The 113,882-nt window shown below is 56.3% G+C and carries 108 protein-coding genes and 2 pseudogenes (2 of these 110 only partly in view); 40 read left to right on the forward strand and 70 right to left on the reverse strand.

All coding sequences use genetic code 11. The features are described 5' to 3' along the window. Positions 1–1,047, reverse strand: partial view of a cyclopropane fatty acyl phospholipid synthase gene (gene cfa, locus F0319_RS09275; protein WP_149366743.1) — the 5' portion only. 102 nt of this gene lie to the left of the window's left edge; the window shows 1,047 of its 1,149 coding nt (coding positions 1–1,047); it begins with the start codon at positions 1,045–1,047; the stop codon falls past the left edge of the window. A 298-nt stretch (positions 1,048–1,345) separates the two neighbouring features. Further along, positions 1,346–2,545 (reverse strand): purine nucleoside transporter PunC, encoded by a 1,200-nt coding sequence (gene punC / locus F0319_RS09280; RefSeq protein WP_149366744.1) that lies wholly within the window; start codon positions 2,543–2,545, stop codon positions 1,346–1,348. Between the two features lie 114 nt (positions 2,546–2,659). On the opposite strand from punC, the gene punR reads away from it, so the two are divergent. After that, complete coding sequence (gene punR, locus F0319_RS09285; RefSeq protein ID WP_045910323.1) at positions 2,660–3,571, forward strand: DNA-binding transcriptional activator PunR; 912 nt, start codon at positions 2,660–2,662, stop codon at positions 3,569–3,571. 17 nt (positions 3,572–3,588) lie between these two features. Here punR and purR read toward each other — a convergent pair whose 3' ends face one another. Then, a complete protein-coding gene (purR, locus tag F0319_RS09290; protein WP_008500597.1) occupies positions 3,589–4,614 on the reverse strand; it encodes an HTH-type transcriptional repressor PurR in 1,026 nt (341 codons plus the stop codon). A gap of 297 nt (positions 4,615–4,911) precedes the next feature. Between purR and cydH the strand changes: the two genes are divergently transcribed. Together cydH and F0319_RS09300 are read left to right on the forward strand one after the other, a co-directional pair. Continuing rightward, the gene (cydH, locus tag F0319_RS09295; RefSeq protein WP_008500596.1) at positions 4,912–5,001 is read left to right on the forward strand and encodes a cytochrome bd-I oxidase subunit CydH; all 90 of its coding nucleotides are present in this window, start codon (positions 4,912–4,914) and stop codon (positions 4,999–5,001) included. A 163-nt stretch (positions 5,002–5,164) separates the two neighbouring features. Beyond that, positions 5,165–6,331, forward strand: a complete 1,167-nt coding sequence (locus F0319_RS09300) for an MFS transporter (protein ID WP_149366745.1) — start codon at positions 5,165–5,167, stop codon at positions 6,329–6,331. Positions 6,332–6,369: 38 nt separating this feature from the next. Here F0319_RS09300 and sodB read toward each other — a convergent pair whose 3' ends face one another. Both sodB and F0319_RS09310 read right to left on the reverse strand, forming a co-directional pair. Next, the gene (sodB, locus tag F0319_RS09305; RefSeq protein ID WP_149366746.1) at positions 6,370–6,951 is read right to left on the reverse strand and encodes a superoxide dismutase [Fe]; all 582 of its coding nucleotides are present in this window, start codon (positions 6,949–6,951) and stop codon (positions 6,370–6,372) included. A 122-nt stretch (positions 6,952–7,073) separates the two neighbouring features. Beyond that, positions 7,074–7,847 (reverse strand): C40 family peptidase, encoded by a 774-nt coding sequence (locus tag F0319_RS09310; RefSeq protein WP_149366747.1) that lies wholly within the window; start codon positions 7,845–7,847, stop codon positions 7,074–7,076. 338 nt (positions 7,848–8,185) lie between these two features. On the opposite strand from F0319_RS09310, the gene grxD reads away from it, so the two are divergent. Further along, positions 8,186–8,533 (forward strand): monothiol glutaredoxin 4, encoded by a 348-nt coding sequence (gene grxD / locus F0319_RS09315; RefSeq protein WP_003832760.1) that lies wholly within the window; start codon positions 8,186–8,188, stop codon positions 8,531–8,533. A gap of 44 nt (positions 8,534–8,577) precedes the next feature. Here the strand turns inward: grxD and rnt are convergent, their stop codons facing one another. The 5 genes from rnt to eptA form a co-directional block, all read right to left on the reverse strand. Continuing rightward, positions 8,578–9,228 carry a ribonuclease T gene (gene rnt, locus F0319_RS09320; protein WP_061098432.1) on the reverse strand — a complete coding sequence of 217 codons (651 nt, stop codon included), beginning with the start codon at positions 9,226–9,228 and terminating at the stop codon, positions 8,578–8,580. Positions 9,229–9,323: 95 nt separating this feature from the next. Beyond that, positions 9,324–9,731: a lactoylglutathione lyase gene (gene gloA / locus F0319_RS09325; protein WP_008500591.1), complete on the reverse strand. Its 408-nt coding sequence runs from the start codon at positions 9,729–9,731 to the stop codon at positions 9,324–9,326. Between the two features lie 100 nt (positions 9,732–9,831). Next, the gene (nemA, locus tag F0319_RS09330) at positions 9,832–10,929 is read right to left on the reverse strand and encodes an alkene reductase (protein WP_115874861.1); all 1,098 of its coding nucleotides are present in this window, start codon (positions 10,927–10,929) and stop codon (positions 9,832–9,834) included. A gap of 54 nt (positions 10,930–10,983) precedes the next feature. Beyond that, complete coding sequence (locus F0319_RS09335; RefSeq protein WP_149366748.1) at positions 10,984–11,583, reverse strand: TetR/AcrR family transcriptional regulator; 600 nt, start codon at positions 11,581–11,583, stop codon at positions 10,984–10,986. A gap of 41 nt (positions 11,584–11,624) precedes the next feature. Continuing rightward, complete coding sequence (gene eptA, locus F0319_RS09340) at positions 11,625–13,250, reverse strand: phosphoethanolamine transferase EptA (RefSeq protein ID WP_149366749.1); 1,626 nt, start codon at positions 13,248–13,250, stop codon at positions 11,625–11,627. Positions 13,251–13,399: 149 nt separating this feature from the next. Here eptA and F0319_RS09345 point away from each other — a divergent pair, with 149 nt between their 5' ends. The 3 genes from F0319_RS09345 (at position 13,400) to sodC (ending at position 15,183) form a co-directional block, all read left to right on the forward strand. Further along, entirely contained in the window at positions 13,400–13,639 is a 240-nt protein-coding gene (locus tag F0319_RS09345; protein WP_008500587.1) for a DUF1289 domain-containing protein, read from the forward strand. A gap of 48 nt (positions 13,640–13,687) precedes the next feature. After that, positions 13,688–14,584, forward strand: a complete 897-nt coding sequence (locus tag F0319_RS09350; RefSeq protein WP_149366750.1) for an aldo/keto reductase — start codon at positions 13,688–13,690, stop codon at positions 14,582–14,584. 80 nt (positions 14,585–14,664) lie between these two features. Continuing rightward, on the forward strand, positions 14,665–15,183 hold the full coding sequence (gene sodC / locus F0319_RS09355) for a superoxide dismutase [Cu-Zn] SodC (RefSeq protein ID WP_111965657.1): 519 nt from the start codon (positions 14,665–14,667) through the stop codon (positions 15,181–15,183). On the opposite strand, the gene F0319_RS09360 is transcribed toward sodC, so the two are convergent. Genes F0319_RS09360 through F0319_RS09370 form a run of 3 tightly spaced genes read right to left on the reverse strand, consistent with a single transcriptional unit; the run spans position 15,162 to position 18,294 of the window. Further along, complete coding sequence (locus F0319_RS09360; RefSeq protein ID WP_149366751.1) at positions 15,162–17,195, reverse strand: FUSC family protein; 2,034 nt, start codon at positions 17,193–17,195, stop codon at positions 15,162–15,164. The two genes, sodC and F0319_RS09360, sit on opposite strands and share 22 nt — an antisense overlap. Then, positions 17,195–18,055: an efflux RND transporter periplasmic adaptor subunit gene (locus F0319_RS09365; RefSeq protein ID WP_149366752.1), complete on the reverse strand. Its 861-nt coding sequence runs from the start codon at positions 18,053–18,055 to the stop codon at positions 17,195–17,197. Before F0319_RS09365 ends, F0319_RS09360 begins: the two co-directional genes overlap by 1 nt. Positions 18,056–18,057: 2 nt before the next feature. Further along, positions 18,058–18,294, reverse strand: a complete 237-nt coding sequence (locus F0319_RS09370) for a DUF1656 domain-containing protein (protein ID WP_111965660.1) — start codon at positions 18,292–18,294, stop codon at positions 18,058–18,060. Between the two features lie 186 nt (positions 18,295–18,480). Between F0319_RS09370 and slyA the strand changes: the two genes are divergently transcribed. Further along, a complete protein-coding gene (gene slyA / locus F0319_RS09375) occupies positions 18,481–18,921 on the forward strand; it encodes a transcriptional regulator SlyA (RefSeq protein ID WP_111965661.1) in 441 nt (146 codons plus the stop codon). Between the two features lie 35 nt (positions 18,922–18,956). Here slyA and F0319_RS09380 read toward each other — a convergent pair whose 3' ends face one another. Further along, positions 18,957–20,318: a sensor domain-containing diguanylate cyclase gene (locus F0319_RS09380; protein WP_149366753.1), complete on the reverse strand. Its 1,362-nt coding sequence runs from the start codon at positions 20,316–20,318 to the stop codon at positions 18,957–18,959. A gap of 198 nt (positions 20,319–20,516) precedes the next feature. Then, positions 20,517–20,984 carry an outer membrane lipoprotein SlyB gene (gene slyB / locus F0319_RS09385; protein WP_047348789.1) on the reverse strand — a complete coding sequence of 156 codons (468 nt, stop codon included), beginning with the start codon at positions 20,982–20,984 and terminating at the stop codon, positions 20,517–20,519. Between the two features lie 254 nt (positions 20,985–21,238). Between slyB and anmK the strand changes: the two genes are divergently transcribed. The 5 genes from anmK to pdxY all read left to right on the forward strand — a co-directional run bounded on the left by anmK (position 21,239) and on the right by pdxY (position 25,822). Next, complete coding sequence (gene anmK, locus F0319_RS09390) at positions 21,239–22,363, forward strand: anhydro-N-acetylmuramic acid kinase (RefSeq protein WP_111965663.1); 1,125 nt, start codon at positions 21,239–21,241, stop codon at positions 22,361–22,363. Between the two features lie 87 nt (positions 22,364–22,450). Further along, positions 22,451–22,780 (forward strand): C-type lysozyme inhibitor, encoded by a 330-nt coding sequence (mliC, locus tag F0319_RS09395; RefSeq protein WP_085930290.1) that lies wholly within the window; start codon positions 22,451–22,453, stop codon positions 22,778–22,780. Between the two features lie 57 nt (positions 22,781–22,837). Then, positions 22,838–23,494 carry a pyridoxamine 5'-phosphate oxidase gene (gene pdxH / locus F0319_RS09400; RefSeq protein WP_111965664.1) on the forward strand — a complete coding sequence of 219 codons (657 nt, stop codon included), beginning with the start codon at positions 22,838–22,840 and terminating at the stop codon, positions 23,492–23,494. Positions 23,495–23,620: 126 nt separating this feature from the next. Further along, complete coding sequence (tyrS, locus tag F0319_RS09405) at positions 23,621–24,895, forward strand: tyrosine--tRNA ligase (RefSeq protein WP_080327312.1); 1,275 nt, start codon at positions 23,621–23,623, stop codon at positions 24,893–24,895. Positions 24,896–24,961: 66 nt separating this feature from the next. Next, positions 24,962–25,822 (forward strand): pyridoxal kinase PdxY, encoded by an 861-nt coding sequence (gene pdxY / locus F0319_RS09410; RefSeq protein ID WP_149366754.1) that lies wholly within the window; start codon positions 24,962–24,964, stop codon positions 25,820–25,822. 87 nt (positions 25,823–25,909) lie between these two features. On the opposite strand, the gene gstA is transcribed toward pdxY, so the two are convergent. From gstA to blr, 12 genes are all read right to left on the reverse strand, one after another. Continuing rightward, the gene (gene gstA / locus F0319_RS09415) at positions 25,910–26,515 is read right to left on the reverse strand and encodes a glutathione transferase GstA (protein ID WP_149366755.1); all 606 of its coding nucleotides are present in this window, start codon (positions 26,513–26,515) and stop codon (positions 25,910–25,912) included. A 105-nt stretch (positions 26,516–26,620) separates the two neighbouring features. Beyond that, on the reverse strand, positions 26,621–28,129 hold the full coding sequence (gene dtpA / locus F0319_RS09420) for a dipeptide/tripeptide permease DtpA (RefSeq protein WP_063409046.1): 1,509 nt from the start codon (positions 28,127–28,129) through the stop codon (positions 26,621–26,623). A gap of 591 nt (positions 28,130–28,720) precedes the next feature. Further along, on the reverse strand, positions 28,721–29,356 hold the full coding sequence (nth, locus tag F0319_RS09425; protein WP_008500570.1) for an endonuclease III: 636 nt from the start codon (positions 29,354–29,356) through the stop codon (positions 28,721–28,723). Next, positions 29,353–30,039, reverse strand: coding sequence for an electron transport complex subunit E (locus tag F0319_RS09430; RefSeq protein WP_008500569.1), 687 nt, complete (start codon positions 30,037–30,039; stop codon positions 29,353–29,355). Before F0319_RS09430 ends, nth begins: the two co-directional genes overlap by 4 nt. Before the next feature lie 2 nt (positions 30,040–30,041). Continuing rightward, a complete protein-coding gene (gene rsxG / locus F0319_RS09435; RefSeq protein ID WP_111965668.1) occupies positions 30,042–30,662 on the reverse strand; it encodes an electron transport complex subunit RsxG in 621 nt (206 codons plus the stop codon). A 10-nt stretch (positions 30,663–30,672) separates the two neighbouring features. Then, positions 30,673–31,725, reverse strand: a complete 1,053-nt coding sequence (rsxD, locus tag F0319_RS09440) for an electron transport complex subunit RsxD (protein WP_111965669.1) — start codon at positions 31,723–31,725, stop codon at positions 30,673–30,675. Next, the gene (gene rsxC, locus F0319_RS09445) at positions 31,726–33,747 is read right to left on the reverse strand and encodes an electron transport complex subunit RsxC (RefSeq protein ID WP_149366756.1); all 2,022 of its coding nucleotides are present in this window, start codon (positions 33,745–33,747) and stop codon (positions 31,726–31,728) included. Further along, complete coding sequence (gene rsxB / locus F0319_RS09450; RefSeq protein ID WP_149366757.1) at positions 33,740–34,318, reverse strand: electron transport complex subunit RsxB; 579 nt, start codon at positions 34,316–34,318, stop codon at positions 33,740–33,742. Before rsxB ends, rsxC begins: the two co-directional genes overlap by 8 nt. After that, positions 34,318–34,899, reverse strand: coding sequence for an electron transport complex subunit RsxA (gene rsxA / locus F0319_RS09455; RefSeq protein ID WP_063438368.1), 582 nt, complete (start codon positions 34,897–34,899; stop codon positions 34,318–34,320). The genes rsxB and rsxA overlap by 1 nt, the downstream gene beginning before the upstream one ends. A 76-nt stretch (positions 34,900–34,975) precedes the next feature. Next, a complete protein-coding gene (locus tag F0319_RS09460; protein WP_115874872.1) occupies positions 34,976–35,416 on the reverse strand; it encodes a DUF2569 domain-containing protein in 441 nt (146 codons plus the stop codon). 86 nt (positions 35,417–35,502) lie between these two features. Beyond that, positions 35,503–35,718 carry a transcription modulator YdgT gene (ydgT, locus tag F0319_RS09465; protein WP_013096896.1) on the reverse strand — a complete coding sequence of 72 codons (216 nt, stop codon included), beginning with the start codon at positions 35,716–35,718 and terminating at the stop codon, positions 35,503–35,505. Between the two features lie 231 nt (positions 35,719–35,949). Beyond that, on the reverse strand, positions 35,950–36,075 hold the full coding sequence (gene blr / locus F0319_RS09470) for a division septum protein Blr (protein WP_168112406.1): 126 nt from the start codon (positions 36,073–36,075) through the stop codon (positions 35,950–35,952). A 243-nt stretch (positions 36,076–36,318) separates the two neighbouring features. On the opposite strand from blr, the gene F0319_RS09475 reads away from it, so the two are divergent. Further along, positions 36,319–37,359, forward strand: a complete 1,041-nt coding sequence (locus F0319_RS09475; protein ID WP_149366758.1) for an oxidoreductase — start codon at positions 36,319–36,321, stop codon at positions 37,357–37,359. Between the two features lie 53 nt (positions 37,360–37,412). On the opposite strand, the gene add is transcribed toward F0319_RS09475, so the two are convergent. The 3 genes from add to malX all read right to left on the reverse strand — a co-directional run bounded on the left by add (position 37,413) and on the right by malX (position 41,324). After that, positions 37,413–38,414, reverse strand: coding sequence for an adenosine deaminase (gene add / locus F0319_RS09480; RefSeq protein WP_115874874.1), 1,002 nt, complete (start codon positions 38,412–38,414; stop codon positions 37,413–37,415). A 96-nt stretch (positions 38,415–38,510) separates the two neighbouring features. Continuing rightward, positions 38,511–39,683 (reverse strand): MalY/PatB family protein, encoded by a 1,173-nt coding sequence (locus F0319_RS09485; RefSeq protein WP_149366759.1) that lies wholly within the window; start codon positions 39,681–39,683, stop codon positions 38,511–38,513. A 48-nt stretch (positions 39,684–39,731) separates the two neighbouring features. Beyond that, positions 39,732–41,324: a maltose/glucose-specific PTS transporter subunit IIBC gene (malX, locus tag F0319_RS09490; protein WP_133294255.1), complete on the reverse strand. Its 1,593-nt coding sequence runs from the start codon at positions 41,322–41,324 to the stop codon at positions 39,732–39,734. A 178-nt stretch (positions 41,325–41,502) separates the two neighbouring features. On the opposite strand from malX, the gene F0319_RS09495 reads away from it, so the two are divergent. Then, positions 41,503–42,531 (forward strand): Mal regulon transcriptional regulator MalI, encoded by a 1,029-nt coding sequence (locus tag F0319_RS09495; RefSeq protein ID WP_111965676.1) that lies wholly within the window; start codon positions 41,503–41,505, stop codon positions 42,529–42,531. A 2-nt stretch (positions 42,532–42,533) separates the two neighbouring features. Here the strand turns inward: F0319_RS09495 and F0319_RS09500 are convergent, their stop codons facing one another. Continuing rightward, the gene (locus F0319_RS09500) at positions 42,534–43,430 is read right to left on the reverse strand and encodes a LysR family transcriptional regulator (RefSeq protein WP_149366760.1); all 897 of its coding nucleotides are present in this window, start codon (positions 43,428–43,430) and stop codon (positions 42,534–42,536) included. A gap of 108 nt (positions 43,431–43,538) precedes the next feature. On the opposite strand from F0319_RS09500, the gene F0319_RS09505 reads away from it, so the two are divergent. Both F0319_RS09505 and F0319_RS09510 read left to right on the forward strand, forming a co-directional pair. Continuing rightward, entirely contained in the window at positions 43,539–44,519 is a 981-nt protein-coding gene (locus tag F0319_RS09505) for an MBL fold metallo-hydrolase (protein ID WP_149366761.1), read from the forward strand. 15 nt (positions 44,520–44,534) lie between these two features. Next, a complete protein-coding gene (locus F0319_RS09510) occupies positions 44,535–45,389 on the forward strand; it encodes an alpha/beta fold hydrolase (RefSeq protein WP_149366762.1) in 855 nt (284 codons plus the stop codon). 38 nt (positions 45,390–45,427) lie between these two features. Here the strand turns inward: F0319_RS09510 and F0319_RS09515 are convergent, their stop codons facing one another. Further along, on the reverse strand, positions 45,428–46,960 hold the full coding sequence (locus F0319_RS09515) for a YdgA family protein (protein WP_149366763.1): 1,533 nt from the start codon (positions 46,958–46,960) through the stop codon (positions 45,428–45,430). A gap of 99 nt (positions 46,961–47,059) precedes the next feature. After that, on the reverse strand, positions 47,060–48,235 hold the full coding sequence (gene manA, locus F0319_RS09520) for a mannose-6-phosphate isomerase (protein WP_149366764.1): 1,176 nt from the start codon (positions 48,233–48,235) through the stop codon (positions 47,060–47,062). Positions 48,236–48,434: 199 nt separating this feature from the next. Here manA and fumA point away from each other — a divergent pair, with 199 nt between their 5' ends. Both fumA and fumC read left to right on the forward strand, forming a co-directional pair. Beyond that, on the forward strand, positions 48,435–50,081 hold the full coding sequence (fumA, locus tag F0319_RS09525) for a class I fumarate hydratase FumA (protein ID WP_024909338.1): 1,647 nt from the start codon (positions 48,435–48,437) through the stop codon (positions 50,079–50,081). Positions 50,082–50,218: 137 nt separating this feature from the next. Continuing rightward, positions 50,219–51,613: a class II fumarate hydratase gene (gene fumC / locus F0319_RS09530; protein WP_149366765.1), complete on the forward strand. Its 1,395-nt coding sequence runs from the start codon at positions 50,219–50,221 to the stop codon at positions 51,611–51,613. Here fumC and tus read toward each other — a convergent pair whose 3' ends face one another. From tus to ydgH, 7 genes are all read right to left on the reverse strand, one after another. Then, positions 51,614–52,543, reverse strand: coding sequence for a DNA replication terminus site-binding protein (gene tus, locus F0319_RS09535; protein WP_149366766.1), 930 nt, complete (start codon positions 52,541–52,543; stop codon positions 51,614–51,616). Positions 52,544–52,616: 73 nt separating this feature from the next. After that, a complete protein-coding gene (gene rstB / locus F0319_RS09540) occupies positions 52,617–53,915 on the reverse strand; it encodes a two-component system sensor histidine kinase RstB (protein WP_111965685.1) in 1,299 nt (432 codons plus the stop codon). A gap of 75 nt (positions 53,916–53,990) precedes the next feature. After that, a complete protein-coding gene (locus F0319_RS09545; RefSeq protein WP_111965686.1) occupies positions 53,991–54,251 on the reverse strand; it encodes a hypothetical protein in 261 nt (86 codons plus the stop codon). Between the two features lie 237 nt (positions 54,252–54,488). Beyond that, positions 54,489–55,205 (reverse strand): two-component system response regulator RstA, encoded by a 717-nt coding sequence (gene rstA / locus F0319_RS09550; protein ID WP_111965768.1) that lies wholly within the window; start codon positions 55,203–55,205, stop codon positions 54,489–54,491. 110 nt (positions 55,206–55,315) lie between these two features. Beyond that, positions 55,316–56,038: a dihydromonapterin reductase gene (gene folM, locus F0319_RS09555; RefSeq protein ID WP_111965687.1), complete on the reverse strand. Its 723-nt coding sequence runs from the start codon at positions 56,036–56,038 to the stop codon at positions 55,316–55,318. A gap of 39 nt (positions 56,039–56,077) precedes the next feature. After that, complete coding sequence (locus F0319_RS09560) at positions 56,078–57,460, reverse strand: amino acid permease (protein WP_115874886.1); 1,383 nt, start codon at positions 57,458–57,460, stop codon at positions 56,078–56,080. 186 nt (positions 57,461–57,646) lie between these two features. Continuing rightward, positions 57,647–58,591 carry a DUF1471 family protein YdgH gene (gene ydgH / locus F0319_RS09565; protein WP_111965689.1) on the reverse strand — a complete coding sequence of 315 codons (945 nt, stop codon included), beginning with the start codon at positions 58,589–58,591 and terminating at the stop codon, positions 57,647–57,649. 535 nt (positions 58,592–59,126) lie between these two features. On the opposite strand from ydgH, the gene pntA reads away from it, so the two are divergent. Continuing rightward, entirely contained in the window at positions 59,127–60,656 is a 1,530-nt protein-coding gene (gene pntA / locus F0319_RS09570) for a Re/Si-specific NAD(P)(+) transhydrogenase subunit alpha (protein WP_115874887.1), read from the forward strand. 10 nt (positions 60,657–60,666) lie between these two features. Continuing rightward, complete coding sequence (pntB, locus tag F0319_RS09575; protein WP_032668239.1) at positions 60,667–62,055, forward strand: Re/Si-specific NAD(P)(+) transhydrogenase subunit beta; 1,389 nt, start codon at positions 60,667–60,669, stop codon at positions 62,053–62,055. 64 nt (positions 62,056–62,119) lie between these two features. On the opposite strand, the gene uspE is transcribed toward pntB, so the two are convergent. Beyond that, the gene (gene uspE / locus F0319_RS09580) at positions 62,120–63,070 is read right to left on the reverse strand and encodes a universal stress protein UspE (protein ID WP_032640084.1); all 951 of its coding nucleotides are present in this window, start codon (positions 63,068–63,070) and stop codon (positions 62,120–62,122) included. 819 nt (positions 63,071–63,889) lie between these two features. Here uspE and F0319_RS09585 point away from each other — a divergent pair. Beyond that, positions 63,890–64,228, forward strand: coding sequence for a hypothetical protein (locus F0319_RS09585; protein ID WP_111965692.1), 339 nt, complete (start codon positions 63,890–63,892; stop codon positions 64,226–64,228). Positions 64,229–64,659: 431 nt separating this feature from the next. Here the strand turns inward: F0319_RS09585 and F0319_RS09590 are convergent, their stop codons facing one another. From F0319_RS09590 to F0319_RS09625, 8 genes and pseudogenes are all read right to left on the reverse strand, one after another. Further along, complete coding sequence (locus tag F0319_RS09590) at positions 64,660–64,965, reverse strand: transposase (RefSeq protein WP_149366767.1); 306 nt, start codon at positions 64,963–64,965, stop codon at positions 64,660–64,662. A 275-nt stretch (positions 64,966–65,240) separates the two neighbouring features. Then, positions 65,241–65,913: pseudogene (locus tag F0319_RS09595) on the reverse strand (SOS response-associated peptidase). Between the two features lie 321 nt (positions 65,914–66,234). Beyond that, on the reverse strand, positions 66,235–66,417 hold the full coding sequence (locus F0319_RS09600) for a hypothetical protein (RefSeq protein ID WP_014883604.1): 183 nt from the start codon (positions 66,415–66,417) through the stop codon (positions 66,235–66,237). Between the two features lie 146 nt (positions 66,418–66,563). Beyond that, the gene (fnr, locus tag F0319_RS09605; protein ID WP_006174991.1) at positions 66,564–67,316 is read right to left on the reverse strand and encodes a fumarate/nitrate reduction transcriptional regulator Fnr; all 753 of its coding nucleotides are present in this window, start codon (positions 67,314–67,316) and stop codon (positions 66,564–66,566) included. A 183-nt stretch (positions 67,317–67,499) separates the two neighbouring features. Beyond that, positions 67,500–68,015 (reverse strand): methylated-DNA--[protein]-cysteine S-methyltransferase, encoded by a 516-nt coding sequence (gene ogt, locus F0319_RS09610; RefSeq protein WP_115874888.1) that lies wholly within the window; start codon positions 68,013–68,015, stop codon positions 67,500–67,502. Positions 68,016–68,025: 10 nt separating this feature from the next. Continuing rightward, complete coding sequence (gene abgT / locus F0319_RS09615; protein ID WP_111965695.1) at positions 68,026–69,552, reverse strand: p-aminobenzoyl-glutamate transporter; 1,527 nt, start codon at positions 69,550–69,552, stop codon at positions 68,026–68,028. A 41-nt stretch (positions 69,553–69,593) separates the two neighbouring features. Continuing rightward, positions 69,594–71,039, reverse strand: coding sequence for a M20 family metallopeptidase (locus F0319_RS09620; protein WP_149366768.1), 1,446 nt, complete (start codon positions 71,037–71,039; stop codon positions 69,594–69,596). Beyond that, the gene (locus F0319_RS09625; protein ID WP_149366769.1) at positions 71,039–72,349 is read right to left on the reverse strand and encodes a M20 family metallo-hydrolase; all 1,311 of its coding nucleotides are present in this window, start codon (positions 72,347–72,349) and stop codon (positions 71,039–71,041) included. Before F0319_RS09625 ends, F0319_RS09620 begins: the two co-directional genes overlap by 1 nt. Before the next feature lie 175 nt (positions 72,350–72,524). Here F0319_RS09625 and F0319_RS09630 point away from each other — a divergent pair, with 175 nt between their 5' ends. Together F0319_RS09630 and smrA are read left to right on the forward strand one after the other, a co-directional pair. Beyond that, the gene (locus tag F0319_RS09630; RefSeq protein WP_149366770.1) at positions 72,525–73,436 is read left to right on the forward strand and encodes a LysR family transcriptional regulator; all 912 of its coding nucleotides are present in this window, start codon (positions 72,525–72,527) and stop codon (positions 73,434–73,436) included. 356 nt (positions 73,437–73,792) lie between these two features. Beyond that, on the forward strand, positions 73,793–74,356 hold the full coding sequence (gene smrA, locus F0319_RS09635) for a DNA endonuclease SmrA (protein WP_111965699.1): 564 nt from the start codon (positions 73,793–73,795) through the stop codon (positions 74,354–74,356). A 27-nt stretch (positions 74,357–74,383) separates the two neighbouring features. On the opposite strand, the gene tcp is transcribed toward smrA, so the two are convergent. Further along, positions 74,384–76,045: a methyl-accepting chemotaxis citrate transducer gene (tcp, locus tag F0319_RS09640; RefSeq protein ID WP_149366771.1), complete on the reverse strand. Its 1,662-nt coding sequence runs from the start codon at positions 76,043–76,045 to the stop codon at positions 74,384–74,386. Between the two features lie 144 nt (positions 76,046–76,189). Here tcp and F0319_RS09645 point away from each other — a divergent pair, with 144 nt between their 5' ends. The 3 genes from F0319_RS09645 to umuC all read left to right on the forward strand — a co-directional run bounded on the left by F0319_RS09645 (position 76,190) and on the right by umuC (position 78,896). Continuing rightward, positions 76,190–77,056, forward strand: coding sequence for an aldo/keto reductase family oxidoreductase (locus tag F0319_RS09645; protein WP_149366772.1), 867 nt, complete (start codon positions 76,190–76,192; stop codon positions 77,054–77,056). A 159-nt stretch (positions 77,057–77,215) separates the two neighbouring features. Next, the gene (gene umuD / locus F0319_RS09650) at positions 77,216–77,650 is read left to right on the forward strand and encodes a translesion error-prone DNA polymerase V autoproteolytic subunit (RefSeq protein WP_115874894.1); all 435 of its coding nucleotides are present in this window, start codon (positions 77,216–77,218) and stop codon (positions 77,648–77,650) included. Next, on the forward strand, positions 77,634–78,896 hold the full coding sequence (gene umuC / locus F0319_RS09655; protein WP_149366773.1) for a translesion error-prone DNA polymerase V subunit UmuC: 1,263 nt from the start codon (positions 77,634–77,636) through the stop codon (positions 78,894–78,896). The genes umuD and umuC overlap by 17 nt, the downstream gene beginning before the upstream one ends. A 12-nt stretch (positions 78,897–78,908) precedes the next feature. Here the strand turns inward: umuC and F0319_RS09660 are convergent, their stop codons facing one another. Further along, positions 78,909–79,178: a hypothetical protein gene (locus tag F0319_RS09660; protein WP_149366774.1), complete on the reverse strand. Its 270-nt coding sequence runs from the start codon at positions 79,176–79,178 to the stop codon at positions 78,909–78,911. 82 nt (positions 79,179–79,260) lie between these two features. Beyond that, positions 79,261–80,148 carry a LysR family transcriptional regulator gene (locus tag F0319_RS09665; RefSeq protein ID WP_133294275.1) on the reverse strand — a complete coding sequence of 296 codons (888 nt, stop codon included), beginning with the start codon at positions 80,146–80,148 and terminating at the stop codon, positions 79,261–79,263. A gap of 97 nt (positions 80,149–80,245) precedes the next feature. On the opposite strand from F0319_RS09665, the gene F0319_RS09670 reads away from it, so the two are divergent. Continuing rightward, positions 80,246–81,301: an SDR family oxidoreductase gene (locus F0319_RS09670; RefSeq protein ID WP_149366775.1), complete on the forward strand. Its 1,056-nt coding sequence runs from the start codon at positions 80,246–80,248 to the stop codon at positions 81,299–81,301. A gap of 40 nt (positions 81,302–81,341) precedes the next feature. Here F0319_RS09670 and F0319_RS09675 read toward each other — a convergent pair whose 3' ends face one another. Next, positions 81,342–82,322 carry an NAD(P)H-dependent flavin oxidoreductase gene (locus F0319_RS09675; protein ID WP_149366776.1) on the reverse strand — a complete coding sequence of 327 codons (981 nt, stop codon included), beginning with the start codon at positions 82,320–82,322 and terminating at the stop codon, positions 81,342–81,344. A 135-nt stretch (positions 82,323–82,457) separates the two neighbouring features. On the opposite strand from F0319_RS09675, the pseudogene F0319_RS09680 reads away from it, so the two are divergent. Beyond that, positions 82,458–83,341: pseudogene (locus tag F0319_RS09680) on the forward strand (LysR family transcriptional regulator). Here the strand turns inward: F0319_RS09680 and F0319_RS09685 are convergent. Beyond that, positions 83,313–84,767, reverse strand: coding sequence for an aminotransferase-like domain-containing protein (locus tag F0319_RS09685; RefSeq protein WP_149366777.1), 1,455 nt, complete (start codon positions 84,765–84,767; stop codon positions 83,313–83,315). The pseudogene F0319_RS09680 and the gene F0319_RS09685 overlap by 29 nt on opposite strands. A gap of 96 nt (positions 84,768–84,863) precedes the next feature. Here F0319_RS09685 and F0319_RS09690 point away from each other — a divergent pair, with 96 nt between their 5' ends. Continuing rightward, positions 84,864–85,631, forward strand: coding sequence for an arylamine N-acetyltransferase family protein (locus F0319_RS09690; RefSeq protein WP_149366778.1), 768 nt, complete (start codon positions 84,864–84,866; stop codon positions 85,629–85,631). A 22-nt stretch (positions 85,632–85,653) separates the two neighbouring features. Here the strand turns inward: F0319_RS09690 and F0319_RS09695 are convergent, their stop codons facing one another. From F0319_RS09695 to F0319_RS09710, 4 genes are all read right to left on the reverse strand, one after another. Then, positions 85,654–88,731: an efflux RND transporter permease subunit gene (locus F0319_RS09695; protein ID WP_149366779.1), complete on the reverse strand. Its 3,078-nt coding sequence runs from the start codon at positions 88,729–88,731 to the stop codon at positions 85,654–85,656. Beyond that, entirely contained in the window at positions 88,728–89,876 is a 1,149-nt protein-coding gene (locus F0319_RS09700; RefSeq protein WP_149366780.1) for an efflux RND transporter periplasmic adaptor subunit, read from the reverse strand. Before F0319_RS09700 ends, F0319_RS09695 begins: the two co-directional genes overlap by 4 nt. A gap of 78 nt (positions 89,877–89,954) precedes the next feature. Further along, positions 89,955–91,151 carry a sensor histidine kinase gene (locus F0319_RS09705; RefSeq protein WP_149366781.1) on the reverse strand — a complete coding sequence of 399 codons (1,197 nt, stop codon included), beginning with the start codon at positions 91,149–91,151 and terminating at the stop codon, positions 89,955–89,957. Continuing rightward, positions 91,148–91,843, reverse strand: a complete 696-nt coding sequence (locus tag F0319_RS09710; protein ID WP_149366782.1) for a response regulator — start codon at positions 91,841–91,843, stop codon at positions 91,148–91,150. Before F0319_RS09710 ends, F0319_RS09705 begins: the two co-directional genes overlap by 4 nt. A gap of 123 nt (positions 91,844–91,966) precedes the next feature. On the opposite strand from F0319_RS09710, the gene F0319_RS09715 reads away from it, so the two are divergent. Continuing rightward, positions 91,967–92,752 (forward strand): MipA/OmpV family protein, encoded by a 786-nt coding sequence (locus tag F0319_RS09715; protein ID WP_149366783.1) that lies wholly within the window; start codon positions 91,967–91,969, stop codon positions 92,750–92,752. A gap of 35 nt (positions 92,753–92,787) precedes the next feature. Here the strand turns inward: F0319_RS09715 and yajD are convergent, their stop codons facing one another. Then, entirely contained in the window at positions 92,788–93,135 is a 348-nt protein-coding gene (yajD, locus tag F0319_RS09720) for an HNH nuclease YajD (RefSeq protein WP_023617218.1), read from the reverse strand. A gap of 178 nt (positions 93,136–93,313) precedes the next feature. Between yajD and F0319_RS09725 the strand changes: the two genes are divergently transcribed. Both F0319_RS09725 and F0319_RS09730 read left to right on the forward strand, forming a co-directional pair. Continuing rightward, positions 93,314–94,339 (forward strand): LLM class flavin-dependent oxidoreductase, encoded by a 1,026-nt coding sequence (locus tag F0319_RS09725; RefSeq protein ID WP_032651088.1) that lies wholly within the window; start codon positions 93,314–93,316, stop codon positions 94,337–94,339. Between the two features lie 25 nt (positions 94,340–94,364). Further along, on the forward strand, positions 94,365–95,312 hold the full coding sequence (locus F0319_RS09730) for a zinc-dependent alcohol dehydrogenase family protein (RefSeq protein ID WP_149366784.1): 948 nt from the start codon (positions 94,365–94,367) through the stop codon (positions 95,310–95,312). A gap of 3 nt (positions 95,313–95,315) precedes the next feature. Here the strand turns inward: F0319_RS09730 and F0319_RS09735 are convergent, their stop codons facing one another. Then, entirely contained in the window at positions 95,316–96,350 is a 1,035-nt protein-coding gene (locus tag F0319_RS09735) for an AI-2E family transporter (protein ID WP_111965717.1), read from the reverse strand. Positions 96,351–96,483: 133 nt separating this feature from the next. Here F0319_RS09735 and F0319_RS22530 point away from each other — a divergent pair, with 133 nt between their 5' ends. The 4 genes from F0319_RS22530 (at position 96,484) to F0319_RS09750 (ending at position 99,696) form a co-directional block, all read left to right on the forward strand. Continuing rightward, positions 96,484–96,654: a protein YdgV gene (locus F0319_RS22530; protein ID WP_085930315.1), complete on the forward strand. Its 171-nt coding sequence runs from the start codon at positions 96,484–96,486 to the stop codon at positions 96,652–96,654. Positions 96,655–96,771: 117 nt separating this feature from the next. After that, positions 96,772–97,134 carry a multidrug/spermidine efflux SMR transporter subunit MdtJ gene (gene mdtJ, locus F0319_RS09740; RefSeq protein ID WP_029739354.1) on the forward strand — a complete coding sequence of 121 codons (363 nt, stop codon included), beginning with the start codon at positions 96,772–96,774 and terminating at the stop codon, positions 97,132–97,134. Further along, a complete protein-coding gene (gene mdtI, locus F0319_RS09745; RefSeq protein WP_045910373.1) occupies positions 97,121–97,450 on the forward strand; it encodes a multidrug/spermidine efflux SMR transporter subunit MdtI in 330 nt (109 codons plus the stop codon). The genes mdtJ and mdtI overlap by 14 nt, the downstream gene beginning before the upstream one ends. Positions 97,451–97,533: 83 nt before the next feature. Continuing rightward, positions 97,534–99,696 (forward strand): bifunctional diguanylate cyclase/phosphodiesterase, encoded by a 2,163-nt coding sequence (locus F0319_RS09750; RefSeq protein WP_149366785.1) that lies wholly within the window; start codon positions 97,534–97,536, stop codon positions 99,694–99,696. A 1-nt stretch (position 99,697) separates the two neighbouring features. Here F0319_RS09750 and F0319_RS09755 read toward each other — a convergent pair whose 3' ends face one another. The 9 genes from F0319_RS09755 to puuD all read right to left on the reverse strand — a co-directional run bounded on the left by F0319_RS09755 (position 99,698) and on the right by puuD (position 108,995). Beyond that, positions 99,698–100,519: a trypsin-like serine peptidase gene (locus F0319_RS09755; protein WP_127730589.1), complete on the reverse strand. Its 822-nt coding sequence runs from the start codon at positions 100,517–100,519 to the stop codon at positions 99,698–99,700. 103 nt (positions 100,520–100,622) lie between these two features. Further along, on the reverse strand, positions 100,623–100,706 hold the full coding sequence (ydgU, locus tag F0319_RS22615; protein WP_021241182.1) for a small membrane protein YdgU: 84 nt from the start codon (positions 100,704–100,706) through the stop codon (positions 100,623–100,625). Between the two features lie 92 nt (positions 100,707–100,798). After that, entirely contained in the window at positions 100,799–101,173 is a 375-nt protein-coding gene (asr, locus tag F0319_RS09760; RefSeq protein WP_032668244.1) for an acid resistance repetitive basic protein Asr, read from the reverse strand. Between the two features lie 610 nt (positions 101,174–101,783). Next, positions 101,784–103,271: a carboxypeptidase M32 gene (locus F0319_RS09765; protein ID WP_149366786.1), complete on the reverse strand. Its 1,488-nt coding sequence runs from the start codon at positions 103,269–103,271 to the stop codon at positions 101,784–101,786. A 151-nt stretch (positions 103,272–103,422) separates the two neighbouring features. After that, positions 103,423–104,694 carry a 4-aminobutyrate transaminase gene (gene puuE, locus F0319_RS09770; RefSeq protein ID WP_149366787.1) on the reverse strand — a complete coding sequence of 424 codons (1,272 nt, stop codon included), beginning with the start codon at positions 104,692–104,694 and terminating at the stop codon, positions 103,423–103,425. A gap of 25 nt (positions 104,695–104,719) precedes the next feature. Next, positions 104,720–106,000, reverse strand: a complete 1,281-nt coding sequence (locus F0319_RS09775; RefSeq protein WP_111965722.1) for an NAD(P)/FAD-dependent oxidoreductase — start codon at positions 105,998–106,000, stop codon at positions 104,720–104,722. Beyond that, positions 105,997–107,490, reverse strand: coding sequence for an aldehyde dehydrogenase PuuC (gene puuC / locus F0319_RS09780; protein ID WP_149366788.1), 1,494 nt, complete (start codon positions 107,488–107,490; stop codon positions 105,997–105,999). The genes F0319_RS09775 and puuC overlap by 4 nt, the downstream gene beginning before the upstream one ends. A gap of 157 nt (positions 107,491–107,647) precedes the next feature. Then, a complete protein-coding gene (gene puuR, locus F0319_RS09785) occupies positions 107,648–108,205 on the reverse strand; it encodes an HTH-type transcriptional regulator PuuR (protein ID WP_111965724.1) in 558 nt (185 codons plus the stop codon). Between the two features lie 25 nt (positions 108,206–108,230). Continuing rightward, positions 108,231–108,995, reverse strand: a complete 765-nt coding sequence (gene puuD / locus F0319_RS09790) for a gamma-glutamyl-gamma-aminobutyrate hydrolase (protein WP_045910614.1) — start codon at positions 108,993–108,995, stop codon at positions 108,231–108,233. Positions 108,996–109,209: 214 nt separating this feature from the next. Here puuD and F0319_RS09795 point away from each other — a divergent pair, with 214 nt between their 5' ends. Both F0319_RS09795 and F0319_RS09805 read left to right on the forward strand, forming a co-directional pair. Next, entirely contained in the window at positions 109,210–110,628 is a 1,419-nt protein-coding gene (locus F0319_RS09795; protein ID WP_032640513.1) for a glutamine synthetase family protein, read from the forward strand. A 356-nt stretch (positions 110,629–110,984) separates the two neighbouring features. After that, on the forward strand, positions 110,985–112,376 hold the full coding sequence (locus F0319_RS09805; protein ID WP_045284883.1) for an APC family permease: 1,392 nt from the start codon (positions 110,985–110,987) through the stop codon (positions 112,374–112,376). A gap of 75 nt (positions 112,377–112,451) precedes the next feature. Here F0319_RS09805 and F0319_RS09810 read toward each other — a convergent pair whose 3' ends face one another. Further along, the gene (locus tag F0319_RS09810; protein WP_111965727.1) at positions 112,452–113,705 is read right to left on the reverse strand and encodes an MFS transporter; all 1,254 of its coding nucleotides are present in this window, start codon (positions 113,703–113,705) and stop codon (positions 112,452–112,454) included. Positions 113,706–113,826: 121 nt separating this feature from the next. Between F0319_RS09810 and F0319_RS09815 the strand changes: the two genes are divergently transcribed. Next, on the forward strand, positions 113,827–113,882 hold the start of the coding sequence (locus F0319_RS09815; RefSeq protein ID WP_126303215.1) for a LysR family transcriptional regulator. It continues 877 nt past the right edge of the window; the window shows 56 of its 933 coding nt (coding positions 1–56); the start codon lies at positions 113,827–113,829; its stop codon lies off the right edge, out of view.

A 113,882-nucleotide genomic window follows, 5' to 3' on the forward strand; every position in this document is an offset into this window, starting at 1 on the left:
ATAGCTAAACATTCGTTTGAATCGTTCAGAATAGTTGTCCGCAATCTCTGGCCAGGCTTTCTGGAAACGTTCATGCCATGCCATTAAGGTGGTGTCGTAGTCCGCGCCAAAGTTATGCCAGTCTTCCATCACGAAATGGGGTTCACTGGCGTTGGCAATCTGGCGAACGGACGGTAAACAGCCATTCGGAAAGATGTATTTGTTGATCCACGGGTCAACGTTGTTGTCGGTCCGCTTAGAGCCGATGGTGTGCAGCAGGAAGATGCCGTCCGGTTTCAGATTCCGGTCCACCACCTCAAAATAGGTATCGTAGTTTTTTGGCCCCACGTGCTCGAACATGCCGACGGAAACAATCCGGTCAAACTGTTCATTCAGGTCACGGTAGTCCTGCAGCCTGATATCCACATCGAGATCCTGGCAGCGCTCCCGCGCCATTTTTTGCTGTTCCGCTGAGATCGTCACGCCGACCACGCTGACGGCATAATGCTTAGCCATAAAATATGCCAGCCCACCCCAGCCGCAGCCGATATCCAACACGCGCATGCCGGGCTGTAGCTGCAGCTTCTCGCTAATCAGACGCAGCTTCGCCTGCTGAGCCTCTTCAAGCGTCGAGGCCTCTTTCCAGTAGGCGCAGGAGTATTGCATGAAAGGGTCCAGCATACGGCTGAACAAATCGTTGCCAAGATCGTAATGTTCTTTGCCAACGATCCACGCGCGTTTTTTACTCTGGAGATTGAAAAGTCGGGCAGAGGCGACGCGCAGGGTGTCTTTCAGGTTGCGAGGGAGTTGATTTTCAAGACCGGCACGCAACACGCTGGCGAAAAAGGTATCCAGACGTTCACACTCCCACCAGCCGTCCATGTAGCTTTCTCCCAGGCCTAACGACCCTTCCCGCAACACGCGTTTAAAAAAGTCGGGATGTTTAACCTGAGGATCGGATGGCGATGATCCATTGATAGTGATGCCTGCTCGACCTAACAGTTCACTGACGATCCGGGACCAGTTATCGTCCGGAACGCTGACTTCTTCTATACACGATGAACTCATAGCTTCTCCATCACCCTACTGTGATCAGAACCTTAAAACAGCGTAGACGCTTTTTTTGGTTTGTGAGAAATCTCACGGTAAATACCGCGAGGCTAGTATCCGACGTAGAACAGAGGAAGGGAGATAACCCTTGCCGAAATGCCTTCCATGGTAAAACGGGAGCACTCCGGCTCCCGTTAACACTTAATATTTATCGTATTTAATCGAACCAAATTTAGTATAGGCTTCAAAATTTGGTGATTCAATAGAAAATTGTTAGCAACCTAATCACTGAAATATAACATGATTTCTGGCGCAATCAGGCATGCGAGGTTTCCACCTGAGCACCGTTATCCTGCTCACGCTGCGCGGAGGCCTGCATGCGATAGCCCAATGCCGCCAGCGCTACGGTGAACAGCATCACGCTGGTGGTGGTCAAAAGCGGCGTAGCAATCAGCGCCGAGACCACCAGGCTTGCCAGGAAGCACAAACCCAGCTGCAGGGTGTTCTGCAGCGCGGCGGCGCGGCCTGTTGCCTGCGGGAACGGTTGCAGGGCCTGTGCCACAACGATAGGGTAAATCGCCCCGTTCGCAATGGCCATCACGCAGAACGGGATCAAAATTTCAGCCAGGCCCGCGCCCGGAATAAAGCCAACGGCCCAGGTCCCGATGACGCTTAGCGCATACAGCACCAGCAGCCACGGCAGCATCTGCTGGCCTTCCCATTTTTGCAGCGCCGCGCGACAGCCGTACCCGCCCACAAGGAACGCTATTGTCTGCGGAACATAGCTCAGGCCGATGGCTGCCGGACTGTAGCCCATATCGTGCAGAATGAACGGCGAGCCGGTGAGCCATGCGAAGAAGCTTGCCGAGCAGGCGGCATAGATCAGGACATTCCCGCGATACGCTTTGGCGCTCAACAGTGAGGTGAAGGTAATCGGCTTCGCGTCGGCATGCGCCTCTTTTTTATGCGCAGGCTTGAGGGCGAACGCCGGCAGCATCAACACCAGCGTGATGGCAAACAGCGTGGCGAAGATGGCCTGCCAGTCAAAGTGCGCGAGGATCCAGCTGCCCAGCAGCGGAGCCAGGGCAGGGGAGAGGCCCACCAGCGGCATAATGGTGGCGAAAATACGGTTTGTGCGGTTAGCCGGGTAGTAGTCGGTCACCAGCGCCTGCCAGGTCACGGCCGCGGCACAGACGCCCACGGCCTGAACGAAGCGCAGCACCAGCAGCCAGGTGGCGTCGCGTACCCATAACATCCCCAGGCAGCCCACGGCAAAAATGGCCAGACCCAGCAGCAGTACCGGTTTACGACCAAAGCGATCCGAGAGCGGTCCCCAGAGCAGCTGTGCAAAAGCAAAACCGGCGAGGAACAAACTCAGGCTGGCGCTGATGGCGGCAGCGGGGGTTTGCAAATCTTCCTGCATCGCGGCAAAAGCCGGCAGGTACATATCGGTGGCCAAAAAGCCCAGCACGCTTAAGCCGCCGAGCCAGACTAAAAAACCGTTCCTGGGTTGCATTATTTTATTCTCCTGAGGAGGCAGGTGTACATTGGCGCTGAGTGTAGGGAGTGCAAAGCCGCTTGTGAAACGCTAATATTTGGCGGGTGCATTCAAAATTTTTGCAGGCAGAAAATGTGGTCAGATTATTCTCTTGAAGTGGTCGATGCTGTCGCGCGTAACGGCAGCTTTAGCGGTGCGGCGCAGGAGCTGCACCGCGTCCCTTCGGCCATCAGCTACACGGTGCGTCAACTGGAGGAGTGGCTGGCGGTTCCGCTGTTTGAGCGGCGGCATCGTGATGTGGAATTGACGCCCGCCGGGGCGTGGTTTTTGAAGGAAGGGCGTTCTGTTATCAAAAAAATGCAGATCACCCGCGAACAGTGCCAGCAGATCGCCAACGGCTGGCGGGGACATCTTTCTATCGCGGTGGATAACATCGTGAAGCCGGAACGCACCCGACAGATGATTGTCGATTTCTATCGTCACTTCTCTGACGTTGAGCTGCGGGTCTCGCAGGAGGTGTTCAACGGCGTTTGGGATGCGCTGGCGGACGGCAGGGCGGAGATGGCGATTGGCGCCACGCAGGCGATCCCGGTCGGGGGACGTTACGCCTTTCGCGATATGGGGATGCTGAGCTGGAAATGCGTGGTGGCACGCGATCATCCCCTGGCGGCGATGGACGGGCCGCTTAGCGACGATACGCTGCGCAACTGGCCCTCGCTGGTGCTGGAGGATACGTCCCGTTCATTGCCCAAGCGTATCACCTGGCTTCTGGACAACCAGCGGCGGGTGGTGGCTCCGGACTGGGAATCGTCGGCGACGTGCCTCAGTGCCGGACTGTGCGTCGCGATGGTGCCCGTTCATTTTGCGCGTCCGCGCATTGATACCGGCGAATGGGTTGAACTGACGCTGGAAAATCCGTTCCCGGACGCGGCCTGCTGCCTGACCTGGCAACAAAATGATGTCTCGCCCGCCATGGCCTGGCTGCTGGATTATCTGGGGGACAGCGAAACGCTAAACCGGGAATGGTTACGGGAGCCAGCGTAGCTGGCCCCGTAAAGGGATTAACGACGGTAGTCGCGGAACGGACCGTCCGCTACGGAACGGCGTTCAATCAGGCGCGGGTGAACTTCAATGGACTGGGACTCTTCGCGCTTGTTGACGATCCTGTCGAGCAGCATATTGAAGGCCGTTTCGCCCAGCGAATCTTTCGGCTGGTGAATGGTGGTCAGCGCTGGGGTGAAGAAGCGCGCGTTACGCACGTTGTCATACCCGATCACGGAAATATCCTGCGGTACGCGCAAACCCAGTTCATCGGCGGCGCAGAGCGCGCCCATGGCCATGATGTCACCCCCGCAGAAAACGGCGGTCGGACGGTGCGGCTGGGAAACGATCTGCTGCATCGCGCGGTAGCCTGATTCCGGCTCAAAGTCGCCCTGCACGATCCAGTTTTCCGGCACGGTGATCAGCGCTTCTTCCATCGCTTTCATAAAACCGGCAAGACGGCCCGCCCCGGTGTTGCGCTCCAGCGGACCCGGGATCACGCCAATCTCGCGGTGGCCGCGTTCGATCAGGTAACGGCCGGCCATGTAACCGCCTTCAAAGGCATTGTCGATAACGGAGTCGGTGAAATCCGCACGCGCTTCGCCCCAGTCCATAACGACCATGGGGATGTGGCGATACTCTTCGAGCATCGACAGCACGGATTCCGGATACTCGGAACACATTACCAGCAGGCCGTCAACGCGCTTCTGCGCCATCATCGACAGGTAGGCGCGCTGTTTTTCAATGCTGTTCCACGCGTTGCCCAGAATCAGGGTATAGCCTTTCTGGAAGCAGTTTTTTTCAACCGCTTCAATGATCTCGGCAAAATAGGCCGCTTCACTGCTGGTCGCCAGCAATCCAATGGACTTGGTGTGATTAACCTTGAGGCTACGCGCGACCGCACTTGGCGAATAGTGCAGCTCCTTGATCGCTGCCCAGACGGCGTTGCGCGTCTCTTCCGCCACAAAGCGGGTTTTGTTAATTACATGTGATACGGTTGTAGTGGAAACGTTTGCGCGTTTTGCTACGTCTTTAATTGTTGCCATTAAATGTCACTCCAGACCATATCCTAAGCTCCTGAAAAACTTGAAGGTAAACGTTTGCCTTCTCTCACCCTTATCACGCAATCTTGAATTGCGGCACGCCGGGAAAACGACACGGGACGTCAGGAGGGGGTCAATGGCCGGTACGCTAATAAATTTAGCGTGGAATTTTGTCCTATCTTGATGAAAAGGGGAAGAGGTAAAGTGGTTATCAGTATAAATCCAGGAAGATTTTTGACGTAATCTGTGCAAAAATGAGCAAGCTCACTTTTCGTGTGGGGATTAAAAGGAGAAAAATTGATGAGTTCCGATCTTAAGTTTTCGCTGTTCACCACCGTTGTTGTGCTGGCTCTGATTGTTGCGGCCGGTCTGACGGCTGCGCTGCACTGATTTACGCGGAGGGAGAGCCTTCTCCCTCCCGACTCCCCGGATTGTTACTTCTCTGGCAAAAATCTTTTGCCATTTTGTTAACTTCTCATTTTTTGTGATTGATGTCATGCTTTCCGCTTCTTTGTTCTGTGTCACCACATGACACGGCATCCGGAGTTGACGCATGAAAATTAATTTTCCCCTGCTGGCCCTGGCGATTGGCGCTTTTGGGATTGGCACCACTGAATTCTCCCCGATGGGGTTACTGCCCGTCATCGCCCGCGGCGTGGACGTCTCGATCCCTGCGGCAGGCATGTTGATCAGCGCCTACGCTATCGGCGTGATGGTGGGAGCGCCGCTGATGACGCTTCTGCTTTCTCATCGCGCGCGCCGCAATGCGCTGATTTTCCTGATGGCGATTTTCACCCTCGGCAACGTGCTTTCGGCCATTTCGCCGGACTACACCACGCTGATGCTGTCGCGAATTCTGACCAGCCTTAACCACGGCGCGTTCTTTGGGCTGGGATCGGTCGTTGCTGCCAGCGTGGTGCCAAAACACAAGCAGGCGAGCGCCGTGGCCACCATGTTTATGGGTCTGACCATCGCTAACATCGGCGGTGTTCCTGCGGCAACCTGGCTGGGAGAAGCGATCGGCTGGCGTATGTCTTTCCTGGCGACGGCCGGGCTGGGCGTGGTCGCGATGGTGGCATTGTTCTTCTCCCTGCCGAAAGGCAGCGCCGGAGAACGTCCGGAAGTGCGTAAGGAGCTGTCGGTGCTGGTGCGCCCGCAGGTGCTTTCCGCGCTGCTTACCACCGTTCTCGGGGCAGGGGCGATGTTTACCCTCTATACCTATATTTCACCTGTACTGCACGATATCACCCACGCAACGCCTCTCTTTGTGACCGCGATGCTGGTGCTGATTGGCGTGGGCTTCTCGATCGGTAACTATCTCGGTGGGAAATTTGCCGACCGTTCCGTGAGCGGGACGCTGAAGGGCTTCTTAACCCTGCTGATTGTCATCATGATCGCCATTCCGTGGCTGGCGCGTAACGAGTTTGGCGCCGCGATGGCGATGGTCGTCTGGGGTGCAGCAACGTTCGCCGTGGTGCCACCGCTGCAGATGCGCGTGATGCGTGTTGCGCATGAAGCGCCGGGCCTCTCATCCTCGGTCAATATCGGTGCCTTTAACCTGGGCAATGCGCTCGGTGCGGCGGCCGGTGGGGCCGTTATTTCAGGTGGTCTGGGATACAGCTTTGTGCCGGTGATGGGGGCAATCATTGCCGCGCTCGGCCTGCTGTTGGTGATGATGTCGGGGCGTAAACAGCCAGAAGCAGCCTGCGCTGCGGAATAAACCAAAAACGCAGAAGGGCGAACCCTTCTGCGTGTCTTTTACGCGGCGAAGTTCTTCGCCACAAAGTCCCAGTTAACCAGTGCCCAGAAGTGTTCCAGGTAGTTCGGGCGCGCGTTACGGTAATCGATGTAGTAAGCGTGTTCCCATACGTCCACGGTCATCAGCGGCTTCGCGCTGGAGGTCAGCGGGGTGCCCGCGTTAGAGGTGGATACGATAGCCAGTTTGCCATCCGCCTCTTTAACCAGCCACGTCCAGCCTGAACCGAAGTTCTTGATGGCGGCATCGGTGAATTTCGCCTTGAAGTCCGCGAAGCTGCCAAATGCGGCGTTGATGGCGTTAGCCAGTTCACCGACAGGTTCACCGCCGGCATTCGGCGCCAGGCAGTGCCAGTAGAAGGTGTGGTTCCACACCTGAGCTGCGTTGTTGAATACACCACCCTCAGAGCTGCGGACGATCTCTTCCAGCGTTTTGCCTTCAAAATCGGTGCCCTTGATCAGGTTGTTCAGGTTGGTGACGTAAGTCTGGTGATGTTTGCCGTAGTGATATTCCAGGGTTTCCGCAGAAATGTGCGGGGCCAGGGCGTCTTTTGCATACGGTAGTGCAGGTAATTCGAACGACATTGCTTCTCTCCTTATTGTATTTTGCGTTGCCAATAACCACACAGACAACAAGGACAGGATAGCAAATTGAAAGGGTATGCAAAAGAGGAACTTACCCTGCCACGGGTGTGGCAGGGCAGGGGTTAGCGAATGGTTTTCGGCGTCATCACGCGACGCGCGCCGACGTAGTGGCGTACCCAGTAGTCTTCACTGAGAGAGGTGATCTGAATATCCTGACCGCTACGTGGAGACTGGATGAATTTCCCGTTGCCGACATAGACGCCGACGTGGTCAGCCGTGCCGCGACCCTGGGTGCGGAAGAACACCAGATCGCCATTTTCCAACTCACCGCGGTCAACCGGTGAGGCATCGCGGAGGTGGTACATCTCATTGGCGGTACGAGGAATGCGGAACTTGACCAGATCTTTATAGGCGTAATAGACGAGGCCGCTGCAGTCAAAACCGGTACGCGGCGAAGTCCCACCCCAGTGATAAGGTTTACCAATCTGCCCCATCAGTTTATTCATTGCGGTTTTTTGCGCTTTCTGTACGCGCACTTTATGCAATTCCGCAATTTTCGTGACCTTCGTGCATTTCGCCTTATGGCCTTTACGCGTGATGCATTTTTCAGTAACGAGGTTAGCGGCGGTTTGCGAAGCTTTACTTTTGGCAGAGTGGGCAGTGCGGGAAGGTTTTGTTTTTGTTTTGCTGGAAGCGGTCTGTTTCGTCTGAGCCGGTGTTTTTTTCTTGTCGTTCTTAGCGGTGGTTTTTTTCTTACGTTCTGTGGCTTTCACCAGATGGTTTTTTTGTACAGCAGAATGCCGCGCCTGCTGAGAGGCGTTTGCCACTGGCGTGAAAGTGAGTGAAGTAAACAGTAAAGCACAGAGCGTGATCGAGATTTTATTTATCCGCGCCACTGGGCAGTCCCCTGATAAATGCAGGTCATCAATAATACCCGCGTGTGATTTACAAAGCCCGTTGATTCTAATCTATAAAAAGCCAGAAAGTTAATAGCATTTTTCAATCTACAATCGTGTTTCGTTAGCAAGTGCAAAAAAATTCATCGTTCTGTCGCACATTTGCCCGCTCCCTAAGCAAAACCATGAATGCCGCAGGGGTAAACACCATTTGCAATGCAACTTTGCGTGACTCGGGGTAAAATGTATAAACGTGACAAAAATGTTATTTTCCGATGCCAGTCTGAACCGCTACAATGTCAGACGAATGCCGTAACAGAAGTTAAAGGAAGCAAGACATGAGCACCACTATTGAAAAAATCCAGCGCCAGATCGCTGAAAACCCGATTCTGCTGTATATGAAAGGTTCTCCGAAGCTGCCAAGCTGCGGCTTCTCCGCACAAGCGGTTCAGGCGCTGTCAGCCTGTGGTGAGCGTTTTGCTTACGTTGATATCCTGCAGAATCCGGACATCCGCGCTGAGCTGCCTAAGTACGCTAACTGGCCGACTTTCCCACAGTTGTGGGTTGACGGCGAACTGGTTGGCGGCTGCGATATCCTGATTGAAATGTATCAGCGCGGCGAACTGCAGCAGCTGATCAAAGAGACGGCGGCGAAGTACAAAACGGAAGAGCCGGACGCAGAGTAATTTTCTGCGCAAATAAAAAAGCGACCAGATAAGGTCGCTTTTTTTTATTCTTCGCTGTCACCCATCGGCAGCGGCCAGCCGCCAAGACGCTTCCAGCGGTTGACGATCTCACAGAACAGCTCTGCGGTGCGCTCCGTATCGTATAGAGCGGAGTGCGCCTGCGTTCCGTCGAACGGAATGCCAGCCGTAATGCAGGCTTTAGATAACACCGTTTGTCCCAGCGCCAGGCCGCTCAATGCGGCGGTGTCGAAGGTGACAAAAGGGTGGAAGGGGTTGCGTTTGAGCGACGCGCGCTCCGCGGCAGCCATGGTAAAGCTGTGATCGAAGGTGGCGTTATGGGCCACCATAATGGCGCGGCTGCAGTTGCTCTCTTTCATGCCTTTACGCACCATTTTAAAAATGGCGTGCAGCGCATCATATTCACTGACTGCTCCACGCAGCGGATTATGCGGGTCGATACCGTTAAACGCCAGCGCTTCCGGCTGTAAGTTTGCCCCTTCGAAAGGTTCAACGTGGAAATGCAGCGTGGTGTCCGGTGTAAGCCAGCCCTGTTCATCCATCTTCAGCGTGATGGCGGCAATTTCGAGCAGCGCATCGGTTTTAGCGTTAAACCCGGCTGTTTCTACATCAATGACAACGGGATAAAAACCACGAAAACGGTCGCACAGACCGCTAAATTGAGCGTTATCGGACATCAGGGTCTCTTACATGGGGAAAAAGCAGAGCGCATTATGGCAAATTTTGCGGGGTGATGCAGTAAAACTACGGGCGCACGTTGCGCCCTGAGGGATCAGTTGCCCAGACCGCGACCGGCGTCTTTGGCTTCAATCAGCTCGATTTTGTAACCGTCCGGATCTTCCACAAACGCAATCACGGTGGTGCCGCCTTTTACCGGGCCCGCTTCACGCGTGACGTTACCGCCATTTTTGCGAATGCGTTCGCACGCATCGGCCGCGTTATCCACTTCCAGCGCGATATGGCCGTAGGCCGTGCCCAGCTCATAGCTGTCAACGCCCCAGTTGTAGGTCAGCTCGATCACTGCTTCATCCGTTTCCGGGCCGTAACCCACGAACGCCAGCGAGTATTTGTATTCCGGGTTTTCGCTGGTGCGCAGCAGCTTCATGCCCAGGACGTTAGTGTAGAAATCGATAGAACGTTGCAGGTCGCCAACGCGCAGCATGGTGTGAAGTAGGCGCATAATTTCCTCATTAACCAATGGAATAAAAAAGCTTTTTGATCAGAAACGATGTTTTAGTATAGCGGCGAACTGTCGCCGCTATCAATGAACAATGGCGAGATTACAGTGAAGGGTAGTCGGTGTAGCCTTCCGCGCCGCCGCCGTAGAAGCTTTCCGGACGCTGCGGGTTGAGCGCTGCTTTTTTCTGCAGACGAGCAACCAGATCCGGGTTGGCGATGTAGTCACGGCCAAACGCGACGGCATCAATCAGCCCTTTATTAATCAGATCTTCGGCTTTCTCCGGCGTATACGCCCCTGCACCGATGATCACCCCGTGGAAACGTTCGCGCACTTTCTGACGGAAAGCCTCAGTGTATGGCTTGCCGCCGGCCCAGTCCGGCTCGGACATGTGCAGATAAGCGATGCCACGTTTAGCCAGTTCTTCGATCAGGTACAGTGCATCGGCTTCTTCGTTCGGACCGTTGTCGACGTTCTGGAAAGAACCGATTGGGGAAACGCGGATCCCGATACGATCCGGGCTCCACTCCTGACATACGGCATCAACCACTTCCAGTACCAGGCGAGCGCGATTTTCGACGCTGCCGCCGTACTGGTCGGTGCGATGGTTAGACGACGGTGACAGGAACTGGTGCAGCAGGTAGCCGTGCGCGGAGTGCAGCTCAATCAGGTCAAAACCGGCTTCACGAGCGTTGGCCACTGCCTGGCGGAAGTCGTTAACGATACCCGGGATTTCATCCAGCTCCAGGGCACGTGGCATAGAGGTATCCACGCGGATCGCATTACCGTTTTCATCACGCAGGGAAGTACGGGTATTTGCACTCAGGGCCGAAGCGGAGACCGGAGCCTGACCGCCAGGCTGAATGCTGCTGTGAGAGATACGACCGGTATGCCACAGCTGGACCGCAATGCGACCCTCTTCAGCGTGAACGCCTGCGGTAATTTTCTGCCATGCGGCGATCTGTTCCGGGCTGTGAAGGCCCGGCGCGCCCGCATAACCCTTCGCTTGAGCAGAAATCTGTGTGGCTTCCGTAATGATCAGGCCAGAGCTTGCGCGCTGACGATAGTATTCGCCCATCAGGGGGGTGGGGATGTCACCCGGCTCAATGCTGCGCAGACGGGTCAGCGGAGCCATAAACACGCGGTTTGGCGCCGTGACGGCACCCACTTTCAATGGGGTAAACAGTTTTTCAGCTGACATAAAGACTCCTGAGTAGACCAGTCGACTAGTAACAAAGTAAATAAAAAGCGCCCGTTATACGCCTGGCGCAGTAATACTGTTTCTCACATGTGCCAGCGCGCTTTCCAGCGGCAGGGCACTGCGCGAAATTTTTGCCTGCAGGTTGGCTCCTAACCAGAGGGAGTAGAGCACCTGAGACTGCATTAAGGGGTCGCCGGAAAAGGCCAGCGTTTTTTCTTCGCGGCCTTTTTCCAGCGCCTGGGCCAGCAGGGCGATTACGCCGCGGGCACCCTTATCCATCGCCGAGCGCATATCTTCGGAAAGATCGCACACTTCGGCAGACAGTTTGACCGTCAGGCATCCGCTGATAATGCCCTGCTGACAGAACTGGTTCAGCGTTTCCTGATAGTAATTCAGAACACGATCCCGATAGTTTCCCTCACCCGACGCAAAGTGGGTCGCCAGACGCTGGTGGTAGCCAGCATAATGACGCTCCAGCATCGCCACGCCAAAGGCCTCTTTGGACCGGAAGTAGTGATAAAACGACCCCTTCGGTACCTCAGCGGTTTTTAATAACTCGCTCAGCCCCATACCGGTAAACCCGCGATGCATGCAAAGCTGCTCGCCGGTTGCCAGTAGATGTTCGCGGGTATCGTGTTCAGTATTTCTGCTCATGGCCGCACTCTAATAGACCGTTCGGTCTAATGCAAGCGAGTTTACTGCCGACATGCACTCAGTATATCCAGCTGCGGTTGATAAACCGTTGATTTCACGTCCATCATACCCAATACGGTTGAGAATAAATTGTCCTGGGAAACCGCATTTTTTGCTGCCTGGTCACGCAAACACTGTCCGTTGATGCCAAAGTTTTTTGCATAATCCGGTGACAGCCAGAACATAAACGGAATATGCGTTTGCTGCTCCGGCGCCAGCATGTACGGCGTACCATGCAGATAAATGCCGCTTTCACCCAGTGATTCACCGTGATCCGAAAGGTAAATCAGCGCGGTGTTCATGCTTGCCTGTCGCGCTTTCAGCGCATCAATGGTTTTGCTGACCATGCTGTCGGTATAGAGGATAGTGTTGTCATAGGTGTTTACCAGCGCCTGATGGTCGCAATCCTGAATTTCATTGGTGTCGCAGGTTGGGGTGAATTTCCGGAAATTGTCCGGGTAACGGCGATAGTACGCCGGTCCATGACTCCCCATCAGGTGGATAACCAGCACCGTATCTTGCTTCACGCCATCCAGCACGTTGTCCAGACGGTAGAAGTTCACGTCGTCAATACAGGATTTATCTTTGCAGAACTGATCCAGATTCCACTGCGTCATATCGGTATGGGGGATGCGATCGCAGGCACCTTTACACCCGCCGTCGTTGTCGCGCCACAGCAGATTGATTCCCGCATGCTTCAGCACATCGAGCAGACCTTCCTGATGGTGCGCAAGGTCGGCATCGTACTTGCTGCGCGTCATGCCGGAGAACATGCACGGAACGGAAACCGCGGTTTCAGTGCCGCATGAGGAGGCCTGCGGGAAGTTAATCACATCCTGCTTTTTTAGCTCCGGGTTGGTTTCACGATCGTAACCGTTCAGGGAGTAGTTTGCCGCGCGAGACGCTTCGCCGACGACAAGCACCAGAACGGTTTTCTTTTGTTGACCGGAAATCAGTGGCCCTTTATGGGCATCTTCGCCAATCCGCACAAGCGTCTGATCGCCGGCAAACCAGCGCATCTTGCTGTACTTCACCACGGCGCTGACATAGTTCGCCGGAGTGACCATTTTGACGATGCTTTTGTTATTGCGGAAAAGCGACGCGTAATCTTTATAAAACAGCGCGGCCACCAGGATAATCACCAGCAGAGCGCCGAGCATCGCGGCAACCCGCGTCAGCAGGGCATACCACCATTTCCCGGTACGAATGCGGGTAAGAGCCAGCACCACCGAGGGAATGAGGCCTGCGATAACAATCCACAGAATCATCTGCGGGGTCACCAGGGCGGTCGCTTCCTGAGAGTTGGTTTCGAAGACGTTCACAATCATATTCTGATCGATCACCGCACCGTAGGTGTACATAAAATACGTCGCAGCGGCGCAACCGATGGTTAAAACAATCAGCAGCGGTTTACGGATATACGGGATATTAAGCAGGCTAAAAACAATCACCCAGCCGCAAAACAGCACCAGCGGTACGGAGGCGGCAAAGAGGAAGTCGTGCAGATGGACTGGGCCGATAATGGCCCAGCTGCGCTGGATAAACAGCCCGTTGATTAGCGTAAAGAAGAGAGCACAACCCAGAGTAAATTTAATGTCGTTACAGTGTAACTTTTTGATTGACCACATCGATCGGTAAACCTGTTATTGTCATGATGGGCCGAGTATAGAGAGGGAAGATTAGTGAAACCTTAATGCCACAAATCTGTGATATAGGCCTTGCACGTGGCGCGTTTAGCGTCTTCACTGTAGGTGAGAGTGGCTATCTGGAGGTGAGAGTGGCAGAGCAGCTGGAGTTTTTCCCCATCCAGAGCCCGTGCCGGGGTATTTGTCAGGTTGATGAACGCGGATATTGCCGTGGATGCATGCGTACCCGTGACGAGCGTTTCAACTGGCAAAACTTTAGCGACACGCAAAAGCAGGAGGTACTACGCCTCTGTCGACAGCGCCTTCTGCGCAAAATACGCGCAAACAAAGCGGGTGAGACCGAAGAACCCCAGCAACCTTCACTTTTTTAACACGGTAATTGCGTATACTCATGACATTACGTCCTTGAGGAAAATGTTATGGTTCAGCGAATTACCCTTGCCCCCCAGGGGCCAGAATTCTCCCGTTTTGTCATGGGCTACTGGCGCCTGATGGACTGGAATATGTCTCCGATCCAGCTGGCGAGCTTTATTGAAGAGCACCTCGATTTAGGCATCACCACGGTCGATCATGCTGATATTTACGGTGGCTACCAGTGCGAGGCCGCGTTCGGCGAGGCGCTTAAGCTGGTTCCGGCACTGCGCGATCGCATGGAAATTGTCACGAAGTGTGGGATTGCCACCACGGCAAAGCCGGAACACGCCCTCGGTCATTACATCACCGACAGCGCGCATATCATCAAGAGCGCCGAGCAGTCGCTGGTTAATCTGGCGACCGATCGTATCGACCTGCTGTTAATCCACCGCCCCGACCCGCTGATGGATGCTGACGAGGTGGCCGAAGCTTTCCTGGACCTGCATCAGAATGGGAAAGTGCGTCATTTCGGCGTTTCTAACTTTACCCCGGCGCAGTTTGCGCTTCTTCAGTCTCGTCTGCCGTTTACCCTGGCCACAAACCAGGTTGAGATCTCCCCGGTTCACCAGCCGCTGCTGCTGGATGGTACCCTCGATCAGCTACAACAGCTGCGCATTCGCCCGATGGCCTGGTCCTGCCTGGGGGGCGGACGCCTGTTTAATGATGATGAATTCCAGCCGCTGCGCAACGAGCTTGAGACGATCGCCCGCGAACTGAACGCGGAAAGCATCGAACAGGTGGTTTACGCGTGGATCCTGCGCCTGCCGTCAAAACCGCTGCCCATTATCGGTTCCGGCAAAATAGAACGCGTGCGTTCTGCACTGGCCGCTGAAGAGCTGCAGATGACCCGCCAGCAGTGGTTCCGCATCCGCAAAGCCGCTCTGGGTTACGACGTGCCATAAACCGCCAGAAGGTGACTTTCCGGTGAAATCTTTGCCCCTGGTATACACTTAAGGGGCAAAAAATAACCCGCGGAGGTCATATGAAGCGTTTTGCTCTGGCACTGATCACGCTGGTTGTTTGCGCAGGGGCGCAGGCAGCCAGCGACGAAGTGGAAATGAATCTCGTCACCCCACAAGGTGTGGGTCAGTCCATCGGAACGGTGAAAATCACGGAAACCGATAAAGGACTGGAGTTTGCTCCCAGCCTCAAAGCACTCCCGCCCGGTGAGCATGGTTTCCATGTTCATGCCAAAGGCAGCTGTCAGCCCGCTTTAAAAGAAGGTAAACCGTCGGCGGCGGAAGCGGCAGGGGGGCACCTCGATCCCCAGCATTCCGGTAAGCATGAAGGCCCGGATGGAATGGGGCATTTAGGCGATCTGCCCGTGCTTGTGGTCAATAACGACGGTAAAGCTACCGAACCCGTCGTCGCGCCGCGTCTGAAAAAGCTGGATGAGGTGAAAGGCAAAGCGCTGATGATCCATGTCGGTGGCGACAATATGTCCGATCAGCCTAAACCGCTTGGCGGCGGAGGGGCACGCTATGCGTGCGGCGTGATCTGATCCCCAATCGTTCCCGGTGGCGGTGCCTGTTCCAGCTGCGATAGCGAGCAGTGCAGGCGCCAGATTATCGAGGCTAAATCCCGGGCTGCGGGCAGATGATGCTGTGCAAGCGTATCGCAGATCCGCTGCAGTTCATTCAGCATGGTTTCCAGCGGTCGCTGCTGGACACCGCTCTCGTTCATCACATCGCGCAGCAGGGATATGCAAACATCACGAACCTGCGAAAGCGGGTCGGAACGCGTTTCCCACCCGCGAAGCTGCCAGACCACGTGCGAGCAGTTCAACAGCACTACGCCCCAGCGCAGCAGCCAGCGCCGGGAAAGTGCGTCCTGGCTGCTGTTCAACTGGCTGACGTGATGATAAACCAGCGATTCATATTCGTTTTCACTCATGTGTGGTTTACGGCTGAGCTGGTCGACAAACCCTCTGCGTAACTCCCGGATATGCCTGCGGCTCTTGCGTGCATCGGAGCCGGGACGTAACACCGCGAAAGCCAGCCACGCCAGCCCCACGCCAAGGATCTTCGCCAGGTTGTCATTGAGAAAGTCTGCGTAATCATAAACCGGCGGATTCGTTACGGAGATAAACGAGCCCATAAAGACAATCAGCTGTCCCCAGAGGCCCGCCAGCTTTGGCATCTGCAGCTTCAGAAGCTGCATGGTGGTCAACAGGGGAAACAGGAACAGCAGGAACTGCCAAAGATCGCTTATCTGCACCATCAGGCCAAATTTCACCACGAAGCTGAAGAGCGATAGCAGCACCAGCGTGCGCAACAGGAGAGTAAGTGAGTTGAACGGCGAGGCCGCGACGGAGTAAAGCACGCAGCTGATGGCGGCAAGCGTCAGGGCCGCCGTACCGGACTCCCACTGCGTGGTAATGCTCCATGCTCCCACCAGCATCAGCGCGCAGAAGGTGCGAAAACCGCTCCACAACGCTTCAAGATAGTCGGTATGGCGTGCAAGTGCCGGGCTTCCGGGGACGTTGAACTCCGTCAATGGGGTCGCATTCTCGACGGCCATAATCCAGCGGCTGCTGCGCAGGTACAGACGGCAGAAGTAATTCAGGCGCTGCCAGAAGGCGCGATGGCGGTAGTCGTACTCATCAACAGGGGCGAGCGGGGCGATGATCTTCGCAACGGTGTAGATGTCCGCATCCGGGCGCGAAAGTGCCGCGAGCAGCGTTTCGATGACGGCACGGGTATTTTCAGGCGGCGTCGGCCAGTTGAGCAGCATCCTGCGCAGGCTTGAGATGGCGCTGGTCATACGCAACTGCTGATGCAGCAAATAGTTAAGCAGGGTGTTCTGGCGGCGAAAGCGGTAGTGACTCCAGAACGCCTGAATACGCAACAGATTCATCGTCAGAATCTGTCCGATAACCTTTTCATGCGCGAGGCGGATATCGTCGCTGTTATCCGGTTGCCACAGCAGGCTCGCGTGTTCCAGTAGCCGGGTGTGCATGGTTTTTAGCGCAGTGATAAGCGTTGTGCCGTCGGATGTGCTGGGGAGGATCATCATCATGAAGCCGCCGCTAAGGATCCCGACAATCACTTCACAGACGCGCGCCTGGGCGATATTCCACAGTTCGGTGGTGTCGAGCACGTTAACTACCGGAAAGGCGATAATGGCGGCGGTATAGCCCGCCAGCTGAAAAGCGTAGGCGACGTTATTGGTAAAATGGGCGCAGGCCCAGGTACAGCCCCCCAGCCATGCCGCCATACTGAGCAGGAACAGCCACGGATCGTTCAGCGTATGCCCGGCGATAATTAACGCTGCGGTGGCGCCCAGCAGGCTGCCTGCGATACGGCCAAGGCTTTTACTGATCACCCCGCCTACCGTTGGGAAACTAACCACCGCCGCAGACGTCATCGCCCAGTAGGGCTCATCCAGGTTCAGGTAATAGGCAACGGTCAGCGCCAGACACATGGCAATGCCGTTACGTAGGGCGTAGCGCCACTGTGGACGCGTCGCTTTCATCCACGGCGTGTTTTGCCAGGCGATCCCCTGCAGCTTCATTAACGGGTTCCGATGGAGACTGTGCAGGTGGTGCCGGACACCAGCGTAATGTCCTGCGGTAAATGGTCAAACTCCACGCGAACCGGAACGCGCTGAGCCAGACGTACCCAGGGCACGTTCGGCTTAATGTCCGGCACAAGACCTGAATCCGTTTCAACGCTTTGATCGTAAATGGCACGGCCAACGCTGGATACGTGACCCTGTAACCTCTGAGAGCCGCTATAAAGCGTTATCGCGGCTGGCGAGCCCTCGCGAATATGCCGAAGCTTGGTCTCTTCGAAATAGCCCACGACGTAGAAGGAGTGACTGTCGACGAGGGCGAATATCGGTTGTCCCGTGGTGGCATAATTCCCCACGCGGGCGGAGAGGTTGGTCACCCATCCATCGACAGGTGCTGTAATCACGGTTTGGGTCAGCTGCCACTGCGCCTGCTTCAGCGTCGCCTCCGCCACGTTGACGTTAGCCTGCATTGCCTTCACGTTGATATTGGCGGTATCTAAGTCTTCCGCTGAGATGTAGTTTTGCGACAGATGACGGCGGCGATTGGCCTCGTTGTTGGCTTTTGCCAGATCCGACTGGGCTTTTGCCAGCTGGGCCTGGGCGTTCAGAATCGCAATGTGGTACGGGGTATCGTCGATACGGAATAAAACGTCCCCCTTTTTGACAAACTGGTTATCCTTAACTAAAAGCGTTGTGATACTTCCCGACACCTGCGGAGTAATGCTGACCTGTTCAGCGCGAACTTTGCCGTCACGCGTCCAGGGCGACTGCATATAAAAATTCCACATCCACCACCCCGCAACCAGCGCGAGGGCAAGGACAAACAGGGTGGAAAAGTACTTTAGCGTTTTCAGAGACATATTCACCACACAGTCAAAACGGCAAGGCCCAGGCATACGGAAAGGGCAAACAGGGAAAGATCCATCAGCATGGGATGCCAGATTTCACCGGAGTACATCCAGTCGCGAAGCAGACGATGCGCGATGAGCCAGAGCAGAAAACCCACCAGAACGGCCTTAAACAGCGGAGGAAAATAGACTGACGCACCGAAGATCAGGTCCTGAAGGGGCAACCCCTCTGAGCGATGAAAAAACGTCACGGGCAGAAATCCTTTGCAGTGAACAGAATGCCGCGTTGGCTTGTCTTAGTATGATGAAGCATCACAATTCAGTGTAAGTCATACTTTTAAGTTCGATGAATGCAGTATTGCATTTGTTTTGGCAATACAAATGCTGCACACTATTCTAAAATCAGTATAATAACTTAGCAAGCTAATTATAAGGAGATGAAATTGGAATCGCCATTAGGTTCTGATCTGGCAAGGTTGGTACGCGTCTGGCGTGCTCTGATTGACCATCGCCTGAAACCTCTGGAACTCACACAGACGCATTGGGTCACGCTGCACAACATCCATCAGCTGCCGCCCGATCAGTCGCAAATTCAGCTGGCAAAAGCGATAGGGATTGAGCAACCGTCGCTGGTGCGTACGCTTGACCAGCTGGAAGAGAAGGGGTTGATCTCGCGGCAAACCTGCGCCAGCGATCGTCGCGCCAAGCGGATTAAACTCACCGAGAAAGCGGCGCCAATCATCACGGAAATGGAAGCCGTGATCACCAGGACGCGCGGTGAAATCCTGTCAGGCGTTTCACCCGCGGAGCTGGAAATGCTCATCAGCCTTATTGCTCGCCTTGAGCAAAACATCCATGAGCTGCATTCTCGCGACTAATAAACACCAAGGCCTTGCAGCAGCAAGGCCTTTTTTTACTTAAAGACGACCACACGATTACGTCCCGTCTCCTTCGCTTCATACATCGCTTTGTCGGCGTTTTCCACGCACGTTTCTGCGGCTATCGCGGGTGACGTCGCCGTATACACCCCCATGCTGATAGTGACTGGCTCCGGTAGTTGACCGCCGCTGCTAGTGTTATCGAAGCTGCTCAGATTTAATCGTATGCGCTCCGCCACCTGGTGCGCTGCTTCTGATGAGGTGTTGGCCAGCATCAGAACAAACTCCTCACCACCGATACGGGCCGCGATGTCCTGCGGGCGTACGGAATCCATCAGCAGGTTAGCGACAAACTGCAGGACTTTGTCGCCCTGAAGATGCCCATAGGTGTCGTTGATGCGCTTGAAGCGATCGAGATCGCTTACGATGACGGAAACAGGCCGGCTGGGTTTGGCGATATCCAGCGCCTGCTTCAATGTTTCATAAAAATAGCTGCGGTTATAAAGGCGCGTGAGCGGGTCGCGAATTGAGTTCTGGTAGGACTGCTGATACTTGACGTGCGAGTCGCGATACAGCCTGAAAACATCGTAGAGCAGAACAAAAATGATCAGCAGCGTGGCGACAGTTTCAAATAAGCGGGCGCGATACCAGGAGACATCTTCGACATTTCCACCCGCTAACAGCATTGTAAGCGTGACGATATAGCAGACGCACAGAAAATTACCACCCACCCAGAATAAATTGCGTATGCACGTAATAAACATCAGCGTTCCTAATGTCACCACCCAGAGTGCAATTAATGCAATATTAATGAAGTGGCTCCAGAGAACCATAAATTCACGGGTTTCATTATCCACCAGATCAATGGATAAAAAGGAAGAGTGACTGGAATACATCCAGGCCAACCCTACTGCAAAGACGGTAAAGAGAAACTCGCCGCCCACAATAAGGATATGCGCCAGTCGTGAAAGGGGACAATTGCGCGTGGTATAGAGTATTGCCGAAACGATTATTAGCACCGCCATTAAAAGATGGCGGAACATATAGAAGATCATCGCATCGTTATAGTTCACAGCGTTGAACTGATAGAGGTCCAGCCAGGCGGGAAAGCAGGACAACGTCCCGACCATCAGCGATGCCGACCCGGCAAAGGCAAAAGCGATCGCTACCAGATACAACCGTTTTCGGTCGCACCAGTATTTCATTGCCATAAAGAAGGCAATAAACAGGTTAAACACCAGCAAAAAAATGGTGAGCGTAGGGAACAAATGAGACGAGAAGCTAGGTACCCATTCGGCAATTTTTGAAAACAGGGCGTGTAATATGCCAATGACAACAATACAACCCAGACAGAACGAGGTATAACGACCCTTTACAGAACGATGATTCGAAAACATATACGTTTTTAATGGCTTTATAATGAATTAGGGTGAGGTAATTGCGAGAGTTTATTCAATTAGCCTGAGAAATACTTTGCGCAAAAACAATATATGATGCGGTTAAAAATTGGCGGGATGAATCTATTTTGTAAATATATTTGTGGGGGTGATATATATTGTAAATGGATGTGGTCCGATGACCACATCCATTTTTAATTAACGTGGAGAAACGGTCACCTGGCTTCCGTTGCTTGCCAGAACGACGCGCTGGCCTGCAGAGAAGCGAGTGTTGCCTTGTTTCTGGACAACCATGATAGTGCTGCCATCGTCTTTACGAATTTCCAGCTCTACGCCCTGAGTTTTGTTCATCGCACCCTGTACGCCCTGGCCAGCTACACCACCTGCAACGGCGCCTGCGGCCGTCGCCAGCGAGCGGCCAGTGCCACCGCCGACGGTATTACCCAGGAAACCACCCAGGACGGCACCACCGATTGCGCCCATCACGTTGTTTTCATCACCACCCTGGATCTGTACAGGGCGTGCGTTAACAACGGTACCGTAAGTTACGTTCTGAACCTGTTTCGCTTCAGAAGCGCTGTAAACGTCGCCAGAGAGTGAACTGTCATTCACACAGCCAGCCAGAGTTAAACCAATCAGCGAAACGCCCAGTACACGTAAAATCATTTGAATCTCCTGTTCACCAAAAACGCCCGGTTGGGGCATCCGTTATGGCTAAATTATATGGCATAAGGGGCCATAGTTCATATCTTTGCACTAACAATAAGAAAATTGTACTTGAATTTGACTTAACGAGAGATAAACAGGAGCCGCCCGCGTTAGGCGTCTGACATTGTTAAAAAATATTATCACCCGATGGCAATGCTGCGCCGTTTATGGTTGAGTGGGTATCCTTAGCCCACGCAACGTAAGGAAAGCGCATGAAATCGGGTCGCTACATTGGTGTGATGTCAGGCACCAGTCTGGATGGGGTAGATGTCGTTCTGGCCGCCATTGACGAAAACATGGTGGCACAGCAGGCGAGCCTGACCTGGCCAATCCCCATTTCACTGAAAGAGGATATTCTGAGCATTTGTCAGGGGCAGCAGTTGACCCTCTCCCAGCTTGGACAGCTTGATGTCCGCCTGGGGGCGTTGTTTGCGGATGCGGTGTTGGCTTTAATGCAGAAAGAACATCTTCGCCCGCAGGATGTGGTGGCCATCGGGTGTCATGGACAAACGGTCTGGCATGAACCCGGAGGAGATGCCCCGCATACGCTGCAAATCGGTGATAACAACCAGATTGTGGCGAAGACGGGCGTGACGGTGGTTGGCGATTTCCGTCGTCGCGATATCGCCCTTGGCGGACAGGGCGCGCCGCTGGTACCTGCGTTCCATCAGGCGCTACTGGCGCACCCTTCCGAACGTCGTATGGTGCTCAACATTGGTGGGATCGCCAATCTGTCGATGCTGATCCCGGGGCAGCCGGTGCGCGGCTACGATACCGGCCCGGGCAATATGCTGATGGACGCCTGGATCTGGCGTCAGTGCGGTCAACCGTATGATAAAAACGCAGAGTGGGCGAGCGAGGGTAAGGTGATTATCCCGCTGCTGCAGTCCATGCTGAGCGACCCTTATTTTGCCTTACCGGCACCGAAAAGTACGGGGCGTGAATACTTCAACTTTGGCTGGCTTGAGCGCCAGCTGGCGTCATTCCCGGCGCTTGCACCGCAGGATGTCCAGGCGACGCTTGCCGAGCTCACGGCCGTGTCGATTTCCGAACAGGTGCTCCTCAGCGGCGGATGCGAACGCCTGCTGGTGTGCGGCGGGGGAAGCCGTAACCCGCTGGTGATGGCGCGTCTTGCGGGGCTACTGCCGGGTACCGAAGTGTCTACGACCGATGAGGCTGGCATCAGCGGGGATGACATGGAGGCGCTGGCTTTCGCCTGGCTTGCCTGGCGCACCATTGCCGGGCTGCCGGGCAATTTGCCGTCGGTAACCGGCGCTCGCGAGGCGAGCGTTCTTGGGGCGATTTTCCCGGCAAATCCGCGTCATAATCAGAGTTAACTGAAATTCAGCGCGGTGCGTCGCCGTTAGAATGGAACGAAACAGGAGGGTGGCCATGCCCTCCAGGACCAGGAAAGTCTTCGGAATATGCCCATGAAAAAACTTCTTCTTATTGCCGCCCCTTTGCTCCTGTCAGGATGCAGCGTCTACAACCAGCTCGTTGAGCGCATGCAGACCGATACGCTAGAGTATCGCTGCGACGAAAAACCGCTGACCGTGAAGCTGAACAATCCGCGCCAGGAAGCCAGTTTTGTTTACGACAATAAATTGCTGACGCTGAAGCAGGGCATTTCGGCCTCGGGCGCCCGCTACACCGACGGTATCTATGTCTTCTGGTCGAAAGGCGACAGCGCCACGGTCTACAAACGCGACCGTATTGTGCTGAACAATTGCCAGCTCGAAAATCCGAAGCGTTGAGATTTTTACAGGGGCGGCGCACAATAGCGCCACCCACTCTCAATGTCAGCTAACGCCATGTCAGATAACGACGAACTGCAGCAAATTGCGCATCTGCGCCGTGAATACACCAAAGGCGGCCTGCGTCGCCAGGATCTTCCCGCTGAACCCCTCGTGCTTTTTGAACGCTGGCTGAAACAGGCCTGCGAAGCGAAACTCGCCGACCCCACGGCCATGGTTGTCGCGACGGTGGATGAAAACGGTCAACCCTATCAGCGCATCGTATTGCTCAAGCATTATGACGAGAAAGGACTGGTGTTCTACACCAACCTTGGCAGCCGCAAAGCGCACCATCTGGAAAACAATCCGCGTATTAGCCTGCTGTTCCCGTGGCACATGCTGGAACGTCAGGTCATGGTGACCGGCAAAGCGGAACGTCTTTCGACGCTGGAAGTGGTGAAGTATTTCCACAGCCGCCCGCGTGACAGCCAGATTGGCGCCTGGGTATCAAAACAGTCGAGCCGCATTTCTGCCCGCGGCGTGCTGGAAAGTAAATTCCTGGAGCTGAAGCAGAAGTTCCAGCAGGGTGAAATCCCGCTGCCGAGCTTCTGGGGTGGTTTCCGCATCCCGATAGATCAGATTGAGTTCTGGCAGGGGGGCGAACATCGCCTGCACGACCGCTTTTTATACCAGCGCGAGAATGGCGGCTGGAAAATCGACAGACTGGCACCGTAATCCCCGAAATTTGTTGATTTAAGCGCTAGCGCACGCCGCGCTTGCGCTTTATTCTATGGGTCCTTTCGCATCAGGCGAAAAGTCGTGTACCGGCAAAGGTGCAGTCGTTTATACATGGAGAATTTGATGGCAAGCAGTAACTTGATTAAACAATTGCAAGAGCGGGGCCTCGTGGCCCAGGTGACGGACGAGGAAGCGTTAGCAGAGCGACTGGCGCAAGGCCCGATCGCGCTCTATTGCGGCTTCGATCCCACCGCTGACAGCTTGCATTTGGGGCATCTTGTTCCATTGTTATGCCTGAAACGCTTCCAGATGGCGGGCCATAAGCCTGTTGCCCTGGTGGGCGGCGCTACCGGTCTGATTGGTGACCCAAGCTTTAAAGCCGCTGAGCGTAAACTGAACACCGAAGATACCGTGCAAGAGTGGGTGGATAAGATCCGCAAACAGGTTGCGCCGTTCCTCGACTTCAACTGTGGCGATAACGCCGCGATTGCCGCGAACAACTACGACTGGTTTGGCAGCATGAACGTGCTGACCTTCCTGCGTGACATCGGCAAGCACTTCTCTGTTAACCAGATGATTAACAAAGAGGCCGTGAAGCAGCGTCTTAACCGTGACGACCAGGGTATCTCCTTTACCGAGTTCTCCTACAACCTGCTGCAGGGGTATGACTTTGCCTGCCTGAACAAACTGCACGGCGTTTCCCTGCAGATTGGTGGTTCTGACCAGTGGGGCAACATCACCTCCGGTATCGATCTGACCCGTCGCCTTCACCAGAACCAGGTGTTTGGTCTGACCGTTCCGCTGATTACCAAAGCAGACGGCACCAAATTTGGTAAGACTGAGGGCGGCGCGGTATGGCTTGATCCGAAGAAAACCAGTCCGTACAAATTCTACCAGTTCTGGATCAACACGGCGGATGCCGATGTTTATCGCTTCCTGAAGTTCTTCACCTTCATGGATATCGCAGAGATCAACGCGCTGGAAGAAGAAGACAAGAACAGCGGTAAAGCGCCACGCGCGCAGTACGTGCTGGCGGATGAAGTGACCAAACTGGTTCACGGTGAAGAAGGTCTGGCCGCGGCAAAACGCATTACCGCTAGCCTGTTTAACGGCACCCTGAGCGATCTGAGTGAAGCGGACTTCGAACAGCTGGCGCAGGACGGCGTGCCAATGGTTGAAATGGAGAAAGGGGCTGACCTGATGCAGGCGCTGGTGGACTCTGAATTGCAGCCTTCCCGCGGTCAGGCGCGTAAAACCATCGCGTCTAACGCGATCACCATTAACGGTGAGAAACAGGCCGACCCGGAATACACCTTCGTTGACGGCGATCGTCTGTATGGCCGCTACACGCTGCTGCGTCGTGGCAAGAAAAACTACTGCCTTGTCTGCTGGAAGTAATTAACAGTCTCCAGGGGCGTGGGAAACCACGCCCCTTTTGTTTTTTCAGGGTTTGGTAAGAAAATAATGAAGAACATCCTCGCCATTCAGTCCCACGTCGTTTTTGGACATGCTGGCAATAGCGCAGCGGAATTCCCTATGCGTCGCCTCGGCGCCAACGTCTGGCCCCTCAATACCGTCCAGTTTTCCAATCACACGCAGTACGGCAAATGGACCGGCTGCGTGATGCCGCCTTCGCACCTTACCGAGGTTGTGCAGGGCATTGCCGATATCGACCAGCTCAAGCGCTGTGATGCCGTACTGAGCGGTTATCTTGGCTCAGCGGAGCAGGGGGAGCATATCCTCGGCATCGTACGCCAGGTGAAAGCCGCAAATCCGTCGGCAAAATACTTCTGCGACCCGGTTATGGGGCATCCGGAAAAAGGCTGCATCGTGGCGCCAGGCGTTGCGGAGTTCCACGTCCGCCACGCTCTGCCCGCTAGCGATATCATTGCGCCAAACCTGGTGGAACTGGAGATCCTCTGCGAGCATCCGGTTAACAGCGTAGAAGAGGCAGTAACTGCATCTCGCGAGCTGATCGCGCAGGGGCCTGAGGTTGTGCTGGTAAAACATCTCGCACGCGCAGGGCTAAGTCAGGATCGCTTTGAGATGCTGCTGGTGACGAAAGATGATGCCTGGCACATCAGCCGTCCGCTGGTGGATTTTGGCCTGCGCCAGCCGGTGGGCGTAGGGGATGTGACCAGCGGCCTGCTGCTGGTGAAATTGCTTCAGGGTGCAACGCTGCGCGATGCGCTGGAGCATGTGACTGCGGCAGTGTACGAAATTATGATGGCGACGAAAGAGATGCAGGAATATGAACTGCAGGTGGTCGCGGCACAGGATCGTATCGCGAAGCCGGAGCACTATTTCAGCGCCACAAGGCTTTAAAAGATGCCGGGTGGCGCTGCGCGTGGGGGACTGTGGATTTTGTAGGCCGGGTAAGCGCAGCGCCACCCGGCAACACAGGCCGCTCGGTTAGTTCAACCCTTCCGCTTTCAGCGCCGCAGCCACCGCAGGACGCTCTGACACGCGTTTCATATACGATGCAAGGTGGTCTAACCCTTCCAGATTCAGCTTAACCGCACGAGCCCAGCGCAGCACGGTGAACAGATACGCATCGGCAATCGTGAAGCGCGACCCGCCAATCCACTGTTCGTCTTTCAGCGATTCGTTAACGTACTGCAGCTTTTTCTCCAGCAGGGCGCGCAGGGTAGGCTTAAACTCTTCCGGCGTATCCGGGCGGAACAGGGGGGTAAAGCCTTTGTGCAGCTCGGTGGCAATGTAGTTCAGCCACTCCAGCGTTTTATAGCGAGAAATGGTACTGACCGGTGCCAGCAGCTGGCGATCGGGCACGCTATCGGCCAGGAACTGCATAATCGCCACGCCTTCGGTCAGCAGAGTACCGTCATCCAGCAGGAGCGCCGGAACTTGTCCTTTCGGGTTAATGGCAAGAAAGTCATCGCCATTTTCCAGGCGCTTTTTCAACAGATCAACGCCATCCAGCGTGAAATCTTTGCCGCTCTCGCGCAGGGTGATATGGGAAGCAAGAGAGCACGCGCCCGGTTTGTAGAACAGTTTCATCGGTAACTCCTTTTTGCTGAGGTTTCAGCTATGTTAGTGCGCGAACGGGCAAAAAAAAAGCCGCTAATGCATTAGCGGCTTCTGTTCAGTCGTTTCTCAATAATCTTACGCAGTAGCGGTTTTGGTCGCTTCAGCCGTCTTGTCGTCGTCCTGAGTCATACGATTCAGTTTCGGCGCGGTCAGCAGCATCAGCGCCGCAATCACCGCTGTCGCAATACCAATCTGCATGAATACGGTACCGTAGACGTTCAGGGAGACCAGTGGGTCAGTGACGTTTTCAGGCACAGCCATCAGGTTCGCAATTTTACCCGCAATGATTGCCGCACCGGCAGTGGTCAAGAACCAGCTACCCATAATGAAGCCCATCAGACGCTGCGGCACCAGCTGTGCAACCATCGCCAGGCCCAGACCGGAGATCATCAGTTCGCCGATAGACTGCAGCGCGTAGCTCAGGATCAGCCAGTTAACGGAGACGATGCCTGCGTCAGTGGCAAACTTGGTACCCAGCGGCAGCACCAGGAACGCGCCTGAGCACAGTACCATACCGATTGCGAACTTGTGCGGCATTGGCAGACGGTCACCCATCTTGTTATAGATAGCCGCCAGAATCGGGCTACCAATCATGATCCAGAACGGGTTCAGCGCCTGATACTGCTCCGGCTCGAACGCGATGCCCAGAATAGAGTGCTCAACGTTACGAATGGCGAAGAAGTTCAGTGAGGTTGGCATCTGGCTGTACAGCACGAAGAAGATAATCGCTTCCAGCATCAGAATGAACGCCACAATCATCTTACGACGGGCAGCACCCTGCATGGCGAACGCTTCTTTCGCAAAGATAACCACGATACCCAGCGCAACCACGCCCAGAACGGCGCGAGCAATACCCTGGTTGTGCAGCAGCCAGGTGGCGATTGCCGCGAGGACAACAACACCCACGATGGTGGCCAGCAGTTTGCCCATGTGTACAGGCTCGAAGTCAGGTTTTGAACCGTAGTCTTTGACCCAGCTGCGGCAGAACAGGAAGTTCACAACGGTGATCAGCATACCCACGAAGCTCAGCGCAAACGCCACGCTCCAGCCGAATTTCGCGGCGAGCCATGGGGTTGCCAGCATCGAGAAGAATGAACCGATGTTGATGGACATGTAGTACATGGTAAATGCACCGTCCAGACGCGGGTCATCTTTGCTGTAGCAGGTAGAGAGCAGGGAAGACGGGTTTGCTTTGAACAGACCGTTACCCACGGCGATCGTTGCCATGCCCATATACACGACAGCGGCATCGTGCCCTGACCATGCAACCAGACCATAGCCAATTGCCAGTACAATAGCGCCCAGCATAATGACGCGCTTAGTACCCAGAACTTTATCACCCAGCCAGCCGCCGATAGCAACCAGACCATAGACAAGGGCACTGAAGGAGGAGAACAGCGTGATGGAATCAGCTTCAGACATACCCAGCTGTTTGACCAGGTAAACCGCCATGATCCCTTGCAGGCCGTAATAACCAAAACGCTCCCATAACTCGATAGAGAAGATGAGATAGAACGCTTTAGGCTGTTTAAAAGCGTTAAGACTCACGCTTTCATCTGTTGGTTTATTGTTTGCAGTAGACACATATACCTCTTTTTTTACATCCCATATTAACGGGGGTGTTCATAGCGTGATGGCCGTAGTCCATACGCCTTATAGTTATATTGGGAGGAGAAACGGCGGGTAATGTTCACTATCCTGCCCCATCTGGCAATACGTTTGTAATAATCTGTTACATATATCTGAAGTGGTATAATCGTCGGTTCATGCAAATGTTATTCAGCGTTAAATTTTATACGATGTATAAAGGTAGTTTTTTCGACTGGTAGAGCCCCGTCAGGACCGGTATTTGGCGATATGTTCTGCTATTTGCTGCTTCTGGCAGTGGTATAGCCCAAATTCTGAAAAATAGCTGGTCTTATCGTCGGTAAAGAAAGAGGGGCGTCTTGTCACATAAAGGGTTTAGGGTGATTTTGACAACAAAAATACAACATGAAGTTATCAGGGTGATCGCGATCACAGATGTATAGAAATTTTTGGCTATGAAAAAACTATTAACCTGTTTGAGCGTTAAACAACCGAAGAAGTGACAGGTGAGGGTAAACGAAAGGCGGACAAATAGCGGGCAAAAGAAGGGCTTCTGGTAGCCCTTCTTTTGGTAAGGGATTGTGACATTCAGGGATACACTTTTTCTTTGTATTCGCAGAGATCTTCAATAATACAGGAGCCGCAGCGAGGCTTACGGGCAATACACGTGTAACGACCGTGCAGAATCAGCCAGTGATGGCAATCAACCTTAAACTCAGCCGGAACCACTTTAAGCAGCTTCTCTTCGACCTGCTCGACATTTTTCCCCGGCGCGAAGTTGGTTCGGTTAGAGACGCGAAATATATGCGTATCTACGGCAATAGTGGGCCAGCCAAACGCGGTGTTGAGCACCACGTTGGCAGTCTTACGCCCCACGCCCGGTAAGGCTTCCAGCGCGGCGCGATCTTCCGGCACTTCGCCTCCATGCTGTTCCAGCAGGATCCGGCAGGTCTTAATGACGTTCTCGGCTTTGCTGTTAAACAGGCCGATGGTTTTGATATACGACTTCACGCCTTCCACGCCCAGCTCCAGCATGGCCTTCGGCGTATTGGCGACTGGATAGAGTAGGGCGGTGGCTTTATTGACGCTCACGTCGGTAGCCTGTGCGGAGAGCAACACGGCGATCAGCAGCTCAAACGGGGAGGTAAAATTCAGCTCCGTCGTCGGGTGCGGGTTCTCGTCCCGCAGACGGGTCAGGATCGCAATGCGCTTTTCTTTATTCATGAAGCCTTCTCGGGTGTCCCTTCCAGAACGCTGCGCTCAGCCGCGCGGCGCTTGCGTTTCTCATCAATCAGGTATTTTATCGCCAGCATCATGCCAAGGCCAATAAACGCGCCAGGCGGCAGCATCGCCAGCAGGAACGGCGTATCGGTGTGAAACACTTCAATGCGCAGGGCTTTGGCCCAGCCGCCCAGCAGGGCATCTGCGCCGTCGAACAGCGTACCGTTGCCGAGGATTTCACGCAGGGAGCCCAGCACGAACATGGCGCAGGTGGCGCCCATGCCTATGGAAAAACCGTCCAGCGCCGACATGGCGGGGCTATTTTTCACCGCGAACGCTTCCGCACGCCCAACGACGATACAGTTGGTGACGATAAGAGGAATAAAGATCCCGAGCGACTGGTACAGGCCGAACGCGTAGGCGTTAATCAGCATCTGAACAATACTGACCACCGACGCAATGATCATGACGTAAATCGGAATACGAATTTCCGACGGCGTCCAGCGTCGCAGGGCAGAGATGGAGAGGTTGGTCAGGGTCAATACCAGGGTGGTTGCCAGACCCAGACCGAGCGCGTTGGTGGCGGTGGACGTTACCGCCAGCAGTGGGCACATCCCCAGAAGCTGCACCAGCGCGGAGTTGTTCTTCCACAATCCCTGGACAATAACCTCTTTAACCTGGCTCATGATTACTCCTCACAGACCGGAAGATTGTTGATCTGCGCGGGCAGCGTTTCAGCGTACAGCCCGGCTCGTTTTACGGCATTTACCACCGCGCGTGGGGTGATGGTCGCACCGGTGAACTGGTCGAACTCGCCGCCATCTTTTTTCACCGCAAACGCGGTGTCACCTTCACCATGGATCACTTTACCGGCAAAGTGCAAAATCCAGTCGCTAAGACGGGTTTCAATTTTATCGCCAAGACCCGGCGTTTCATGGTGTTCCGTTACGCGGGTGCCCAGTATGGTGCCGGAGAAATCGCTGCCCACGAGCAGCTGAATGGCGCCGGAATAGCCGTCAGGCGCGGTCGCTTCCATCACCGCGCCGACCGGTTTATCCCCTTTGCGGGCGATAAAGAGGCGGTGCGGGCCTTTCCCAAGCTGCGGCGCGTCTACCACAAAGCAGCTTTTTTGCAGGTCATTATCGTAGAAATCGGACGGGATCACCTGATCGAACAGCGCCTTTTGCTGCTTCGAGGCCTGTTCTTCGATGGTCGTTTTGGTCAGCGCATTAACCAGTGCCGTTAGCCCCGTCAGGACCGCGGCGAAGACAGCCAGCGTGACGCCGTGTTTTTGCATCGTTTTTAACATGGCGAAACCCCTAGCGATGGCCATACACGCGAGGGCGCGTGTAGTAGTCGATGAGCGGAACGGTAATGTTGGCAAGCAGGACGGCAAAGGCCACACCGTCCGGATACCCGCCAAAGCTGCGGATGAGCCAGACCAGCAGGCCCGCCAGCGCGCCGAAGATCAGGCGGCCGCGGTTAGTCGTTGACGCCGTCACCGGATCCGTCAGGATAAAGAAGGCTCCTAACATAGTGGCACCGGAGAGCAAATGCATCTGCGGGCTGGCCAGTGATTCAGGAGAAAAGACCCATCCCAGCGTGGCGCACACCGCCAGCGTCACGAGGAAGCTGACCGGAATATGCCAGCGGATGGCTTTCTGCTGCAGCAGGAACAGGCCGCCCAGCAGATACGCCAGGTTGACCCACTGCCAGCCCGCGCCCGCCAGCATGCCGCTGTAGATCGCGGACTTCATGATCTGCTCAACGCTGTGCCCGGCATGCAGGGATGTTTTAAAGGTATCGAGAGGCGTCGCCTGGCTGATACCGTCCACGCCCATGCGCAGGGCGTTCATATCCGCACCGAGTGCCGTATGGCCGGTAAAGATGACGTGCAGGGCATCCATAAAGCCCGGAACCGTGGCCGCAATCTCGTGCGGTGGCAGCCAGCTGGTCATCTGCACAGGGAAGGAGATCAGCAGCACCACGTAGCCAATCATCGCCGGGTTAAACGGGTTATGGCCCAGTCCACCATACAGCTGTTTGGCAATGATCACGGCAAACACGGTGCCGAGCACTACCATCCACCACGGGGCAAACGGCGGAATACTGATGGCGAGAAGCAGGCCGGTCAGCAGCGCGGAGTTATCGGCAAGAATGCGGGAGACAGCCGCCTTACGCAGCTTAAGCACAAGGGCTTCCGCCGCTAAGGCGCTGGCACAGCCCAGGATTATCTGGAACAGGGTTCCCCAGCCGAAAAACCAGCACTGAGCGGCAATGCCCGGCAGCGCCGCCAGGCAGACCAGCATCATAATGCGCGACGTCTGGCGCTGATTGTGGGTATAAGGGGAGCTTGCGATTCTGAAAACCATTTAATCCTCATTAACTGCTTGCTGTGCGGCTTTCTTCGCCTGAACGCGCGCGATGGCGGCGGCCACGGCGGCTTTGCGCGGGTCATCGTTGGCGGCCTGCGGCTGCTCTTCCTGCTGCTCCGCCTTACGGGCTTTAGCCCGGGCAATCGCCGCTTCGACGGCGGCTTTACGCGGGTCGACCGGTGCTTCTGTTTCTGCAGCTGGCGTCTGCTGCGCCGCCTTGCGCGCTTTGGCCCGGGCAATCGCCGCTTCGACGGCCGCTTTGCGAGGGTCGACCGCTTCCTGCTCAACCACCACGTTCTGCTCGCCGGCTTTGCGCGCTTTGGCGCGGGCTATTGCCGCTTCAACTGCGGCTTTGCGCGGGTCAACCTCGGCATCCGTCTGGACCGTTTGCGCTTTTTCAGCCTGACGGGCGCGAGCCTGGGCTTTGCGAGCTTCACGCGCCGCGATGGCTTCACTGTTGTCAGGCTTCTCGCCGGCCGGGATCACCACAGGCTGCGCCGCTGTCGCTTTTTTCTCACGAACGCGCGCCAGTGCGGCGTTAATCGCATCCTGATCTTTCTCGCCGGGCTGAACCGCGGCCTGCTTATGGCGCTCCTGACGGGCGATTTTTTCGCGCTCCAGTCGCGCCTGGCGCGCTTCGAAACGTGCCTTAGCTTCCGCGGCGCGTTTTTCTTCCATGGAGATAGCATAAATCTCAGCCTTCTCCTGGCGGAAATACTGCACCAGCGGGATGTTGCTTGGGCAGACCCAGGCGCAGGCGCCGCATTCGATGCAGTCGGCCAGGTTATGGGCTTTTGCCTTGTCGTGCAGTTGCCCTTTGCTGTACCAGTACAGCTGCTGCGGCAGCAGATCCGCCGGGCAGGCATCGGCGCAGGCGCTGCAGCGGATGCAGCCTTTCTCTTCCTGCTCTTCGCCCATCTCGGTCGGGGAAGGGGCGAGCAGACAGTTGGTAATTTTCACTACAGGCACATCGAGCCACGGCAGGGTAAAGCCCATCAGCGGGCCTCCCATGATCACCATCTGGTCGCTGCCCGGGCAAAACTCAGCCTGCTCCAGCAGGTGACGCACCGGCGTACCCAGACGTGCCCAGACGTTGCCCGGACGAGAGACCGATTCCCCGGTCAGCGTTACCACGCGCTCGGTCAGCGGCTCGCCGTCGATCACCGCGCGCTTCACGGCGTACGCGGTGCCGACGTTCTGCATCAGCACGCCGATATCCGAAGAGCGTCCGCCGTGCGGCACCTGCTTACCGGTAAGGATTTGCGTCAGCTGTTTAGCACCGCCAGAGGGGTACTTGGTCGGGATGACGCGCAGGCTGATATCGTGGCTACCGGCCAGCACGGCGCGCAGCATCGAGATAGCCTGAGGTTTATTGTCTTCGATACCGATCAGCACTTCCCGCGGCTGCAGAATGTGCGCCAGGATGCGGATGCCTTCCACCACTTGGGCGGCGCAGTCCTGCATCAGACGATCGTCAGCGGTAATGTACGGTTCGCATTCGGCGGCGTTGATAATCAGCGTCTGAATATTATCGCCACCGCCGCGCAGCTTGACGCCTGTCGGGAAGCCTGCGCCGCCGAGGCCGGCAACGCCGAACTGATGAATACGTTCGATAAGTGATTCGCGGCTCTGGCTGCGGTAGTCGCTCCAGCCATCACGGTCGATCCAGCGGTCTTCACCGTCGGCTTCAATAATCACGCTCAGCTCTGAAAGCGCTGACGGATGCGCTACCGTATGAGGGGCAATCGCCACCACTTTACCGGAGGTGGGAGCGTGGACCGGCAGCATACGTCCGCGACCAAAGGTCAGCGGCTGACCGCGAAGGACCGTATCGCCTTCTTTGACGCACAGCTCACCCTCAGCGCCGATGTGCTGCTTGAGCGGCATAACGAAACGGGTGGCCAGCGGAATTTGACGCAGCGGCGTGCCGCTAGACTGGGTTTTCATCTCCGGTGGGTGAATACCCCCGTCAAAATCCCAAATCTTCTCTTTTCTGAAAGCAGAAAATAACTTAAGCATGTTGTTCCACAGGAATATTGCGAACCGGAATGGTTTGAAGATCCCACTTCCAGCTTTCGGTAGTCGTTTCAACCGGGCGCAGCTCGATACATTGCGTCGGGCAAGGTGCTACGCAGAGGTTACAGCCGGTGCACAGGTCCGCCACCACGGTGTGCATGGCGCGCGTTGCGCCAACAATGGCGTCGACCGGGCAGGCCTGAATACATTTGGTGCAGCCGATGCAGTTCGCTTCGTCGATCACGGCCAGCGCGCGGACCGGCTCCAGTACCTCCGCATCGCCGTCAACGGGCTGCGGATCAACGTTAAGCAGGGCCGCAATTTTCAACATCACCGCTTCGCCGCCGGGCGCACAGCGGTTAATTTTTTCACCCTGAATGCCTACCGCTTCCGCGTAGGGACGGCAGCCCGGGTAGCCGCACTGCCCGCACTGGCTTTGCGGCAGGAGCTCATCAATTTTCTCAACAACAGGATCGTCCTCTACCGCGAAGCGGCGGGAGGCGTAACCCAGGATAAGGCCAAACACCAACCCCAGAACGCTAATAGAGGCGATGGCAATCCAGATAGCACTCATTACAACTTCACCAGACCACTAAAGCCCATAAAGGCCAGAGACATTAAACCTGCGGTCACCAGCGCAATCGCGTTACCGCGGAAAGGGGCGGGGATATCCGCTGCCGCCAGACGCTCGCGAATCGACGCGAAGAGAACCATAACAAATGAGAAACCGACTGCAGCGGAAAAACCGTACAGCGCCGACTGCATAAAGTTATGGCCAAGGTTGATATTCAGCAGCGCCACGCCGAGAACGGCGCAGTTGGTAGTGATCAGCGGCAGGAAGATACCCAGCAGGCGATAGAGCGCCGGGCTGGTTTTGCGCACCACCATTTCGGTAAATTGCACTACCACCGCGATAACCAAAATAAAGGCCAGCGTACGGAGATAGGTTAACCCCAGCGGAATGAGGATCCAGGTATCAATCCACCACGCGCAGATGGACGCCAGCGTCATGACGAAGGTCGTCGCCAGCCCCATGCCCATTGCCGTTTCCAGCTTTTTGGAAACGCCCATAAACGGACACAGGCCAAGGAACTTCACCAGAACGAAGTTGTTAACCAGCACGGTGCCGACAAAGAGCAGTAAGTAATCGGTCATTATTTAGCCTGAAATAAAAAAGCCGCCTATTATCGGACAAACACACGCAGGCGACAACAGGTTATCTGTAGGGTTATTACGGGTTCACGAAGGTGTTTTTCACCCGTGTCGAACGCTTGAAGTAGGGTACCAGCAGCGCCGCGGCCAGCAACGGGAAAAGCAGCTGACGAACGGCCAGCGCGTCTGAAACGGGCGAAAAAGCAAATGCCTTCACCGCCAGCAGGACCGAAACCAGCAGCCAGATAATGTAGTGCTTAGGCACATTCTTACGGCGCTTAAAGAAGGCGATGGTCAGCCACAGCGTGTAGTACCACATCCCGATCGCGAAAACGAATGACACAAACCACAAAGCAATATTCAGCACGTTTTGCGACATCAGGGTCTGGATGGCGTGAGGGGTAATCAGTGCGGTGGTATAAAGCAGCAGCGCAAGTGATGCGCTTAATAAGGCAACCAGCAGCCATGCCAGTGGGGCGATTAACCAGCCTCCAATGCGTTCTCCAGGCGTTGCGGTCATGAACTCTCCCATAATCTGCGCGAAATGTTTTACAGCCAGTTGGCAGGGCGGAGAGTATATAACATTTCGCGCGGATGGCTACTTTCTTATAAAACGTAGCGCCATACTGACTTAGGCACTTCACCCACGTTGAACAAACGACCGCCGGAAACCAGCTCCGCACGGCGATGGTCAGCGGCACGATACATATTAATGATGTCCTGATTATCAGACAGGGTGTAGTTCAGATGGTCAAACAGTTTTTCCAGGCTCTCAAGCGAATTGATCTTGCGAAATTTTAATAAATAGTCCTGAACTGTCATATTAATAAGTTTCCATATAAAAGTGAGTAATACCAGTTAAGGTAATTCGTTCGAATAATAAACGGATTAATAAAGACGTAAACAGCCCACTCAGGTAACGCGACGAAATTAGGAGTTTTCTTTGCTGAAATTCAGGCATCAGACGATGCCTGGAAGAGAAGGTTAACCGTGTTCACCAGGGCTGGCAATAAGTAACTGACATATTATGTCACTCTTTATTGCGGTAACCGGTTACTTGGGTTGGGCGACTGTGACAGGCTCCGGCGGCTGGTAGTTATCGATATGGCTGGCAACGCCCAGCAAAATGACCGAAACCCCAAGGACAATCCATCCCGCTAATTCAATGATTCGATTAATAATTGACGTCATGATTCGTAGTTGTACTTTATCCTTAAATACAGGGTGCAAATGTTACAGCGACGTTTCCCCGGCCGCAAGCGCTTTGGGAACGGTTCCCTTAAACAAAATCAGTAGGTTAATACTATGTAACAAAAACAACCCGTACGACCTGCTATTTTAAGTCATATGGCACATTATTAATCTGTGGTAATGCCAGGCTAGCCAGTGTGAAATAAGAACGTCATAAAAGAGGATGGCACTATGAGTGATAATATCCGCGTTGGGCTTATCGGCTACGGGTATGCAAGCAAAACGTTTCATGCGCCTCTGATAGCCGGGACGCCGGGGATGGCGCTGGCAGCGGTATCCAGCAGCGATGCCGCTAAAGTCCATACAGACTGGCCTTCCGTGCCGGTTGTCTCTGAGCCAAAACACCTTTTCAACGATCCGAATATTGATTTAATCGTTATCCCCACGCCGAACGACACCCACTTTCCACTGGCAAAGGCCGCGCTGGAAGCCGGCAAGCACGTGGTTGTCGATAAGCCCTTTACCGTTACGTTGTCTCAGGCGCGCGAGTTGGATGCGCTGGCAAAGAGTCTGGGCAGGTTGCTGTCGGTGTTCCATAACCGCCGCTGGGACAGCGACTTTTTAACGGTAAAAAGGCTTCTCAGTGAGGGCTCATTAGGGGAGATCCTCTTTTTTGAATCGCACTTTGACCGCTTCCGTCCGCAGGTACGAAACCGCTGGCGCGAGCAGGCCGGTCCGGGCAGCGGCATCTGGTACGATTTAGCCCCGCATCTGCTGGATCAGGCCGTCAATCTTTTTGGTCTGCCGGTGAGCATGACGGTCGATCTGGCCCAGCTCAGGCCCGGAGCACAGACGACCGATTACTTCCACGCGGTGCTGAGTTACCCGCAGCGGCGGATTGTGCTCCACGGTACGATGGTCGCGGCCGCGGAATCGGCCCGCTATATTATGCACGGCACGCGCGGGAGCTACGTGAAGTTTGGTCTCGATCCGCAGGAAGACCGGCTGAAAAGCGGTGAACGTTTACCGCAGGAAGACTGGGGCTATGATATGCGCGACGGCGTAGTGACGCGGGTGGAAGGCGAGGAGCTGGTCGAGGAGACCTTTCTGACGATACCGGGTAACTATCCGGCCTATTATGCGGGCATCCGCGATGCGCTGAACGGCACGGGAGAGAATCCGGTTCCGGCCAGCCAGGCGATACAGATTATGGAGCTGATTGAGCTGGGTATTGAATCTGCCAAACATCGCGCGACGCTCTGTCTGGCATAATTTTTAAATATTTTAGTAGGCCGGGTAAGCGTTAGCGCCACCCGGCAGCGGAGTTAACCGCGAGCCACTTTATCTTTCAGCGCCTGCTTCTCTGCAGGCGTCAGGAAGGCACTCTCCAGCCCGTTGATCTGCGCCTGACGGATCTGCTCGCGGCTCAGACCCGCCTGCGGTGCGGCGATGTTGTACTCATGGATGATATCCACGCCCTGTACCGCCGGATCGTCAGTGTTCAGAGAGGCCAGCACGCCGTGCTCAAGGAACGTTTTCAGCGGGTGCTGCGACAGCGATGCGACGGTGCTGGTCTGAATGTTAGACGTCAGGCACGACTCAATCCCGATACGCTGCTCCGCCAGGAAATCCATCAGCGCGCGATCTTCTACCGCCTTCACGCCGTGACCGATACGCTCGGCGCCCAGCTCGCGGATGGCCTGCCAGATGCTTTCGGGGCCAGCCGCTTCGCCCGCATGCACGGTAATGTGCCAGCCGGCATCGCGCGCGCGGTTGAAGTGGGAGAGGAACAGGCTGCCCGGGAAGCCCAGCTCGTCACCGGCGAGATCGACGGCGGTGATGGCATCGCGATGGGCCAGCAGCGCCTCCAGCTCCTGCAGGCAGGCGGCTTCACCGAAGGTACGGCTCATGATGCCGATCAGGCGAGCCTGAACGTCGAAGGTTTTACACCCTTCGCGCACGCCTTCAATGACGGCTTCCACCACGCCTGCAACGGGCAGGCTGTGGGTCATCGCCATGTAGCCCGGCGAGAAGCGCAGCTCGACGTAGTGCAGGCCGTTGCGGGCGGCATCTTCGATGTTCTCAAACGCCACGCGGCGGCAGGCATCCAGCGACGCCAGCATCTTTACGCCCCAGTCGAGTTTGCTCAGGAAGCTGACCAGGTCCGGTTCATTAGAGGTCACCTGTACGTGAGGGATCAGGGACTCAAGGGTCTGAGCAGGAAGCGTTAAATTGAACTGGCGGCCAAGATCGAGGATGGTTTGGGCACGAATGTTACCGTCAAGGTGACGATGAATATCAGTTAAAGGCAGGCGTGTATCAATCATGGTCGCACTCTTTTCTGGTTAAAGTGCGCCATATTATAAAAACAAAACGGGGTAAAAAGCTATTTGCGCAAGGGAATATTCCGTTGCGCAAATTGATTACAGGAGCGTATTAATCCCGGCAATCAGGCGTTGAACCCCTTGCTCAAGCTTGCTTCGCGGGCTGCCCGCATTCAGGCGTACGAAGCCATTTCCCTCTTTTCCATAGGTATATCCCGGCATGATGGCGACTTTTTGCTGCTCGATCAGCACTTTTTGCAGCGCCCGATCGTCAATGTTCAGCGGGCGCAGATCGATCCAGGCCAGATAGGTCGCTTCCGGCGGCTGCCAGTTCAGTTTCGGAAAAGCGTGGTTTACTTCCTGCGCGATATACGACAAATTTGCTTCGAGATAACCCCGCAGGGCATCCAGCCACGGCTCCCCCTGCTGATAGGCGGCGATATGCGCCGTCAGCGCCAGCACGGAAGGGGAAGAGAGTCCGTCCCGTCCTTTTAGTGCGCTGAGATAACCGTTACGGCTCTCTTCATCGCCAACCATGCCGTAAGCGCCCGTCAGCGCTGGAATATTAAAGCTTTTCGAGCCGGAGGTGAGAAGCGCCCATTTCCCGCGCGCCACCGCGATCCACGGCGTGTGACGATGCTCTCCCCACACCATATCCATATGAATTTCATCGCTGATCACCGCCACGTCATAGCGTGCGCACAGTTCCGCCATGTGCGTCAGCTCATCCCGCGTCCAGACCTTGCCGGTCGGATTCTGCGGGCTGCACAGCAGCAAAATTTTGTTTTCCGGTTTCGCAAGCGCCGCTTCGAGGGCCGCCATATTGCCCTGCCAGCCTGCTGCCTGCTTTTCCATCTCAACCGCCACAACACGACGCGCGTTACCCTCTATGGCCTTATAAAACGCATCGTATGCCGGGGTGTGTACCACCACGCCGTCGCCGGGGTTTGACCAGAGACGTATCAGTTCAGAGACCATGTAGATGACGGAGGGGCCATAAACCACGGTTTCGGTATCAATCCGGCTGTTAAAACGCTGCTGAAACCAGTGCGCGACGGCGGCGAGAAACTCGTCGTTTTTCCAGCGGCTGTAACCGAACACGCCGTGTTGAATGCGCTGATGCAGCGCGTCGGTAATGCAGGGGGCGGTGGCGAAATCCATATCCGAGATGGTGAAGGGCAGCAGATCGTCCGCGCCAAAACGGTCGGCGACGTAGTCCCACTGCGTACACCAGGTGCCGTGTCGATCCACGACGGTTGAGAAATCAAACATGCTTTAATCCTTAACGTAAAACCCCCTCATGGAGAGGGGGCTGAGGCATCAGGCTTCTACTGTTCGCATCAGGGTAGCCAGCTCATCTTTCACTGACTGTACCTGCGGGCCGATAACCACCTGCAAATTGTGCTGATTTAACTGTACCACGCCGATGGCCCGGTTGGCTTTCAGGGCGTTGGTGTCCACTTTTGACATATCCGCCACCGACAAACGCAGGCGGGTAATGCAGTTATCCAGCGAGGTAATGTTATCCGCACCGCCCAGCGCTGCCAGAATTGCTGGGGTGTTATAGCCGGATTTGCCCACGGTACCGGCTACCGCCTGCTCGACGCTGGTGGCCGTATCGGTATCGCGGCCTGGCGTTTTCAGGTTAAAGCGGGTGATGGCGAAGCGGAAGATGCCGTAGTACACCACGAACCAGATCGCCGCCACGACCGGGACCAGATACCACTTGGTGGAGAGGCCGTGCAGGATCCCGAAGACTACGAAGTCAATCACGTTGCCGTCGGTGTTGCCGATGGTAACGCCCAGCACCGCCATCACGGTAAAGCCCAGACCGGTCAGCACCGCGTGGATGAGGTACAGCACCGGTGCGACGAACAGGAACAGGAATTCGATTGGCTCGGTGGTACCGCCCACGACGCAGGCGATCACGCCGGAAATCAGCAGGCCTTTAATTTTATGACGGTTTTCCGGGCGCGCGCAGTGGTACATCGCCAGCGCGGCACCCGGCAGGCCGCCGAGGAAGGCAGGCATTTTACCCTGAGACAGGAAGCGGGTTGCGCTTTCGGAGAAGCCGTGGGTGGTCGGGCAGCTCAGCTGCGCCTGGAAGATGGTCAGCGCGCCGCTCACATCGTGACCGCACACCTCCATGGTGCCGCCCGCTTCGGTGAAGCGAATCAGAGCCACCAGGATATGCTGCAGGCCAAACGGCAGGAGCAGACGCTCGCCGGTGCCGAAGATCATCGGACCAAAATCTCCCGCGCCGTTGATGATGCGGCCAATACCGTTAATGCCCATCGCAAAGACCGGCCAGATCAGCGGAATGATCAAACCAAACAGACCCATGACCACCAGGGTCACAATCGGCACAAAGCGGGTACCGCCGAAGAAGGCCAGGGCATCCGGCAGACGAATATTGTGGAAGCGCTCGTGCAGCATCCAGATAATCACGCCCGCGATCACTGCACCGAGGATCCCGGTATCAATAGACTGGATACCGATGACGCTCTGAATGTTGTTAGCTTTCAGCACGGCAGCGTCGGTGGTCGGCAGAATGCCTTTCGCGGTCAGCCAGAAGTTAACCGCCAGGTTCATCACCGCGTAACCCACAAAACCGGCAAACGCCGCGACGCCTTTGTTCTCGCGGGCCAGGCCCAGCGGGATAGCGATACAGAACATGACGGGCAGGAAGCTAAACGCAAAGGAGCCGACTTTACTCATCCAGATAAAGATCGCCTGCAGCACGGGAGTACCGAGGAACGGGATCAGCGTGATGACATCTTTACTGCTGAGCGAGCTGCCGATCCCGAGCATGATCCCGCAGAACGAGAGAAGTGCCACGGGCAGCATAAAGGTTTTACCCAGTTGCTGGAAAAATTCCCACAGCGATATTTTTTGTGCTGCTTTCGCCGTCATAAAACGACTCCTTTATTGTTAAAATCAGTTTGTCTGCCTCAATTCTGCGAGAAGATAAAACGTTTTATCAAAGTTTAGTGCGCGCTAAATCACATTCTCAGGCTTTGACTGGTAGTATAAAGATAACGTATTGATAAAACGTTTTACCGATCTCATTTTCAGGGAGTCACGCCAACACATGGCCGTAGTGAAAAAAGTCACCATCAACGATGTCGCGCTGGCGGCGGGGGTTTCCGTCAGCACCGTTTCTCTGGTACTGAGCGGAAAAGGGCGCATCTCTCCCGCGACCGGTCAGCGGGTGAACGAGGCGGTTGAACAGTTGGGCTTTGTGCGTAACCGCCAGGCGTCGGCGCTGCGCGGGGGGCAAAGCGGGGTGATTGGCCTGATCGTTCGTGACCTGACGTCACCTTTCTATGCGGAGTTGACGGCCGGGTTAACCGAAGCGCTTGAAGCGCAGGGGCGGATGGTCTTTCTGCTTCACGGCGGCCGCGAAGCCGATCAGCTGCTTTCCCGGCTCGATATGCTGTTGAACCAGGGGGTGGACGGGGTGATCGTCGCAGGGGCGTCGGGCGTGGGCAGCGAGCTGTGCGAGCGTGCCGCCGAAAAGGGCGTGCCGCTGGTGTTTGCCTCGCGCGCCAGCTACCTCGACGAAGCCGATACGCTGCGTCCGGATAACATGCAGGCCGCGCAAATGCTGACCGAGCATCTTATTCGTCGCGGTCATCAGCGCATTGCCTGGCTGGGCGGGAAAAGCTCGTCCCTGACCCGCGCCGAGCGGGTCGGCGGCTACTGTGCGACGCTGATTAAATACGGCCTGCCGTTCCACAGCGAGTGGGTCGTGGAGTGTGAGTCCAGCCAGAAGATGGCGGCGGAAGCGATAGGCGCGCTGCTGCGAAGCAGCCCGACGATCAGCGCCGTGATTTGCTACAACGATGTGATCGCCATGGGCGCCTGGTTTGGCCTGATCCGCGCCGGGCGTCAGAGCGGCGAGGGCGGGGTGGAAACCTTCTTCGGCCACCAGGTGGCGCTGGGGGCGTTCGCCGACGTCGGTGAAAACGCGCTGGACGATCTGCCGATCGTCTGGGCCACTACCCCCGCGCGGGAGATGGGTTACACCCTGGCGGACAGAATCATGCAGCGTATCGAAAATACGGATGTGCAGGCCGGGCACCAGATTGTGGCGGCGCGCCTGGTGCCGGTAAAATAGTATCAGGTGAGTTGCGTTAGCGGATTGAGCAACAGTTCGGCTTCCAGTGCCTCCACAAATTTTCGTACTTTTGCCGGGATCAGCCTGGAGGTCGGATAAACCGCCCAAACGGCCAGCGATTCCGGCCGGGCATCTTCCAGGACGATCCGCTCGAGTTTCCCCTCTCTGAAGGCCGGTTCTACGTACCAGCGAGATAAATTGGCGATGCCCAACCCTCCAAGGCAGGCTTCGAAAATTGCCTCAACAGAGTTCGCGGAGAATCGACCCGACACCTTTTGCCTGTAGCGCTGTTCGCCCTGTTCGAATGACCAGTGGACGGTATCTGACGTGGTCAGACAGCTATGTGCCGCCAGATCGTTAAACGATTTTGGATAGCCATTCGCGGCAAGATACGCCGCGCTGGCGCAGAGATCCCGTGGGTTGTGACACAGGCGATGGGCAACTAATCGGTTGTCGCGCAGCGGCGCAATGCGTAACGCCACGTCTATGCCTTTTCCGACAATATCCACCTGTTCGTCGGTGGCGAGTAAATCAACCTGCAGAGCGGGATGTTGCTGCATAAACCGTGTCAGCATGGGAGCAACGATCTTACGGCCAAACCCCGCTGAGGCGGTAATGCGCAGGCGTCCGGTAAGATGCGTCCCCTCGGGAAACAGATCGGCCAGCGCATTATTTTTATCTTCCAGCAGCGCCTGCGCATGGGGTAAAAAAACGTCCCCATCGCTGGTGGGTGAGAGGGAACGCGTGGTGCGGTGCACCAGCCTGACCCCCAGTTCCGCCTCAAGATTATTAAGAGACCGTGACGCCGCCATAGGGCTCACAGAGAGCCGACGCGCGGCGCCCGCCAGGCTACCCGCCTTGACGGCTTCGACAAACACTTCAACGTCTTCCAGCTTCATTGTATCGCTTTTCGTTATGCTGACCTATCAAAGTACATGTCTACATTATTAATCGTTACGCTGCCATAGTCTCTTCACAACCTGAAAAAATATCAGTCTGGAGTGAAGATGAAAAAGTTGAAAACGGTTCTGGCGTTCAGCGGCCTGCTCTTTGCAAGCACATCATGGGCAGATGCCCCCGCGCAGGTGAAACAGCAGGTCCCGGGGTATTATCGTCTGGCTGTCGGGGAATATGAGGTGACGGCGCTTTTCGACGGCTATAACGATCTTTCGCCTGCCTTGCTACACGGGCTCTCAGGCGACAAGGTTCGCGAACTGCTGGCTCAACACAAAATTGATGCCGAACGCATGCCTACTGCCTTCAACGCCTTCCTGGTGAATACCGGTAAACACCTGGTGATGATTGACAGCGGGGGCGGCCACTGCATGTCGGAAACGGCTGGCCAGCTGGTCAGCAATATGAACGCATCAGGGTATCGTCCTGAGCAGGTCGATACCATTTTCCTGACCCACCTGCATCTTGACCACGTGTGCGGCCTGAGCGATGCAGACGGTAAGGCGCTGTTCCCCAATGCCACCGTCTACGTACCGCAGGGGGAGGCCGACTACTGGCTTGACCCTGCAAAAGAAGCGAGCGCTCCGGCTAACGCGAAGGAGTATTTCGCTATCGCCAGGAATGCTCTGTCTGCGTATAAAGCCACCGGGCATCTTAAAACCTTCGTCCCGCCAGCTTCGCCGATCCCGGAAGTCCAGACGACCTATGCCACTGGTCATACGCCTGGCAGTACCGTTTATCGCTTTGCGTCGCAGGGTACGGCTATCAACTTCATTGGGGATTTGATTCATGCGCCTGCCGTCCAGTTCCCGCACCCTGAAGTGTCTATTCGCTTCGATGTCGATCCGAAAAAAGCCATCTCGTCCCGGACGCAGGAATTTAACGCGCTGGCGAAAGACGGTGAGTGGATGGCCGCAGCGCATCTGCCATTCCCCGGTATCGGGCATATTACCGCCGGGCAGCAGGGTTTTAGCTGGAACCCGGTAAATTACGGTCCTTATCAACGTGCGGCCAACGTGCCTCTGCTGAAATAATATGAGGTTATGAACATGAAAAGTTACACCGTAACGGCAAACGGTATCCGTCAGTATGTGGTCGAAGATGGTGAAGGCGCACCGGTTATTCTCCTGCATGGTTTCCCTGAAACAAACTATGCCTGGCGCTACCAGATACCTGTATTGTCCCGGCACTACCGCGTGATTGCGCCAGATTTACGCGGGTATGGCGAAACGGATAAACCTGCATCTGGCTATGATAAACGCAACATGGCGCGGGACATCCGGGAACTGATGCGTGCGCTTGGCTTACAGAAAGTGGTACTGGTGGGGCACGATCGCGGCGCACGCGTGGCGACGCGGTTTGCAAAAGATTACCCTGAGCTGGTGGATCGTATGGTGGTGATGGATAACGTGCCAACGCGCATTGTGGCGCGCGATCTTAATGCGTCGATTGCGCGTGCCTACTGGTTCTTTCTGTTTCATCTTGTGCCAGACCTGCCGGAAGCGCTGATTGCGGGTCGGGAGAATATCTGGCTGCGCCATTTTTTCTCGGACTGGACCTACGATCCGTCTACCATCAGCGGCGAGGCGTTTGATACCTATGTTCGGGCGTATCAGGCACCGGGGGCCGTGCGAGGCGCTATGGCTGACTATCGCGCCAACGCAGAGGATATTGCGCAGGATATGGCAGACGCTGAGGTGAAAATCACCTGCCCGGTAATGTCGCTGTGGGGTAATGATTTTCATGCGGTCGGCAAGCTTTTCGATATGGAAAGCGTCTGGGCCGAAATGGCGGAGAACCTGCGGGCGCATGGTATCGATGAGTGCGGCCACCTTCCGCAGGAGGAGCAGCCAGAGAAAGTGAACGCGCTTCTGCTGGATTTCCTGGCGGGATGGAAAAGCTAGCGGGCAATAAAAACCCCTCATGCGAGGGGTTTTGCTGTTTACTGCTGCGGTGCCGCCGGTTCGGCTGGCGCTGCCGGTTCAGCCGGTTCCGGCATTCCCAGAGCAGGCATACCAAACATGCCGACGAAGTCTTCCAGCGGCATTTTGTCGCCGTTGAGCGTGACCTGGCCGTTGGCGTACTGCAGGCTGGTGGAAATCGTGTTGTTATCCACCTTCGTGATGCGGAACATCTGGCCCATTGCCGCCAGGCCTTTCACCTGCTGGTTCGCCAGCTTGCCGGCGTCTTCATCGCCGTAGCCTTCCAGCTTCGCAATCTGGGTCATGAACTCGGTTGCCATATCCATTGGAATGGTCAGCTTGCTGTCGAGCGACTTCACGCTGCGATCCACTTCCTGCGCCAGCGTCTGCGGTTCACCCGTGGCGGTGGCCGGATCTTTCAGGAACAGCGACAGGTTGAAGCTGGTTTCGCCTTTGCTGTTTTTCCAGCTCAGCGGCGCAACGGTGACCACCGGCTCGCCTTTCAGCAGGATCGGCAGGTTGTTGAACAGCACCGCCATCGCCTGCTGCTGGTAGACTTCCGGGTTCTGCTGCAGCGCGGCATCGGTCAGCAGCGCCTGGCTCTCTTTGCTGTATTTCTGGCTAAACTCGTGCCACGCCTGGCCGTCGATATTGCCGATCTTCAGCGACAGTTTGCCGGTGCCCAGATCCTGATTCTGCACTTTCAGGCTCTTCAGCGTGTAATCCAGCTGGGTATTGATGCTCTTACCGTCTTTAGAAACGTCGGATTTTCCGTTGACGTCCATGCCTTCCAGCACGGCCATCTCTTTTCCTTCAACAGCAATGGCGACTTTGTCGAGAGACAGTTTCTGATCGCCGATACGCTCCTGGAAATCGGTCATGCGGCTGTTGCCGTCTGCTTTCAGGTTATTGAAGGTGAGCTGAACTTTTTGGTTATATTCGTTCACTGCGTTGACCAGGCCGCTTTCCGCTTCACCCGTCAGGGAGAACACGTTTCCATCGCGGTCAGCATCGAGTTTGAAGTGACCGCCGCTGAAGGCGACTTTCTCATTCTCTTTCTCGTAGTTCAGCGCTTTCAGAGCAATATCGGAACTCGTGTCACCGGAATAGCTAATGCGGGTATTAATGTCGAAAGGCGATTCATTCTTCGCCAGGTCAAAAAGCGGTTTGGTGACGTCGTTATTCACCAGCACGGTATGAACGGACGCCATCGACGGGATCAGGTTAAAGGATTTCAGCTGCGCCAGCGGCAGGGGACCGTGGCTCACCACCTCGTCCAGCACCACGCTCTGGCCCGGTTTCAGCCAGCCGTTTGCAGCACCGGCAACCGGCTTCACTACCAGCTGCATGCGGCTGGTAAACACGCCGCGATGATAGTTCTGGTAGCTCAGCTCAAGGCCCGCCTCCGGCGCGCTGCGCTTAATCTCTCCGTTAGCCTGCGCCACCATCTCAGCCAGACGGCCTTCCAGCTGTTTCCCGGTAAACCAGGAGGCACCCGTCCAGACCACGCCTAACGCTACAATCACTCCAACCGCTACGACCGATTTTTTCATTGCGACTATCCCTAAAATGAAACCAGGCGGTAAAAACCGCCTGGAGATATTAAGCCTGCAACTAGCTTAGCAAGAGTTGTTAAAAAATTCAGTAAGTGGTTAAAGCTTATTGAAAACACGCGCCAGGCGACCGGTGCCGCTTACGCTGACCGGAGACTCATTGGCTGCAACGAATGCTGACTCACCGGGCTTAAGCACCAGACGCTGTTCGCCTTTGTGCAGCGTCGCTTCGCCTTCCACGCAGAACAGGATCGCCGCGCTCTCCTGCGCGATGGTGGTTTCGGCCTGGCTCAGGTCGTGCAGGGAAAAGGCAAAATCTTCAACCGGAATCGGGAAGTCCAGCTCTGCACCGTTTTTCACCGGCTGGGTCAGCAGCTCCGCGGCAGGTTTCGCCACGAACTTCACGTTGGCTACCAGCTCAGGGATGTCGATGTATTTCGGCGTCAGGCCCGCGCGCAGCACGTTATCGGAGTTGGCCATCACCTCCAGCGCCACGCCCTGCAGGTAGGCGTGCGGGGTTTCCGCGAAGAGGAACATTGCTTCACCCGGATTCAGCTTCACCACGTTCAGCAGCAGAGGGGAGAACAGGCCGCTGTCGTCCGGATAGAATTCGGAAATCAGACGGATGGTCTCCCACGGTTCACCTTGCTGGCTGTCCAGAGCGGCTTTCAGCACCGCCAGGGCGTGGCTTTTCTCTTCATCCTGCATATTCAGCAGGCTGGCAAACAGCTGGCTCAGCGCATCGGCGTTCGGGTTTTCAAGGAAATGCGCGATGGCTTTATGGGCACCCGCGACCGGCTGCAGCAGGGAGATAATTTCTGAAAACTCGCGGAACGCGTTCATCGCAAGGAAAGGCGTTAGCGCGAACACCAGTTCCGGCTTGTGGTTAGGATCTTTGTAGTTACGCTCGGCAGCATCTAACGGAATACCTGCCGCGTTCTCTTTCGCAAACCCGATTTCTGAGGCTTTCTTGTTCGGATGAACCTGGATGGAGAGCGGCTGGTCAGCGCACAAAACTTTAAACAGGAACGGCAGTTCGCCAAAGCGCTGAGCGACTTTGTCACCCAGCAGCGCGGCTTTATCGGCATTAATCACATCGCGCAGGCTGCGTACCTGGCCGCTGGCGTCTTCAATTTTTGAGCTGCTCTTCGGGTGCGCACCCATCCACAGTTCCGCCATCGGCAGGTTGTTTGGGTTCGCGATACCGTAGAGATCCGTTAACGCAGTTTTACTTCCCCAGGCGTAGTTTTGCACTGAGTTAATGAGTTTTTGCATTATCAAGCCCTGATTCAAAGGTGGAATTAACTCCGGGTATTAAAGCAATAAACCTCATGGAAGTAACCTGTGGATGTAAAAAGTCGTACTAGTCTCAGTTTTTGTTAAAAAATTGTGTAGGATAAGCTGACTCGCTTTTAAGCCGGGCAGCGGAACATCTGCCCTGAATAAACAGACCGAAGCAGTAAGTGAGAGACCAATGTCGAATAAACCCTTCCATTATCAGGATCCTTTCCCCCTCAGTAAGGATCAGACCGAGTATTACCTGTTAACCCGCGATCACGTCTCCGTCTCTGAATTTGAAGGACAAGAGATCCTCAAGGTGGATCCGCAGGCGCTGACGCTGCTGGCGCAGCACGCTTTTCACGACGCCTCGTTTATGCTCCGTCCTGCGCATCAGCAGCAGGTGGCCGATATTCTGAGCGACCCGGAAGCCAGCGAAAACGATAAGTACGTTGCCCTGCAGTTCCTGCGTAACTCCGATATCGCGGCGAAAGGCATTCTGCCAACCTGTCAGGATACCGGCACGGCGATCATCGTCGGTAAAAAAGGGCAGCGCGTCTGGACCGGCGGCGGTGACGAAGCGGCGCTGGCACACGGCGTTTATAACACCTACACCGAAGACAACCTGCGCTATTCGCAAAACGCGGCGCTGGACATGTATAAAGAGGTCAACACCGGCACCAACCTGCCTGCACAGATTGACCTCTACAGCGTCGACGGGGACGAGTACAAATTCCTCTGTATCGCCAAAGGCGGTGGTTCGGCCAACAAAACCTATCTCTATCAGGAAACCAAAGCGCTGCTCACCCCGGGTAAGCTGAAGAACTACCTGGTTGAGAAGATGCGCACCCTCGGCACCGCGGCGTGCCCGCCGTACCATATCGCGTTTGTGATTGGCGGCACGTCGGCTGAAAGCACGCTGAAGACCGTGAAGCTGGCCTCAACCAAATACTACGACGGCCTGCCAACCGAAGGTAACGAGCACGGTCAGGCGTTCCGCGACGTTCAGCTTGAGCAGGAGCTTCTGGAAGAAGCGCGTAACCTGGGTCTTGGCGCGCAGTTTGGCGGCAAATACTTTGCCCACGACGTGCGCGTGATCCGTCTGCCACGTCACGGTGCTTCCTGTCCGGTCGGGATGGGCGTCTCCTGCTCTGCTGATCGCAACATCAAGGCGAAGATCAACCGCGAAGGCGTATGGATCGAAAAACTGGAAAACAATCCGGGCAAATACATTCCGGAAGAGCTGCGCAAAGCGGGCGAGGGGGAAGCGGTCCGCGTTGACCTGAACCGTCCGATGAAAGAGATTCTGGCGCAACTTTCGCAGTATCCGGTCTCGACCCGTCTCTCCCTGAACGGCACGATCATCGTGGGCCGCGACATCGCGCACGCGAAGCTGAAAGAGCGCCTGGACAACGGCGAAGGGCTGCCGCAGTACATTAAAGATCACCCGATCTACTACGCCGGCCCGGCGAAAACGCCTGAAGGCTACGCCTCTGGCTCGTTAGGCCCAACCACGGCGGGCCGTATGGACTCGTACGTTGACCAGCTGCAGGCCAACGGCGGCAGCATGATCATGCTCGCGAAAGGCAACCGCAGCCAGCAGGTGACGGACGCCTGCCACAAGCACGGCGGCTTCTACCTCGGCAGCATCGGCGGCCCGGCTGCGGTTCTGGCGCAGGGCAGCATCAAGAGCCTGGAGTGCGTGGAATACCCGGAACTGGGTATGGAAGCGATCTGGAAAATTGAGGTGGAAGATTTCCCGGCGTTCATCCTCGTGGATGACAAAGGCAACGATTTCTTCAAGCAGATCCAGTCGTCCCAGTGTTCGGCGTGTGTGAAGTAAATTGAAAAAACCGGGTGGCGTAGTCGCCACCCGACACCAAAAAGAGCGCACAAAGCGCCATAACGTTTCTCAGAAGTCATCAATACTTATCCCTTAAGCATGTGAGCTATCCCTCTTTTGTTATCAAGGAGAAAGTAATGACCACGGTACGCCATGAGAAAGACTCGATGGGCGCCATCGACGTCCCGGCCGACAAGCTATGGGGCGCGCAAACCCAGCGTTCGCTGGAGCATTTCCGTATCTCGACTGAAAAAATGCCCGTCTCGCTGATTCAGGCGCTGGCGCTCACCAAACGCGCGGCCGCGAAAGTGAACCAGGATTTAGGCCTGCTGACGGCAGACAAAGCGACCGCCATCATCAACGCCGCCGACGAAGTGCTGGCGGGCAAGCATCCCGATGAATTTCCCCTCGCTATCTGGCAGACCGGTTCCGGCACCCAGAGCAACATGAACATGAACGAAGTGCTGGCGAACCGGGCAAGCGAACTGCTGGGCGGCGTGCGCGGGATGGAGCGTAAGGTTCACCCGAACGATGACGTCAACAAGAGCCAGAGTTCTAACGACGTCTTCCCGACGGCCATGCACGTGGCGGCGGTGATTGCTATCCGCGAGCAGCTTATCCCGCAGCTCAACGTCCTGAAGTCTACGCTCAACGAGAAGGCGCAGGCCTTCCGCGACATCGTCAAAATTGGCCGTACGCACCTGCAGGACGCCACGCCGCTGACGCTCGGCCAGGAGATTTCCGGCTGGGTGGCGATGCTGGAACACAATCTGAAGCATATTCAGAACAGCCTGCCGCATCTGGCGGAGCTGGCGCTCGGCGGGACGGCGGTTGGGACCGGGTTGAACACCCATCCGGAGTATGCGGTGCGCGTGGCGGAGGAGCTGGCAAACATAACCGGGCAGCCGTTCGTCACGGCGCCCAACAAGTTCGAGGCGCTGGCGACCTGCGATGCGCTGGTCCACATCCACGGCGCGCTGAAAGGGCTGGCGGCATCGCTGATGAAAATCGCCAACGACGTGCGCTGGCTGGCCTCGGGCCCGCGCTGCGGCATCGGTGAAATCAGCATTCCGGAAAACGAGCCGGGCAGCTCCATCATGCCGGGTAAAGTCAACCCGACCCAGTGCGAAGCCATGACCATGCTCTGCTGCCAGGTGTTGGGCAACGATGTGGCCGTTAACCTGGGCGGTGCATCCGGCAACTTCGAGCTGAACGTCTATCGCCCGATGGTGATCCACAACGTTCTGCAATCGATTCGTCTGCTGGCGGACGGCATGGAGAGCTTTAATGAACACTGCGCGGTGGGGATCGAGCCAAACCGCGAGCGCATCAGCCAGCTGTTGAACGAATCGCTGATGCTGGTGACCGCGCTCAATACCCATATTGGCTACGACAAAGCCGCCGAGATCGCCAAAAAAGCGCATAAGGAGGGGCTGACGCTGAAAGCCTCCGCCCTGGCGCTGGGCTATCTGACGGAGGCGGAGTTCGATGCTTGGGTACGTCCCGAGGCGATGGTTGGCAGCCTGAAATAATTACCTCGCTACGTACAGGTGCAGCCGCGGAATAATCAGCTGAAGCGGCTGCGCCTGAGGTCGGTAACGGTGCTGGACATTTTCAGCATCGTAATTCAGCAATTCACCAATATCCGGCACTATGGCCCCCCGATCGTCATCATAGAGCGCAATCAGCGGCGTTGGGCAGGCATACTGCACCTGTTTTTGCTGGCCGGAATACCAGACGCGGGCGATAGGCTGAACCTTCACCGGGCGCTTAATTTTGAGGCGCGTATCCGCCGGCAGCGAGGCGATGCTGTGGTACTCCTGTTCGAGGCGCTCAATCCACTGCTCACGCGACCACGGCGCGACGGTGCGCGGCGTCTTCAGGCTTTTTTCCAGCTGCGCCAGAATTTCATCCCGGGTGAAGTTTTTAATGATGTGCTTATTCGCCCAGCCGAAGCGCAGCGTGGCGGGATGACGCAGTACCGTCAGCGTGCGATAGGCATTCAGGGTAATTAACCCCGGAAGCTGACGGTGCACCCACTCAAACCGGGCGGCGGGGGCCAGGCCCGACTCTTCGGTAACGATTTTCTCAAATGCCGCTTTCAGGCTGTTGATATGGGTAATCTGGCTTTCCAGCGCTTCGCGCGCTGCGGCATCGGTTTGCAGGCAGATCACGCCGGGCAGCCGCACCGCCGCCTTGCTGCTGCGCTGTTCAGACTGCTGCTGGATAAAAAGATGGCGATAGTGCTTCATCGCCAGCTCCAGTGCGGCATTGCCGATGTGCTGCTTCACGTCGATGGTATCCAGCGGATCGTGCTCGGCCCCTTTGACCACCTCGGGCAGGGTGAAGACGCGCGCGGCCAGCAGGCGGCAGGTCTGCAAACGTTCTGTCAGGGTTAGCAGCTCGTGTTCTATTTCCCGAAACGTGCTGTTCAGCCGTTCGATGAGATCGTAGGTCGCCATATACACTCTCATTAGTTACAACATACTTATCATATAGCACAGCACGCCGGGTCAGGCCAGCGTGCGCTTGAAGTCAGGCAGGGACGGGAAGGGCGATGTTATGGTACACCGGCCAGTTAAAGCAGAAGCGCGCGCCGCCGAGCTCGCTCTCCTCGCAATGCACCGTACCGCCCATGGCCTGGGCGATAGAGTAGACAATTGCCAGCCCCAGGCCACATCCTCCGGTGGCGCGATCGCGGCTGGGATCGAGGCGGACAAACGGTTCAAACACGGTTTCGCGTGCTTCCGGGGCAATCCCCGGTCCGTCATCCTCTACAGTCAGGCTGGCCTGGTTTCCCTGCAAATCCAGCCCAATTTGCAGCGTACTTTCGCTGTAGCGCATGGCGTTATTCATCAGGTTGTCCAGAACGCGCTCCATCAGGCGCATATCAAGCGCGCCGTAATCACCCGGCGTGACGCGCGTCAACAGCGTGCGCTGCGGGTTTACGCTCTGAACATCGTCAATATGGGTTTGCAGCCACGCGGGCAGATCCGGCGTGCTGAGGTTCAGTTCGTTTTGCGGGCGATCGAGGCGCGCGTAGGTCAGCAGCTCTTCAATCAGCGCTTCGAGTTGGCCAATATCGCGGTTCAGGGCCTGAGACTCCGCTTCCGTCAGATTCTCGCTCATCTCCAGACGATAGCGCAGGCGAACCAGCGGCGTGCGCAGTTCATGTGCAATCCCGTCGATCAGCTGCTTCTTACTGGCTATCAGGGCATTAATGTTATCGGCCATCTGGTTAAAGGCCACGCCAAGGCGTTCAAAGCTGGAACCGCTGTCGAAGTGAATGCGTTCGGTGAAATGCCCTTCGCCAAAACGCTGCGCGGCGGATTCCAGTTTCAGCATGTCCTGCCAGTGGGGGCGCATCCAGATAAAGACCGGAAACGCGAGCGAAATGGCGATAAAGGCCATCAGCGCCATGTCCAGCAGACGCATCTGGTGCAGATAATAGAGATAGGGCACCGGCCCGACGGCAAGCACGTAATGGCTGCGAGGAATACGCTGGATAAAGGTGTATTTCTCATCCAGCGCGACGATGTCCCCGTCGCGCAGACGTTGCATGGCAGGCGGGTCCAGATCGAAATCTTTCAACGGCTCGATGCGTAAATCGAATGACAGATTCAGATCCAGCTCTTTCAGGGTTTTCGCCCAGTCGTGTGGCGGGATCTCTCTTAGCTCGCTGCGCATCAGATAGAGCGAGCTTTTCATCAGATCGTCCAGCGACTGCCTGCCCGCACGTTCGGCGGTAAATTTATAAACCAGCCCGACCAGCATGGTCATCACCAGGAAGCAGACAAACAGTAAAAGATAAAACTGCACAAACAGCTTTTTCATTGGATCTCACCGCAAAAACACTATGTGCAGAATATACATGAAAACCCTTCGAGTTTTTCACGTCTGTCGAGCGTGTTATATGGCTTTCGCGCTGTTTTTTACCTTGGCGATGAGTTTTTCGGTCATCGCCAGTCCTTCAGCAATATGCGTATCAATCACATCCGTCCCGTATTCGCTGATGAGGTCCAGCAGTATTTCGTAAGACTGGATGAGTTCCAGCAGGTCAAAGAGCGCTTTTTGATCGGTTCTTGAGGGGGTGACGTGGTTAAGGGTTGCCTGATTAACAATCCACTCAAGATTGGTTTTTATCGCTTCTACCTGACCGTAGCTATACATATGTCATGGGCTTAAATCCTCATTTCAAGATTTATTGGAGAGATGTCGTGAAAGCTTCACGGCGAAAATGAGTAAAACGATCGCAAGAGCGGGGCGAGCTGAAGAAAGGAGAGTCGAGAAGGTAATTATGGAATAGTTCGCGTGCTTAGCAAGTAAATTGTTGCGCAAACGTAAAAATAAACGTACGAAAGAGAAGGCATCATCGCGCAATGCCTTCATTTCTGTCAGGTTATCTTCTCAGGTTTCCCATGCATGTGGGGCAAACAGATAACCCTTATTACGCACGGTTTTAATGCGGTAGGGCTCGGTGGCGTTATCCTGCAGTTTTTTGCGCAGACGCGAAATCGCCACGTCAACGCTGCGGTCCATTCCGTCATAGCTCACGCCACGCAGGTTTTTCAGCAGCGCGTCACGGTCCATAATCTGTCCGGCATGCGTTGCCAGCTCCCACAGCAGGTCAAAATCTGCGGTAGAAAGGGCGATAAGTTCGCCAGAGAGCAGCACCTGACGATTAATCGGATCAATAGACAGCGTCCCGAAGCGCATCGCTTTGTGCGGCGTCAGAGACGGCGCCGGTGCTTCGCGTTCGATGCTGGCGTGCTGGCGTAAATGGAGGCGCAGGCGAGCGAGCAGGACGGCAGGCGGTGTGGTTTTCAGAATGTAGTCATTGGCACCCATCTCCAGCGACAAAATGTGGTTCATATCGCTGTCCAGCGAGGTGAGCAGGACAATAGGGCCCTCCCAACGGGAGCGCAGGTCACGGCAGAGCGTCATGCCGTCTTTGCCTGGCAACATGATATCCAGCAGCACCAGATCCGGGTTTTCACGGACGACCACCTCTTCGGCACGATCGCCGCGAGGTTCAACAATGACGTCCATATCATGTTTACCCAGATAGGCGGCGATCAGCTGCCCGACTTCGGGTTCGTCTTCAACATAAACAATCTTATTCATACAGCGTCTGTTTTCGTGAAAAAAGCCAACATACACCGCGAAACCTTAACCTTCCATTAATCTTTCAAAATTAACGCCGGTTCCGTAATTCTGGCTGTTATTCGCTTTCACTAGCGCAGCGGTCGGCCACCGTCCACGGCAAAGGTTCTGCCGGTGACGTAGCAGCTGGTGAGCAGGTAATCCACGAGGTCGATGACCTCTTTCTCGCCGGGGGCGATTTTCATGAGCGACTTATTCAGCGCCTGCTGGCGATACTCTGCATCATCGTTTTCGTTAAACAAAATCATCGCCGGGGCGATGGCGTTCACCTTCACCTCCGGGGCGAGCTTGCGGGCAAACGAGCGGGTCATGTTATCCAGCGCGGCTTTACTGGCCGCGTAGGCGATGTGCTTGTCGCTGCCGCGCTCCACTACATAATCGGTGAAGTGAATGATGTCGCCCGCAGCGTGCCCGTGGCCGCGCAGCAGGTCCTGCAGAGCGTGGTTAAGCAGATAAGGGGCATTGACGTGGATCTGCAGCATGGAGGAGAGCGTTTCGCTAAGTGACGTACCGGGTTTTTCGGCACGCCATGCGCTGGCGTTATGGATCACGGCGCGCAGCCCCGTCGTGGTGGCTTTTACCGTTTCCGCGAAAGCCAGAATGCCTTCATCGGTTGAAAAATCAGCCTGAATGCAGACCGCCCCCGCTTTGCGTAACCCTTCAATCGACGGGTATTCCGTACGGTAGCTGACAATGACCGGATGGCGAAGGTTGAGAAAGTGATGGGCGAGGGCGAGGCCGATACGGCGGCCTCCACCGGTAATCAGTATTGGGCGAAGCGGTGCATTTCCCATCGTATTCTCCTTTACAGTTCAACAATGGGAAAGGCGATGCTATCCCATTAACATCCAGGTTGCCGGTAGGGCAGCAACCAGTAACAGTCCAATCAATGCCATCTCACGGCGTTTCAGCGCATTCTCCAGCTGATGCGTGCGGCGGGCATAGATAAACACCAGCAGACCCGGTGCGTACAGCACTACCGACAGTAGCAGATGCATAGGACCGGAAGCATACAACAACCACAGGCCGTAAATACAGGCTCCGACACCCACAACATAATGCGCCGGGCGTGTGGCAATTTTTAACAGATACGCACCCACTAAGAAATAGGGTACCAGAATCATCTCCGAGGCGATGGTCAGCAGGGTGTTATAGTCTGAACCTGTGAGCCAGATCAGCACCAGACAGACCTGAACGCTGATGTTGGTCAGCCAGAGCGATGCCGACGGCGCACTGTTTTGGTTTTGACGGGCGAACAGGCGTGGAAACGCTTTGTGCGTCGCGGCCAGGAAAGGCACTTCTGCCGCCATGATGGTCCAGCTCAGATACGCGCCGCAGACGGATATGATAAGGCCAGCCGCAATCACCACGTCGCCCCAGGGGCCGAGCATTTTCACCATCAGCCCTGCCATTGACGGGTTACGCATTTCAGCCAGTTCAGGACGCGCCACCACGCCCAGCGACAGCAGCGTTACCAGCAGATAGACCCCGAGCGCAGCGAGTACGGCCAGCAGCGTGGCGCGGCCCACATCGCGTTTATTTCGGGCTCGGGCAGAAACCACGACCGCGCCTTCTACACCGATGAACACCCACAGGGTAATTAGCATCGTGTTTTTCACCTGCTCCCAGACGGGGACGCCCAGCGCAACGCCGCTGAAATCAAGCTTAAACACGTCCATACGGAACGCAATGAAGGCCAGAACGATAAACAGGCCGAGCGGAACCAGCTTCGCGAGCGTCGCCACCAGATTGATGCTGGCGGCCGTTTGTACGCCACGTAACACCAGCCAGTGGACGAACCACAATAACACCGAGGCGCCCACAATAGACTGCCAGGTATTTCCGTCGCCAAAGAGGCGCAGCTCAGGCGTATCGGTAAAGAAACTGAGCGCCGAGAAGACGATTACCAGATAGGAGACGTTGGCGATAACGGCACACAGCCAGTATCCCCACGCGGAACAGAAGCCAATCAGCTCGCCGAAACCTTCACGCGCATAGGTGAAAATGCCGCCGTCCAGATCCGGGCGAATGCGGGTGAGCAGCAGCATAGCGAAGGCCAGCAGCAATATTCCGACACCCGTAATGCCCCAGCCAATGATGAGCGCAGAAGGGCTCGCGACTGCCGCCATATTTTGCGGCAAACTGAATACGCCCGCACCCAGCATTGAGCTTAAAACGAGTGCAGTCAGAGCACTCAGGCCAAGTTTCTTTTCCATTGGCTTCCTGTTATGAAAGGTCAAAATCCAGAATAATTATTTCGCTCAGGCGCATAAAAATGGTGGATCACACTAAGGCGCGGGATTTTACGGAGTGTAACGAAAGCATGCAATGACGTGAGGCAGAAATTCAAAAAAAGTAACAAAAAAAGGCGGCATTGCGCCGCCTTTCGTAAACGACTTTTGTTACTTGTACAGATCGGCGCTGATGGTCACGTTGTTACCACGTTCCTGCCACTGGCGGGTGATGTGGTAGTACTTCGCCCCTTTCTTCGCCGCACGCTTCGCGACCTGGTAAGAGACTTCCGTCATGTTGCCGTAGTTGCCGGTAAATTTGATGCTGTCGAACGGCACCATCTGCGCAGCAGTGGCGTTGTTCAGCTCTTCAATTTTGGTACCGTCCGGCAGCGTAACGGAGTAACGGCCACCTTTCGTGGACTGCGTTTCAAAGAAACGACCCACTTCAGCGCTTGGAGCCGCCGTCGTTGCGACGCCAGGAATTTCAACTTTCTTCGCGGCTTCGCCGCCTTTCGCTATCGCCGCGCGACCCGCTTCTGAATTCGCCGGGATGGCATCCGGGCTTTGCAGAACACGTTTTTTCGCATCTTTTTTATAGATGAACGCGGTAATGCGCTGGTTGCCACCCTGGTTAGCATCGACCTGACGCACGATGTAGAAAGAATAAGCTCCTTTCTCTTTCGCGGCTTTGGTGATGGCATCGTTCACTTCAGGCTGGCTGCGGTAAAAGCCCTGAACGGTGACGGTGTCGTAGGGTTCCAGCTCAATCGCCTGATCTTTCGGCAGTTCAACAACACCGTTGATCACGCGGTTTTTCGGTGCGTCAGCTTTTGGCGCATTGTCTTTGAATAGCGCGATGGTCACGCGCAGGTTACCGCTGTTGCCGTAATCTGACTGGTCAACGACATAAAACGAGGCCGCCCCGTTTTTATCAGCAGCTTTTGATGCAGCGGCGACGGCGTCGCCAATAGAATTATAACGACCCACAATGACCGTATGGTCAAAAGGTTTTAACGCTGCCGCTTGCTCCGGCGTTAACTCTGTTGCGGCATTCGCAGACAGGGCGGTCGCGGAAAGAAGTGCGGACGCCAGGAGTGTGTTCTTAAGCTTCATAAAAATGATCCTTCGCCTTGCGCAAACCATGTACTGGTATTGTTGTTAATTTGAGACGGTCCCGATTATTGCATTTAAAACCCGTCGCTGTCTGCGCCATTTTTCACTGCCTGTGCTCACTGAATCACCTTATTCGATAACATTTAGTGATATGTTGAAAAAACACGCGTTTGACAAGTAAAACTGATAAAGCATATGACTTTTACAAGTTAATTTAATGTTAATAAGTTGTTCTCTTACGGCGCTATATCATGTTTTTACCGCTTCGCTTGCGCGATTTATCGGTTCCGGCGATGAATTTAAGGTAAATATCACTGTCAGTGACGCCGATCGCTTATTTTTCACAGATAAAGTAAGAAATAGTGTTTTCTGGCGGTAGATCACGGGCGCTATTTTCAGTAGGTTATAGACAGTTTGTTACTGTTTTATTTTCCGGGGTTAATCATATCTCGTCGCTGGTGCGATGGTGAAAATTGATACAAATCGCGGGCATTTATCGATAAACCATCATCAAGAACCGATGGAAGGGAAAACTATGCGTATTGGGGTACCAAAAGAACGGTTAGCCAATGAAACCCGCGTAGCGGCAACACCGAAAACGGTGGAGCAACTGCTTAAGCTGGGTTTTACGGTCGCGGTTGAAAGCGGCGCGGGCAAACTGGCGAGTTTCGATGACGAGGCCTTTATCCAGGCTGGCGCGGAAGTGGTCGACGGTGCTGACGTCTGGCAGTCTCAGGTGATTCTGAAGGTCAATGCACCGGAAGAGGGTGAGATTGCGCTGTTGAATCCGGGGACAACCCTGGTGAGCTTCATCTGGCCTGCACAAAACCCGGAGCTGATGGAGAAGCTGGCAGCCCGTGGCGTGACCGTAATGGCGATGGACTCCGTGCCGCGCATTTCGCGCGCGCAGTCGCTGGATGCCTTAAGCTCCATGGCAAACATCGCTGGCTACCGCGCCATTGTTGAAGCAGCCCACGAGTTTGGTCGCTTCTTTACCGGTCAAATCACCGCCGCGGGTAAAGTCCCTCCGGCGAAAGTCATGGTGATTGGCGCGGGCGTGGCGGGCCTTGCTGCAATCGGTGCGGCAAATAGCCTGGGCGCTATCGTACGTGCCTTTGACACCCGTCCTGAAGTAAAGGAACAGGTTCAGAGTATGGGCGCCGAATTCCTTGAGCTGGACTTCAAGGAAGAAGCCGGCAGCGGCGATGGTTACGCGAAGGTGATGTCCGAAGCCTTTATCAAAGCCGAAATGGAACTCTTCGCCGCTCAGGCGAAAGATGTCGACATTATTGTCACCACCGCGCTTATCCCGGGTAAACCTGCGCCGAAGCTGATTACCCGTGAGATGGTTGATTCCATGAAGCCGGGCAGCGTGATTGTCGACCTGGCCGCCCAAAACGGCGGTAACTGTGAATATACCGTACCGAATCAGGTGACCACGACCGCTAACGGCGTGAAGGTGATCGGCTATACCGATCTGCCGGGCCGTCTGCCAACGCAGTCTTCTCAGCTGTACGGCACTAACCTCGTCAACCTGCTTAAGCTGCTCTGCAAAGAGAAAGACGGCAACGTCACCGTTGATTTCGACGATGTGGTGGTGCGCGGTGTGACCGTGGTCCGTGAAGGTGAAATTACCTGGCCTGCGCCGCCTATTCAGGTTTCTGCTCAGCCTCAGGCGGCACCGAAAGCGGCGCCTGAGCCAAAAGAACCTGCTAAACCGGCTTCACCGTGGCGTAAATACGCGATCATGGCGCTGGTAATTATTTTGTTCGGCTGGCTGGCTGACGTCGCGCCAAAAGAGTTCCTCGGCCATTTTACCGTCTTCGCGCTCTCCTGCGTCGTAGGTTACTACGTGGTGTGGAACGTCTCCCATGCGCTTCATACGCCGCTGATGTCGGTAACCAACGCCATCTCCGGGATCATCGTGGTGGGGGCGTTACTTCAGATTGGTCACGGCGGCTGGATCAGCTTCCTGAGTTTTATCGCGGTGCTGATCGCCAGTATCAATATTTTCGGTGGTTTCACCGTGACTCAGCGCATGCTGAAAATGTTTCGTAAAGGCTAAGGGGTAGCATATGTCTGGAGGATTAGTGACAGCCGCATACATTGTTGCTGCAATCCTGTTTATTTTCAGTCTGGCGGGGCTTTCCAAACACGAAACGTCTCAGCAGGGGAATAACTTTGGTATCGCCGGAATGGCGATTGCGCTGATTGCCACCATCTTCGGACCGGATACCGGCAACGTAGCGTGGATCCTGGTGGCGATGATCATCGGTGGCGCGATTGGTATTCGTCTGGCAAAACGCGTTGAAATGACCGAGATGCCGGAGCTGGTTGCCATTCTGCACAGCTTTGTGGGTCTGGCCGCGGTGCTGGTGGGCTTCAACAGCTACCTGTATCACGAACCGGGTCTGGAACCGATTCTGGTCAACATCCACCTTACTGAAGTGTTCCTGGGCATCTTCATCGGTGCGGTGACCTTCACGGGCTCCATTGTCGCGTTTGGTAAACTGCGCGGAAAGATCTCCTCTAAACCGCTGATGCTGCCAAACCGTCATAAGCTGAACCTGGCGGCGCTGGTGGTGTCATTTGTTCTGCTGGTGGTCTTCGTGCGTACCGAAAGCGTCGGTCTGCAGGTGCTGGCGTTGCTGGTAATGACCATCATCGCGCTGGCATTCGGCTGGCACCTGGTGGCGTCCATCGGTGGTGCGGATATGCCGGTTGTTGTCTCAATGCTGAACTCCTACTCCGGTTGGGCTGCAGCGGCGGCAGGCTTTATGCTGAGCAACGACCTGCTGATCGTCACCGGTGCGCTGGTGGGTTCTTCCGGCGCGATCCTGTCTTATATCATGTGTAAGGCGATGAACCGTTCGTTCATTAGCGTAATCGCCGGTGGTTTCGGGACAGATGGCTCTTCTTCCAGTGCTGATGAAGAAGTGGGTGAGCACCGTGAAATTTCTGCGGAAGATACCGCAGACATGCTGAAAAACTCGCATTCTGTGATCATCACCCCCGGCTACGGCATGGCGGTGGCGCAGGCGCAGTATCCGGTTGCGGAAATCACCGAGAAGCTGCGCGCGCGGGGCATCAAGGTTCGCTTTGGTATTCACCCGGTGGCAGGGCGTCTGCCGGGCCACATGAACGTGCTGCTGGCGGAAGCGAAAGTACCTTACGACATCGTGCTGGAAATGGATGAGATCAACGATGATTTCGCCGACACCGACACCGTGCTGGTCATTGGTGCCAACGATACCGTTAACCCTGCTGCACAGGACGATCCGGGTAGCCCAATCGCCGGTATGCCGGTTCTGGAAGTGTGGAAGGCGCAGAACGTAATCGTCTTCAAACGTTCTATGAATACCGGTTATGCCGGGGTGCAGAACCCGCTGTTCTTCAAAGAGAATACCCACATGCTGTTTGGCGATGCTAAAGCCAGCGTGGATGCGATTCTGAAAGCGCTGTAAGTTGCGCTGAAACGAAAAAACCGCCGAATTTGGCGGTTTTTTTATTGTCGGGCGGCGTCAGGTGTTAATCGTCTTCCGGATCGTCCAGCTCAACCGGCGTCTGGTACTCATCCGGCTTAATGACCAGCAGGTCGCAGCGCAGATGGTCGATCACCTGTTCGGCGGTATTGCCGAGGAAGGCGGCAGAAATACCGGTCCGGCCGATAGTACCCAGCACCACAATCCCAGCCTGCAGGTGTTCCGCCAGGTCCGGGATCACCTCTTCAGGCAACCCTTTTTCCACGTGGGTCATTTTCTCATCAATGCTGAATTTCTGGCGCAGCGCTTTCATGGCCAGCAGATGCTGACCGCGGATCGCGTCGTTGTACACGCTCGGGTCAAACTCAGGTAGCTCAATGGCAATGTTAATAGGGGTGACCGGATAGGCACCTACCAGGTGCACTTCAGTATGATTGACCTGGTCTGCAAGCTGGATGGTCTCCTTCACCAGCTTCTCGTTCAGGGAGTTGTGGTAATCCTCTTCGCTAGCGAGGTTTACCGCCACAACGGCTTTCCCGCCTTCAGGCCACGGCTGGTCTTTAACCATCCAGACCGGGCAAGGGCATTTGCGCAGCAGATGCCAGTCGGTCGGGGTGAAGATCACGGATTCCAGCTTGTCGTGCTGGTGCGCCATCTTCAGCAGCAGATCGTGCCCACCGGCGACAACTTCCTGGATGATGGCTTCGAAAGGTCGGTTGTGCCAGACCACTTTAATATCAATGGGAACACCCGCTTCCAGGTAATACTTCGCCTGTTCTCGGATCCACGCGGTACGCTGGCTGATGACGCCCTGACGCATAGCGGTTCGCTCGTCAGGCGACAGAAGGGTGGTCATCTCATACGAGAAGTCATAGATCGGCAAAAACGCTTTGATTTTGCCACCAATCCGTTGATGTAAATACACAGCACGTCGTAATGCCGGCTGATCGTCCTGATTCGGATCGATAGCTACCAGCATGTTTTGATACTTGGCCATACAGGTCTCCTTACTACTGTCACCACAGTCTGTAATTAAAAGAGTAACCTATATATCCTGAATGAAACAGAGGGGAGGTTTTGCCAGATCAATAAATCATGCAAATTTATTGGTTCGTACTGCTGCATGATGAATGTAAAGATTTTCTTGGGCTTCAAATCGTTATGTGGGCGCGTCAGGGGCATATTGACAAGAATCCTCCTGTTAATAACAGCAACCTGGTCCCTATCCATATCACCGTTCCACTTTGCACCGACCTCATAAACCATCCGTGAATCCTCATGTCCCCTCGGTGTCGCTACAAACGAAGGATGTGCACATGCATAAAGTGACCAGCAGGCATGGTGTGTCTCGACTGATGGGGACAGTTCTCTGATTCCTGCCCTACGTAATCCATTCTTCCATCCGTAGGACAGAGAACCTGCCTTTGTTGTCGAGCGCTGGTCGGTTACCAATACTGTCCTGAGGCGCTGCGTTTCGGTTTTTCTATGTTCGCGGCGATTTTCAGGTTACTGTTTTATCTTAGATAGGTTGTACAAGAGTTCTGCTCTTTCAGAGCATCACTTTATGTAGCAATCGCTTGCTGGGAAGAGAAACCGTTTACGAGCCAAGGTTTGTGGCAGCGAAATAAATTTAGCCGCTTTTATTCGTCGGCATTTCCTGGTGTCGTTGTCCAGTAAGCCAGGGAGAGGGCGCATGGACAGGATGTGCAAGGAATAATTATCATAATGATACCAAATTTTAGTAGGGTGATCAGCCTTAGTCTGATGTTTCTTTTTATGATAGAAGTTATCTGACACATTTAATCGAGTAAAATTCATGAAAAAGATCGTACTTGCATTATTTATCACTACAGTAAGCCTTTCAGTTCATGCCACTGATAACACGAAATCCTTGTCTGATGAGGTGTTATCATATCAAGCCGAACTAATTTGCAGTCCTAAATTCAGAGAAGAAGCCGCAAAACCAGACTTTAAGATTAAAAAAGGATTGATTAACGCAACTGATCCTACTCCTTTCAATGAAGACGTTCTGAAAGCTTATCAGGAAGTAGTGAAGGAACATCCGGGGATTGAGAAAATCGTAGTCGACCCTAAAAATGTTGACGCGTGTAAACCAAACGTCATTGAAAAATACCGTAAAAAACATCCGCTTTAAAAACGAACTGACCAGAGCTTAAGCCAGGCTAATTAAATTTAAATGGTATGGTGTGTATCTTTACGAGATGCTCGACAGGCTAACGTTTACAGGCCGTACCATATAACTTTTGGACGTACTTGAACTTTTATCATGATACGTCGATAAATTTACCGAAGTTAGCGATCCCCATTACATCGAAATGGCAGTGCCAAACTACAAATGACAATTGTTTTCATCCCCGCATTGATAGCTATCTTGGTTGCAAAAGAACGGGAATCTGGTCGTGCACTAACGCAGCAAGAAAAAGGAATGCTCCACTTTGGAGGGCAGGGCATTCAGCTGCAGTGGCAGATGAAGCGATAAATGCTGTCGTGGCTGTATACGACAAAATATACAGATCTGCTAAAAGTTCGGTAAAATTTGCTAATGCCCTGGCCCGTTTTGCGCCATTACCTGATGTTGTATTCTCTAATGTTAGCCCCGTTAATGCTATATATGCCTGTTCGCTTAATCCGCTTGCCATTTTTATCCGTAATAGTAGCGGTTAGGGTGCTGCAGCGAATGGAATGACTCTCATCAATAACCAGCCTAATGGCTTCTAAAGGATCTTCTACCTCAACAAGATCCACAGTCTTATCCAGACCGAATGGCACAAGGTGGAAGGCTGTTTTCCCCGATGATTTTCTGGTTATTTTCACGGGATACAGTACGTCTCCACTTTTATGAATAAATTCAAGGCGTTCAATGTAAATCATGGCGATTCTCCTGGTTTGTCTGCATGAATATACAAACCGAAGATAGGAGATACAATACAAATAAATAGGGAAATCTAAAATAGCCTAACATGACGTGTAATACATTGAATTATTTGCGTAATCTTATAAAGCGCATGCAAAAATCGAATCGTTTACTAGCCTTATTGCCAGCTGACGTGACCTGCGCCCTATGACTCAAGAAACCGTTATGTACGTATGCATTCCGAACACCTGCTATTCTCTCATTTCGGAATTCATGTGGCTCTCTTGTTTCTTTATAGGATCACGTCGATTAACTCCGGCCCCTGATTTTTCATATTATCCGCGGTGCGCGTCACGGCGTTCCAGATGAACTCGTCGGCGGGTACTGCTCCGTTGGCAGCAATCTCTTCAGCTTCTTTCCCGCCTATATCCTGCCGCATCCACTTGCGGGCAGCTTCTGATCGCAGAACCAGAGGACGACGGTCGTGAATGTCGACCAGGCCTTTTATCCGCTGCAGACATCACGATAAGAAATCCCTCTGATTCATCACCACGCTCAAATGGCGTGCTGCCGACCGCTGCCATGAATATCGGCTGGCCACCTGCCCGATGAATGAAATGGGGCTGCTTCTTGTCGCCTTCCTTTTTCCACTCAAACCAACCGTCTGCAAAGCAGATTGCCCGGCCATACTGCCACAGAGGTTTAAACATTCTGCTGGTGGCGACCGTTTCGACGCGCGCGTTTATCAATGGTGCTTTGTCCCACCAGCCTGGCGCGTAGGATCAGAGGACCGGGTCAAGATGCAGCTGCTCGTCGCGTTCGCTCAGCAGCAGAATTTTAGTACCGGGCGCGACGTTGTACCGGCCAATCGGCTCCGGGTCGTATGCGATGTCATGGTCGTCTTCGTCGGCAAGATATAGCAGGTATTCTTCACGGGGTTGGGCTTGTGCAAAACTTCCACACATAAAAAAACTCCAGTCAGTCAGAATGAAAGTAAAGGGCAGGGAGAAAAAGTCGCGCGCTGGTAAAGTCTTACAAACGGATCGGTGGCGAATATGCTCTTGAGGGGAGAGAAGGTAAAGCGACACGTTGCGAAACGGGAAGTAGCTACGCAAAATTGGAGGATGTTGGGCGGCGAAATGAGCTGCTGGGGGGAGTTTTTAGGGCGTTTGATTATCCTACATTCTCCGTTATCGTCTGATAACGAACCAAAATGTCATTTTTCTTTGATAACTTATTGAATGTTGAAGGGTCTACATACCATATTTATAAGTCATGAAAATTTATCAGAGGAAAAGCACCGTGGTCGTCACCGCGATAAACGCAATAAACAGCAGCACCATCACTGCTATCGCAAAGGTCGTGGAGTCCTGGACGTAGGTTTTTTCTTCCCCCTTCATTGGGCCGACAAGCATGATCCAGATGAAGATAAAGGTCACTGAGGCAATCACGACTGAAACGAAAAACAAACTTTCTCTCAATTCATAACCTCAACGAGAACCTTTCGGGCGCTGTGTGGGGACGTACTACGGTGAAAATATCTTGAAACGGAAGTGATTACACCAGACCAATAAATCACAAGAATTTATCAGTCTGGTCATCAATATGCGGAGTGTTACGCCACGTTACGGGCGTGCCCGGCAAGAACGGCCAGCGCTTCACCGTTTTCGATAGTGATATATTTACCCTTAACGGCCAGCATCCCGCTTTTCTGGAAACGACCCAGCAGACGGCTGATGGTTTCCACGGTCAGACCCAGGTAGTTGCCGATATCGCCACGCGTCATCGTCAGACGGAATTCACGCGGCGAGAAGCCACGCTCGGCGAAGCGGCGGGAGAGGTTGTAGATAAACGCGGCCAGGCGCTCTTCGGCATTCTTTTTAGAAAGCAGCAGGATCATGTCCTGATCGCCTTTGATCTCACCGCTCATCAGACGCATCATCTGCTGACGCAGGTTAGGCATCTTGCCGGACAAATCGTCCAGGGTTTCAAACGGAATTTCGCAAACCATCGAGGTTTCGAGTGCCTGAGCAAAGCTCGGGTGGTGGCCCGTACCGATGGCATCAAAGCCTACCAGGTCACCCGCCAGATGGAAGCCGGTGATCTGCTCATCGCCCTGTTCGGTGATGGTGTAGCTCTTGATGGTGCCAGAACGGATAGCATAGAGCGATTTCAGTTCGTCTCCCGCTTTAAACAGCGTCTGCCCTTTCTGAATAGGCTTCTTACGCTCGATGATATTATCAAGCTGATCGAGTTCATGCTCATTCAGGGTAAACGGGATACAGAGCTGGCTGATGCTGCAATCCTGGCAATGGATAGCACAACCGCCAGACTGAATGCGTCGTATAATTCGCTTTTCCGGGATCATAGGTTTGCTCAAGCCTTAATTGATATTGGTCAATTTTAACATCTTTTTGGTAAGTACGTAAGCCTGACAAACCCTCAATAAGGACAAGAGACGACAATGCGTCGCCATCTTCTTGAAATTCCACAGCTTGATTATGGATTTTTAGCCTAACCGGTAGAAAATTAAGCACAAAAAGCCTGGGAACTAGAGCAAGAGATACCCTTCGTGACGCAGCAACCACTCTTTTCGCTGCACGCCACCGGCATAGCCTGTCATGGTACCGTTGCGGCCAATGACGCGATGGCAGGGCACCACGATGCTGACCGGGTTAGAGCCGTTAGCGGCACCCACCGCGCGTGCAGCGCCTGCGCGACCTAACTGCTCCGCGAGCTGGCCGTAATGCATGACCTGTCCGCAGGGAATCGACCGCAGCGCCTGCCACACTTCGCGCTGAAAAGGCGTGCCAGCCGTGGCGGTCGGCAGAGTATCAATGATGCTGAGATCGCCTTCGAAGTACGCCGCAAGCTTGTCGCTCAGCCCACCCGGGTTGGTGGCGCTGATACGTTCATAACCCTGCAAGCGGTAATGAATATTGAGCAGCTCTTCCATGCGGTCGCTGTGCTCTTCCCACTCAACGGCGCGCAGGCAAAACTGCTCGTCCGCGATCACCCACAGCGGCCCAAGCGGCGTCGCAATCTTATCTTCGAGTAATCTCAGCATCCTCATTCCTTTAGTTCAGCCTCGGGTATATTCCCGGCCCAATCGGCAGGCCGACAAGATACCACGCCACCAGCATCACCAGCCATACCCCTAAAAAGATAAGCGGGTAGGGTAAAACCAGCGAATAGTAGGTACCCAGTTTGGCCTCGGGTTTATAGCGCTGGAGGAAGCCTAAAAACAGCGGAACAAACGGCGAGACCGGCGCCAGTGGAATCACCGAGGAGTCCGCGATACGGAACAGGATCTGGGCAAACGCCGGGTGAAAACCCAGCATCATAAACATCGGCACGAAGATCGGGGCCAGAATCGACCAGATGGCGGAGCCGCTGGCGATAAACATGCACAGCAGGGATGACAGCAGCGCCAGGCCGACAAACGCCGGTACGCCGCTTAGCCCGGCAGCCTCCAGCGCGTCGGTCAGGCCCACGGCCATAAACTTGCCCATGTTGCTCCAGTTAAACATCGCCACAAACTGGGCCAGCGGGAACACCATCACGATAAAGCCCGCCATCTCTTTCATCGGCTCGATCATCAGCTGCGGCAGATCGCCCTGACGGCGGATTTTGCCGGTGGCGATACCGTAGGCGAGCGAAACGACAAAGAAGAAGAGAATAATCAGCGGCACGATGCCCTGGATAAACGGCGAAGGCAGGACCGTATGTTTAACCGGATCGCGCAATATGCCGTTTTCCGGCACCACCATCAGCGCCACCAGCGCGATAAAAGCCAGCGAGACAATCCCCGCCACGCGCAGGCCAAAGCGCTGCGTTTCGCTCAGCGTCTCCAGCTTTTCATCACTGCGGCCTTCCCATTTGCCCAGGCGCGGCTCGACGATCTTATCGGTAATCAGCCCGCCGACAATCGTCAGGACAATGACCGAGCTTGCCATAAAGTACCAGTTGTCGATCACGCTGACGTGCATGGCCGCATCAATGGTTTTCGCCGCCTCCGTACTGATGCCCGAGAGCAGCACGTCGGTGGTGACGATCAGCAGATTGGCGGTGAATCCACAGCCCACGCCCGCAATTGCCGACAGCAGGCCCGCCACGGGGTGGCGCCCGACGGCGAGGAAGATCAGCGCCCCCATCGGCGGCATGATCACCAGCGCGGCGTCGGAGGAGATATGGCTAAAGAAGGCGATAAACAGCACCATGTAGCTGGCGTACCGCGCGCTGACGTGAGAAGCCATCTTTACCATCAATGCGGGCAGCAGGCCCACGCGTTCGGCCAGTCCGGCACCCAGCACCAGCGCCAGAATGGCGCCCAGCGGGGCGAAGCCGCTGAAGTTTTTAATCACGTTGGGTAAAAACCAGTGCAGCCCCTCAACGCTGAGCAGGTTTTTCACCGCCACCAGGCTGCCGTCGGCCGGACTGCGCACGCTGACGTCAAAGGCGGAGAGCACGGCAGTGGCGACCATCAAAATCACAATCAGATAGATAAACAGCAGGAAAGGGTGCGGCACTTTATTGCCGATCCTTTCAACCCAGCCATAGAGCTTACCGGATGGGGAATGCGAAGGTATGGATGACATACTCATGGGCGTTCCTCGGGAGTGTTGTTGTGTTGTGTTATGTTTTTTTATTTTAAAGGTGACGGTGTCACGCCCCGTGGGATCGGACACGCGTACGGTTTTTCTTGTATTTGCTGTTCAAACTCTTCACGGCATTTTTTCAGCAGCGATGCGTCCTGCAGCAGATTGAGCGCGGTTGCGCCCATCACTTTTCCGGCCAGCAGCATGCCTTTGTGGGCAATAGAGGTTCGCCCCTGAGACACCAGCTGCCAGGTGTGCAGCGGCGTGCCGACGGTAAAGCAGGGGCTGAAGCACTGGGCCACCGGCATTTTCCAGCTGACGTCGCCCACGTCGGTTGAACCCGCCAGCACGTTGTCGGTGACGGCGTAAGGCGCGACTTCATCTACCAGCAGCGTCGCCTGATGACGACGGGCAAAGGCTTTACCCGCGTCGCCACCCGTGGCGGCAATATTTTTCAGGCTGTTTTGCAGATCGTTGGGCGTCAGCGTGGCGCGGATCTCGCGGGCAAACTTTCGCTCTTCTTCGGTCCACTGCGGCGTGCCGTAGTGCTGCATGGCGCGATACATCGCCGCCTCGAGCGTGCGGTTCGGCAGGTAGCTTGAGCAGGCTTTATCAAAGCGACACTCGACGGTGGTTTCGGTCATCATCGCCGCGCCCTGGGCAATTTTCTCGATGCGTTCGTAGATCTGCTGCGCATCGGCCATCTCCGGGGCGCGGATCAGGTACAGCACTTCGGCCTGCGCCTGTACCACGTTGGGGGAAATCCCGCCGGTGTCGGTGATGGCGTAATGGACGCGCGCTTTCTCAATGATGTGTTCGTTGAGGAAGTTGGTGCCGGTGGTCATCAGCGTCACGGCGTCCAGAGCGCTGCGTCCCAAATGGGGGGAGTTGGCCGCGTGCGCCGCCACGCCGTGAAAACGCCAGGCGGCCTGAATATTCGCCAGCGTGCTGACGTTAAACATCCCGGCAAAGGCTTCCGGGTGCCAGGTGACGGCGGCATCGACGTCATCAAATAGCCCTTCGCGCACCATAAAGGTTTTCCCGGAGCCGCCTTCCTCGCCGGGACAGCCGTAAAAACGCACCGTTCCGCTGCCGCCGTGCTGCTCCAGCCAGCTTTTCACCGCCACCGCGCCCGCAAGTGCTGCGGTGCCTAAGAGGTTATGCCCGCAGCCGTGGCCGTTAGCCCCCGGCGTGGCGGTTTGCGCGGTCGCGCAGTGTGCCTGCTGGCTTAACCCGGCCAGCGCGTCGTACTCGCCCAGCAGGGCGATAACCGGTTTTCCGCTGCCGAAGCTGGCGATAAAGGCATTTGGAATACCGCCTGCCTCGCGGGTCAGCGTGAAGCCTTCTGCTTCCAGCTCGCTGGCCAGCCGTTCGGCGGACCAGAACTCTTCAAAGCGGGTTTCGGGACGATCCCAGATCGCGTCGGCAATATCGGCTAACGTCCGACATCGCGTGTCGATCGCATCGGCAATAAAAGCGTAGTTCTCCTGCATTACACACCTCGCGTCCACGGGAAATTAAGCGCAGTTCGCGCCAGCGTTTCGATGGCGACAGGCATCACCTGCTCATCGAAGTCGAATTTTTCGTTGTGATGCCCGGCGCTCAAATCCGTGCCAAACACCATATAGGACGCCATGCCGCCGTTCTGCTGCACGCGGGCCATCATCAGCGTGGCGTCTTCGGAACCCGCTGGCGCTTTCACCTTATTGATGGCGTGAACAACCCCGGAAACCCGGCTCGCCTGTTCGCGCAGATAATCAACCCAGGCCGGCGTCGGCGCGCTGGAGGTGGCAGCCCCCATCAGGCGCATCTCCGCGCTCACGCCGTAGAGCGCCGCCGCGCCGGTAATCACCGCCTTCGCGCGTTCAAAGACATACTGATTAATCGCTTCGCTTTCGCCGCGGGTTTCAACCTTAATCAGCGCATTCGCGGGGACCACGTTGCGCCCGCTGCCCGCCTGCATCACCCCGACGTTCACCCGGGATGCGCCGTCGCTGTGCGGGGCGATGCTGTGCAGGGCGAGGGCGGCCTGCGCGGCGGCGAGCAGGGCGTTACGACCGTCCTCCGGCTTACCGCCCGCGTGCGCGGCCACGCCGGTGAAGCTCACGTCGAACTTGGTGGTGGCCATAAAGTTATCGCTGCCGCAGATTACCGTCCCGGCAGGTACGCCGGTGCCAATGTGAATGGCCGTGAAATAGTCCACGTCATCCAGCGCCCCGGCAGCAACCATGGCGCGCGCGCCGCGCGTTCCTTCTTCGGCAGGCTGGAAGATCAGCTTGATGGTGCCGTTCAGCCGGGCTTCATTCTGCTTAAGCACCTGTGCCAGCCCCAGACCAATGGTGGTGTGGCCGTCGTGCGCGCAGGCGTGCATCATGCCCGGATTGCAGGAGGCAAACCCGTCGCGGAACGGGCGATGGCTGTCGTCAAGCGCTTCGCTTAAATCAAGGGCGTCCATGTCGACGCGAAACGCCAGGGTTGGGCCCGGGCGGCCAGTATTCAGGGTGGCGACAATGCCGGTAAACCCGCCTTCAAACGGCGCCAGCCATTTCTCAGGCGCGCCCTGCGCGCGCGCGCGGGCAAACTCTCGCGCCAGGGTTGTGTCATCGGGTAACCCCATCCGGCTTTCGGCATCGACCACGTCGCGGCCCATCGCCAGTGCGTAACCCAGCGAGTCCAGTATTTCCGCGACTTTCGCGGCGGTACGAAACTCTACCCAGCCGGATTCCGCAAAATGGTGAAAATCGCGACGCCACGCGCTCAGCTGCGGCGTTAACGTCTGGATGTACTGCGCCAGTGTGTCCATATCTGTTCCTGTCATCATTAAAATATGTGAACTGCTTCACGCTGTGATAGTTTTTACTTATCACTAACCGATTTTTCACAGTTTTAACCGTTCAGGAATTACCCTCGCACATCCCTTTCCATTAAAGTAGATGACAGTTTCTTTACTCTGATAAACAACGGTTATCGGTCGGGCTATGACATTCCAGATTAAATTTCATCAAATCCGGGCGTTTGTTGAGGTTGCGCGTCAGGGCAGCATTCGCGGTGCCAGCAGGACGCTGAATCTTTCGCAACCGGCGCTGACCAAATCCATCAAAGAGCTGGAGGAGGGCATGGCGGCGCAGCTTTTCGTGCGCAGGAGTAAGGGCGTCGCGTTGACCGAATGCGGTGAGGGCTTTTACCAGCGCGCCCGGTTGATTCTGGAAGAGCTGCGTGCCGCGCAGGATGACATCCGTCAGCGGCAGGGTGAGCTGGCCGGGCAGATCAACATCGGAATGGGGGCCAGCGTTTCGCGCACGCTTATGCCCGCCGTTATCACACGCTTCCATGCGCAGCATCCGCAGGTCAAGGTGCGGATAATGGAAGGGCAGCTGGTGTCGATGATCAATGAATTACGCCAGGGCGAGCTGGACTTCACCATTAACACCTATTATCAGGGACCTTACGACCAGGAATTTACGTTTGAAAAACTCTTCGAGAAGCCGTTTGCGGTATTTTGTCGCGAAGGGCATCCGGCAATGGGGGCAACGTCGATCAATGAACTTCTGCATTATAACTGGACAATGCCGACGCCGCGGGGAAGTTATTATAAGCAGTTAGAAGAGGTATTTAGCCATCGCTCGCAAATACCGCGAATTGGTGTGGTCTGCGAAACATTTTCTTCCTGTATTATCCTGGTCGCGCAAAGTGATTTTTTAAGCATATTGCCGCAGGAGTTAGGCTGTGACCCGCTTCTGGCGCACCGCCTGGTCATGCTGCCGGTTGTCGAATCGCTTCCCAAAGCAGCATATTATTTAATTCAACGCCGTGATTCACGTCAGACGCCCCTTGCCGAATCATTAATTACGCAATTCAGGAGAGAAGCGAGAAAAATAATCGTGGCGTGAAAGTGAGATAATAAAAAAACAGGATCTGCCCGACATCAGACAGATCCTCCAGTACACACAGCAGTGCGTCCTTTCGCCAATCCTGAGTATTATATCCATGAAGCAGGTATATTTAGGTATAACACCTTTTCCGCAAAATGGAAGGGTGTTGAGTGTTTGATTTTACGAAAATTTAACACAAATCACTTATTTCATTCTTGCTGAAATTTTAGTTAAGTCTGATTTAAATCCATTTTATAAATACTATATATATTCATCAGGTTAATATTTATGGCCCACGGCGGCCTGTAACGGTGATTGAGGCCTGTCTCTGGCGCAGGTATAGTACCGTCCTCAGTTGTAGCCGGAGGATATCCATGAACCCTGACGACAAATCCTTTTTTCTTGACGCCATGGAAGATGTCCAGCCGCTGAAGCGTGGCCCGGATATTCACTGGCAGCCCAGCCGCAATACGCGGACGCGCCAGGAGGTGGATAGCGAACAGCTGGATAACTTCCTTACGCTGGATTTTCTTGACCTACTTCCCCTGGAAGAGCCGCTGGCGTTCCAGCGCGAAGGGGTACAGCAGGGCGTTATTGATAAGCTGCACTCGGGTAAATATGCCCGCCAGGCCAGCTTAAACCTCCTGCGTCAGCCTGCCGAACGCTGCCGTCAGATGCTCTATTCTTTTATTCGCCAGGCCGGACGAGACGGGTTACGCAATCTGATTATCATTCACGGGAAAGGGCGCGAGCAAAACTCGCATCCCAATGTGGTGCGCAGCTATCTGGCGCGCTGGTTAACCGAATTTGAGGAAGTGCAGGCCTTCTGCGTGGCGCTGCCGCATCACGGCGGCAGCGGGGCATGCTACGTTTCACTGCGTAAATCCGATGAAGCAAAACAGGATAACTGGGAGCGGCACGCCAAGCGCAGCCGCTAGCGGGCGATATTCTCGCCCGCCTGAAACTCAGAAGGTTTCCCAGTTGCTGTCGGTGGAGGCGTTTGCGGTTGCCGGGCGCAACAGCTGAGGCGTTTTCACGCTGGCCGGGCGTGGGGCTACCGCTTTTTCTTTTCCGTTCAGACGAAACGCGGCCACCGCCTGGCGCAGCTGCTCGGACTGATCTTCCAGCGCCGCCGCCGCCGTGGCGGATTCCTGCACCAGCGCGGCGTTTTGCTGCGTCACGCTGTCCATCTGCGAAACGGCCAGGCTCACCTGCTCAATGCCGCGGCTCTGCTCGTCAGAGGCAGAGGAAATCTCGCCCATAATATCGGTCACGCGGGTGACGGCGGCGACAATTTCCTTCATGGTGGAGCCCGCCTCGCTGACCTGCTCAGAACCGGTATTCACCCGGCTGACGGAGTTCTCGATAAGCCCTTTGATCTCTTTCGCCGCCTGCGCGCTGCGGCTCGCCAGGGTACGGACTTCACCTGCAACGACCGCAAAACCACGGCCCTGTTCCCCGGCGCGTGCCGCTTCCACCGCGGCGTTTAGCGCCAGAATGTTGGTCTGGAACGCGATGCTGTCGATCACGCCGGTAATATGCGCAATTTGCTGCGAACTGTCGGCGATTTCGTTCATGGTGCGAACCACGTTATCCACGACGTGACCGCCGCGCGCGGCCGTTTCAGAGGCATTTTTCGCCAGCAGCGTGGCCTGACGGGCGTTATCGGAGTTCTGCTTAACCGTCGCGGTCAGCTCTTCCATGCTGGCAGCGGTCTCTTCGAGCGAGGCGGCCTGCTGTTCGGTGCGAGCGGAAAGATCGTTGCTCCCTGCGGCAATTTCACCTGCGCCGGTGTAGATGGAATCGGTACTTCCGCGTACGGCGCTGACGGTGGTTACCAGCGACTGCTGCATCTCATGCAGGCCGGCGGCCAGCTGGCCCATCTCATTGCGACCCGAAATCGCGATATCCTGCGTCAGGTCGCCCCCTGCAATGGCGCGAATATGGTTCATAATGGAGTGGAGTGGTTTTAACAGCAGGTGCTGTAACCCCTGCCAGATGACCACCAGAACCGCGATCACGGCCAGCAGAATTGCCGCCAGCGTCCACTGCATCTGCGTGAAGCTGCTCTGGTTCTCTTCGGTTGCCGCCTTCAGCAGGGTATTGTTTTCGGCGCGCCAGCGGTTATAGACCGCTTCCATCTCGTCCTGTGCCTGCTGGGCGTCCAGATCGCCATAGGCCTGATAGTTGTCGGCGCGCAGATACTCAATTGATAAACGCATGACTTCGTGCATCTGGTTCCAGGATTTCTGCATCTCGTCGGTCAATGCCGCCTCCTGGCCCTTAACCTGCGGCAGTTTCTGCCACTCTTTGTTATAGGCTTCGGCTTTTGCCAGCGAGTCGCCTGCGGTGCCCAGCAGTTTATTGATCGCCGCAAGGGAAGCCGGGTCACGCTGGTTTTTCAGGTAGCGGATCGCCACGCGGGTGACGGTGACGCGCGTTTTCACCAGCGTGTTCACGCTGTCGCTCAGGCTTTCCTGCTGGGCGTTGAGCACGCCGGAATTCTGGAAGTTATGGCGATCGTTGCTGACGGCAGAGTAGAACAACCCTCCCGTGACAACTTGCAGCAGACAGAATATGGTGAGGGCAAAGATAATTCCGGTAATCACGTGCAGATTTTTCAGCATAGCGGTCGTCCGTTAGAAAGGATGCAGAGGTACACCAATACTATCGTCGTATAGAATTTAAACTTTAATTTAACTCGCGCTTAACTAAGGGCTCCGGTGAGGAACCTGTTGTAAATCCGGATCATTTTTATGAGGAAGGTTAACATGATCAGCATTGATAAAAGCGGGACATACGCGCTCGGGACGCGGACGGTTAATCGGCTGGGCTACGGTGCGATGCAGCTCGCCGGGCCGGGCGTCTTTGGCCCACCGAAGGATAAGCAGGCCGCGCTGGACGTGCTGCGCGAAGCGGTGGCGGCGGGGGTGAACCATATTGATACCAGTGATTTTTATGGTCCTCATATCACCAACCAGCTGATCCGCGAGGCGCTTCATCCTTACCGGGACGATCTGACGATCGTCACCAAGATTGGCGCCCGTCGCAACGACAAAGGCGCCTGGCTGCCGGCCTTTTCCGCGCAGGAGCTGACGCAGGCGGTGCATGACAACCTGCGTAATCTGCAGCTGGACGTGCTGGACGTGGTGAATCTGCGGATCATGTTTAGCGCACACGGGCCTGCGGAAGGGTCGATTGCTGAACCGCTCTCCACACTGGCAGAATTACAGCAGCAGGGGCTGGTGCGGCATATTGGCCTGAGCAACGTCACGGCCACCCAGGTTGCAGAAGCGCAGAAGATGGTGCCGGTGGTGTGCGTGCAGAACATGTACAACATTGTGAACCGGGGTGACGACGCGCTGGTGGATCTGCTCGCGCAGCAGGGGATTGCGTATGTGCCGTTCTTCCCACTGGGAGGCTTTACGCCGCTGCAATCTTCCGGGCTGAAGGCTGTCGCGGATTCACTGGGCGTCACGGCAATGCAGGTTGCGCTGGCATGGCTGCTGCAGCGTTCTTCGAATATTCTGCTGATCCCGGGCACCTCTTCCGTGGCGCATCTGCGGCAAAACCTCGCGGCGGGGGAACTGCAGCTGCCGCCTGACGCGCTGGAAACATTGAATACGCTGATGGACTGATCGTCACACGCGCAAAGCCCGACATGCGCTTCCGGGCTTTGCGCGTTTTAAATCTTCTGACACTTCAACGCGTTTGGGTTCGCTTCCGGAAATGACCTTGATCCTTGTCCATAATCCGTAATACTGTATTTATATACAGTATTCGGCGAGAAAGGCATTATGGACACTCTCTTTTCTTATCAACCAAAACAAATCATTGAATTACCTTTATTTTTAGAACGTGTTGCCTGTGGGTTCCCCAGCCCGGCGCAGGATTATGTGGAGGATCGTCTCGATCTTAACCGGCTGGCAGTAAGGCACCCCAGTGCGACCTATTTTATTAAGGTGAGTGGAGACTCCATGATTGGCGCGGGGATCGGCGATGGCGATCTGCTGGTGGTTGACCGCTCGTTAAATGCCGAACACGGAGATATCGTCGTGGCGTCGGTCGCCGGTGAGTTTACGGTGAAGGAGCTACAGACGCGCCCGGTTCTGAGACTGTTGCCACATAATGTCTGCTATCAGCCGATTACCTTTCAGTCCGAAGAGGAGCTGCAGATCTTCGGCGTCGTCACCCACACGCTTAAAACGCATAAACATGTTCGCGCTGGTTGATGTGAACAGTTTCTATGCCTCCTGCGAGAAGGTATTCCGCCCCGATCTGGAGGGGAAGCCCATCGTGGTGGTTTCCAATAACGACGGCTGCATTATTTCACTGTCGCGGGAGGCAAAGCAGTTCGGCATAAAAATGGGGGAGCCGTATTTTAAATTCAAAGAAAAACTATATCCGTCAAAAGTTTACGTCTTTAGCTCGAATTATGCGCTGTATGCCGATCTCAGCAGTCGGGTAATGCAGACGCTGACCGATCTCGCCCCGGCAATAGAGATTTACTCCATTGATGAGGCGTTCGTGAACGTTTCAGGGGTCAGTCACTGCCTGTCGCTGGAAGCGTTTGGTCACCAGATGCGCTCGCAGGTCTTTAAAAATACGGGCTTAACCGTTGGCGTCGGTATTGCCCCGACCAAAACGCTGGCGAAGCTGGCCAACTATGCGGCGAAACGGTGGTCCGGCACCGGCGGCGTGGTCGATCTCTCAGGCCGCGAGCGGCAGCGTAAACTGCTGGAAAAGGTTCCGGTAGAGGAGGTGTGGGGGGTAGGCCGACGCATCACGAAAAAGCTCAACGCGATGGGGATCACCACGGCGCTGGAGCTGGCGGAGGCCTCCTCGTGGGTCATTCGCAAACATTTTAACGTGGTGCTGGAGCGTACGGCCCGCGAGCTTCGCGGTGAGCCCTGCCTTGACCTGGAGGAGTTCACCCCCACGAAGCAGCAAATTATCTGTAGCCGTTCGTTTGGACACCGTATTACGCAGTACGAGGAAATGCACCAGGCGATTTGCGCCTACGCGGAACGCGCCGCAGAGAAACTGCGCGGCGAGCATCAATACTGTCGTTTTATCAGCGTGTTTGTGCGCACCAGCCCGCATGCGGACAACGAAATTTATTACGGCAATCAGGCTTCGGTCACCCTGATGACGCCCACCAATGACTCGCGCGATATCATCCGCGCCGCCACGGAAGCGCTGGGGCGGATATGGCTCGACGGGTATCGCTATATGAAGGCCGGGGTCATGCTGGCGGACTTTTTCAGCAGCGGCGTCGCCCAGCTTAACCTGTTTGACGATAATCGCCTGCGCGCCAACAGCGCGGCGCTGATGGAAACGATCGACAGCCTGAATCATTCCGGCAAAGGGAAGATATGGTTTGCCGGGCAGGGTATTGAGAAACCGTGGGCGATGAAGCGGGAAATGTTGTCACCGGCCTATACAACGCGGTACGCCGATTTGCCGGTGGCGAGGTAGAGTATCGTTGCGTTATTTCTTTTGAATCAACCAGGTTGCCGCAGCCGCCAGCGCGCCGATCAGCGGCATTTCGCCCGCACCGGCCAGGAAGTTATGGCGATCGATCTCGTTATTTTTACGGATATCGGCAAGGCGGGTAAGCGCCTCTTTTTCATCCGCGGCGCCGATCTCCTCGAACTGTTTTTCGAACCCCTGGGCGATGAGCTGTGCAGCCGCATCGGTGTTTGCGCTTTCGATTGCTATGAGGTTTGGGCCTTTTTGGAAAAAACAGTACTCCGGCATAAGTGCTCCAGAAAAAGGGGATACGGTAAAAATACTCTATTCCTGGCGGTTGAAAAATGCACGTAATTTACGGGGGGAATCATCAGCATTTCTTTATTATTTCAGGCAGTAACTGCTCAATCACGCTGACGACCTTTCTGACGCGCTGCGGAATAAAGCGGGCATCAGGATAAACGGCATAGAGGAAGCGATCGGGTAACCGCCAGTCGGGCAGCACCGGTACCAGCGTGCCCACCTGCAGCGCTCTGGCCACGAGCGGTCGCTGCATGCCGCCGATACCCATGCCGGATTCCAGCGCCTGCAGCAGCGCGTCGCTGGTGTTGGCACGGAAAACGGTATTCACGTTGACCTCGACCGTTTCCTCGTCAGAAATCAGGCGCAGGGGGGCATCCAGCGGAATGCCGCTGAACCGCACGTGTGGGAGCGTCGCCAGCTCGCTGACGGCGTGTACCGCCTGAAAATCGGGAGCGGCAAACAGCGCCGCCTCAATACGCCCCAGCACGCGAGCCGCATGCGCCTGCGGAGGCTCGCTGCCCAGCCGTATCGCGATATCCACGCCCTCCGTCACCAGATCGGCAAGGCGGTCATCGAGAGAAATCATCAGCTGCAGTTCGGGATGCAGGCGCTGCAGCGCCAGCAGATGCGGTAAAAAGATCTGGCCCAGGCCGCTCGGTAACTGGACATGGACGCGTCCCTGAACGCTATGATCGGCAGGATGTAAACGCCTCTCCGCTTCCCCCATGGCGTCCAGCACAAGCTGCATATCACGCCGGTAACGTTCACCCTGTTCGGTCAGCTTCATCGTACGCGTCGTTCGGTGCAGCAATACCACACCAAGCGCTTCCTCAAGCGCCGCGATCTGTTGACTGACGGCGGACTGCTTAATCCCGGTCTGACGGGCGGCCGCTGAGAACGAGCCCGCTTCAGCGACGCGTAGAAAGGTAGAAATGGCGGTGAGCTTGTTATTCATTTAATGATTCTGCTTATAAGTGCCATCGATTTCAGGGAGTATTTGCAGAAAAAATAATATATCACACTGTGGCTGTCACCCTTTCCGGAGAAACACCATGAGTAAGAGGCAGCAACACAACGTCGCCCTGGTCGCGGGCGCCAGCGGCATTGTCGGCAGGCAGCTGGTCAACACGCTCCTGAACCATCAGTGGGAGGTGATTGGCCTTAGCCGTCATGCCGGGTCGCATCCTGACGGCATTCCGATGGTCAAGGTCGATTTACTGGATGAACAGGACAGCGCCCGGGCGCTGCGCTCCCTGAACGGTGTCACCCACATCTTTTACAGCGCCTGGGCGAACGCGGCGAACTGGACGGACATGGTTGAGCCGAACGTCACTATGCTGCGCAATCTGGTCAGCACCCTCGAAACAGCGGCACCTTTGCAGACGATAAGCCTGATGCAGGGGTACAAGGTCTACGGCGCGCATCTGGGGCCGTTTAAAACCCCGGCACGGGAAAGCGATCCCGGCGTGCCGGGGGCCGAGTTTAACGCCGCACAGCTCACGTGGCTAAGCCAGTTTCAGCGGGGAAAAGGCTGGCACTGGAATGCCATCAGGCCGGGCGTTGTGGGGAGCGCGGTCCCGGGCAATGCCATGAACCTTGCGCTGAGCATCGCCCTGTACGCCTCCCTGTGCAAGGCGTTGGGTTTACCGCTGCGTTTTCCCGGTTCAGAACAGGCCTGGCACAGCATTGTTGACCATACCGACGCCGGGCTGCTGGCCGAGGCCACGCTGTGGGCCGCCGCGTCACCTGCGGCACAGAATCAGGCCTTCAACGTAAACAATGGCGACATATGGCGCTGGAGCGAGCTGTGGCCGCGCATCGCACGCTGGTTTGAACTGGACTTTGCGCCGCCGGTGAGGCTGTCATTTCATCAGCTGTTTAACGACTATCGCGGCGTATGGCGCGAGCTTGCCGGAGAGCAGCTGGTGGAAGCGGATATTCTGCAGCTGAGCGACGGGCGGTTTGCCGATTTTGTCTTTAGCTGGGATTACGACATGTTCGGTGACGGGAGCAAGCTGCGCAGGGCGGGTTTTACGCAAATGCAGGCGACCGATGAGATGTTTTTCCGCCTGTTTGCGCAGCTGAGAGCCGCGCGGATTATTCCCTGAGAACACAGGGCGTCCTGATAACCGTCAGGACGCCTGGGGCTTACTCAACCGCTAACATATTGACGATCTCGGCCACGCTTTTCACGCTGTGGATGTTCCCAATCCCGGTGCCGAGCGCGATATAGCCTTCATCGGTGTTATCTTCCAGCATGCCCAGGCGCAGGCCCCGTAATCCTCCCATCGCCTTGCCCAGCGCTTCGTTGCTTGCGCCTGCTTTATCCATCGCCGCCAGTTTTTCCGCCAGCTTGCCGGGTAGAGAGCGGTAGTAATGGGGCACGGTCCGGAAAAGCAGCAGGTCCAGGCCGTTGGCGGCAACAATTTTCTCTTTGACTCCCTGCGGCACGCGACTTTCTTCGCTGCTGATAAAGACCGAACCGGCAAACACGCCTTCAGCGCCTAACGCATGCGCCGCTCTGGCGGTGCGATTATCGGTAATGCCGCCCGCGGCCATCACCGGGATATGCTTCACGGCATCGGCAATCAGCGGCACGATGGAAAAGGTGCCAAGCACCGTTGCGGGCAATGTTCCGCCCTCGTCAAAACCGGTGGCGACAATAATGTCTGCCCCCATTTCTTCTGCGAGACGGGTGTTTTCCGGCGTTGGGTTGATGTCGCGGTAGACAATGGCGATACCTGCCTCTTTTAACTCATTGAACAGCGAGGGAATAATGCTGCCTTCCCCATAGCCCGTATACACCACGACCCTGACGCCTTCCTCTTTTACCACCTTAAGAATAGGCCCTGTCCAGACGTCATTAACGGCGGTAGGGATCAGGTTCACACCAAACGGTTTTTCGGTCAGCCGTTTGGTTTTTCGTATTTCTTCACGCATTTTTTCGGCGGTCTCTTCCGGCGTGGAAACCGCGGTATCGGCGGTTAACCCAGCGTTGGGCCCCAGCACGCCGAGCCCTCCGGCATTGCTGACCGCAGCGACCAGGCGGGCGTCAGTAAGCCAGGATAATGGTCCCTGAATAACAGGTTTTTCGATACCCAGGATCTGACAAATACGGTTATTTTTCATAGCAGACTCTCCCTTACGTTTGAATGGGGAAGAGTGTAGGGCGCACTATTGTTAGGAAAAACAGCCAAAAATATTCATCACTGTTATAAAATTAATAACAATCTCCTTATCCTGCTCGCGGCAAAAACATCCCTTATGCAAATAAACCTCTTTGAATCTATTCGGATTTTTATTGAAATTGTCGACTCGGGGAGCCTTACCCAGGCGGCGGAGAATCTGCAGGTCCATCGCCCGGCGGTCACCAAAGCGCTGCAGCTTCTGGAACAACACAGTGGCACGCGGCTCCTGCAGCGCACCACGCGTCGGATTAGCCTGACGCCGGATGGGGAAGCTTTTATCGCCGGAGTAAACCCCTGCTGGCGCAGGCGGACGAATTACTGGAGTCGTTTGGTACGGATCGGGCAATACATGGCCAGCTTAGAGTCGATATGCCGGTCTCGTTTGCAACGCTGCGGGTGATACCCAATCTGCCTGACTTTTATCGTCAGCATCCCGGGATCGACATCATTCTGAGCAGCTCTGACCGCCGTCGGGATATGCTGCGGGATGGACTGGACTGCGTGCTGCGGGTGGGAGAGCTGGAGGACGGCGATTATATTGCGCGTAAAATCGGGAACATAAAAATCACGACCTGCGCCAGCCCGGCCTGGCTGGCAAAACACGGTGTGCCAGAAACGCCGGATGATTTACGCAAGCATCAGGCCATCAACTGGATTAACACCAGCAGCAGACACATTCATCCGTGGACGTTTACCACGCCAGAAGGCGTCGCGGAGATTACCCTGGCCGGTAAGCTTGTCGTGGATAACTCCGAGGCCTACATCGCGGCAGGCCTGGCCGGGCTGGGGTTAATGCAGGGGATGAATCTTTTTCTCCAGCCTTATATAGACCGCGGCCTGCTTGTTGAGGTCTTGCCAGCCTATCGCTCGCCGGACCGCAAGCTGTCACTGCTCTATCCCCACCGTCACCTCTCCCGCAAGGTGCGGATCTTTACCGAGTGGCTGGAGAGTCTTGTGTGAAAACTGCCAGCTCGTGACACAGCGCACCAATTTGTTCCACGGCGTTCAGCAGGCGGGGCGTGGGTTCGTTTGCGCAGTTCAGCCGCAGAAAGTGCGTTAATTCGGCGGCAGGGGAAAACAGGGGGCCAGGGCTGACGCCTATACCCAGCGCCAGCGCGCGACGATGCACCTCCAGCGCGTTGACCTGCGGAGGAAGTTCGACCCACAGCAGGAAACCGGCAGCGGGCACGTTAACGTGTGTACCGGGTGGAAAGCTCGCCTTGACCTGTGCCACAACGGCGCGAACGCCCTCTGCGATCCGCCGCTTCAGCCGCCGCAGGTGACGATCGTAGTCGCCGCTCGCCAGGACGTCGCTCGTCGCCGCTTCCAGCAGCGGCGCACCGGCCCAGTCTCCGGCCATGCGGGCCTGCAAGACCTGCGGGGAGTAGCGTCCGGCGGCAATCCAGCCGATTCGCCACCCCGGCGCAAGCGTTTTAGACAGGGAGCTGCAGTAGATCACATTTCCGCTCTGGTCGAATGCCTTGCAGGCCGGAGGGCGTTGCCCCTCGCCGACCAGGTCACCGTAAACGTCGTCCTCAATCAGAGGAATACCGGCTTCTTCAAGCAGAGCAACCAGTTCCTGCTTGCGCGCGACGGGCATGCTGGCACCCAACGGGTTTTGCACGGTGGGCGAGGCCAGAACGGCCGCGGGGCGGTGGCAGCGGATGGCGTCCGCCAGCGGTTCCAGCAGCAGGCCTTCTGCAGGGTCGGTGGGGACCGCTAAGGCCTTCAGGCCTAAATCCTCCAGCAGCAGGAGCGTACCAAAGTAGGCGGGCTGCTCAATCGCCACCACATCTCCCGGCTGGCATACGGCCCGAAGGGCCAGGCGGAGCGCCTGCGTCGCGCCTGCGGTAATAATGAGATCGTCCGCACTGAAACGGGCTCCCCACTGCGCAGAGCGCGCGGCAATTTTACTTCGCAAATCCCGCCTTCCCGGAGGCAGGCTGTAGCTCTGTCCATGTGCGTCCAGACGACGGCCCGCAGAGTGTAACGCCCGCTGCAGCGCATCTCCCGGCAGCCACGTGGGATCGGGCAGGGCGGCGCCCAGCGGGATCAGCCGGGCTTCTGCACTGCTGAACAGCGACCGGGCCACGGCGGACATCGTGACGGGGACCGGGCCGGGTGAGGAACGCGCGGGCTCCACGCGCGGAGGGAGGCTGGTCTGGCGGATGTAATAGCCTGAACGCGGACGCGCAACGATCAGCCCTTCAGCCTCAAGGCAGCGAAGGGCCTCCAGCGCCGTCGGGAGGCTAACGCGCTCGCGTTCGGCCAGTTTGCGCGCGGAGATCATCCTGTCACCGGCGCGCAGCGCGCCGGACGTAATGGTAAGACGCAGCATATCCGCAATACGGCGATAGTGAGGAGAGGAGTGGTACGGCGCAGACATGGATAACTGTTCAGGCTAATTTTCGATGAAACTGACTATACAGCCAATGATGTGTGCCATCTATAGTGTCCGGCATGTTCAGGACAAGGAGGCATTATGCACAGCGATAATTTCAACATTTCCACCTATTTCAAGCGCATAAACTACACCGGACCGGCGGCTGCCGATACGGCCACCCTGCATGCGCTGATGCGTCATCAGCTCTTTTCCGTTCCCTTCGAAAATCTGGACGTGCAGGCGGGCAAAATTGTCTCTCTGGCGCCAGACGAGATTGCCGATAAGGTGTTAAAGAAAGGGCGCGGCGGCTACTGCTATGAGGTAAACGGGCTTTTTGCGATGGCGCTGGAGGCGTTAGGGATACCTTACCGCTTCGTGGCGGCGCGCCCGATGTTCTACCCCGCGCGGCGGCCGAAAACCCATATGGCGCTCATCGCCGAGGTGGAGAGCCGTCAGTGGCTTTGCGATCTCGGGTTCGGCAGCTACGGCATCCGCGCGCCAATGGCGCTGGACACGCTTGACGTGGAAATCACCCAGGATTTCGACACGTTTCGCCTGAGCCGCAGCGCGGAGGGAGTGTATTTGCTTGAGGCGAAGGTTGTGGGAGAGTGGGCCCGGCAGTACGGCTTTGATCTCACCCCTCAGGAATGGATTGACTTCGTTCCGGCCAACTACCTTAACTCCACGCACCCGGATGCCATCTTTGTGCAGAAGCGGGTGGTGGTCCAGCACAGCCCGGAGGGACGCCAGATTTTACTGGGCGATATGCTGAAAACCATTACGGCGAACGGCACTGAAACGCGGAAACTGGCGGAGGATGAAATCCGCCATGTCCTGAAAGACCGTTTTGCGCTAACCGCTGCGTAATCTGCCGGTGAACGGTAGGGCCTCAGCGCGGTCCGTCTTCTGCGGCTTTGCGCTGAGCTCCCCGCTGTAACAGCAGGCTAAACGACGCGGGTAACACGGTCAGCGTCACCAGCGTCGCAGCCAGCAGCCCGCCGATAATGGCATAGGCCATTGGGCCCCAGAAAACCTGGTGAGAGATCGGGATCATGCCCAGAATGGCGGCGCAGGCGGTCAGACAGATGGGTCTGGCCCGGTGCTCCGCCGCTGCCATAATTGCGGCATCATTTGCCATCCCCTGAGCCAGATTGCTGTCAACCTCGCTAATCAATATCACCGCGTTACGTACGATCATCCCCGCGAGGGCGATGACGCCCAGCAGCGCGACAAACCCCATCGGCGTGCCGCCGGGCAGCATAGCCAGCACGATCCCCGGTAAACCAAACGGGGCCATCAGGAGCGCCAGCAGCATCCGGGAGTATCGCCGCAGCTGGAGCATCAGCAGCAACAGCATGATGACCAGCGTCACCGGAAGAACGGTAAAGACGGAGCTGTTACCCTTATCCGATTCGGCGACCGCGCCGCCTTCTTCAATGCTGTAACCTGCGGGCAGGCTCGCGCGCAGTTTATCCACCGTCGGACGCAGCGCGGCGGATACCGCTTCAGCCTTCAGCCCCGGGGCAAGGTCGGTTTGCACCGTGATAAAGGGCACGCGCTGGCGGCGCCAGATGACCGGATCGTCCACGCCCCAGACCGGCGTCGCGACGGCGCTGAGCGGAATTTTTTTACCGTCATTCCCCTGAATCGTGAGCGAGGAGAGGGTGGCGGTGCTGTGGCGCGCGCTGTCCTCGGCCCGCAGCACCACGTCGACAAGGCGGTCATTATCCCTGACCGAGGTGATGACGCTGCCGGACCAGACGGTATTCAGCGTGCGGGCGAGGCTTTCGGACGATATTCCCGCCGCCCTGGCCGCCGTCTGATTCACCTTAAGGGTGATGACCCTTTCAGGCTCTCCGGCCGTCTGGTTAACGTCGCGTGAGAACGAAGACCGGCCAATCGCGTCCGTGAGACGGTTCGCAAACGCCCGGACCTGCAGATAATCCGGCCCGCTCACCCGGTATTTGATGGGCCAGCCGACGGGAGGCCCCAGCTCAAGGGGCGACACGCGCGTGATGATGTCGCTAAACTGCGTCGCCAGGATCGTGTTGAGCTGTGCGTGCAGACGATCCCGCGCCGCAAGATCCTTCGCGACCACAACCATCTGGGCGATATTTTCATTTTCCAGCAGCACGTCCATCGGCAGGTAAAAACGGATGGCGCCTGAGCCAACGTACGTCGAAAAGCGATCGATATTGCTGTTGTCGGCCAGCGCCTTTTCCAGCTTTTCCACCTCTCTGAGCGTTTCCGGCTGCGACGCGTTGGCCGGAAGCGTCAGGCTGACCAGCAGCTCGGGCCGGTCCGAGGCGGGGAAAAACTCGCCCTGCATAAACGTCGTGCCGTACGCTGACAGCCCCAGCGCGGAAAGGGCGAGCAGCACGGTAGCGACTCGGTGACGCAATGCCAGGCGTAAAAGCCGTCCGTACCCGCGCGCGATCCTTCCGGGTTCTGCCGCGTGATGTCTGACTGTTTCCGGCAGCAGCCACGTACCCGTTAGCGGCGAAAACAAGATCGCGACAATCCAGGAGCAGAGCAGGGCAATGAGCACCACCGCAAAGAGGGAAAAACAGTATTCACCGGCGCTGGAGGCCGCAAAACCAACGGGAATAAAACCGGCAATCATTACCAGAGTACCGGTGAGCATCGGGAAGGCCGTCGTTTTGAATGCGTGGGTGGCCGCGTGCCGACGGGAATCCCCCGCTTCCAGCCGGGAGACCATCGTTTCGACGGCGATCATGGCGTCATCCACCAGCAGGCCCAGGGCGATGATCAGCGCCCCGAGCGAGATACGCTGAAGGCCAATGCCTGCGAGCATCATGCCGGCAAACGTCATGGCGAGCACCAGCGGAATGGCCGTCGCCACCACCAGTCCGGCCCGTAAACCCAGCGAGACAAATGAAACCGCCAGCACGATAACAACGGCTTCGATAAGCACCCGGATAAACCCGCTTACCGCGTCACTCACCACCGCGGACTGATCGGCGACTTTCACCATCTCGATACCGTGCGGCAGCCCGGCGCTGAGGGTCGCCATTCTGGCATTCAGTGCAGCGCCGAAACGAAGCATGTTGCCTGTCGGCGCCATCGACACCGCCAGCCCGATAGCCGGCTTGCCGTTCACCCGGTAGGCCGGAGCCGGTGGCTCGGCGATTTCACGGGTGACGGTGGCAATATCGGTCAGCGGAATATAGCGATTGTTAACGTGCAGCGTGACGGCGCGTAAGCTCTCTTCGGTGGTGAGCGCTCCGCTGACCTTTATCGCCATGTTCTCCTGCCCGGTTCGCATAACGCCAGCCGGGACAACCGCGTTTTGCGCCCGGAGGGCGTCAGCAACTTCCTGAATATCGAGCCCCATACCGGCCAGGCGTGCCGGAGAAAAGGCGAGAACCCACTGCTCCTGCTGTTCGCCCAGCAGGGTGGTCTTACCCATATCCGGCAGGGACATGAGCTCGCGACGTATTGTCTCTACGCGATCCCGCACCTCCCGCAGGGTAAAACCGTCGGGAATAAAGGCATAAATAGTGCCGAACGTGTCGTCAAACTCGTCGTCCACGGCAGGCCCCTGCACCCCGTCAGGCAGGGACGGTGCGATGTCCTGCATTTTTTTGCGAACCTGATACCAGATATCGGGCACGCGTTGCGGGGGCGTATCGTCACGGAGGTTGACGTGGATAACGGTGCGTCCGGCACGGGTTTCACTTTCGAGATAATCCAGCCAGGGCGTTTCCTGCAGCTTTTTTTCAAGCGTATCGGTCAGCAGGCGGGTGGTATCCGCCACGGATGCTCCCGGCCACTGCGCGGAGACGACGGCCGTTTTAATAGTGAACGCCGGATCTTCATTACGCGGCAGCTTCTCATAGCAGAACACGCCCATCGCAATCACCAGCAGCATGAAAAAGCTGACCATCTGCTGGTTCTTAAGCGCCCAGGCGGAGAGGTTAAATTTGGCTTCCGCTCCGGTACTCATGGCTGAACCTCCCCTGGCACCACCGGCTCGCCGGATCGTAATGTGCTCACGCCCGCCGTAATCACCCTGTCGCCGGGCTCAAGGCCGGAGGCAATCATGACGGAGGTGGCCGTATAGCTCGCGGGCACCACCGCGCGCAGCTGCGCCCGCGACTGTGAAGCGATCACAAAAACGGCCGGTTTGTCGCCGACGCGGGTCAGCGCCGACGCGGGAAGCGCGTACCCGTGCGGGGCGGCGGAGGGCAACGTCACGGTGACGCTGGCACCAAGCGCCATGGCCTCCGGCGGGTTTTGCAGGGTCGCTCTGACGCGCCAGGTGCGGGTCTGAGGATCGGCCTGCGGGGTAATATCCCGCAGTACGGCAGAGGCCTGTACCGACGGGTCGCTGAGGAGGGAAACCCGCAATTCTGTCTTATCCAGAGGCGGAATCGCATCCGGAGTAGCAATATCAAACGCCACGTCGCGACCTTCTCCGGTCGCCAGCGTCAGCACGGACTGGCCGTCGCTGACAACCTGCCCCGCTGAGGCGCTCACGGCCGTGATGACGCCCGCTTGTGGCGCGATCAGGCGCGTCCAGCCGAGGCTTTCGCGAGCATTTCGCCACGCGGCCTCGCTGCTTTTTAAGCGCGCGCGGGCGACAAGCCAGTCAGCCCGGGCGCTGTCGAGCTGCGTGCGGGCGATAGCACCCGTTGGCATGAGCTTTTGCATTCGACTAACGTTAAGCGCGGCGACCTGGGCAGAGGCTTTGGCGCTTTCATAGTCGGCCGCGGCGCTGTCGAGCTGGTTTTTCCCGGTCGTATCGTCAAGCGTGGCCAGTAGCTGTCCGGCAGTGACCCGGTCGCCAATATCAACGCTGCGCGTCAGTACCCGGCCTCCGGTACGAAAGCTCAGGGTCGTTTCATCGTGGGCATGGATCTCACCGGTTCTTTCCAGCGCGGGAAGGGTTTGGGCGGTGCCAACGACGACGTAGCGTACCTTACGCACTGGGTCAGGTTTGTTTTCGTGTTTATCACCGCAGCCGGTCAGCGGAAAAATCGCCAGCGCAAGCAGGGCCAGGGGAAGAAAATGCAGCCAGGAAAGGGTGCGCGCCACGCCGTACAAATGATGCAGGCAGTGGCGGAGGGAGAGAAAAAATTCGTCTGACATAACGCCGCTCCATAAAGGGAATGGCGTTATTAAATGCGCGCTACGTCGAGAAAGATTCGACGTTCTGTCAAGGCTGTATCAAGAGTGGAAATTTTCATTACCGGACGGGTGCCAGGGCAATACGATGCGTACGGCGAGGCCGCCAGTTTCGGATAATGACGCGCTAATCTCACCCCCATGCGCCTCGCAAATTGCCCGGGCGATGGACAATCCGAGGCCGCTACCGCCGGAATGCCGCGCGCGGGACTGCTCCTCGCGGCTAAAGCGTTTAAACATTTCCGGTAAAAACTGGGGCGAAACGCCCGGCCCGTCATCGGTGAATTCGAGGATGTAACGCCCGCTGGCGTAACGCAGCGCCACATCAAGATGTCCGCCCTCGCGCCCGTAACGTAGCGCATTTTCCATGAGGATGGTAACAACCTGTCCCATACGGAACGCGTCGCCTCTGAAGGGACTGGTGCGCGGGTTACGCAGCGTTATCCGGAAATGATGCGCATCAGCCTGGGGCATGATCCAGGCAGCCCGCTCCTGAATCAGCTCATCCAGACAGAACGGCTGGTTCTCCAGCACAAGGTTACCTGCGTCGGCGAGCGAGAGAAGGTGGAGCTCATCGGTGAGTCGGTTGAGATGCTGAAGCTGTTTCATCACCATGCCCAGCTGTGCCGGGCTGGCATCAAACACGCCGTCTAACATGCCCTGCAGACGCCCGATGGCGGCCGTCAGGGGCGAGCGCAGCTCGTGCGCCATCGCGACGTGCGAGGCGCGGAGCTCTTTTTCATAGCGGGCGAGTTGCCCCGTCATGGAGTTAAAGTCGGTCGCAAAGCTGACCATTTCCGCTGGCGCATCCTTGATGAGCTCTGCCTGACGGCCAAACTGCCCGTCGGCGACATCCTTTGCCGCATCGCGAAGGCGGCTGAACTGCAGTGCCAGCGGTCGGGCGTGTTTGAGCCCCATCACCACGATAAACGGGATCATCACCAGCACCAGCAGGGCCACCGTAACCCAGTCCGCAGAGGCGATGGACGGTGTGGAATAGCTCAGGCCCCACCAGGTGTCCACAATCGAGTGGAAGCGGGCCGGATTGGCCTGCGGGTTCTGGCTGAGCGTAAGAAACTCCTGCCGGACCGCCGGTGGCATCCTGCCCATGATCCAGTAGTTCTGGACCGCATAGCGCAGCCACATGCAGGTGGCAATGACGATCACGCTGCCGATAGCCAGCGCCAGGATGCGCGCGCAAATCCAGCGCCACAGAGAGGAGTGCCGGTTTTTTATCATGGCTGTCTGAACCTGTAACCCACGCCGCGAACGTTGATCAGCACGCCGGAGATGCCCACCGCTTCGAGTTTTCTACGCAGGTTATAAATATGGGTGTCCACCACGCGCTCCAGCGCCTCGCTTTCCGGCAGACAGTGTTCCAGCAGGTACTGACGGGAAAAGGGGCGTGCGGGAGAGCGCAGCAGCGTTGCCAGAAGCGAGAATTCCGTTGGCGTAAGATCGAGCATCACGGGCGCGTCGTCGCCGTTGTCCACACTCGCCACAATGGCGGCGACATCCACCGCCAGCGTTTGCCAGCGAAGGATCTCGTCGTCTGTCTCTTTTTTACTGCTGCGCCGCAGCACCGCCTGCACCCGAGCCACTACTTCCCCCGGATGATAAGGCTTCACAACGTAATCATCGGCACCGTACCGCAGGGCGCCAATGCGATCGGGAGTATCCCCCATGGCCGTGACCATAATCACCGGCACATCGCTTTTACGACGCAGGCCAGCCAGCACTTCGGTGCCGTTAAGCCCCGGCAGCATCACGTCCAGCAGAATGAGGTCTGGCTTCCACCGCTGTGCCATATCCAGCCCGGAATGACCGTCCCCGGTAATGGTCACGTCGTAATTTTCCCGCCGTAAATAGGCTTCGAGCACGCCAGCCGCATCGGCGTCATCTTCAATAATCAGCACTCTTCTGGACAACATCCGTTCACCTTGACCATTTCTTAACACTATCCCGACGATTCATTGATTCAGCCAAATCATACTGCGCCAACATTGTGTGGCCGCCCTGTATCAGGAGACGCCAGCGTCTATATGGAGAGCAGTATGATAGCGATAAATAAAGTCCTGTATATGTCCGTCCCGCTTCTGATGGCCGTGGCTTCCGGCGCGCAGGCGGATGATGGCACCGCTTCCGATTCCCTAACCGTCGGGCTGGGAGGGCAATACGCCCCGCGTTACTCAGGCTCAGACAAGCAGGTGTGGCAGGTGGTTCCTGTGCTGCAGGGACGCAAAGGCGCTTTCTTCGTTGATGCGCAAAAAGGGGTGGGGTATGACCTGCAAAACGACAGCGGCTGGTATTTCGAACACACGCTGGGCTACGACTTCGGAAGGGCTGATAAAAATTCTGGCTGGCGTGAGGGCGCAAACAATCTGAAAGGGATGGGGGACATTGATGCCGCCCTGAATACCGGCCTTGCCGTGGGCTGGCAGGCCGCGCCATGGCTGAGTATGGAAGGCAAAGCGACGCTGCCGTTAACCGACAGCCAGGGGGCAAGCTATCAGGCCTCCGTTACGCTGATCCCGGTACAAAATAACCAGGACACGATCGCCTTGCAGTCTGCGGCCCTGTTTGGCGACAGCCGTTACCTGAATACCTGGTATGGGGTCAGCGAGCAGCAGAGCCGCCGCACCGGCTATCGCCGCTATGCTGCGCCGGGTGGATTTTACGGCGTCGACACCAGCCTGACCTGGAGCCATCAGTTCGATGCCCACTGGGGGACGGTCCTGAGCGCGGACTATACCTGGCTTGGCGACCATGCAAATGACAGCCCGATAGTGCTGCGGCGTAATGAGGGGTCTGCAACCGCCGCTATCACCTGGACATTCTAAATTCGTGGATCACGATGTGAGCGAGAGGGAGAGGATTACTTCTTCTTATCCATCATCGCCTTTAAATCGGCAAACGGGTTAAACGTGGCGACGCCCACGTCTTTTTGCGCGTCTTCCCCGGCGACCACGGTGGTGCCGTACCGATCCGCTTCGGTGTATTTCGAATGCTCGTGATCGTGGCAAAACAGGCACAACAGCTCCCAGTTGCTGCCATCTTCCGGGTTGTTGGTATGGTCGTGATCGATATGGTGAACCGTGAGTTCGCGAAGATTGGAATAGACAAACTCGCGCGAGCAGCGTCCACACACCCATGGATAGATTTTTAATGCTTTTTCGCGATAGCCGCTTTCCAGCCGCGCGTAGTTTTTGGGGATCAAAGCCATTGCCGATTTTACCTGCCATGAAAAGAGTGGGGAAGATTATATCCCATTATGGGGCGGAATGAAGAACCACGCTATTCTGTCAATTTATTTGATGCTTTCCGTTAAATAAACGGCATTTATTCTTATCGGGTAATGCGTAAAGTGGACAGAACGCAACGTATTATCAGGAAAAATGGTTATGAAAAAGATCGGATTTTTATCCTTTGGTCACTGGACGCCTTCGCCACAGTCGGGCACGCGCTCGGCGGCAGACACGCTGCTGCAGTCCATTGATTTAGCCGTGGCGGCTGAGGAGCTGGGGGCAGACGGCGCCTATTTCCGCGTGCACCACTTCGCCCGACAGCTTAGCTCGCCGTTCCCTCTGCTGGCCGCTATTGGCGCAAAAACGAAAACCATCGAAATCGGCACCGGCGTGATCGACATGCGTTACGAAAACCCGATGTACATGGCCGAGGATGCGGGCGCGGCGGATTTGATTTCCGGCGGTCGCCTGCAGCTCGGCATCAGCCGCGGCTCCCCGGAGCAGGTTATTGATGGCTGGCGTCATTTCGGCTATGTCCCGCAGGAAGGGGAAAACGAGTCGGACATGGCGCGCCGTCATACCGAGGTGCTGCTTGAGGTGCTGCGTGGGGAAGGGTTTGCCAAACCGAACCCGCAGCCAATGTTCCCGAATCCGCCGGGGCTGCTGCGCCTGGAGCCGTATTCTGAAGGGCTGCGCGAGCGTATCTGGTGGGGCGCAGGTTCCAATGCGACGGCCGTATGGGCCGCAAAGCTTGGAATGAATCTGCAAAGTTCAACCCTGAAGGACGATGAAACCGGTGAGCCGTTCCATATTCAGCAGGCAAAACAGATCCGCGCGTACCGTCAGGCCTGGAAAGAGGCAGGGCATACGCGCGAGCCGCGGGTGTCGGTCAGCCGCAGTATTTTTGCGCTGATGGACGACCGTGACCGGATGTATTTCGGTGCCAGCCGCAACGACAGCGATAGCGTGGGTTACCTTGATGAGAAAACGCGCGCCATCTTCGGGCGCAGCTATGCCGCGGAGCCGGACAAGCTGGTTGAACAGCTGAAAAAAGACGAGGCAATTGCCGAGGCGGACACGCTCTTACTGACCGTACCGAACCAGCTGGGTGTGGATTATAATGCGCACGTGATTGAGTCTATTCTCAAGCATGTCGCACCGGCAATGGGCTGGCGCGAGTAGTTCCGCTATCAGCCTTGAGATCGTAATGGAAAATCTGGCCCTCTGGTATCGCCGTTTTGGCGAGCCAGAAACCGCTCTGCAACCTGAAACCGCGCCCCCGGGCGCGCTTGCGCCGGGGCAGCTCCGCGTGCGGATGCTGTTCTCACCGGTAAATGCGTCCGATCTTATTCCCATCACCGGCGCCTATCGCCACCGAACCCCGTTACCGGCGATCGCGGGGTATGAAGGTGTTGGGGTTGTCATCGAGGCGCCCGCCTCGTTTGAGCATCTGGTGGGTCAGCGCGTCCTGCCGCTGCGCGGGCAGGGAACCTGGCAGCGCTATGTTGATTGCCCGGCAGAGTATGCGATACCCGTTCCGGACACCGTCGACGCACAGCTGGCCGCGCGGGCCTATATCAACCCGCTGGCGGCGCAGATGATGCTGACTCGCTACCCGCCGCGCGGAAAGCGGGTCTTGCTCACGGCTGCCGGATCGGATTGCGCCATTCTGCTGGGGCAGTGGGCGCGTCAGGCGGGGGCGGAAGCGGTGTACGGCATTCACCGTTCTGCCGTGCATGCTGAACGGCTGGAGGCGATGGGCATCACGCCTGTCGCGCAGCATGATGCAAACAGAATCGGCATCGTCGCCGCCCGTAGCGATATCGTCTACGATGCTACCGGCGGGCAGCTTGCGGAAGCGATCCTCAGCGTGATGCCCGAGCAGGGTATGTTTGTCTGCTACGGGCTGCTCTCCGGGCAAGCCTTCACACAGCGGCGGCCTGCGCCGCGCGTGGCGTGGTTCCATATCCGAAACGGTCTGGATGCGCTCGGCGTTGAGGCGTGGCGCGCGGAGTTCGAGCGCATCTGGCGGATGTTGCCCGACAGTGAGTACAGCGACGTTACGGTTTACCCGCTGGCGGATTGGCAGAGGGCGCTCAGCGCTTATCGTGAAGGTGGAAGGACCCGCAAGCCCCTCCTGTCGATGGAGGACTGAGCGCTATTTATGGCTCATATCGCTCAGCAGCACGGCGATACTTTGCCCGCCTGCCGTCTGTTCCAGACCAATCTTGACGATAATGGTTAGCGGGACGGAGAGCAGCATCCCAACGGGCCCGAGCAGCCAGCCCCAGAAAATCAGGGACAAAAAGACCACCAGCGTGGAGAGCCCCAGGCCACGACCCATCATGCGTGGCTCAAGAATGTTACCGAACACCAGATTGATGACCAGGTATCCGGCAAGCAGGATCAGCGCGTCATAAAGCCCGCTGAAAACCAGCACCTGGAGGATAGGGGGGATCGCCGCCAGCACGGAGCCAATGTTGGGAATGTAGTTGAGCGCAAACGCCAGCAACCCCCAGACAAACGCAAAGCGAACGTCCAGCGCCAGAAGCATCAACCAGACGACAACGCCCGTCACCAGGCTAATGGCGGTTTTCAGCACCAGATAGCGGGAAACGCTGTCCAGCGCGCGTTGAATCGCCCCCATTCCTTCGACCGGACGGACCATCATCTGCTGCAGCTTTGCTGGCAGCTGCGGCACCTCCAGCAGCATGAACACCACCGTTAAAAACAGCAGGAAAATGGAGGTCATGGCATTGGAAAGCTGCGCCAGCAGGCTGGTGACGATCGTCATCGCCGCGTTGGGGTCGATATATTTCAGCAGTTCTTCCACCGAGACTTCGATACCCGCCCGCTGCAGCCAGGGTTCTAGCTGCAGCAGGGGGATAGCCAGCGAAGAGCGGTATTTTGGCAGCGTTCGCGCCAGTTCATTGAGCGAGGTACCCAGATAAGCCACCAGCAGTACCATCGCCACAATAATGATGCTGATAAGCAGCGTGATAGCCAGCACGCGCGGAATGCGTAGCCGCGTCATGCGCTGCACCAGCGGGTTGAGGATCACCGCAATAAACAGGGCCAGAATAAAGGGCACAATAATGTCGGCGGCGAAGCGCACGCCTGTCAATATGATCACCAGCATGCCCAGCATGATGACAATTTTTAACCCGTTCAGGGTAATGATGGGTTTAGCCATGGTGACTCCGAAATTTTCTTTATATTTATAATAAAGGTGAAAGGCTTTGCAATAAACTAACCAAAATCAAACGGAGTGGGTAAAGAATTGCAAAGACTTTGAGTAAAATCCTGGCTTATGGTACAAATTCGGTGTGTTTAACTACCGAGGACAATTTTCATCCGCAAAGACGAGAAGCAACAACGCGGATAATTGTAATTTTATGGACAATATGTTCAGGACGTACTCTTCAAACAATACTGCTGTATACTCCACTTCTTTCTGCCTGCTTTCTGGTGAGCAACACTGGCGCACCGCACTATAGTCATTTCTTCTGCCTGAGCTGGCGCTAAGCGCTTAGCTGTCTGATTTCAATTCGTATTTTTGGGTTTGCTGCACGCAGCGGGCCACGATGGATTATATTCTCAAGCAGGAGAAAAACATGTTTTACTGGATTTTATTAGCGCTGGCTATTATCGCTGAAATTACCGGCACGCTGTCTATGAAGTGGGCAAGCGTCAGCGATGGCAACACCGGTTTTATTTTGATGCTGGTGATGATTTCACTGTCTTATATTTTCCTCTCGTTTGCAGTGAAAAAAATTGCGCTGGGCGTCGCGTATGCCCTGTGGGAGGGGATCGGTATTTTGTTGATTACGCTGTTCAGCGTGCTGATATTTGACGAAACATTAACAACAATGAAGGTCGCCGGTTTAACGACGCTGGTCGCGGGTATTGTGCTGATTAAGTCCGGTACCCGTAAACCTGGCAAACAGCAGAAGGAGCAGAACCATGCAACAGTTTGAGTGGGTTCATGCTGCCTGGCTGGGGTTCGCCATCGTGCTTGAGATCCTGGCGAACGTTCTGCTGAAATTCTCCGATGGTTTTCGTCGTAAATTCTACGGCCTGATGTCGATTGCGGCGGTTCTGGGGGCGTTCAGCGCGCTGTCCCAGGCGGTAAAAGGTATCGATCTTTCGGTCGCCTATGCGTTGTGGGGCGGTTTTGGTATCGCCGCCACGCTGGCTGCAGGCTGGGTGCTCTTCGGCCAGCGCTTAAATAACAAGGGTTGGATGGGGCTCATCCTGCTGCTTGCCGGCATGATCATGATAAAACTCGCCTGACAGTCCTCAATCCATGATTTACAGGCAGCGAAATTCGCTGCCTGTATTACGCTTAGAAAAGCAAAACATGAAGAGGATGGCTGATGTATCGCACATTAAGCTGGCGCAATATTCCCAATGCGAGAACGTTGTTTGCCATGGTCTTTATGGCGGGCATCGGCTTAATCATCTCCGTCGTCGCACTCCTCTATCTTTCCCTGAATCTTATCAGCACCAAAACCAATGAAATAGATGAACACCGCACGGCGCTTTCCGTGCAGGGGGCTATTCAGACATCGGTTAACCGCGTCTCATCTCTGGTGCTTGACAACGCCGTCTGGGACGATGCTGTGCGGGAAGCCTACCGTCCCACGCTTAATACCGACTGGCTGTACGACACCTGGGGCACCGGCTTTAAAATTAATAACCTCTATGACGGCACCTTCGTGCTGGATGAACATTTCAACGTCCTCTGGGGATCGTTTAAAAGTCAGCCTTTTCAGGAGACGAATCTCGATTTTTTCGGTGAGGGGCTGAAAGCTCTTATTGCTCAGCATGCGCGCGCCTTATCAAGCGATAAAAATATCTATGCCGGGATCAGCAAAACGCGAAGCGGCGTCGCCTTTGTGGGCATTGGGCTGATTCGCCCAATGGTCGGAAGATTACAGGTTACCGACGGAACGCGCCGCTATCTGGTGATCACCCGTCATCTGAACGCCAGAATCTTATCCGACCTGGGGGCGACCTTTCAGATCGATAACCTTCACTTTACGCCAGATAAAGTTAACGAGATGAGTATGCCGCTGCGCAGTTCGGCTGGGGAGCTGCTGGGCTATCTGAACTGGCAGGCGCGGCTTCCGGGGGCGCAGGCCGCCCGGGCGGCATCCTCTGATATCACGCAGATTGTTGTGCTGGCATCGGCCCTGATCCTGCTCTTTATTCTGGTGAGCAGCGTGGGGCTGTACAAGCTTGCGCGAGGAGAAAGCCAGGCACGTCTGGTGGCCAGAACGGACTGGTTAAGCCATCTGCCGAACCGGCGAGCGCTTATCGAGGCGCTGGATCGGGTGAGCTTACGCGGAGATATCGACGTCAAAAGCGTGGTGTTTATCGATCTGGATGGTTTTAAAGATGTGAATGATATCTACGGCCACAGCGTGGGGGACGATCTCATCGTGGCGATTGCGAAAACGCTGAGTGAACGGGTGCCGCCGGGCGGGATGCTGGCCCGCATGGGCGGGGATGAGTTTGCCATGACAATCGGCGGTGATGATGCAGAGGCCCGAGCCACCGCCTTTGCCGTTTCGGTGCTGGATTTCCTCGCCACCCCGGTTCAGCTGGGGGAACGCACGATCCATATCGGGGCCAGCATCGGTATCGCCAGCGGAACTCTGATTGAATGCACCAGCTCAGAACTGTTTCGCCGCGCCGATATTGCCATGTATCACGCCAAAATGAGTGGAAAAGGGCGGATTACCCACTACGATGCGGAGCTGAACAGCGTCCGGGAACGCAAGCTGGCGATTGAAAATCAGATCCGTAGCGGTCTGGAGCGCGATGAGTTTGAGGTCTGGTATCAGCCGATCGTAGACGCCCGCACTCAGACGATGAGCAGCGTCGAAGCGTTGGTCCGCTGGCCGCGTCGCCCGGAAGGGCCGCTGGGCCCGGATACCTTCATCGCCATCGCGGAGACCAGCGGTCTGATTTACAAACTGGGCCAGTTTGTATTGCAGCGCGCCTGTCAGGATCTCCAGCCATACGGTGACTTAAAGCTTTCCGTTAATATCTCTCCCGCGCAATTTCGCGATCCCGCCTTCGAAGACAAAGTGGCCAGCGTGCTGGAGAGTACCCGTTTCCCGGCCCACCGGCTGCAGCTTGAGGTAACGGAGAGCTATGTGCTGGAAAATCCGGATCGTGCCCGCATGGCAATAGCCAATCTTAAAGCGCTGGGTACTGCGGTGGCGCTGGATGACTTTGGCACCGGCTATTCCAGCATTGGCTATTTGCGGCGTTTTAACTTCGACACCATCAAGATCGATAAATCCCTGGCCGGGCTGGTGGACAACGATGAACAGGCAGCCGCGCTGGTGAGCGGCACGGTGCGGATCGCCAACGCGCTGGGGATGGCGGTGGTCGCCGAAGGGGTGGAAACCGAGAAGCAAATGAAACTGCTGCGGCTGGCTGGCTGCGATCAACTGCAGGGTTTTTGGTTCAGCCAGCCGATGCCGATTGAGTCAATCAGGGCACTGCATCAGGTCAGACGATGCTGATTTATTGCTGTGCCAGCGCTTCCAGCTTGTCGCGAAAACCGGTCACGGACAAGGCCCGGTTATCTGCGCGCCAGCGATCTTTCGCCGCCGGAGCAGAGCTCTGCACGCCAATCAACTGCCAGCCGTTATCTGTTTTCAGCATCAGCGGTGAGCCACTGTCACCCGGCAACGTATCGCACTGGTGCGAAAGTACGCTGTTTTGCGCCCAGCCCGTCACAATACAGTCGGTGTGGGTGTAAAGCGTATCCAGATGGTCGACAGGATAGCCGGACTGCGTCACCTTTCGGTCAGCGGCTTTCAGGGCAGCGGTGAGTGCGTCTTTGTCGCCGTCAAATAACGGCAGCGGCGTAATGCCGGAAGGGGGGTAGCGTAAAACGATCAGGCCAAAGTCCCATGAGGCGGCCGCCGGTGGCACGATCCAGCCGTCACCATCCGGCTTCAGGCGTTTGCCGAGAGACGGATCGACACGGCCTTCAATGCCGTGGATTTCATAGCGCCAGGTCCCTTTTTGCGACACAAACCGCAAGGCCACCGCTTTATCCGGCTTGCCGTTTGGCGGCGTTAACAGACAGTGGCCTGCCGTCAGGGCAAGCTGAGGGGTGATCAACGTCGCAGTACATAAGTTACCGCTGGCGGTTTCCAGTTGACCTATAGCATCCCAGGGCGCCTGGGTGGGATCGGTGACGCGCGTGCGGTCGTCATGATTGAAAAAAAGCGTCTTGAGCTCTTTCGCGCTAATGGTGTCATCACCGCCATCATCCGCATGTGAGAATCCAGAAAAAAGACCAAACGTTCCCAGTAACAACACAACAGATTTACGCATATCTCACTCTGGTGGGGGGGAATTATGATTATTAAAAGTGAACCCTATGAAAATACTATAGACGGGACAGCGCTAAAGTGGGAGTAAAATCAGCGTGCTACAATCAGGAAAGATAAAAATGGCTGGCAATGAGCGCGCATAAAATAAGCAGGATCAGAATCAGCTCAAACCGATAGCGTCGCAGCATACGCCCTCCGGATAAAAAAAACGGCGCGGAACCTGTCCGGTTCAGCGCCGGTTTACCAACGTGCCCCGAAGGACACGGTTAAGCTTGTACTCTTACGCAGCTGGCTGTGCAGCTGGTTTAGCAGCTTCGTGTTTTACTGCTTTTTTATGATGCTTTTTAGCAGCCTGAGCTTTCTGTTCTACAGCCGGTTTGGTCGCTTTTTTGTGATGCTTTTTAGCAGCCTGCGCTTTCTGTTCTACAGCCGGTTTGGTCGCTTTTTTGTGGTGCTTTTTAGCAGCCTGAGCTTTCTGCTCTACAGCTGGTTTAGCGGCTTTATGATGTTTCTTGTGATGGACAGTTTTTGCTGGCGCCGCGGTGGTCGTTGCAGCAGGTGCCGCAGCAGCCGGTGCAGCAGTGGTTTCAGCAGCGAACGCAGCAGAAGACAGACCCATAGCAGCGGCAACAACCAGAGCTAATACTTTTTTCATGTTCATACCCTCGAATTTGGTTTTTCATTTAACCCCACTGCGGGGCCGTTGAAATAACTATATCCCTGTAAATTCGGGGTTTCCGTGAGTGATTGGTATCGGCGTGTAACCATATGTACATTGCCGGGGTCCTGCACAGACAGCTCCCTCTCCCATGAGGGGGTACGGGCTGGGGTGAGGGGGAACATACGGCTGTAGTGGTCATTCCGTTCACTTCATGTTCCTTGCTACTCTGTAACGCCATGACCGGTGAACGTGCCAGGGTGGCTCAATCGCCACCACCCTGGCGACCCGGGCTCCCGGCGGTAAATCGCCGCTTCGCGGTGCCCTCAGCTTATTCCTTCAGGCTATCGGGTCGGGCATGAGCCTGCATCCCTGCAGGCCACGCCCTCTCGGCGCATCCCTGCGCCTCGCCCCGGCCTTACGGAAACGCTTCGGCGATTTACAGCCGGACCAGGTTGTCGCTGTAAGTCATTAATTTTGACGAAGCAACGTTCATCGCTTCAGGTAAAAAATTACTGGGGATTCCTCAGCCCATGAGGGAGAGGGCTGGGGTGAGGGGGAACATACGGCTCTTTTACCTGAGGTCCCTCACCCCCGGCCAAACAGATTACAAATAGCGGGAGGTCAGATGCTCGCGGAAGTAACGGATATTCAGATCTTCACCCGTCGCCTGGGTGATTAATTGCGACGTGCTGAAGCGGCTACCGTGCTGCCAGATGTTCTGACGCAGCCACTCAAAGAGTGCGGAAAAGTCGCCTTCAGCGATGGAGGCCTGCAGACCCGGAAGCGCAGTTTTCGCGGCGTGGAACAGCTGTGCGGCATACATAGCCCCCAGCGTGTACGACGGGAAGTAACCAAAACCGCCGTCGGTCCAGTGGATATCCTGCATGCAGCCGTTGCGGTAGTTGTCTTTGGTGGACAACCCGAGCCAGGCCTGCATTTTCTCGTCCCACAGGGCGGGAATATCGTCTACCTCAATCTCGCCGTTGATCAGCGCCCGCTCAATCTCATAGCGCAGCACCACGTGTGCCGGGTAGCTCACTTCGTCCGCATCGACGCGGATATAGCCCGGCTTCACGCGCTGGTTCCAGGCAATAAAGTTCTCTTCGCTGAACGCCGCCTGGCTGCCAAAACGGGCGTGCACCGCAGGGAGAAGATGTTTGAGGAAGGCTTCACTCCGTCCCAGCTGCATCTCAAAGAACAGGCTCTGCGATTCATGGATCGCGGTTGAGCGGGCCAGCGCAATCGGCTGTCCTGCCCACGCGCGCGGTAGGTTTTGTTCGTAGCGCGCATGTCCGGTTTCGTGGATCACGCCAAACAGCGCGCTGAGCAGTTCATCCTCGTCGTAGCGCGTGGTGATGCGCACGTCTTCCGGTACGCCGCCGCAGAAGGGGTGCGCACTCACGTCGAGGCGACCGCCGTTAAAATCGAAGCCGAGCATCTTCATGGCCTCCAGGCCCAGCTCACGCTGTGTTGCCGTCGGGAAGGGGCCCTGCGGGGGAATAAACGACCGCTGAGCCTGTTTTTCCACCACGCTTGCCAGCAGGTCCGGTAGCCAGGACTTCATGTCGCCGAACAGAACGTCCAGACGCGCGCTGGTCATGTCGGGTTCAAAAATGTCCAGCAGCGCGTCATAAGGCGTACAGCCTTTTGCTTCAGCCCGCAGGCGAGCCTCTTCGCGGCTGAGTTTAACCACCTCTTTCAGGTTGGCGGAAAAGCCCTGCCAGTCGTTGGCGGGGCGCTGAGTACGCCAGGCGTGTTCACACCTGCTGCCCGCCAGGGATTTGGCTTCCACCAGCGATTCCGGCAGCAGGGTCGCCTGCTGGTAGTGGCGCGTCATTTCGCGCAGGTTGGCCTGTTCGACGTCATTCAGATCTTCTCCTACCGCCGCCGCTAACAGGTCGCCGACTTTTTTATCGGTCAGGAGCTGGTGCTGCAGGACGCTCATCTCTGCCAGCGCCTCGCCGCGCGCGGCGCTGCCGCCGGGCGGCATCATGGTGAACATGTCCCAGCTGGCGATGGAGGAGAGGTGCGAGAAGCGGGAGAGACGCTGGAAGGTTTTCACAAGTGACTGATAGGCTGATGTTTTTTGCAATTCTTATTTCCTCATGCCGGGGATGTGTTTCAGGGAGCATACAATGAAACCGAGCAAATTCCCCAACATTTCCCACACGGAGGAAATCTGTGCCGATCTCCTCCGTAGAAAACCGTCCCCGGCATTCCGGGAGACGGTTTTCGGTGGGCACTCAGGACTTATCGCGCATAACCTGTTGCAGGATTGCCAGCGCCTGGTTGAACTGAGCATCCGGAATGGTCAGCGGATAAAGGAAGCGGATCACGTTGCCGTACTGGCCGCAGATCAACAGCAGCAGGCCCTGGGCGAGCGCCTTTTGCTGGATCGCCTGCGCAATGGCGGCCGAAGGTTCACGGCTCTCGGGATCAAAAAACTCCGCCGCGATCATCGATCCTCTTCCCCTTATCGCCACGAGCGCAGGGAAGGTGCCCTGAATCTCCTCCAGCGTTGCTTTCAGCCGATCGCCCAGCTGACGGGCGCGCGCGCACAGTGACTCGTTGTCGATAATATTCAGCACCGCGTGCGCGGCGGCCACCGCAAGCGGGTTGCCGGCATAGGTTCCCCCCAGGCCGCCGGGAGCCGGCGCGTCCATGATTTCGGCGCGGCCCACCACGCCGGACAGCGGCATTCCGCCTGCCAGGCTTTTAGCCATCGTCATCAGGTCGGGTTTGTCCGCGTAGTGTTCCATGGCAAACAGCTTACCCGTTCGGGCGAAGCCGCTCTGCACTTCGTCGGCAATCATCACGATCCCGTGCTCATCACAGATGCGGCGGATGGCGGATACCAGCTCTGGTGGGGCGACGTTGAATCCGCCTTCACCCTGGATGGGTTCAAAAATAATCGCCGCTACCTGTTTCGCCTCAATATCCGCTTTGAACAGGCGCTCTATCGCCGTGATGGCATCCTGCGTCGTGATGCCGTGCAGCTCGGAGGGATACGGCACGTGATAAACCGACCCCGGGAAGGGGCCAAATCCCAGCTTGTAAGGCGCGACCTTGCCGGTTAACGCCATGGTCATATAGGTGCGGCCGTGAAAGCCTCCCCCGAAGGCAATCACGCCCGGTCTGCCGGTGTGGGCCCGGGCGATTTTAACGGCGTTTTCCACCGCTTCCGCGCCCGTTGTGAAGAACGCCGTTTTGGCCGGGCTCTGCACCGGGGCCAGCTCGTTAAGTTTTTCAGCTAATGAAACGTAGCTTTCATACGGCACAATCTGGTAGGCCGTGTGGGTGAACTGGTGAAGCTGTTTTTCCACTGCGGCCACCAGTTCAGGATGGCGATGGCCGGTGTTCAGTACCGCGATCCCGGCGGCGAAATCAATATAGTCGTTGCCTTCCACGTCGGTAAGCGTGGCATTCTCCGCCGAGCGGGCAAAGAAATTACACATTACGCCTACGCCGCGCGGGGTGGCAGAAAGTCTGCGCTGATGAAATTCCTGGTTACTCATGTCAGATACCCTTTTGTCGAAACGATCATACGCCAAGACGATCGCGCAGGCTGTAGTACGCCGCGCCCATCGCCGTAAATGGAATCCGCAGGCTGCGGCCGCCCGGGAAGGGGTAGTGCGGGAGGTTAGCAAACGCATCAAAGCGCTCGGCGTCGCCGCGCAACAGTTCCGAGATCAGCCGTCCGGCCAGGTGGGTGCAGGTCACGCCGTGGCCGCTGTAGCCCTGCATGTAATAGATGTTTTTATCCAGACGACCAAACTGCGGCATACGGGACAGGGTCAGCAGGAAGTTGCCCGTCCAGCGGTAGTCGATTTTGACGCCTGCCAGCTGAGGGAAGGTTTTCAGCAGCTTTGGCATCACCAGGCGCTCGACATCGTCCGGATCGCGCGCGCCATACACTACGCCACCGCCGTACAGCAGGCGGTTGTCGGCGGTGAGACGGTAGTAATCCAGCAGGTAGTTACAATCTTCCACGCAGTAGTTATTGGGGATCAGCGTGCGGGCGACCTCTTCCGCCAGCGGGGCGGTGGTTACAACCTGGGTGCCGCAGGGCATGCTGCGTTTTGCCAGTTCCGGTTCGATCTTATCGCCGAGATAGGCATTCCCGGCGACGATCACGTAGCGGGCCGTCACCTGGCCATGCTGCGTGCTCACCACGGCCGGGCTGGTGTGCTGAATGGAGGTCACCGGGGACTGCTCATATACCCGCCCGCCGTTCAGGCGAATGGCGTCCGCTTCGCCGATCGCCAGGTTCAGCGGATGAATATGCCCACCGCTGCGGTCCAGCAGCGCGCCGGTATAGCGTTCGCTGTCGACTTCCCGGCGAATGGCGCTGGCGTCCAGCAACTCCAACTGCGTGTTGCCGTAGCGTTCCCAGTTGGCTTTTTGCTCCTCCAGCGTCTCCAGCTGCTTATGGTTAAGCGCCACAAACAGCCCGCCGGGACGATAGTCGCACTGGATCTGATAGCGCTGGATGCGTTCCCGGATGATTTCCCCGCCTTCAAACATCATGCTCCCGAGCATTCTGGCGGCATCGGGGCCGTAGTTTTTCTCGATCACGTCGATATCGCGGCTGTAGGAGTTAACCAGCTGGCCGCCGTTGCGTCCGCTGGCGCCGAAGCCGATGCGCGCCCCTTCAAGGAGCACCACGTCATAGCCCATTTCGGCGAGATGCAGCGCGGAGGAGAGGCCGGTATAGCCGCCGCCCACCACGCACACGTCACAGCTGATCGACTCGTTAAGCGTCGGGAAGGGTTCGTAAGCGTTCGCGCTGGCCGCGTAGTAGCTGGTGGTATGTTCGGTCATGATTGAGGCTCCAGGGCAATCCAGATGGTTTTCAGTTCGGTAAATTTTTCCAGCGCGTGCAGGGACTTATCGCGACCGTTGCCGCTCTGCTTATAGCCGCCAAAGGGAACGGTCATATCACCATCGTTATAGTTATTGACGAAGACCGAGCCGGCCTTCAGGCGGCGGCTCATGCGGTGCGCGCGGGAAAGATCGCGGGTCCATACCGCTGCGCCAAGCCCGTATTCACTGTCGTTGGCCAGCGTTAAGGCTTCCTCTTCGGATTTAAAACGGGTGACGACCAGCACTGGTCCGAAAATTTCTTCCCGGCACAGCGGGGAGGCGGGGTCGATGTCGACAAAAATGGTTGGACCGACTGCGGAAGGCCATGATTGTTCTCGCCCGTCCAGCAGCAGCGTGCCTTTCCGGGTTCCCTCGCGAATGAACGTGTGGACGGTATCGGCGTGCGCAGCGTCGATGAGCATGCCCATCGTGCTGTCCGGGTCGAGCGGATCGCCCGGCTGCCAGTGACGAGCCTGCGCTTTTAGCCTGGCCAGGAACTCATCGGCGATGCTCTCTTCGAGCAGCAGACGGGTGCCGGCGATACAGACTTGCCCCTGGTTATAAAAAATCCCGGCGGCGGTCGCGCTCACGGCCTTGTCCAGGTCCGGACAGTCGGCAAAGATAATGTTGGCGCTCTTGCCGCCTGCCTCCAGCCAGACGCGCTTCATGTTACTTTCGCCTGCGTCCTTCAACAGCTGCTTGCCGGTACGGGTAGAGCCGGTAAACGTCAGCACCTCAACCTCCGGATGCAATGCCAGCGCCTGGCCCGCTTCGTGGCCGTAACCGCTTATCACGTTCAGCACGCCGTCAGGCAGGCCCGCCTCTTTCGCCAGTCCGGCCAGCCGCAGGGCGGTGAGGGGCGATTTCTCCGACGGTTTCAGTATCACGCTGTTGCCCGCGATCAGCGCCGGGCCCAGCTTCCAGCAGGCCAGCAGCAGCGGGAAGTTCCAGGGGACGATGGCCGCGACAACCCCGATGGGTTCGCGCACGATCATCGCCAGCTCGCCCGGACCCGTAGGCGCCACTTCGCCGTAGACTTTATCCGCCGCTTCGGCGTACCAGCGAATGGCGCGCGCCGCGCCGGGAATATCGTCGCGCAGGCTGTGGCGGATGGGTTTACCTGTGTCCAGCGTTTCCAGTAATGCCAGCTCTTCGCCGTGGCGTTCCATTAAATCGGCGAGCTTATTTAGCACGGCTTTGCGCTGCGCCGGAGACGCCTGCGACCAGTCACCGCGCTCAAATACCTCACGCGCGGCCTGAACCGCGCGGTCCACGTCCGCCTGCTTGCCCCGGGCGACGTTCGCCAGCGTCTGCTGGGTCGCGGGATTGACGGTTGCAAACGTGGTGTTATCGGCGGCGTCACAATAGGCACCGTTAATAAATAACCGGGTCTCAATGGCGCTGTTTTTTGCTTTATCCTGCCAGTAAGTCAGGTGCTGAAAATGCATATTCACTCCTTTCTTTCGCAATCAGATAAATAAAGGCATGGCCGTTTCAGGCAATACGAAGCCGTGGGGCATCCCGGGAATTAACCCGTTAAATGCCGACATCGATCGTTTTTATGTATTCCGGCGTAAGCGCGCTTACGCCGGAACTGAGTGGTAATTAGAACGTGGTGGGGGTGTGGGCACTGATAATGCGGCAGACGCCTGCCGAGGTGTTGCTGAAGCTGTGCGGTATGCCGGTATTGATGGCATAGCTTTGCCCAGCAACCAGGTGATATTGCTGGCCATTAATGGTCAACAATATTTCACCTTCCAGTATCGTACCGATCTCCTCACCCTGGTGTTTGATCCTCTCTCCGGTCGTGGTTCCAGGCTGGTAAGTTTCAAAAATCATCGCCAGCGTACGGTTCGGATTTCCGTTATGAACCAGCTTCATCGAAACCCCCTGACTGCCTATTTCGATAAGGTCTTCCTGATTAATAACCACCTGCGGTTCATCAGGTTTTTCCGGTTCCGAAAAGAATTCCGAGAGCGACAGCCCATAAACTTTCAGCAGCTTTTGCAGCGTACTGATAGCAGGACTGACTTTGTCCTGCTCAATGGTGCTGATGGCACTGTGTGTTAACCCAGACAGTTCGGCGGCACGCCGCTGCGAGAGACCCAGCTGCTGGCGGATCTCAGACAGACGTTTCCCTGGCGCCAGTCCGTCATCGCTCATAGTTGCATTTCCTTTACGGTAGTGGTCAAAGCCGCTGCTTCTCGGCAATGTGGCTTTGACAGGCGGTGATAAAACCTTCAAACAACATACGGGACAGGGCGTACTCGCTGCTGTTCCATTCGGGGTGCCATTGCACGCCGAGGGCAAAAGGGTGGTCATGAACGCTGACCGCCTCGACCAGCCCATCCGTCGAGCGGGCCTCCACGCGAAGCCGTGGTCCTAACGTCCGTGCACCTTGCCCGTGTAACGAGTTTACCCAAAATGTGTTACAGCCTGGTATTAATTGAGACAGCAGTCCTCCCTCCTGAACCTGAACTTCATGAGACGGAGCGTATTGTAGCTCAACCGGCAGTTCAGGATCTTCCCGGTGCTCGAGCAGGTCGTTCTGCTCGAACAGGCGGCGATACAGCGTCCCCCCCGTCGCAACAACCAGTTCCTGCAGCCCCCGGCAGATGGCGAAAATGGGGATGCGCCTTTCGAGCGCGGCGGCAATCAGCGCCATACTCAGAAGATCTCGCCCGGGATCGGCGTTAGGCTCATCGCCGTTTTCACCATAAAGGTGCGGCTGCACGTTACTTGGGCTGCCCGGCAGGTAAATCCCGTCCAGGGTGGGCAGCAGAGCGGTGAGCAGCTCTGGCTCTGCCAGCGCATGCGGTAAGGCAATCGGTAAACCCCCCGCGTTAATAATGGCATTCAGGTACTTTTCTTGCAGGGTCTGGGTCTCATGACCCTTAAGCCTGTTTCTACACATCACCACGCCAATAACTGGCTTGTTCATTATATTTTCCATGATCGCCCTCACAAAGTGGACTAAATTTAGGCCATTTTCGCCTGCAAAACGGCCTTTTCGTTCAATATTTTCTCAATCTAGCAACGGGATCTGCCTTTTGCAAACTTAATTTAACATTTGACAAACAATTTATTTGCATACAGATTCGATAGGGTGGACATTATATTTGACAGTCCAGAGCAGCGAACGCAAATCCCAAAAACGGTGGTAAATCATGGAAACCAATATCGTAGAAGTTGAGAACTTTGTGCAGCACACGGAAGAGAGGCGGGGCAGCGCCTTTACGCAGGAAGTGAAGCGCTATTTAGAAAAGTATCCTGACACCCAGTTTATTGATGTCCTCCTGACCGACCTGAACGGCTGTTTTCGCGGCAAGCGCATCCCGGTTGCCGGACTGAGCAAGCTTGAAAAAGGCTGCTATTTCCCGGCATCGGTTTTCGCCATGGACATTTTGGGTAACGTCGTGGAAGAGGCGGGCCTGGGACAGGAGCTCGGCGAGCCGGACTGTATCTGCGTGCCGGTACCGGGCACCCTGACGCCGTCCGCCGCCGACCCGGAATACATTGGTCAGGTGCAGCTCACCATGGTCGATGAAGATGGCGCTCCCTTTGACGTTGAGCCGCGGAACGTACTCAACCGACTCTGGCAGCAGCTGCGCCAGCGCGGCCTGTTCCCCGTGGTAGCGGTAGAGCTGGAGTTCTATTTACTTGACCGTAAACGCGATGCCGACGGCTATCTGCAGCCACCCTGCGCGCCGGGCACCGACGTGCGCAACACGCAGAGTCAGGTCTACTCGGTTGATAATCTGAACCACTTTGCTGACGTACTGAACGACATTGACGAACTGGCGCAGCTGCAGCTGATCCCCGCCGACGGGGCAGTGGCTGAGGCCTCTCCGGGCCAGTTTGAGATTAACCTGCACCATACGGAAAACGTGCTCGATGCCTGCGATGATGCGCTGGCGCTAAAACGTCTCGTCAGGCAGATGGCAGAAAAACATAAGATGCACGCCACGTTTATGGCAAAGCCGTATGAAGAACATGCGGGCAGCGGGATGCACATCCATATCAGCATGCAAAACAACCGAGGCGAAAACGTGCTCGCAGACGCCAGCGGCGAGGATTCCGCGCTGCTGAAACGCGCGCTGGCCGGGATGATCGACCTGATGCCTGCGTCCATGGCGCTGCTGGCACCGAACGTCAACTCCTACCGCCGTTTCCAGCCGGGAATGTATGTGCCGACGCAGGCGTCATGGGGACACAATAATCGCACTGTTGCCCTGCGTATCCCCTGCGGCGATCGCCATAACCATCGGGTCGAGTACCGGGTAGCGGGCGCTGACGCGAATCCGTATCTGGTGATGGCGGCGATTTTTGCCGGCATTTTACATGGCCTGGATAACGATTTACCGCTGCAGGAAGAAGTGGAAGGCAATGGTCTGGAGCAGGACGGACTGCCGTTCCCGATCCGCCAGAGCGATGCGCTGTGGGAATTTATGCAAAACGATAGCCTGCGCGAGCGGCTGGGCGAACGCTTCTGCCACGTCTATCACGCCTGCAAAAACGATGAATTACTGCAGTTTGAACGCCTGATTACCGAAACGGAAATTGAGTGGATGCTGAAAAACGCCTGATGACGTGCCCCGGTAAGGGGCCGCTTTGTTTCATCTCATACGTAATACCAAACGGCCTGCGCGGAGCCTGGCCTAACTGTTTGCTGGCACGCCAGCTATCTCCCGGGAGTCGCGTTATGGAGCGCAGGCGGCACAGGGATTTTCTTAACGACACTGTGTGACGAGGTAGGAAATGATGCAGATGTTCAACTATCCGCAGGGCGAAGGGGGCCAGTCAGGCGCCTGCTGTGAGTGCGAGTCAGAGACGGTGCGCTGGTACGATCGCGTGTGTTCTTTACAACTTCCCCCTTTGCTAAGCAGGTTTGCGTTAAGGACAGCGCGATTGCAAACCACGGTAAGCATGGGGGGGACGGTTTATGGCGACTAACACCTCTCTTGACTCGCCGGGCATGGCCGGAAGAACCCGGCTGCGCAGTTCCCTCAAGCTCTGGCAGGTGGTCATGATGGGGCTGGCTTATCTCACCCCCATGACCGTGTTTGATACCTTCGGCATTGTGTCCGGTATCAGCAACGGCCACGTGCCCGCCTCGTATCTCCTGGCGCTGGCTGGCGTCATGTTTACCGCCATCAGCTACGGTAAACTGGTACGACAGTTCCCGGAAGCAGGCTCTGCGTATACCTACACGCAGAAATCGATCGGACCCCACTTAGGCTTTATGGTCGGCTGGTCATCGCTGCTGGATTATCTCTTCCTGCCGATGATCAACGTGCTGCTGGCGAAGATCTACCTTTCCGCGTTGTTCCCTGAAGTCCCGCCGTGGGTTTGGGTGGTGGGGTTTGTAACGATCCTGACGCTGGCGAACCTCAAGAGTGTGAATCTGGTCGCCAACTTTAACACCCTGTTTGTGCTGGTGCAGATCGCCATCATGGTGGTGTTTGTCATACTCGTGGTGCACGGTCTGCACAAGGGGGAGGGCGTCGGCACCGTCTGGTCGCTCCAGCCGTTTATCAGCGAGAACGCACACCTGATCCCGATTATTACCGGCGCGACTATCGTCTGCTTCTCTTTCCTTGGCTTTGACGCGGTCACCACGCTGTCGGAAGAGACGCCAAACGCGGCGCGGGTGATCCCCAAAGCGATTTTCCTCACCGCTCTGTATGGCGGGCTGATATTCATTGTTGCCTCGTTTTTCATGCAGCTCTTTTTCCCGACGATCGCGCGCTTCAAGAACCCGGACGCCGCGCTGCCGGAAATAGCGCTGTACGTGGGCGGCAAGCTCTTCCAGTCGGTGTTTCTGTGTACCACGTTTGTGAATACGCTCGCTTCAGGCCTGGCCTCGCACGCCAGCGTCTCGCGCTTACTGTATGTGATGGGGCGTGACAACGTGTTTCCGGAGCGGGTGTTTGGCTACGTGCATCCGAAATGGCGTACGCCGGCCCTGAACGTCATTATGGTTGGGATAGTGGCGCTGTCGGCCCTGTACTTCGATCTCGTGACCGCGACGGCGCTGATCAATTTTGGCGCGCTGGTGGCGTTTACGTTTGTTAATCTCTCGGTGTACAACCATTTCTGGCGGCGTAAGGGGCTGAACAAAACGTGGAAAGATCGTTTCCACTATCTCCTGCTGCCGCTCATCGGTGCCGTCACGGTCGGCGTGCTGTGGATAAACCTCGAAGCGACGTCCCTGACGCTTGGCCTCATCTGGGCGGCACTGGGGATCCTTTACCTGACGTGGCTCACGCGCCGTTTCCGAAAACCGCCTCCGCAGTTTGAAGCCGGTAAGATAGAGCAGGCCTGGGATTCCTGAACGTGAAACGGCACCAGTACGCTGGTGCCGTTTTTGTGGATGGCGCGCCTTAACGGACATCAGCCCGCAGGCGTATTATCTCAGACGTTTATGAAGACTTGCGCCAACCAGCAGCGCGGCGCACAGCATCAGCGCGATAAACCCGCCCACGCCGTTCCAGCCGTAGTTATGCCAGAAGACACCGCCGAGCGTCCCGGCGATGCTGGACCCCAGGTAATAGCTAAACAGATACAGCGACGATGCCTGACCTTTGGCGCGACGGGCGCGCGGTCCAATCCAGCTGCTGGCGACCGAATGCGCGGCGAAGAACCCCGCGGAGAAGAGCAGCATGCCGGCAAAAATCAGCCACAGGGAGGAGAAGAGCGTCAGCAACAGGCCGACCAGCATCATCGCCGTGAAGAACAGCATGACCGGGCCGCGGCCATAGCGTGCGGTCATCGCCCCGGCCTTCGGCGAGCTCCAGGTGCCGGTAAGGTACGCCACGGAAAGCAGGCCGACCACCGCCTGGCTCAGATGCCACGGCGAGAGCATCAGGCGGTAGCCAATATAGTTAAACAGCGTGACGAACGAGCCCATCAGCAGGAAGCCGGTCAGGAACAGGCGCGGCAGCCCCTTGTCGCGCCAGTGCAGACGGAAATTGATAAACAGCGTTTTCGGACGCAGCGATGTCGGGCGGAAATGACGCGATTCCGGCAGAATTTTCCAGAACATCAGGGCAGATGCCAGCGCAAAACACCCGATGACTGCCAGCGCAATACGCCAGTTAAAGAAGTCCGTGAATACCCCGCTCAGCAGACGTCCGCTCATTCCGCCAATCGAGTTCCCGCTGATGTAAAGCCCCATAGAGAAGGCAACAAAGCTCGGGTGGATCTCCTCGCTGAGATAGGTCATCCCGACCGCCGCCACGCCGCTAAGCGAGAGCCCAATCAGCGCGCGCATCACCAGAATACCGTGCCAGCTGGTCATCATGGTCGAGAGTAACGTACAGACCGAGGCCAGCATCAGCGCGGTTACCATCACCGGTTTACGGCCAATGGCGTCGGACAGCGGCCCGGTAAAGAGCAGGCCAATCGCCAGCATGCCGGTAGAAATAGAGAGTGAAACGCTGCTGCTGGCAGGCGATACGCCAAACTCATGGGAGAGAACGGGCAGGATCGGCTGTACGCAATAGAGCAGGGCGAAGGTTGCCAGACCGGCGGAAAAGAGCGCCAGCGTGACGCGCATAAATTGGGGAGTACCACGTTTAATGAACTGAACCGGCTGCGATGCTGCGGGTAAATCATTGATATCTCTGGCCGGATCGATATCAATAGTAGTTGTACGACTCACACAGTTTCCTTGCTTAAACATCCCCGTGATTTCTGGTGACGGGTATGACCACCTGTTTAGGGTAGGAAAATGTAAATATTCTGTCTAATATATTAATAATCTCAAATGATACTTTAGAAATATGAATATCGAGCTGCGTCATCTCCGCTACTTTGTCGCCGTTGCCGAAGAGCTGCA

This window comes from Enterobacter vonholyi, assembly GCF_008364555.1.
GTDB lineage: Bacteria > Pseudomonadota > Gammaproteobacteria > Enterobacterales > Enterobacteriaceae > Enterobacter > Enterobacter vonholyi.

Bases quoted from the DNA above. Each gene is read 5' to 3' on its own strand.
- punC (WP_149366744.1), bottom strand. From the start codon at position 2,545: ATGCAACCCAGGAACGGTTTTTTAGTCTGGCTCGGCGGCTTAAGCGTG.
- punR (WP_045910323.1), top strand. From the start codon at position 2,660: ATGTGGTCAGATTATTCTCTTGAAGTGGTCGATGCTGTCGCGCGTAAC.
- purR (WP_008500597.1), bottom strand. From the start codon at position 4,614: ATGGCAACAATTAAAGACGTAGCAAAACGCGCAAACGTTTCCACTACA.
- cydH (WP_008500596.1), top strand. From the start codon at position 4,912: ATGAGTTCCGATCTTAAGTTTTCGCTGTTCACCACCGTTGTTGTGCTG.
- F0319_RS09300 (WP_149366745.1), top strand. From the start codon at position 5,165: ATGAAAATTAATTTTCCCCTGCTGGCCCTGGCGATTGGCGCTTTTGGG.
- sodB (WP_149366746.1), bottom strand. From the start codon at position 6,951: ATGTCGTTCGAATTACCTGCACTACCGTATGCAAAAGACGCCCTGGCC.
- grxD (WP_003832760.1), top strand. From the start codon at position 8,186: ATGAGCACCACTATTGAAAAAATCCAGCGCCAGATCGCTGAAAACCCG.
- rnt (WP_061098432.1), bottom strand. From the start codon at position 9,228: ATGTCCGATAACGCTCAATTTAGCGGTCTGTGCGACCGTTTTCGTGGT.
- gloA (WP_008500591.1), bottom strand. From the start codon at position 9,731: ATGCGCCTACTTCACACCATGCTGCGCGTTGGCGACCTGCAACGTTCT.
- nemA (WP_115874861.1), bottom strand. From the start codon at position 10,929: ATGTCAGCTGAAAAACTGTTTACCCCATTGAAAGTGGGTGCCGTCACG.
- F0319_RS09335 (WP_149366748.1), bottom strand. From the start codon at position 11,583: ATGAGCAGAAATACTGAACACGATACCCGCGAACATCTACTGGCAACC.
- eptA (WP_149366749.1), bottom strand. From the start codon at position 13,250: ATGTGGTCAATCAAAAAGTTACACTGTAACGACATTAAATTTACTCTG.
- F0319_RS09350 (WP_149366750.1), top strand. From the start codon at position 13,688: ATGGTTCAGCGAATTACCCTTGCCCCCCAGGGGCCAGAATTCTCCCGT.
- sodC (WP_111965657.1), top strand. From the start codon at position 14,665: ATGAAGCGTTTTGCTCTGGCACTGATCACGCTGGTTGTTTGCGCAGGG.
- F0319_RS09360 (WP_149366751.1), bottom strand. From the start codon at position 17,195: ATGAAGCTGCAGGGGATCGCCTGGCAAAACACGCCGTGGATGAAAGCG.
- F0319_RS09365 (WP_149366752.1), bottom strand. From the start codon at position 18,055: ATGTCTCTGAAAACGCTAAAGTACTTTTCCACCCTGTTTGTCCTTGCC.
- slyA (WP_111965661.1), top strand. From the start codon at position 18,481: ATGAAATTGGAATCGCCATTAGGTTCTGATCTGGCAAGGTTGGTACGC.
- F0319_RS09380 (WP_149366753.1), bottom strand. From the start codon at position 20,318: ATGTTTTCGAATCATCGTTCTGTAAAGGGTCGTTATACCTCGTTCTGT.
- slyB (WP_047348789.1), bottom strand. From the start codon at position 20,984: ATGATTTTACGTGTACTGGGCGTTTCGCTGATTGGTTTAACTCTGGCT.
- anmK (WP_111965663.1), top strand. From the start codon at position 21,239: ATGAAATCGGGTCGCTACATTGGTGTGATGTCAGGCACCAGTCTGGAT.
- mliC (WP_085930290.1), top strand. From the start codon at position 22,451: ATGCCCATGAAAAAACTTCTTCTTATTGCCGCCCCTTTGCTCCTGTCA.
- pdxH (WP_111965664.1), top strand. From the start codon at position 22,838: ATGTCAGATAACGACGAACTGCAGCAAATTGCGCATCTGCGCCGTGAA.
- tyrS (WP_080327312.1), top strand. From the start codon at position 23,621: ATGGCAAGCAGTAACTTGATTAAACAATTGCAAGAGCGGGGCCTCGTG.
- pdxY (WP_149366754.1), top strand. From the start codon at position 24,962: ATGAAGAACATCCTCGCCATTCAGTCCCACGTCGTTTTTGGACATGCT.
- gstA (WP_149366755.1), bottom strand. From the start codon at position 26,515: ATGAAACTGTTCTACAAACCGGGCGCGTGCTCTCTTGCTTCCCATATC.
- nth (WP_008500570.1), bottom strand. From the start codon at position 29,356: ATGAATAAAGAAAAGCGCATTGCGATCCTGACCCGTCTGCGGGACGAG.
- F0319_RS09430 (WP_008500569.1), bottom strand. From the start codon at position 30,039: ATGAGCCAGGTTAAAGAGGTTATTGTCCAGGGATTGTGGAAGAACAAC.
- rsxG (WP_111965668.1), bottom strand. From the start codon at position 30,662: ATGTTAAAAACGATGCAAAAACACGGCGTCACGCTGGCTGTCTTCGCC.
- rsxD (WP_111965669.1), bottom strand. From the start codon at position 31,725: ATGGTTTTCAGAATCGCAAGCTCCCCTTATACCCACAATCAGCGCCAG.
- rsxC (WP_149366756.1), bottom strand. From the start codon at position 33,747: ATGCTTAAGTTATTTTCTGCTTTCAGAAAAGAGAAGATTTGGGATTTT.
- rsxB (WP_149366757.1), bottom strand. From the start codon at position 34,318: ATGAGTGCTATCTGGATTGCCATCGCCTCTATTAGCGTTCTGGGGTTG.
- rsxA (WP_063438368.1), bottom strand. From the start codon at position 34,899: ATGACCGATTACTTACTGCTCTTTGTCGGCACCGTGCTGGTTAACAAC.
- F0319_RS09460 (WP_115874872.1), bottom strand. From the start codon at position 35,416: ATGACCGCAACGCCTGGAGAACGCATTGGAGGCTGGTTAATCGCCCCA.
- ydgT (WP_013096896.1), bottom strand. From the start codon at position 35,718: ATGACAGTTCAGGACTATTTATTAAAATTTCGCAAGATCAATTCGCTT.
- F0319_RS09475 (WP_149366758.1), top strand. From the start codon at position 36,319: ATGAGTGATAATATCCGCGTTGGGCTTATCGGCTACGGGTATGCAAGC.
- add (WP_115874874.1), bottom strand. From the start codon at position 38,414: ATGATTGATACACGCCTGCCTTTAACTGATATTCATCGTCACCTTGAC.
- F0319_RS09485 (WP_149366759.1), bottom strand. From the start codon at position 39,683: ATGTTTGATTTCTCAACCGTCGTGGATCGACACGGCACCTGGTGTACG.
- malX (WP_133294255.1), bottom strand. From the start codon at position 41,324: ATGACGGCGAAAGCAGCACAAAAAATATCGCTGTGGGAATTTTTCCAG.
- F0319_RS09495 (WP_111965676.1), top strand. From the start codon at position 41,503: ATGGCCGTAGTGAAAAAAGTCACCATCAACGATGTCGCGCTGGCGGCG.
- F0319_RS09500 (WP_149366760.1), bottom strand. From the start codon at position 43,430: ATGAAGCTGGAAGACGTTGAAGTGTTTGTCGAAGCCGTCAAGGCGGGT.
- F0319_RS09505 (WP_149366761.1), top strand. From the start codon at position 43,539: ATGAAAAAGTTGAAAACGGTTCTGGCGTTCAGCGGCCTGCTCTTTGCA.
- F0319_RS09510 (WP_149366762.1), top strand. From the start codon at position 44,535: ATGAAAAGTTACACCGTAACGGCAAACGGTATCCGTCAGTATGTGGTC.
- F0319_RS09515 (WP_149366763.1), bottom strand. From the start codon at position 46,960: ATGAAAAAATCGGTCGTAGCGGTTGGAGTGATTGTAGCGTTAGGCGTG.
- manA (WP_149366764.1), bottom strand. From the start codon at position 48,235: ATGCAAAAACTCATTAACTCAGTGCAAAACTACGCCTGGGGAAGTAAA.
- fumA (WP_024909338.1), top strand. From the start codon at position 48,435: ATGTCGAATAAACCCTTCCATTATCAGGATCCTTTCCCCCTCAGTAAG.
- fumC (WP_149366765.1), top strand. From the start codon at position 50,219: ATGACCACGGTACGCCATGAGAAAGACTCGATGGGCGCCATCGACGTC.
- tus (WP_149366766.1), bottom strand. From the start codon at position 52,543: ATGGCGACCTACGATCTCATCGAACGGCTGAACAGCACGTTTCGGGAA.
- rstB (WP_111965685.1), bottom strand. From the start codon at position 53,915: ATGAAAAAGCTGTTTGTGCAGTTTTATCTTTTACTGTTTGTCTGCTTC.
- F0319_RS09545 (WP_111965686.1), bottom strand. From the start codon at position 54,251: ATGTATAGCTACGGTCAGGTAGAAGCGATAAAAACCAATCTTGAGTGG.
- rstA (WP_111965768.1), bottom strand. From the start codon at position 55,205: ATGAATAAGATTGTTTATGTTGAAGACGAACCCGAAGTCGGGCAGCTG.
- folM (WP_111965687.1), bottom strand. From the start codon at position 56,038: ATGGGAAATGCACCGCTTCGCCCAATACTGATTACCGGTGGAGGCCGC.
- F0319_RS09560 (WP_115874886.1), bottom strand. From the start codon at position 57,460: ATGGAAAAGAAACTTGGCCTGAGTGCTCTGACTGCACTCGTTTTAAGC.
- ydgH (WP_111965689.1), bottom strand. From the start codon at position 58,591: ATGAAGCTTAAGAACACACTCCTGGCGTCCGCACTTCTTTCCGCGACC.
- pntA (WP_115874887.1), top strand. From the start codon at position 59,127: ATGCGTATTGGGGTACCAAAAGAACGGTTAGCCAATGAAACCCGCGTA.
- pntB (WP_032668239.1), top strand. From the start codon at position 60,667: ATGTCTGGAGGATTAGTGACAGCCGCATACATTGTTGCTGCAATCCTG.
- uspE (WP_032640084.1), bottom strand. From the start codon at position 63,070: ATGGCCAAGTATCAAAACATGCTGGTAGCTATCGATCCGAATCAGGAC.
- F0319_RS09585 (WP_111965692.1), top strand. From the start codon at position 63,890: ATGAAAAAGATCGTACTTGCATTATTTATCACTACAGTAAGCCTTTCA.
- F0319_RS09590 (WP_149366767.1), bottom strand. From the start codon at position 64,965: ATGATTTACATTGAACGCCTTGAATTTATTCATAAAAGTGGAGACGTA.
- fnr (WP_006174991.1), bottom strand. From the start codon at position 67,316: ATGATCCCGGAAAAGCGAATTATACGACGCATTCAGTCTGGCGGTTGT.
- ogt (WP_115874888.1), bottom strand. From the start codon at position 68,015: ATGCTGAGATTACTCGAAGATAAGATTGCGACGCCGCTTGGGCCGCTG.
- abgT (WP_111965695.1), bottom strand. From the start codon at position 69,552: ATGAGTATGTCATCCATACCTTCGCATTCCCCATCCGGTAAGCTCTAT.
- F0319_RS09620 (WP_149366768.1), bottom strand. From the start codon at position 71,039: ATGCAGGAGAACTACGCTTTTATTGCCGATGCGATCGACACGCGATGT.
- F0319_RS09625 (WP_149366769.1), bottom strand. From the start codon at position 72,349: ATGGACACACTGGCGCAGTACATCCAGACGTTAACGCCGCAGCTGAGC.
- F0319_RS09630 (WP_149366770.1), top strand. From the start codon at position 72,525: ATGACATTCCAGATTAAATTTCATCAAATCCGGGCGTTTGTTGAGGTT.
- smrA (WP_111965699.1), top strand. From the start codon at position 73,793: ATGAACCCTGACGACAAATCCTTTTTTCTTGACGCCATGGAAGATGTC.
- tcp (WP_149366771.1), bottom strand. From the start codon at position 76,045: ATGCTGAAAAATCTGCACGTGATTACCGGAATTATCTTTGCCCTCACC.
- F0319_RS09645 (WP_149366772.1), top strand. From the start codon at position 76,190: ATGATCAGCATTGATAAAAGCGGGACATACGCGCTCGGGACGCGGACG.
- umuD (WP_115874894.1), top strand. From the start codon at position 77,216: ATGGACACTCTCTTTTCTTATCAACCAAAACAAATCATTGAATTACCT.
- umuC (WP_149366773.1), top strand. From the start codon at position 77,634: ATGTTCGCGCTGGTTGATGTGAACAGTTTCTATGCCTCCTGCGAGAAG.
- F0319_RS09660 (WP_149366774.1), bottom strand. From the start codon at position 79,178: ATGCCGGAGTACTGTTTTTTCCAAAAAGGCCCAAACCTCATAGCAATC.
- F0319_RS09665 (WP_133294275.1), bottom strand. From the start codon at position 80,148: ATGAATAACAAGCTCACCGCCATTTCTACCTTTCTACGCGTCGCTGAA.
- F0319_RS09670 (WP_149366775.1), top strand. From the start codon at position 80,246: ATGAGTAAGAGGCAGCAACACAACGTCGCCCTGGTCGCGGGCGCCAGC.
- F0319_RS09675 (WP_149366776.1), bottom strand. From the start codon at position 82,322: ATGAAAAATAACCGTATTTGTCAGATCCTGGGTATCGAAAAACCTGTT.
- F0319_RS09685 (WP_149366777.1), bottom strand. From the start codon at position 84,767: ATGTCTGCGCCGTACCACTCCTCTCCTCACTATCGCCGTATTGCGGAT.
- F0319_RS09690 (WP_149366778.1), top strand. From the start codon at position 84,864: ATGCACAGCGATAATTTCAACATTTCCACCTATTTCAAGCGCATAAAC.
- F0319_RS09695 (WP_149366779.1), bottom strand. From the start codon at position 88,731: ATGAGTACCGGAGCGGAAGCCAAATTTAACCTCTCCGCCTGGGCGCTT.
- F0319_RS09700 (WP_149366780.1), bottom strand. From the start codon at position 89,876: ATGTCAGACGAATTTTTTCTCTCCCTCCGCCACTGCCTGCATCATTTG.
- F0319_RS09705 (WP_149366781.1), bottom strand. From the start codon at position 91,151: ATGATAAAAAACCGGCACTCCTCTCTGTGGCGCTGGATTTGCGCGCGC.
- F0319_RS09710 (WP_149366782.1), bottom strand. From the start codon at position 91,843: ATGTTGTCCAGAAGAGTGCTGATTATTGAAGATGACGCCGATGCGGCT.
- F0319_RS09715 (WP_149366783.1), top strand. From the start codon at position 91,967: ATGATAGCGATAAATAAAGTCCTGTATATGTCCGTCCCGCTTCTGATG.
- yajD (WP_023617218.1), bottom strand. From the start codon at position 93,135: ATGGCTTTGATCCCCAAAAACTACGCGCGGCTGGAAAGCGGCTATCGC.
- F0319_RS09725 (WP_032651088.1), top strand. From the start codon at position 93,314: ATGAAAAAGATCGGATTTTTATCCTTTGGTCACTGGACGCCTTCGCCA.
- F0319_RS09730 (WP_149366784.1), top strand. From the start codon at position 94,365: ATGGAAAATCTGGCCCTCTGGTATCGCCGTTTTGGCGAGCCAGAAACC.
- F0319_RS09735 (WP_111965717.1), bottom strand. From the start codon at position 96,350: ATGGCTAAACCCATCATTACCCTGAACGGGTTAAAAATTGTCATCATG.
- mdtJ (WP_029739354.1), top strand. From the start codon at position 96,772: ATGTTTTACTGGATTTTATTAGCGCTGGCTATTATCGCTGAAATTACC.
- mdtI (WP_045910373.1), top strand. From the start codon at position 97,121: ATGCAACAGTTTGAGTGGGTTCATGCTGCCTGGCTGGGGTTCGCCATC.
- F0319_RS09750 (WP_149366785.1), top strand. From the start codon at position 97,534: ATGTATCGCACATTAAGCTGGCGCAATATTCCCAATGCGAGAACGTTG.
- F0319_RS09755 (WP_127730589.1), bottom strand. From the start codon at position 100,519: ATGCGTAAATCTGTTGTGTTGTTACTGGGAACGTTTGGTCTTTTTTCT.
- ydgU (WP_021241182.1), bottom strand. From the start codon at position 100,706: ATGCTGCGACGCTATCGGTTTGAGCTGATTCTGATCCTGCTTATTTTA.
- asr (WP_032668244.1), bottom strand. From the start codon at position 101,173: ATGAAAAAAGTATTAGCTCTGGTTGTTGCCGCTGCTATGGGTCTGTCT.
- puuE (WP_149366787.1), bottom strand. From the start codon at position 104,694: ATGAGTAACCAGGAATTTCATCAGCGCAGACTTTCTGCCACCCCGCGC.
- F0319_RS09775 (WP_111965722.1), bottom strand. From the start codon at position 106,000: ATGACCGAACATACCACCAGCTACTACGCGGCCAGCGCGAACGCTTAC.
- puuC (WP_149366788.1), bottom strand. From the start codon at position 107,490: ATGCATTTTCAGCACCTGACTTACTGGCAGGATAAAGCAAAAAACAGC.
- puuR (WP_111965724.1), bottom strand. From the start codon at position 108,205: ATGAGCGATGACGGACTGGCGCCAGGGAAACGTCTGTCTGAGATCCGC.
- puuD (WP_045910614.1), bottom strand. From the start codon at position 108,995: ATGGAAAATATAATGAACAAGCCAGTTATTGGCGTGGTGATGTGTAGA.
- F0319_RS09795 (WP_032640513.1), top strand. From the start codon at position 109,210: ATGGAAACCAATATCGTAGAAGTTGAGAACTTTGTGCAGCACACGGAA.
- F0319_RS09805 (WP_045284883.1), top strand. From the start codon at position 110,985: ATGGCGACTAACACCTCTCTTGACTCGCCGGGCATGGCCGGAAGAACC.